Source organism: Saccharothrix luteola, from assembly GCF_020859565.1.
GTDB lineage: Bacteria > Actinomycetota > Actinomycetes > Mycobacteriales > Pseudonocardiaceae > Actinosynnema > Actinosynnema luteola.
Map to the genome: position 1 here is coordinate 281,513 of NZ_JAJHUO010000006.1, position 82,651 is coordinate 364,163.

General features: G+C 71.8%; 84 protein-coding genes, 2 tRNA genes and 1 riboswitch (1 of these 87 only partly in view). Of the genes, 37 read left to right on the plus strand and 49 right to left on the minus strand.

Translation table 11 applies throughout. The annotated features are described in order from the left end of the window. The 3 genes from aceE to LNK82_RS10825 form a co-directional block, all read left to right on the plus strand. Positions 1 to 2,063, plus strand: partial view of a pyruvate dehydrogenase (acetyl-transferring), homodimeric type gene (aceE, locus tag LNK82_RS10815; protein WP_230566795.1) — the 3' portion only. 688 nt of this gene lie to the left of the window's left edge; only the last 2,063 of its 2,751 coding nucleotides appear in the window; its start codon lies beyond the left edge, outside the window; the stop codon is at positions 2,061 to 2,063. Between the two features lie 160 nt (positions 2,064 to 2,223). Beyond that, a complete protein-coding gene (locus LNK82_RS10820; RefSeq protein ID WP_230566796.1) occupies positions 2,224 to 4,218 on the plus strand; it encodes a substrate-binding domain-containing protein in 1,995 nt (664 codons plus the stop codon). A gap of 1 nt (position 4,219) precedes the next feature. After that, entirely contained in the window at positions 4,220 to 5,446 is a 1,227-nt protein-coding gene (locus LNK82_RS10825; RefSeq protein WP_230566797.1) for an extracellular solute-binding protein, read from the plus strand. A 31-nt stretch (positions 5,447 to 5,477) separates the two neighbouring features. On the opposite strand, the gene pnuC is transcribed toward LNK82_RS10825, so the two are convergent. Then, positions 5,478 to 6,110: a nicotinamide riboside transporter PnuC gene (gene pnuC, locus LNK82_RS10830; RefSeq protein ID WP_230566798.1), complete on the minus strand. Its 633-nt coding sequence runs from the start codon at positions 6,108 to 6,110 to the stop codon at positions 5,478 to 5,480. Between the two features lie 49 nt (positions 6,111 to 6,159). Beyond that, positions 6,160 to 6,283, minus strand: a riboswitch (FMN riboswitch). A gap of 143 nt (positions 6,284 to 6,426) precedes the next feature. Between pnuC and LNK82_RS10835 the strand changes: the two genes are divergently transcribed. After that, complete coding sequence (locus tag LNK82_RS10835; protein WP_230566799.1) at positions 6,427 to 7,674, plus strand: phytase; 1,248 nt, start codon at positions 6,427 to 6,429, stop codon at positions 7,672 to 7,674. Positions 7,675 to 7,866: 192 nt separating this feature from the next. On the opposite strand, the gene LNK82_RS10840 is transcribed toward LNK82_RS10835, so the two are convergent. Together LNK82_RS10840 and LNK82_RS10845 are read right to left on the minus strand one after the other, a co-directional pair. Further along, the gene (locus LNK82_RS10840) at positions 7,867 to 8,685 is read right to left on the minus strand and encodes a mechanosensitive ion channel family protein (protein ID WP_230566800.1); all 819 of its coding nucleotides are present in this window, start codon (positions 8,683 to 8,685) and stop codon (positions 7,867 to 7,869) included. Between the two features lie 254 nt (positions 8,686 to 8,939). Further along, complete coding sequence (locus LNK82_RS10845) at positions 8,940 to 10,451, minus strand: alpha/beta hydrolase (protein WP_230566801.1); 1,512 nt, start codon at positions 10,449 to 10,451, stop codon at positions 8,940 to 8,942. A gap of 116 nt (positions 10,452 to 10,567) precedes the next feature. Between LNK82_RS10845 and LNK82_RS10850 the strand changes: the two genes are divergently transcribed. The 6 genes from LNK82_RS10850 to LNK82_RS10875 all read left to right on the plus strand — a co-directional run bounded on the left by LNK82_RS10850 (position 10,568) and on the right by LNK82_RS10875 (position 16,824). Next, positions 10,568 to 11,743, plus strand: a complete 1,176-nt coding sequence (locus LNK82_RS10850; RefSeq protein WP_230566802.1) for a PucR family transcriptional regulator — start codon at positions 10,568 to 10,570, stop codon at positions 11,741 to 11,743. 172 nt (positions 11,744 to 11,915) lie between these two features. Beyond that, positions 11,916 to 12,866 (plus strand): ACP S-malonyltransferase, encoded by a 951-nt coding sequence (locus LNK82_RS10855; protein ID WP_308257194.1) that lies wholly within the window; start codon positions 11,916 to 11,918, stop codon positions 12,864 to 12,866. Between the two features lie 11 nt (positions 12,867 to 12,877). Further along, entirely contained in the window at positions 12,878 to 13,840 is a 963-nt protein-coding gene (locus LNK82_RS10860) for a beta-ketoacyl-ACP synthase III (RefSeq protein ID WP_230566883.1), read from the plus strand. A gap of 61 nt (positions 13,841 to 13,901) precedes the next feature. Continuing rightward, positions 13,902 to 14,141 (plus strand): acyl carrier protein, encoded by a 240-nt coding sequence (locus LNK82_RS10865; RefSeq protein WP_053720023.1) that lies wholly within the window; start codon positions 13,902 to 13,904, stop codon positions 14,139 to 14,141. Continuing rightward, a complete protein-coding gene (locus LNK82_RS10870) occupies positions 14,138 to 15,373 on the plus strand; it encodes a beta-ketoacyl-[acyl-carrier-protein] synthase family protein (protein ID WP_230566804.1) in 1,236 nt (411 codons plus the stop codon). The genes LNK82_RS10865 and LNK82_RS10870 overlap by 4 nt, the downstream gene beginning before the upstream one ends. Before the next feature lie 23 nt (positions 15,374 to 15,396). Then, positions 15,397 to 16,824, plus strand: a complete 1,428-nt coding sequence (locus LNK82_RS10875; protein ID WP_230566805.1) for an acyl-CoA carboxylase subunit beta — start codon at positions 15,397 to 15,399, stop codon at positions 16,822 to 16,824. A gap of 167 nt (positions 16,825 to 16,991) precedes the next feature. On the opposite strand, the gene LNK82_RS10880 is transcribed toward LNK82_RS10875, so the two are convergent. After that, the gene (locus LNK82_RS10880; RefSeq protein WP_230566806.1) at positions 16,992 to 17,570 is read right to left on the minus strand and encodes a hypothetical protein; all 579 of its coding nucleotides are present in this window, start codon (positions 17,568 to 17,570) and stop codon (positions 16,992 to 16,994) included. A 498-nt stretch (positions 17,571 to 18,068) separates the two neighbouring features. Here LNK82_RS10880 and lanKC point away from each other — a divergent pair, with 498 nt between their 5' ends. The 4 genes from lanKC (at position 18,069) to LNK82_RS10900 (ending at position 24,234) form a co-directional block, all read left to right on the plus strand. Next, positions 18,069 to 20,609: a class III lanthionine synthetase LanKC gene (gene lanKC, locus LNK82_RS10885; RefSeq protein ID WP_230566807.1), complete on the plus strand. Its 2,541-nt coding sequence runs from the start codon at positions 18,069 to 18,071 to the stop codon at positions 20,607 to 20,609. Positions 20,610 to 20,643: 34 nt separating this feature from the next. Beyond that, positions 20,644 to 20,808, plus strand: coding sequence for a SapB/AmfS family lanthipeptide (locus LNK82_RS10890; protein ID WP_230566808.1), 165 nt, complete (start codon positions 20,644 to 20,646; stop codon positions 20,806 to 20,808). Positions 20,809 to 20,938: 130 nt separating this feature from the next. Beyond that, positions 20,939 to 22,531, plus strand: a complete 1,593-nt coding sequence (locus LNK82_RS10895; protein WP_230566809.1) for an ABC transporter ATP-binding protein — start codon at positions 20,939 to 20,941, stop codon at positions 22,529 to 22,531. Next, the gene (locus LNK82_RS10900; RefSeq protein WP_230566810.1) at positions 22,531 to 24,234 is read left to right on the plus strand and encodes an ABC transporter ATP-binding protein; all 1,704 of its coding nucleotides are present in this window, start codon (positions 22,531 to 22,533) and stop codon (positions 24,232 to 24,234) included. Before LNK82_RS10895 ends, LNK82_RS10900 begins: the two co-directional genes overlap by 1 nt. Before the next feature lie 348 nt (positions 24,235 to 24,582). On the opposite strand, the gene LNK82_RS10905 is transcribed toward LNK82_RS10900, so the two are convergent. Together LNK82_RS10905 and LNK82_RS10910 are read right to left on the minus strand one after the other, a co-directional pair. Continuing rightward, positions 24,583 to 25,086, minus strand: a complete 504-nt coding sequence (locus LNK82_RS10905; RefSeq protein ID WP_230566811.1) for a DUF3145 domain-containing protein — start codon at positions 25,084 to 25,086, stop codon at positions 24,583 to 24,585. A 274-nt stretch (positions 25,087 to 25,360) separates the two neighbouring features. Further along, a complete protein-coding gene (locus tag LNK82_RS10910; RefSeq protein WP_230566812.1) occupies positions 25,361 to 26,821 on the minus strand; it encodes a S8 family peptidase in 1,461 nt (486 codons plus the stop codon). Between the two features lie 212 nt (positions 26,822 to 27,033). On the opposite strand from LNK82_RS10910, the gene LNK82_RS10915 reads away from it, so the two are divergent. Beyond that, a complete protein-coding gene (locus LNK82_RS10915; RefSeq protein WP_230566813.1) occupies positions 27,034 to 28,281 on the plus strand; it encodes a hypothetical protein in 1,248 nt (415 codons plus the stop codon). 50 nt (positions 28,282 to 28,331) lie between these two features. Here LNK82_RS10915 and LNK82_RS10920 read toward each other — a convergent pair whose 3' ends face one another. The 4 genes from LNK82_RS10920 to LNK82_RS10935 form a co-directional block, all read right to left on the minus strand. Further along, positions 28,332 to 28,703 (minus strand): hypothetical protein, encoded by a 372-nt coding sequence (locus LNK82_RS10920; RefSeq protein WP_230566814.1) that lies wholly within the window; start codon positions 28,701 to 28,703, stop codon positions 28,332 to 28,334. 118 nt (positions 28,704 to 28,821) lie between these two features. Continuing rightward, positions 28,822 to 30,216 carry a dihydrolipoyl dehydrogenase family protein gene (locus LNK82_RS10925; protein WP_230566815.1) on the minus strand — a complete coding sequence of 465 codons (1,395 nt, stop codon included), beginning with the start codon at positions 30,214 to 30,216 and terminating at the stop codon, positions 28,822 to 28,824. 36 nt (positions 30,217 to 30,252) lie between these two features. Further along, positions 30,253 to 30,819: a TetR/AcrR family transcriptional regulator gene (locus LNK82_RS10930; RefSeq protein WP_230566816.1), complete on the minus strand. Its 567-nt coding sequence runs from the start codon at positions 30,817 to 30,819 to the stop codon at positions 30,253 to 30,255. 222 nt (positions 30,820 to 31,041) lie between these two features. Further along, a complete protein-coding gene (locus tag LNK82_RS10935; RefSeq protein ID WP_230566817.1) occupies positions 31,042 to 31,716 on the minus strand; it encodes a hypothetical protein in 675 nt (224 codons plus the stop codon). Between the two features lie 273 nt (positions 31,717 to 31,989). Here LNK82_RS10935 and LNK82_RS10940 point away from each other — a divergent pair, with 273 nt between their 5' ends. Then, positions 31,990 to 32,832 (plus strand): SGNH/GDSL hydrolase family protein, encoded by an 843-nt coding sequence (locus LNK82_RS10940; RefSeq protein ID WP_230566818.1) that lies wholly within the window; start codon positions 31,990 to 31,992, stop codon positions 32,830 to 32,832. 225 nt (positions 32,833 to 33,057) lie between these two features. After that, on the plus strand, positions 33,058 to 35,307 hold the full coding sequence (locus tag LNK82_RS10945; protein WP_372470457.1) for a HelD family protein: 2,250 nt from the start codon (positions 33,058 to 33,060) through the stop codon (positions 35,305 to 35,307). A 138-nt stretch (positions 35,308 to 35,445) separates the two neighbouring features. Here the strand turns inward: LNK82_RS10945 and crcB are convergent, their stop codons facing one another. The 3 genes from crcB to LNK82_RS10960 are packed head-to-tail and all read right to left on the minus strand — an operon-like array spanning position 35,446 to position 36,555. After that, positions 35,446 to 35,778: a fluoride efflux transporter CrcB gene (gene crcB, locus LNK82_RS10950; protein ID WP_230566819.1), complete on the minus strand. Its 333-nt coding sequence runs from the start codon at positions 35,776 to 35,778 to the stop codon at positions 35,446 to 35,448. Next, positions 35,775 to 36,128: a fluoride efflux transporter FluC gene (locus tag LNK82_RS10955; RefSeq protein ID WP_230566820.1), complete on the minus strand. Its 354-nt coding sequence runs from the start codon at positions 36,126 to 36,128 to the stop codon at positions 35,775 to 35,777. Before LNK82_RS10955 ends, crcB begins: the two co-directional genes overlap by 4 nt. Beyond that, on the minus strand, positions 36,118 to 36,555 hold the full coding sequence (locus LNK82_RS10960) for a MarR family winged helix-turn-helix transcriptional regulator (protein WP_230566821.1): 438 nt from the start codon (positions 36,553 to 36,555) through the stop codon (positions 36,118 to 36,120). Before LNK82_RS10960 ends, LNK82_RS10955 begins: the two co-directional genes overlap by 11 nt. Before the next feature lie 53 nt (positions 36,556 to 36,608). Between LNK82_RS10960 and LNK82_RS10965 the strand changes: the two genes are divergently transcribed. From LNK82_RS10965 to LNK82_RS10975, 3 genes are read left to right on the plus strand one after another with little or no spacing between them, the layout of a single operon-like run. Then, positions 36,609 to 37,889 carry an MFS transporter gene (locus LNK82_RS10965; RefSeq protein ID WP_230566822.1) on the plus strand — a complete coding sequence of 427 codons (1,281 nt, stop codon included), beginning with the start codon at positions 36,609 to 36,611 and terminating at the stop codon, positions 37,887 to 37,889. A 54-nt stretch (positions 37,890 to 37,943) separates the two neighbouring features. Further along, the gene (locus LNK82_RS10970) at positions 37,944 to 38,750 is read left to right on the plus strand and encodes an SAM-dependent methyltransferase (protein WP_230566823.1); all 807 of its coding nucleotides are present in this window, start codon (positions 37,944 to 37,946) and stop codon (positions 38,748 to 38,750) included. 6 nt (positions 38,751 to 38,756) lie between these two features. Next, positions 38,757 to 40,829, plus strand: coding sequence for an EAL domain-containing protein (locus tag LNK82_RS10975; RefSeq protein WP_230566824.1), 2,073 nt, complete (start codon positions 38,757 to 38,759; stop codon positions 40,827 to 40,829). On the opposite strand, the gene LNK82_RS10980 is transcribed toward LNK82_RS10975, so the two are convergent. From LNK82_RS10980 to LNK82_RS11000, 5 genes are all read right to left on the minus strand, one after another. Continuing rightward, the gene (locus tag LNK82_RS10980) at positions 40,826 to 42,193 is read right to left on the minus strand and encodes an NAD(P)(+) transhydrogenase (Re/Si-specific) subunit beta (RefSeq protein ID WP_230566825.1); all 1,368 of its coding nucleotides are present in this window, start codon (positions 42,191 to 42,193) and stop codon (positions 40,826 to 40,828) included. The genes LNK82_RS10975 and LNK82_RS10980 overlap by 4 nt on opposite strands. Continuing rightward, positions 42,190 to 42,513 carry an NAD(P) transhydrogenase subunit alpha part 2 gene (locus tag LNK82_RS10985; RefSeq protein WP_443706255.1) on the minus strand — a complete coding sequence of 108 codons (324 nt, stop codon included), beginning with the start codon at positions 42,511 to 42,513 and terminating at the stop codon, positions 42,190 to 42,192. The genes LNK82_RS10980 and LNK82_RS10985 overlap by 4 nt, the downstream gene beginning before the upstream one ends. Further along, a complete protein-coding gene (locus LNK82_RS10990) occupies positions 42,510 to 43,607 on the minus strand; it encodes a Re/Si-specific NAD(P)(+) transhydrogenase subunit alpha (RefSeq protein WP_230566826.1) in 1,098 nt (365 codons plus the stop codon). Before LNK82_RS10990 ends, LNK82_RS10985 begins: the two co-directional genes overlap by 4 nt. Before the next feature lie 91 nt (positions 43,608 to 43,698). Further along, complete coding sequence (locus tag LNK82_RS10995; protein WP_230566827.1) at positions 43,699 to 44,859, minus strand: nitric oxide synthase oxygenase; 1,161 nt, start codon at positions 44,857 to 44,859, stop codon at positions 43,699 to 43,701. Positions 44,860 to 45,059: 200 nt separating this feature from the next. Continuing rightward, positions 45,060 to 46,163 carry an FAD-dependent monooxygenase gene (locus LNK82_RS11000; RefSeq protein WP_230566828.1) on the minus strand — a complete coding sequence of 368 codons (1,104 nt, stop codon included), beginning with the start codon at positions 46,161 to 46,163 and terminating at the stop codon, positions 45,060 to 45,062. Between the two features lie 60 nt (positions 46,164 to 46,223). Between LNK82_RS11000 and LNK82_RS11005 the strand changes: the two genes are divergently transcribed. Both LNK82_RS11005 and LNK82_RS11010 read left to right on the plus strand, forming a co-directional pair. After that, positions 46,224 to 46,808, plus strand: coding sequence for a TetR/AcrR family transcriptional regulator (locus LNK82_RS11005; RefSeq protein WP_230566829.1), 585 nt, complete (start codon positions 46,224 to 46,226; stop codon positions 46,806 to 46,808). A 138-nt stretch (positions 46,809 to 46,946) separates the two neighbouring features. After that, positions 46,947 to 48,104 (plus strand): macrolide family glycosyltransferase, encoded by a 1,158-nt coding sequence (locus LNK82_RS11010; RefSeq protein ID WP_230566830.1) that lies wholly within the window; start codon positions 46,947 to 46,949, stop codon positions 48,102 to 48,104. A 38-nt stretch (positions 48,105 to 48,142) separates the two neighbouring features. On the opposite strand, the gene LNK82_RS11015 is transcribed toward LNK82_RS11010, so the two are convergent. The 3 genes from LNK82_RS11015 to LNK82_RS11025 are packed head-to-tail and all read right to left on the minus strand — an operon-like array spanning position 48,143 to position 50,099. Continuing rightward, on the minus strand, positions 48,143 to 48,382 hold the full coding sequence (locus LNK82_RS11015) for a helix-turn-helix transcriptional regulator (RefSeq protein ID WP_230566831.1): 240 nt from the start codon (positions 48,380 to 48,382) through the stop codon (positions 48,143 to 48,145). Next, entirely contained in the window at positions 48,379 to 49,230 is an 852-nt protein-coding gene (locus LNK82_RS11020; protein WP_230566832.1) for an ABC transporter permease, read from the minus strand. Before LNK82_RS11020 ends, LNK82_RS11015 begins: the two co-directional genes overlap by 4 nt. Then, entirely contained in the window at positions 49,227 to 50,099 is an 873-nt protein-coding gene (locus LNK82_RS11025) for an ABC transporter ATP-binding protein (RefSeq protein WP_230566886.1), read from the minus strand. The genes LNK82_RS11020 and LNK82_RS11025 overlap by 4 nt, the downstream gene beginning before the upstream one ends. A gap of 187 nt (positions 50,100 to 50,286) precedes the next feature. On the opposite strand from LNK82_RS11025, the gene LNK82_RS11030 reads away from it, so the two are divergent. Next, on the plus strand, positions 50,287 to 51,486 hold the full coding sequence (locus LNK82_RS11030; RefSeq protein ID WP_230566833.1) for a cytochrome P450: 1,200 nt from the start codon (positions 50,287 to 50,289) through the stop codon (positions 51,484 to 51,486). Beyond that, positions 51,483 to 51,677, plus strand: coding sequence for a ferredoxin (locus LNK82_RS11035; protein WP_230566834.1), 195 nt, complete (start codon positions 51,483 to 51,485; stop codon positions 51,675 to 51,677). The genes LNK82_RS11030 and LNK82_RS11035 overlap by 4 nt, the downstream gene beginning before the upstream one ends. A gap of 49 nt (positions 51,678 to 51,726) precedes the next feature. Here the strand turns inward: LNK82_RS11035 and LNK82_RS11040 are convergent, their stop codons facing one another. The 8 genes from LNK82_RS11040 to LNK82_RS11075 form a co-directional block, all read right to left on the minus strand. Next, on the minus strand, positions 51,727 to 52,074 hold the full coding sequence (locus tag LNK82_RS11040; RefSeq protein WP_230566835.1) for a type II toxin-antitoxin system PemK/MazF family toxin: 348 nt from the start codon (positions 52,072 to 52,074) through the stop codon (positions 51,727 to 51,729). After that, positions 52,061 to 52,291, minus strand: coding sequence for a ribbon-helix-helix domain-containing protein (locus LNK82_RS11045; protein WP_123743529.1), 231 nt, complete (start codon positions 52,289 to 52,291; stop codon positions 52,061 to 52,063). The genes LNK82_RS11040 and LNK82_RS11045 overlap by 14 nt, the downstream gene beginning before the upstream one ends. After that, complete coding sequence (locus LNK82_RS11050) at positions 52,288 to 53,697, minus strand: MFS transporter (protein WP_230566836.1); 1,410 nt, start codon at positions 53,695 to 53,697, stop codon at positions 52,288 to 52,290. The genes LNK82_RS11045 and LNK82_RS11050 overlap by 4 nt, the downstream gene beginning before the upstream one ends. A gap of 37 nt (positions 53,698 to 53,734) precedes the next feature. After that, complete coding sequence (locus LNK82_RS11055; protein WP_230566837.1) at positions 53,735 to 54,814, minus strand: sigma-70 family RNA polymerase sigma factor; 1,080 nt, start codon at positions 54,812 to 54,814, stop codon at positions 53,735 to 53,737. 130 nt (positions 54,815 to 54,944) lie between these two features. Beyond that, positions 54,945 to 55,841 carry a glycosyltransferase gene (locus tag LNK82_RS11060; RefSeq protein WP_230566838.1) on the minus strand — a complete coding sequence of 299 codons (897 nt, stop codon included), beginning with the start codon at positions 55,839 to 55,841 and terminating at the stop codon, positions 54,945 to 54,947. A gap of 197 nt (positions 55,842 to 56,038) precedes the next feature. After that, positions 56,039 to 56,113, minus strand: a tRNA-Ile gene (locus LNK82_RS11065). 87 nt (positions 56,114 to 56,200) lie between these two features. Next, positions 56,201 to 57,046: an oxygenase MpaB family protein gene (locus LNK82_RS11070; RefSeq protein ID WP_230566839.1), complete on the minus strand. Its 846-nt coding sequence runs from the start codon at positions 57,044 to 57,046 to the stop codon at positions 56,201 to 56,203. Positions 57,047 to 57,164: 118 nt separating this feature from the next. Continuing rightward, a tRNA-Asn gene (locus LNK82_RS11075) sits at positions 57,165 to 57,236 on the minus strand. 137 nt (positions 57,237 to 57,373) lie between these two features. On the opposite strand from LNK82_RS11075, the gene LNK82_RS11080 reads away from it, so the two are divergent. Beyond that, a complete protein-coding gene (locus tag LNK82_RS11080; RefSeq protein ID WP_073889848.1) occupies positions 57,374 to 57,604 on the plus strand; it encodes a hypothetical protein in 231 nt (76 codons plus the stop codon). Positions 57,605 to 57,647: 43 nt separating this feature from the next. Here LNK82_RS11080 and LNK82_RS11085 read toward each other — a convergent pair whose 3' ends face one another. The 3 genes from LNK82_RS11085 to dnaG are packed head-to-tail and all read right to left on the minus strand — an operon-like array spanning position 57,648 to position 60,849. After that, positions 57,648 to 58,394: a trans-aconitate 2-methyltransferase gene (locus tag LNK82_RS11085; RefSeq protein ID WP_230566840.1), complete on the minus strand. Its 747-nt coding sequence runs from the start codon at positions 58,392 to 58,394 to the stop codon at positions 57,648 to 57,650. 53 nt (positions 58,395 to 58,447) lie between these two features. Next, positions 58,448 to 58,951: a hypothetical protein gene (locus LNK82_RS11090; RefSeq protein ID WP_230566841.1), complete on the minus strand. Its 504-nt coding sequence runs from the start codon at positions 58,949 to 58,951 to the stop codon at positions 58,448 to 58,450. Continuing rightward, positions 58,951 to 60,849, minus strand: coding sequence for a DNA primase (gene dnaG / locus LNK82_RS11095; RefSeq protein ID WP_230566842.1), 1,899 nt, complete (start codon positions 60,847 to 60,849; stop codon positions 58,951 to 58,953). The genes LNK82_RS11090 and dnaG overlap by 1 nt, the downstream gene beginning before the upstream one ends. 25 nt (positions 60,850 to 60,874) lie before the next feature. Between dnaG and LNK82_RS11100 the strand changes: the two genes are divergently transcribed. Next, complete coding sequence (locus LNK82_RS11100; protein WP_372470462.1) at positions 60,875 to 61,801, plus strand: sigma-70 family RNA polymerase sigma factor; 927 nt, start codon at positions 60,875 to 60,877, stop codon at positions 61,799 to 61,801. 6 nt (positions 61,802 to 61,807) lie between these two features. On the opposite strand, the gene LNK82_RS11105 is transcribed toward LNK82_RS11100, so the two are convergent. Genes LNK82_RS11105 through LNK82_RS11125 form a run of 5 tightly spaced genes read right to left on the minus strand, consistent with a single transcriptional unit; the run spans position 61,808 to position 65,657 of the window. Beyond that, entirely contained in the window at positions 61,808 to 62,377 is a 570-nt protein-coding gene (locus LNK82_RS11105; RefSeq protein WP_230566844.1) for a carboxymuconolactone decarboxylase family protein, read from the minus strand. A gap of 60 nt (positions 62,378 to 62,437) precedes the next feature. Further along, on the minus strand, positions 62,438 to 63,484 hold the full coding sequence (locus LNK82_RS11110; RefSeq protein WP_230566845.1) for a serpin family protein: 1,047 nt from the start codon (positions 63,482 to 63,484) through the stop codon (positions 62,438 to 62,440). Further along, entirely contained in the window at positions 63,463 to 63,714 is a 252-nt protein-coding gene (locus LNK82_RS11115) for a hypothetical protein (protein ID WP_230566846.1), read from the minus strand. Before LNK82_RS11115 ends, LNK82_RS11110 begins: the two co-directional genes overlap by 22 nt. A 20-nt stretch (positions 63,715 to 63,734) precedes the next feature. Then, positions 63,735 to 64,997, minus strand: coding sequence for a deoxyguanosinetriphosphate triphosphohydrolase (locus tag LNK82_RS11120; protein ID WP_230566847.1), 1,263 nt, complete (start codon positions 64,995 to 64,997; stop codon positions 63,735 to 63,737). Between the two features lie 21 nt (positions 64,998 to 65,018). Continuing rightward, entirely contained in the window at positions 65,019 to 65,657 is a 639-nt protein-coding gene (locus LNK82_RS11125; protein ID WP_230566848.1) for a YdcF family protein, read from the minus strand. 53 nt (positions 65,658 to 65,710) lie between these two features. Here LNK82_RS11125 and LNK82_RS11130 point away from each other — a divergent pair, with 53 nt between their 5' ends. The 3 genes from LNK82_RS11130 (at position 65,711) to LNK82_RS11140 (ending at position 67,859) form a co-directional block, all read left to right on the plus strand. Then, positions 65,711 to 66,442 (plus strand): Type 1 glutamine amidotransferase-like domain-containing protein, encoded by a 732-nt coding sequence (locus LNK82_RS11130; RefSeq protein WP_230566849.1) that lies wholly within the window; start codon positions 65,711 to 65,713, stop codon positions 66,440 to 66,442. A gap of 16 nt (positions 66,443 to 66,458) precedes the next feature. Then, positions 66,459 to 67,325: a serine hydrolase gene (locus LNK82_RS11135; protein WP_230566850.1), complete on the plus strand. Its 867-nt coding sequence runs from the start codon at positions 66,459 to 66,461 to the stop codon at positions 67,323 to 67,325. A gap of 72 nt (positions 67,326 to 67,397) precedes the next feature. Further along, positions 67,398 to 67,859: a DUF6194 family protein gene (locus LNK82_RS11140; RefSeq protein ID WP_230566851.1), complete on the plus strand. Its 462-nt coding sequence runs from the start codon at positions 67,398 to 67,400 to the stop codon at positions 67,857 to 67,859. 39 nt (positions 67,860 to 67,898) lie between these two features. On the opposite strand, the gene LNK82_RS11145 is transcribed toward LNK82_RS11140, so the two are convergent. Further along, a complete protein-coding gene (locus LNK82_RS11145; protein WP_230566852.1) occupies positions 67,899 to 69,341 on the minus strand; it encodes a SulP family inorganic anion transporter in 1,443 nt (480 codons plus the stop codon). 715 nt (positions 69,342 to 70,056) lie between these two features. Further along, positions 70,057 to 70,476: an anthrone oxygenase family protein gene (locus LNK82_RS11150; protein WP_230566853.1), complete on the minus strand. Its 420-nt coding sequence runs from the start codon at positions 70,474 to 70,476 to the stop codon at positions 70,057 to 70,059. Between the two features lie 94 nt (positions 70,477 to 70,570). Between LNK82_RS11150 and LNK82_RS11155 the strand changes: the two genes are divergently transcribed. After that, positions 70,571 to 71,497 carry an AraC family transcriptional regulator gene (locus LNK82_RS11155; RefSeq protein WP_230566854.1) on the plus strand — a complete coding sequence of 309 codons (927 nt, stop codon included), beginning with the start codon at positions 70,571 to 70,573 and terminating at the stop codon, positions 71,495 to 71,497. A gap of 3 nt (positions 71,498 to 71,500) precedes the next feature. On the opposite strand, the gene LNK82_RS11160 is transcribed toward LNK82_RS11155, so the two are convergent. Together LNK82_RS11160 and LNK82_RS11165 are read right to left on the minus strand one after the other, a co-directional pair. Then, entirely contained in the window at positions 71,501 to 72,886 is a 1,386-nt protein-coding gene (locus LNK82_RS11160; protein WP_230566855.1) for a glycine--tRNA ligase, read from the minus strand. A 141-nt stretch (positions 72,887 to 73,027) separates the two neighbouring features. Further along, positions 73,028 to 73,408 carry an antibiotic biosynthesis monooxygenase family protein gene (locus LNK82_RS11165; RefSeq protein WP_230566856.1) on the minus strand — a complete coding sequence of 127 codons (381 nt, stop codon included), beginning with the start codon at positions 73,406 to 73,408 and terminating at the stop codon, positions 73,028 to 73,030. Positions 73,409 to 73,425: 17 nt separating this feature from the next. Between LNK82_RS11165 and LNK82_RS11170 the strand changes: the two genes are divergently transcribed. The 3 genes from LNK82_RS11170 to LNK82_RS11180 are packed head-to-tail and all read left to right on the plus strand — an operon-like array spanning position 73,426 to position 74,582. Next, complete coding sequence (locus tag LNK82_RS11170) at positions 73,426 to 73,692, plus strand: DUF6703 family protein (protein ID WP_230566857.1); 267 nt, start codon at positions 73,426 to 73,428, stop codon at positions 73,690 to 73,692. Between the two features lie 45 nt (positions 73,693 to 73,737). After that, complete coding sequence (locus LNK82_RS11175; protein ID WP_372470458.1) at positions 73,738 to 74,142, plus strand: ArsR/SmtB family transcription factor; 405 nt, start codon at positions 73,738 to 73,740, stop codon at positions 74,140 to 74,142. After that, a complete protein-coding gene (locus LNK82_RS11180; RefSeq protein WP_230566858.1) occupies positions 74,139 to 74,582 on the plus strand; it encodes a Fur family transcriptional regulator in 444 nt (147 codons plus the stop codon). Before LNK82_RS11175 ends, LNK82_RS11180 begins: the two co-directional genes overlap by 4 nt. Before the next feature lies 1 nt (position 74,583). Here LNK82_RS11180 and LNK82_RS11185 read toward each other — a convergent pair whose 3' ends face one another. Next, positions 74,584 to 75,318 carry a TIGR03943 family putative permease subunit gene (locus tag LNK82_RS11185; protein ID WP_230566859.1) on the minus strand — a complete coding sequence of 245 codons (735 nt, stop codon included), beginning with the start codon at positions 75,316 to 75,318 and terminating at the stop codon, positions 74,584 to 74,586. Between the two features lie 28 nt (positions 75,319 to 75,346). Further along, the gene (locus LNK82_RS11190; RefSeq protein ID WP_230566860.1) at positions 75,347 to 76,357 is read right to left on the minus strand and encodes a permease; all 1,011 of its coding nucleotides are present in this window, start codon (positions 76,355 to 76,357) and stop codon (positions 75,347 to 75,349) included. Positions 76,358 to 76,455: 98 nt separating this feature from the next. On the opposite strand from LNK82_RS11190, the gene LNK82_RS11195 reads away from it, so the two are divergent. Both LNK82_RS11195 and LNK82_RS11200 read left to right on the plus strand, forming a co-directional pair. Then, complete coding sequence (locus LNK82_RS11195; protein WP_230566861.1) at positions 76,456 to 77,118, plus strand: class I SAM-dependent methyltransferase; 663 nt, start codon at positions 76,456 to 76,458, stop codon at positions 77,116 to 77,118. A 199-nt stretch (positions 77,119 to 77,317) separates the two neighbouring features. Further along, the gene (locus LNK82_RS11200; RefSeq protein ID WP_230566862.1) at positions 77,318 to 77,482 is read left to right on the plus strand and encodes a hypothetical protein; all 165 of its coding nucleotides are present in this window, start codon (positions 77,318 to 77,320) and stop codon (positions 77,480 to 77,482) included. 334 nt (positions 77,483 to 77,816) lie between these two features. On the opposite strand, the gene LNK82_RS11205 is transcribed toward LNK82_RS11200, so the two are convergent. The 6 genes from LNK82_RS11205 to era form a co-directional block, all read right to left on the minus strand. Further along, the gene (locus LNK82_RS11205) at positions 77,817 to 77,990 is read right to left on the minus strand and encodes a hypothetical protein (RefSeq protein ID WP_230566863.1); all 174 of its coding nucleotides are present in this window, start codon (positions 77,988 to 77,990) and stop codon (positions 77,817 to 77,819) included. A 65-nt stretch (positions 77,991 to 78,055) separates the two neighbouring features. Then, positions 78,056 to 78,325 carry a hypothetical protein gene (locus LNK82_RS11210; RefSeq protein ID WP_230566864.1) on the minus strand — a complete coding sequence of 90 codons (270 nt, stop codon included), beginning with the start codon at positions 78,323 to 78,325 and terminating at the stop codon, positions 78,056 to 78,058. Further along, positions 78,325 to 78,753, minus strand: coding sequence for a YbjN domain-containing protein (locus LNK82_RS11215; RefSeq protein WP_230566865.1), 429 nt, complete (start codon positions 78,751 to 78,753; stop codon positions 78,325 to 78,327). The genes LNK82_RS11210 and LNK82_RS11215 overlap by 1 nt, the downstream gene beginning before the upstream one ends. Beyond that, a complete protein-coding gene (locus tag LNK82_RS11220; protein ID WP_230566866.1) occupies positions 78,754 to 79,572 on the minus strand; it encodes an isoprenyl transferase in 819 nt (272 codons plus the stop codon). A 53-nt stretch (positions 79,573 to 79,625) separates the two neighbouring features. Continuing rightward, complete coding sequence (gene recO / locus LNK82_RS11225; protein ID WP_230566867.1) at positions 79,626 to 80,378, minus strand: DNA repair protein RecO; 753 nt, start codon at positions 80,376 to 80,378, stop codon at positions 79,626 to 79,628. Positions 80,379 to 80,390: 12 nt separating this feature from the next. Further along, the gene (gene era, locus LNK82_RS11230; protein ID WP_230566868.1) at positions 80,391 to 81,287 is read right to left on the minus strand and encodes a GTPase Era; all 897 of its coding nucleotides are present in this window, start codon (positions 81,285 to 81,287) and stop codon (positions 80,391 to 80,393) included. Positions 81,288 to 81,437: 150 nt separating this feature from the next. On the opposite strand from era, the gene LNK82_RS11235 reads away from it, so the two are divergent. Both LNK82_RS11235 and LNK82_RS11240 read left to right on the plus strand, forming a co-directional pair. Continuing rightward, positions 81,438 to 81,878: an ester cyclase gene (locus LNK82_RS11235; RefSeq protein ID WP_230566869.1), complete on the plus strand. Its 441-nt coding sequence runs from the start codon at positions 81,438 to 81,440 to the stop codon at positions 81,876 to 81,878. 19 nt (positions 81,879 to 81,897) lie between these two features. Further along, positions 81,898 to 82,651: ester cyclase (locus tag LNK82_RS11240; protein WP_230566870.1), on the plus strand; the 754-nt coding region annotated here is incomplete at its 3' end.

Sequence of the window (82,651 nt, forward strand, 5' to 3'; positions counted from 1 at the left end):
TGCGCGACCGCGGTATCAAGGACACGTCCGACCAGCACGTCTGGGCGTTCCTCGGCGACGGCGAGATGGACGAGCCGGAGTCGCGCGGCCTGCTCCAGGTCGCGGCGAACGAGCAGCTGGACAACCTGACCTTCGTGGTGAACTGCAACCTGCAGCGCCTCGACGGCCCGGTCCGCGGCAACGGCAAGATCATCCAGGAGCTGGAGGCGTTCTTCCGCGGCGCGGGCTGGAACGTCATCAAGGTCATCTGGGGCCGCGAGTGGGACTCGCTGCTGCACGCCGACCGCGACGGCGCGCTGGTCAACCTGATGAACACGACGCCGGACGGCGACTACCAGACGTACAAGGCCAACGACGGCGCCTACGTCAAGGAGCACTTCTTCGGGCGCGATCCGCGCACGAAGGAGCTGGTCGCGCCGATGTCCGACGACGAGGTGTGGAACCTCAAGCGCGGCGGGCACGACTACCGCAAGGTCTACGCGGCGTACAAGGCGGCGGTGGAGCACCACGGCCAGCCGACGGTCATCCTCGCCAAGACCATCAAGGGCTACGGCCTGGGCCCGCACTTCGCGGCGCGCAACGCCACGCACCAGATGAAGAAGATGACCCACGAGGACCTGAAGCTCTTCCGGGACAGCCTGCGCATCCCGATCGAGGACAAGGACCTGGACCCGTACCTGCCGCCGTACTACCACCCCGGCAAGGACTCCCCGGAGATCCAGTACCTGCTGGAGCGGCGCAAGCAGCTCGGCGGGTTCGTGCCGGAGCGGCGGACCAAGTCCAAGGCGCTGGTGCTGCCCGGCGACAAGGTCTACGACGTGATCAAGCGGGGCTCGGGCAAGCAGGAGGTCGCCACCACGATGGCGTTCGTCCGGCTGGTCCGCGACCTGGCCAAGGACCCGGAGATCGGCGGCCGGATCGTGCCGATCATCCCGGACGAGGCGCGCACGTTCGGCATGGACTCGATGTTCCCGGCGCAGAAGATCTACAACCCGAACGGGCAGATGTACACCTCCGTGGACGCCCAGCTGATGCTGGCGTACAAGGAGAGCGAGCAGGGCCAGATCCTGCACGAGGGCATCAACGAGGCCGGTTCGACCTCGTCGTTCACCGCGGCGGGCACGTCCTACGCCACGCACGGCGAGCCGATGATCCCGATCTACATCTTCTACTCGATGTTCGGGTTCCAGCGGACCGGTGACGGCCTGTGGGCGGCGGCGGACCAGATGGCGCGCGGTTTCGTGCTCGGCGCCACGGCCGGTCGCACGACGCTGACCGGCGAGGGGCTCCAGCACGCCGACGGGCACTCGCTGCTGCTGGCGCACACCAACCCGGCCGTGGTGGCGTACGACCCGGCGTGGTCGTTCGAGGTGGCGCACATCGTCAAGGACGGCCTGCGGCGGATGTACGGCGAGAACGCCGAGAACATCTTCTACTACATGACCGTCTACAACGAGCCGTACCAGCAGCCGGCCGAGCCCGAGGGCCTGGACGTGGACGGCCTGCTCAAGGGCCTGTACCGGTACCAGGTGGCGCCGGCGCAGTCCGGTCCGCGGGCCCAGCTGCTGGCCTCGGGCGTGGCGATGCCGTGGGCGGTCAAGGCGCAGCAGGTGCTGGCCGAGGAGTGGGGCGTGCAGGCCGACGTGTGGTCGGCGACGTCGTACTCGGAGCTGCGGCGTGAAGCGGTCGAGGTCGACCGGCACAACCTGCTGCACCCCGACCAGGAGCCCCGCGTGCCGTACGTCACGCAGGCGCTGGCGGACGTGGCGGGTCCCGTGGTGGCGGTGTCGGACTGGATGAGCGCGGTGCCGGACCTGATCCGGCCGTACGTGCCGACCGACATGACCACGCTGGGCACCGACGGGTTCGGCTTCTCCGACACCCGGCCGGCGGCGCGGCGACACTTCCTGGTCGACACCGAGTCGATCGTGGTGGCCACGCTCGCGGCGCTGGCCAAGCGCGGCGAGATCCAGCAGTCGCTGGTCGTGCAGGCGGCCCGGAAGTACAAGATCGACGACGTGAGCGCGGCGGGCCCGTCCACCTCGGACGCCGGTCTGGCCTGATCGTCACCCCGGGGGCGGCACGCGCGGTGACGCGGGTGCCGCCCCCGAGGCGTTTCCGCAGTACTGCGGCCGACCAGCGGAAGAATCCGCTTTGCCGCTGCGGGATGTGATCCGCCCCATAGACTTGCCCCACAAACCGGCGTTCCAACGAGGGGTCGGGGTGGGGACGCAGCCGCAGCACGCGTTGCACCGCACGGTCGTGGTCGTCGACGTGTCCGCGTTCAGCCGGCGGTTGCGCGTGCCGCAGGAGGAGATCAGGCGCGGCCTGTACGCGGCGCTGGAGGCGGCGTTCGACGACAACGGGTTGGACTGGTCGGCGACGCACCACGAGGACCGCGGCGACGGCGTGTTCGTGCTCGTGCCGCCCGACGTGCCCAAGAGCCGGGTGGTCGACGGCGTGCCGCACGCGTTGCTCGGCGAGCTGCGCCGGTACAACGCGACCCGCAACGAGGACGCCCGCATCCGGCTGCGGATGGCGATCACGGCGGGCGAGGTGCAGCACGACGAGCACGGCGTGGTCGGCGACGAGGTGACGCTGGCGTTCCGGCTGCTCGACTCCAAGCCGCTGCGTGAGGCGCTGGACCGCTCGACGGCGGTGTTCGCGCTGATCGTCTCCGACCGGTTCTACGACGACGTGGTGCGGCCCGACCCGGCGCTGGACCCCGAGTCGTTCCGACGCGTGAGCGTGGACGTCAAGGAGGTCCACGGGCGCGCGTGGCTGCACGTGCCGGACCGTTCCGGGCCGGCGCGGGCCCCGAAGCCGGAGAGGGCGCCACGCCCGCGCCGCAAGCCGCCGTGGGCGCGTCTCGGGCTGACCGTGCTGCTGGTCGGGGCGGGCGCGGTGGACGCCTTCGGCGCGCGACCGCCCGTCGTGCCGCCCTGCCCTCCCCCGGTCCAGTTGAACGTGCTGGTGTCGGCCGAGAAGGAGGCGGTGGTCCGCTCGCTCGCGCTGGAGCTGGAGAACGACTCCGCGGGCTGCAAGGAGTTCAACGTGCTCGTGTTCACGGGCAAGTCGTCCGACCAGGGCGCGGCCGAGGCGCTGGGTCGCGGCTGGCAGCCGGGCGACCTGACGAAGGAGGGCCCCGAGCCGCACGTGTGGCTGCCGGACAGCACCGCCGAGGTGCGGGCCATCGAGGAAGCCCTGAGCCGGCGCCCGGACGTGGAGCTGCACGTCCGGGCGGGGGTGGCGCTGTCGCCGGTGGTGCTGGGCGCGTCGGAGGACCTGGCCGCGCGGATCGCGCCGGACGACGGGTTCGAGTGGCGGCACGTGACGCGGCCCGCGGCGGTGGACACGTCCTCGGGCGTGGGCCTGCTGGCCGCCACCGCGCTGGCGCAGGCGGAGCTCGGCCCGGACCTGGACTCGCCCCGCGCGGCGCGGGTGCTGCACGACATCACCCGGCGGACGAGCACCGGCACGCCGTGCGTCGGCGACGTGGCGCTGGTCGGGTCGGAGCAGGCGGTGGCGGACACCGACGGCTGCCGGGTGCTCTACCCCCGCGACGGCGCGCTGGTGCTGGACCACCCGTTCGTGGAGGTCGCACGGCCGCAGCGGCCGAACCCGCGGCGGCAGCGGATCGTGCACCGGCTGCTGGAGCACCTGCGATCGCCCTCCGCCCAGGACCAGTTCAAGCGCGCGGGTTTCCGCGACCTGGACTGGAACGTGATCGCGCGGCCGGGTTCGGGCGTGCGGCCCGACCGGCCGCAGGCGCTGGCACCCCAACCGCACCCGAGCGCGGTGCGGGAGGCGTGGCAGGCCGCGAGCAGGCCGCGGGTGATCGGGGTGGCGGGCGACGGCTCGGCGGCGGCGGACCTGTTCGCGTCCCGCGTGGCGGCGCTGGCCGGCCCGCGTGACCGGGTCGTGCCCCTGCCGTTGACCGAAGGCGTGTTCGACGCGGGCGCCGAGCAGCACGCGCACGTCGTGGTGCTGGTGTCGGCGACGGCGGTCCCGTCGATCCCCAAGACCGTCCGCGGTCCCGTCCGGGTGGTGGCCGTCGGGTTCGCGGAGGGCGCGTGCGCGGTCTCAGCGCCTCTCTACGAGGCCGCGACGGCCCACGGGGGAAAGTGCCAGGAGATCGTCGACCGGAACGGCTCCGGGGCGACTCAGCGCCAGGAAGACGCTCTGGACGCCGTGGCGCGCGCCGCGTGGGGAGGGTGACGTGATCCGTGTCCTGCTGCCGCTGGTGGCGCTCCTGGCCGCCTGCACGGCTCCGGTCCGGGACGACGAGAGGGACGGCGTCGGGCCGATCACCTTCGTCGACGGCCGCGACACCACCGCGAACGGGCAGGTGCACGAGCTGGTCGACCGCTGGAACGAGCAGGCCAGCAGGCGCGAGCAGGTGAAGTTCGTCGAGATGCCGACCTCGACCGACGCCCACCGGGCCCAGCTGACCGCGCGGGCGCAGGACCTGGAGGGCGTGCGCGACAGCCCGGAGTGCTACGACGTGATGGCCGTGGACATGGTGTGGACGGTGCCGTTCGCCGCGGCGGGGCACCTGGAGCCGCTGGACCCGGGCGAGTTCCGCGTGGACCGGATGCTGCCGGAGGCGGCGAACGCGGCGAGGTCGCCGGACGGGGGCAAGCTGTGGGCGATCCCGTGGCGCGCCGACGCCGGGCTGCTCTACTACCGCAAGGACGTGCTCGAGCAGGAACGGGTGGAGCCGCCGACCTCCTGGGAGGAGCTGCGGCGGCAGGCGAGCGAGATCGCGCCGCGCCACGGCCTGCACGGCTTCGTCGGCCAGTTCCGGCGCTACGAGGGCCTGGTCGTGAACATGGCCGAGGCGGTCTGGGCGCACGGCGGCGACCTGGAGAGCCTGGGCGCCGCCGAGACGAAGGCGGGCGTGCGCGCCGTCGCCGACGGCTTCGCGCAGGGCTGGATCCCGGACGAGGCCCGCGACCACGACGAGCTCGGCTCGCTGGAGGCGTTCGGGTCCGGTCGGGCGCTGTTCATGCGCAACTGGCCGTTCGCCGGGCCGGTGCTCAACGGCGACGGGTCGGAGGTGGCCGGCAAGTGGGGCATGGTCGCGCTGCCGTGGCCCAGCGCGCTGGGCGGGTGGAACCTGGCCGTGTCGCGGTGCTCGGCGAACCAGAAGACCGCGCGCGAGTTCATCAAGTTCATCACCCGCGACGACAACCAGCGGCGCATGGCCGAGCTCGCCGGGTGGGCGCCCACCTCCCGGGCGCTGTACGACGAGCCGGGCCTGGTGCCGCGCGAGCTGCGGGACAGCCTGCTCGCCGCCCGGATCCGGCGCCCGTCGCCGCACTACGACGAGCTGACCGGCGTGATGCAGGAGAGCCTGCACCACGTGCTGGACAACCCGGGCTCCGTCGGCCAGTCGCTGGACCAACTCGCGGACGACCTCCAGAGGGCAGCCGAGGGTCGTTAGGCGGTCGTCAGGAGGTGGCTGCGCCGGGTCGTTACGCGGTGGCCGCCTCGACGCGCTTGGTGGTCTGCTTCGCGGCGCGGTTCCAGTCGATCCAGCCGCGGATCACCAGGACGGCGAAGATCGTGTAGACCACCGCGCTGAACCACAGCCCGGACTGGATCTGCAACGGCACGCCGATCGCGTCCACCACCAGCCACACCAGCCAGAACTCGACCAGGCCGAGCCCTTGGAGGGTGAAGGCGAGCACGGTCCCGACGAAGATCGCGGCGTCCGGCCACGGCGCCCACGAGGCGTCCAGCGCGTCCAGCAGCAACGCGAACCCGACCGTGCCGAGGACGAAGGCCGCCGCCACGGCGAGGCGCTCCTTCGCGGTGCCCTTGCGGACCACCACGCCGAACACCGGGTCACGCCGACGCGTCCACGCCCACCAGCCGTAGAGCGTGATCAGCGCGATCACCACCTGGCGCGCGGCCGTGCCGCCGAGCTGCGCGGACACGTACACCACGAACAGCAGCGCGACCGAGACCAGCTGCACGGGCCACGTCCAGAGCGAGCGCTTCTGCGCCAGGTAGACCACCACCAGTGCGAAGACCTGGCCGATGAACTCGGCCCAAAACACCTTCTGCCCGAACACCGTGAAGCCCTGCTCCATCAAGACGTGCACCGCGTCCTCCATCCCCGACAGGCGTCCCCGGGGCATGGCAGGCCAACGGCACGCGCGCCTCCCATCCGGACTTTCACCGTCGGCCCCGGAATTCCACCGGGTCAACCGCCCTGGTGGGCGGCTCGCGGGCTGTCACCGCCGGTTCGGATTTCCACCGAGCCCCGGAGCGCGTGTCTCTCATTGCGTCGGAACATCATCCCGCCCGGAACTGTTCCTGGGGTGATCGACGGCACAGTGCGCACGATCCGAGAACGCATCCACTCCTGGTCATCTCGACTTCCACGCCGGTACACCGGCGGCCGGTAGCTTCCGCCGAATGCGAATCTTGCTCATGGCCGCGGTGGTGCCGCTGCTCATCGCCTCCTCACCCGGGCCGGACGTGGTCGTTCCGGTCGCGCAGACCCGCGCGTTCGTCGACGACGCGTCCGGGCTCCCGGCCAACGCCGACGCCGACGACCCGGCGATCTGGGTGCACCCGCGCTCGGCGCGGCAGAGCGTCGTGCTGGGCACGTTGAAGGAGGGTGGGCTGGCCGCGTTCGACCTGGCCGGTCGGACCCTGGGCACCTACCCGGCGCCGTTGCCGCCGACGCCGGAGGCCAAGCCCGGCCGGTTCAACAACGTCGACGTGCTCGGTCGGGTGCCGGTCGGCGGGCGTTCCCGTGACCTGGCGTTCGTCAGCGACCGCGGCCGTGACCGGATCCGGGTCTACGAGATCGACGGTCGCGGCGCGGCGGCCGGTGCCGCGGTGGTGCGGGACGTGACCGACCCGGGCGCGCGGCCGGTGTTCTCCTCGTCGGAGGAGGAGGTGGACGACCAGCACACCGCGTACGGGTTGGCGGCCGGGTTCGTCGGCCGCACGCCGGTGGTCGTGACGAACCGGCGCAGCGAGACCAGGGTCGCGTTGCTGCGCGTGACGGCGGGTCCGGGCGGGTCGGTCGGCACGGCGGTGGTGTCGACGCTCGACCTGCCGTCGTCGTTCCCGCTGCCCGACGGCACGACCTGGACGCCGTGCGGCGAGCCGGGTGAAGGGCCCCAGTTGGAGGGCATGGTGGTCGACTCCGAGCACGGCGTGCTGTACGCGGCGCAGGAGGACGTCGGCATCTGGCGCGTGCCGCTGCGGGCGACCGGGTTCGGCAGGCCCGCGTTGATCGACAAGGTTCGCTCGTTCGGGGTACCGCAGAGCTACGACCCGGAGACGGAGGAGTGCTCGGTGTCGGGAGCCGACCCCGGCTTTGGTGGCCGTCACCTGACCGCTGACGCCGAGGGGCTGACCGTGGGCGACGACTATTTGATCGCGTCCAGTCAGGGGGACTCGCGGTTCGTGGCGTACGAGCGGTCTGGTCGGAACTCGTATGTCGGCGAGTTCGTGGTCGGGGCGGGTCGTGGGAACGACTCGGTCGAGCACTCCGATGGGGCTCATCTGGTGACGGCTGATCTCGGGCCGGCATATCCGGAGGGGCTGCTCGTGGTGCACGACGGTGAGCGCACGCCGGTCGTGGGTGATTTGCCGACGACCGGGTTCGCGTATGTGAGCTGGGAGGATGTGTTGGACGAATTGGATTGATCGGCGAAGGTCGGGTCTGGGTGGGTTTGGGGGGCTGCTTGGTGGTTGGGGTCGGCTCGATTTGACATGGGGCCCTTACGGGCACCCCAAGCAGGTCGAAGCCATGTCAAATCGGGCCTCGGTGGGTCGGTTTCGGGTCCGTTGTGGTGCGGTGGAGTGAGCGGCGTCGGGGGCGTGGAGTGCTGTGGAGTGTTAGAGACCTTCGGGGCGCGGTGGCATCTGCATTCCGGCGGGCGGGGTCGGCGGGTCCACCGGGGTCTGCCTGGCCGAGCGGGCGGCGGCGGTTACCGGTTCCTGGGCGCGAGTCGTCGCCGAGTCGTCCGAGCGGCGCGGCGCGGGGGTGATGTGCGCCGACTCCTCCTGGATGCGGTTGAGCCAGCCCTCCCAGCGCTGCTGCATCGGGCGGATCAGGCCGCCGCCCACGCCGATCACGATGACGCCGCCGATGGTGGCCAGGACCGTGATCAGGACCGGCATGGTGACAGCGACGGCGATGCCGAGCTGGTTGAGAGCGGCGATGACACCTAGCGCGACGATGAAGCCGTAGGTGATGTTGCCCAGGATCCGGGCGTACGGGCGGCCGCCCAGCGCGCCGGTCACCAGGCCCTTCAGCGCCTTGCCGATCGCGGCGGCGACGAGGACCAGGACGATGGCCACCACGATGCGCGGCAGGTACGCGATGACGTCGTTGAGCAGGGCGCTCACCGCGTTGCCGGTGCCGAACACGCCGAACGCGAGCTGCAGGGCGATCAGCAGCACGAAGTAGTAGACCAGCTTGACGATCAGGTTGGAGGCGTCGATCGGGGACTTCGCCATCGCGCCGCCGAGGCCGGAGCGCTCCACGAGCCGGTCGAAGCCGACCCGCTTGAGCAGGAAACCGACCGCCTTCGCCAGCGCCTTGGCGATCAGCCAACCGATGAGCAGCACGACCAGGAAGCCGAGGAGTTTCGGCACGAACGTGGCCACCATCGTCCACGCCTGCCCGAGTCCTTCGGTGATCTGGGTACCCACGACGACCCTCCTTCGCTTTCGCTTGTGGTCGAGATCGTTTCTCAGCGCGCATCACCCGGCAACCTGAAGTGGTGGCACGAAAGGGTGACTGACGTGGCGGTTCTCGCGCCGGCAGTCCAGAGTGGAATCACCGGTGGGGACCGGGGAGAGGGAAACGCCCGGCGCGGAAGTTCTCGCGCCGGGCGTTTTCGCGTCGGTCCATTCGGGTCGGTCCATTCGGGTCGGTCCATTCGGGTCGGTGGCCGACCGCGGTGTCAGAACTGGGCGGACAGGCCCCGGCCGGCCAGGTAGGTCTGCACGTGCTCCACCGAGGTCGCCTGGTTCACGTCGGGCCTCGGGTCACCGGGGCAGTTGGAGCTGCTCGGCGGCAGCACGCCGTCGATGAAGTAGCGGTTGACGGCCCGGTCCACGCACGCGTTGCCGCTGCCGTAGAGGCCGTGCTTGCCCTCGTCCCGCACGGTGACCAGGTTGTGCCCGAGCCGTTCGGCCATGGCCGGTCCGCTCTCGTACTGGGTCTGGGTGTCGCCCTCCGCCTGCACGATCACGCCGACGGGGTAGCCGTGCCGCTTGAGCGTCACGGGGGGCTCCGGCGGCGTGAAGCTGCGGAACGCGCACGTCGTCGGCGCCGCGCGCAGGACGCCGAAGCCGTACGGGTAGCGGTCGCGGAAGACCCTCATGTCCTCGTAGTAGGTCTCCAGGTCGGTCGGCCAGTCGACCTCGCACGTCACCGTGTGGAACACGCCGGAGACCAGCTCCTCACGCGCCTCGCCCGCCATCAGCGCGCCGGACTCGGACGGCGCGCCCGCCTTCAGCCCGGCCACCAGCACCGCGAGCTCGGACCACAGTGGACGGTACCGCGCGCCGACGCCGACGGCGGCGTCGAAGCGGGTGCGGTCCTGCTCGCCGACCGGGGCCTGCGCGAGGGTCGTCGCGACCGCCTCGACGGTGCCCACCACCTCTTCGGCGGTCGCGCCGAGGGCGAACCGGTCGTGGTGCTCGGCGGCCCAGGCCGACCACGCCTCGACGTTGCGCCGGTACGCCACCGCCTGCGCCCGGAACTGCTCGCGCCAGACCCACTCCGGGTGCACGGCCGAGTCGAGCACGCTGCGGTCCAGGCGCGTCGGGAACAGGGTGCCGTACACGGCGCCCAGGTAGGTGCCGTAGGAGTAGCCCAGGTAGTTGAGCTTCTCCTCGCCCAGCACGGCCCGCACCACGTCGAGGTCGCGCGCGGTGTTCGCGGTGTTGACGAACGGTCGGATGCCGCCGGCGGCGCGGTGGCAGGCGTCCTCGGCGGCCTGCGCCTCGGCGGCCCACTTCGGGAACTCGGAATCAGCCGGTCGGGTGTCGACGGTGGCCAGTTCCGGGACCGTGCGGCAGTTCAGCGCGGTCGACCCGCCGACGCCGCGCGGGTCGAACCCGATCAGGTCGTACACCTTCGCCAGCTGGCTGCCGGCCAGGAACGACGGCATGCCGAGGCCCGAGCCGCCCGGACCACCCGGGTTGAGCACGAGGACGCCGCGCCGCCGATCCGGCTCCGAGGCCTTCTTGCGGCTGATGACCAGCGATATCCGCTCGGCGTCCGGCCGGGTGTAGTCCAGCGGCAGCACCAGTTCGGCGCACTCCAGCAGCTGTTTGCACGGCGACCAGGTGAGCTGCTGCGAGTGGAACTCGGCCAGCGGATCGCTGCGCCCGGTTCCGAACGACGGCACGACCGCCGTCGCCAGCGCGGCGGCGACCACCAAGCCGACTGACATGTACCTGCGCACAAGACCCTCCCTGGCGAGCCGGTCAGAACGCCACCGACGGTAAGGGGATCGGCGCGGAGCGTCAGGGCGTGTCACTCGTTGGTGGCGTTGTGCGCGCCCGTGCGATCGTGGGGGGTATGACCAGCTCAACCGCGTTGTCGCGGGCCACCTTGCGAACGCTGCAACGGGCGTCGGGCGACCTGGCCGCGGCGAGCGTGGCCGAGATGGAGGAGCGCCTGCCGTGGTTCCGGCGGATGCCCGCCGACCAGCGGGCGGGCGTGCTGCTGCTGATCCAGAACGGGGTAGCCGGGTTCGTGTCCTGGCTGCACGACCCGCAGCAGGCGATCCGGCTGACCGCCGAGGCGTTCCGCTCCGCGCCCAAGGACATCTCGCGGTGGGTGAGCCTGCGGCAGACCGTCGAGCTGGTGCGGATCGCGCTGGAGCTGTTCGAGGAGCTGCTGCCCCGGCTGGCCGAGAACGAGGCCGAACGGGCGTTACTCACCGAAGGCGTGCTGCGGTACGGGCGGGAGATCGCGTTCTCCGCGGCCACGTCGTACGCGGCGGCGGCCGAGGCGCGCGGCGCGTGGGACGCCCGGCTGGAGGCGCTGGTCGTGGACGGCATCGTGCGTGGCGACGCGGAGGAGTCGTTGCTGTCGCGGGCCACCGCGCTCGGCTGGGAACCGGCCGCCGAGGCGACCGTGCTGGTGGGCAACCCGCCGTCGGACGACCCGCCGGCGGTGGTGTTCGAGGTGCGCAGCCGGGCGGCCCGGGTGGGGCGGCCGGTGCTGCTGAGCGTGCAGGGTTCGCGGCTGGTCGTGGTGCTCGGCGGCGAGACCGACCGCAGCGAGTCGCTGGTGCGGATGTCCGACGCGTTCGGGCCGGGCCCGGTGGTGGCCGGCCCGACCGTGACGAGCCTGGCCGACGCCCACCGGAGCGCGAGCGACGCGTTGTCCGGGCTGCGGGCGGTCGTGGGGTGGCCCGCCGCGCCGCGGCCGGTGCGGTCGCTCGACCTGCTGCCGGAGCGGGCGCTGGCGGGCGACCCGGAGGCCGAGTGGCAGCTGGTCGACCGGGTGGCCAGGCCGCTGGAGGAGGCGAGCGGCTCGCTGCTGGAGACCGTGGACGCGTTCCTCGAGGTGGGCGGCGTGCTGGAGGCGTGCGCGCGGAAGCTGTTCGTGCACCCGAACACGGTGCGCTACCGGCTCAAGCGGGCCACCGAGTTGACCGGGCGCAACGCGAACGACCCCCGTGACGCGCTGGTGCTGCGGGTCGCGCTCGCCGTGGGACGGCTGGCCCGTGCCCGCGGCCTCTGGTGACCCGGGCGGACGACCCCCGACCGAGTGTGACGGACGACGCATGTCCGTTTGGGCCGGGATCGACAACACGCGACGTCGTTCTACGTTCATCTACGAGTCACATTTGTAGAGACCCTACAACCCACGGTCGCTGGTTTCGTCAGTGGCGACATCACCGGAAAGCGCCCCGAGCGTGTTCAGTGAGCGGGTGATCGCGCTCCTCGCCCCCGGACAGGGGTCCCAGACACCCGGCATGCTCACCCCCTGGCTCGAGGTCGAGGGGGCCGCCGAGCGCGTGGCCGCGTGGTCCGAGGCGACCGGTCTCGACCTGGCCCGGCTGGGCACCACGGCGGACGCGGACGAGATCAAGGACACCGCCGTCACCCAGCCGCTGGTGGTCGCGCTCGCCCTGCTGGCCTACGAGGAGCTGCGCCGCCGGGTCGAACTGCCCGCCGACACCATCGTCGGCGGCCACTCGGTGGGCGAACTGGCCGCCGCCGCCATCGCGGGCGTGCTGAGCACCGACGACGCCGTGGCGCTCGCCGCCGTGCGCGGCGCCGAGATGGCCGCCGCCTGCGCGTTGACGCCGACCGGCATGGCCGCGGTGCTCGGCGGCGAGGAGGACGAGGTGCTGGCCCGGCTCGACGAGCTCGGGCTGGTCGGCGCGAACCGCAACGGCGCGGGCCAGATCGTGGCCGCGGGCCCGGTGGACGCCCTGGCGGCGCTCGTCGAGGAGCCGCCCGGCCGGGCGAAGGTCCGCACGCTGAAGGTCGCGGGCGCGTTCCACACCCACTTCATGGCGCCCGCCGAGGAGGCCTTGCGCGCCCGTGCCGCCGGGATCGTGGTGAAGGACGCCGCGCTGCCGCTGCTGTCCAACGCCGACGGCGCGGTGGTGTCCGCCGGCGACGAGGTGCTGAACCGACTGATCTCCCAGGTGACCCGCCCCGTGCGGTGGGACGCCTGCCAGGCAACCCTGGCCGGGCACGGCGTGACCGCGGTGGTCGAACTGCCGCCCGCGGGCGCGCTGACCGGCCTGGCCAAGCGCGAACTGAAGGGCACACCCACCTTGGGCCTCAAGACCCCCGACCAGCTCGACCAGGTCGTCGAGATGATCACGGCGACGCCGTCGGAGGTGGCGCAGTGACCACCTTCTCGATGCCGACCGGCCCGGTCGGCACCCGCATCCTGGGCCTCGGCAGCTACCAGCCCGAGACGATCGTCAGCAACCACGACCTGAGCCTGCGGATGGACACGTCCGACGAGTGGATCCGCGACCGGGTCGGCATCGCCAACCGCCGCGTGGCCAAGCCGGACGAGCTGCTGGTCGACATGGCGGTCGAGGCGGGCGTCAAGGCCGTGGCCGACGCCGGGTTGACGCCGTCGGACATCGGCGCGGTCATCGTGGCCACCTGCACCATGCCGTCCCAGATCCCCAACGCCGCGGCGCAGGTCGCCGACCGGATCGGGATCACGGGCGCGCCCGCGTTCGACATGAACGCCGCGTGCGCGGGCTTCTGCTACGCCCTGGGCACCGCCTCGGACCTGGTCCGGGCGGGCACGGCGAAGCACGTGCTGGTCATCGGCGCGGAGAAGCTGACCGACTGGGTCGACCCCGGCGACCGGTCCACCGCGATCATCTTCGCCGACGGCGCGGGCGCGGCGGTCGTGGGACCGTCCGACGAACCGGCCATCGGCCCGGTGTCGTGGGGCAGCGCGGGCGACCTCGTCGACATGATCCACATCAAGGACCGGGCGTCGTTCATCTTCCAGGAGGGCCAGTCGGTCTTCCGCTGGGCGACCACGCAGATCGCGCCGATCGCGCTCAAGGCGATCGAGCTGGCCGGCCTGCAGGTGTCCGACGTGGACGTCTTCGTGCCGCACCAGGCGAACCTGCGCATCATCGAGGCCATCGCGAAGCGGTTGCACGCCAAGGGTGCGCGTGAAGACCTCGTGATCGCGCGTGACATCGTGGACTCCGGCAACACCTCGTCCGCTTCGATCCCCCTCGCGCTGGACCACATGCGCGCGGCGGGAGAGGTGCGCAGCGGTGACGTGGCGCTGCTCGTCGGCTTCGGGGCCGGCCTGTCCTACGCGGGACAGGTCGTCCGGCTGCCGTGACCGCAATCCGAGACTCCGGTGGGACCAACCAGCCGGCGAAGCAAGAAGGAAGGGATTTTCAGTGAGCAACGAGGACATCCAGAAGGGGCTCGCCGAGATCGTCGAGGAGGTCGCCGGTGTCGAGGCGGCCGACGTGACGGCTGACAAGTCCTTTGTGGACGACCTGGACATCGACTCGCTGTCCATGGTGGAGATCGCCGTGCAGGCCGAGGACAAGTTCGGCGTGAAGATCCCGGACGACGAGCTGGCCAACCTCAAGACCGTGGGCGATGCGGTCAACTACATCGCCAGCAACGCATGACCAGTAGCAACGACGTCGTCGTCACCGGGCTGGGTGCCACCACCCCGCTCGGTGGCGACGTCGCCTCCACCTGGGATGCGCTCCTGGCCGGCCGCAGCGGTGTGAAGCCGCTGGTCGGCGGCTTCGCGGAGCGGTTCGAGCTGCCCGTGCGGATCGCCGCGCAGCTCGCGGTCGAGCCGACCGAGGTGCTGCCGCGCGTCGAGGCGCGCCGGCTCGACCGCTGCGAGCAGGTCGCGGTGGTCGCCGCCCGCCAGGCGTGGGCGGACTCGGGGCTCGGCGAGGACGAGGTCGACCTCGAGCGGCTGGGCGTCGTGATCGGCACCGGCATCGGCGGCGCGATGACGCTGCTGGACCAGGACGACCTGATCGAGACGTCCGGCCTGCGCAAGGTCTCGCCGCTGACCGTGCCGATGCTCATGCCCAACGGCCCGGCCGCGCACGTCGGCCTCGCACTGAAGGCACGCGCGGGCGTGCACGCGCCGGTGTCGGCCTGCGCGTCCGGCGCCGAGGCGCTGGCCTGGGCGTGGCGGATGCTGAAGACCGGCGAGGCGGACGTGGTCGTGGCCGGTGGCGCGGAAGCGTGCATCACCACCATCACCATGGCGGGCTTCATCCAGGCCCGGACCATGAGCACCCGCAACGACGACCCGGAACGCGCGTCGCGCCCGTTCGACGTCAACCGGGACGGGTTCGTGCTCGGCGAGGGCGCCGGGATCATGGTGCTGGAGCGCGAGGACTTCGCCCGCGCCCGCGGCGCGCGGATCTACGGCAAGCTCGCGGGCATCGGCACCACCTCCGACGGCTACCACATCACGGCGGCCGACCCGGAGGGCATCGGCCAGTCCCGGGCCATCACGAAGGCGCTCCGCTCCGCGGGCGTCGAGCCGGCCGACGTCGGCCACGTCAACTGCCACGCGACGTCCACCCCGGTGGGCGACGTGATCGAGCCGCAGGCCGTGCGCCGCGCGATCGGCGACCACCCGGTGCTGACCGCGCCCAAGGGCAACCACGGCCACCTGCTCGGCGCCTCGGGCGCGGTGGAGGCGATCACCACGCTGCTGTCGGTCCGCGACGGCATCGTGCCGCCGACGCTGAACCTGGACGACCAGGACCCGAGGGTGCAGCTGGAGGTCGTGACCGGCGAGCCGCGCAAGATCGAGCTGACCGCCGCGGTGAACAACTCGTTCGGGTTCGGCGGGCACAACGTGTCGCTCGTCTTCACCCAGGCCTGATCCGTCCCACGAGGAGCTCCGCGATGACTGCCCTTGCGTCCGGGCCGGTGACCCCGGTCGCGGACGGCGACACCGATCCGCGCGATCCGGAGGTCCGGCTCGCGCAACTGCTCGACCCCGGGTCCGTCGCGCCGCTGCGGCCCCGTGACGGCAGCGGCATGTTCGCCGTGCGCGGCCGGATCAACGGCGCGAAGGTGGTCGCGTACTGCAGCGACGCCACGCGGATGGGTGGCGCGCTCGGTTCCGAGGGGTGCCGGCACATCGTCGAGGCGATCGACGTCGCGGTGCGCGAGCGCACACCGGTGATCGGCGTCTGGCACTCCGGCGGCGCGCGGTTGCCGGAGGGCGTGGAGTCGTTGGACGGCATGGGCCAGATGTTCGCCGCGATGATCCGGGCGTCCGGCCGGGTGCCGCAGATCTCCGTGGTGGTCGGTCCGGCGGCGGGCGGTGGCGCGTACGGCCCGGCGCTGACCGACGTGGTGATCATGGCTCCGGCCGGCAAGGTCTTCGTGACCGGGCCGGACGTGGTCCGCTCGGTGACCGGCGAGCAGATCGACATGGACGGCCTCGGCGGCGCGGAGGCGCACGGGCGCAAGTCCGGTGTCGTGCACGTGATCGCGGACGACGAGCCGGACGCCTACGAGCGGGCGCGCCGGATCACCGGGCTGTTCGCCCAGCCCGGCGTGTTCGACCTGCACTCGGTGCCCGACGGCGACGACCTGCGGGCGTTGCTGCCGGAGCAGCCGCAGCGGGCCTACGACGTCAAGCCGCTGGTGCGGGCGATCCTGGACGACGGCTCGTTCGAGGAGTTGCAGGCCAAGTGGGCGCCGAACGTCGTGGTCGGCCTCGGCCGGCTCGGCGGGCGCACGGTCGGCGTGATCGCGAACAACCCGATCCGCAAGGGCGGTTGCCTCGACTCGCTGTCGGCGGAGAAGGCGGCGCGGTTCGTGCGGATGTGCGACGCGTTCGGCGTGCCGCTGCTGGTGCTGGTGGACGTGCCGGGGTACTTGCCGGGCGTCGGCCAGGAGTGGGACGGCGTGGTGCGGCGCGGGGCGAAGCTGCTGCACGCGTTCGGTGAGGCGGTCGTGCCGCGGGTGACGTTGGTGACGCGCAAGTCGTACGGCGGCGCGTACATCGCGATGAACTCGCGTTCGCTCGGCGCGACGGCGGTGTTCGCGTGGCCGATCGCCGAGGTCGCCGTGATGGGCGCCAAGGCCGCGGTCGGCATCCTGCACCGCAAGAAGCTGGCCGCCGTGCCGGACGAGGAGCGCGAGGCGTTGCACGCGCGGCTCGTCGAGGAGCACGAGCGGATCGCGGGCGGCGTGGAGCGCGCGATCGCGATCGGCGTGGTGGACGAGGTCGTCGAGCCGACCAGGACGCGGCGCAAGTTGGCGCAGGCCCTCGCGGCGGCGCCGGCGGGCCGGGGCGCGCACGGCAACATCCCGCTGTAGGGGGGTGCCGGCGTTCGGTGGGGTCGCTGCGGTCGGGGGGCGACCCCACTGCCGCGTTCCGAGCGTTGAACTCGGGGGTCCTGAACGTAGGACACGCCCGTTCTGAACGTAGGACACGCGGGTCCTGAGCGTTCGACACGCGCGTTCTGGGCGTAGGACTCGCGAGGTCAGCAGGCGGTGAACTGGGAGGTCGAGCCCTCGGTGCCGAGGTCGACGCGGAACGCGCCGCGTTCCTCCTGCAAGGGGTAGACCACGCGCCAGTGGATGCAGTCGGCCTGGAGTTCGGCCGGCGCCTTGATGACGTCCTGGGTGCTGGTGAACGTCATCAGCACCCGCAGCCTGGTCTGCGAGACCGACTCGATCCGGTGCACCAGGATCGACCCGTCCCGCGAGCTCTCGTAGTCCGACAGCCACCGCGACTTCGGCGTCTGGCCGACCCGGTGCGCGGTCACCGTCTTGGCCCACTGCTCGTAGTCGTGGCCGTTGATCGCGTCGAAGAACTGCTGGAGCACCTCGCGCACGCGCGGGCCGTCCGGGTGCTGCGCCGCGTCGACGCTCAGCTGCACGGCCCCGCTGCCCGGCTGCGCGCTGCGTGGCACCGAACCGGACTGCCCCGAACCCGGCGTCACGACCTGGTCGCCCTGCGGCACGGCGGGCCGCTGGTAGGCCTCACGCGCCAGCACGCCGACGCCCGCGGTCGTGGCGGCGATCAGGAGCACTGCGGGCAGCAGCAGGCGTGCGGACACCCCACGAGGGTGCCACAGCGCCCGCCCGTGCCGGTAATCACCCGAACAGCCCAGCGATTGACCCGCACGATGCGGTTTAAACCTGCGGATCCACCTACTCTCAATAGCCATCAAGGACCACCGACACGCTTTCCCGCAATATAGGGCCGAGACCGTCCCGAAAAGTAGATCAGAACACCCGACCAGCCCTTGCGACACGGTCCGTAACCGATCCCGCAATACAGCGGAGAACCCCCGAACCCGCAGGTGAGCGCCCCCGAACGCGAAGAACGATCGCGTTTCGTTTAGCTCCCTCCGGTGGACGCTTTCCGCACTGCCGTGAAGCTAAACCTAGCGATCGGGTGACCCGGGATCGCCTATGACCCACCAGCAGTGTCGATCCGAGGAACCCTCATTCGCACGAATGGACGTCAACACCCCCGAAATGGTGGATTGGCTTCTCCGCCGTCGACATGCGGGAATAGCTCGGTCGCACTAATCGCAAGGAGGCGAAATCCCGTGGACCTCCGCTATGAGGCCTACTGCTTCGCGGACCGTCTGTTCTACGACGTGCAAAGCCACGCGGAAACCGCCGAAGACGATTTCTCACAAGTGCTGCCAGAGTTGCCGGAAGGGTGGACCCAGGGTGACCGCAACATCTGGCGCCACGTGCACCCCGAAGGCGTGGCACTGCCCAAGCAGGGCTGGAAGGTGCACGTCTCGGCCACCGTGCTGAACGCGGGCGAAGTGCTGCTGAAGTCCTACGAGTACCTCATCGCGCGCCGCATCCCGTTCAAATACCTGCGCACCCGGTCGATCGTGCTGGCCCGCAACTCGAAGTACGCCCCGCGCGAGGGCAGCGGCAAGCTCATCACGATCTACCCGGCCGACGAAGCGGAACTGGAGTCGACGCTCCTCGAGTTGTCCGAGATCCTCCACGGCCAGCCGGGCGCGTACATCCTCAGCGACCTCCGCTACGGCGCCGGCCCGTTGTTCGTCCGCTACGGCGGGTTCGTCGAGCAGTGGCTGGAGCGCGACGGCAAGCGCGTGCTGGCCATCGAGGGCCCCGACGGCGCGCTCGTGCCCGACCAGCGCAAGGCGACGTTCTGGCTGCCGGACTGGGTGAAGCTGCCCGCGTGCCTGGAGGAGCACCTGGCCGCGCGCCGGTCCGGTGACGCCGACGCGTTCCCGTACCGGGTGGTCCAGTCGCTGCACTTCTCCAACGGCGGCGGGGTGTACGAGGCCGTCCGCAAGGCCGACGAGACCCAGGTCGTGCTCAAGGAAGCCAGACCGCACGCCGGGCTGGACCGCGAGAACGTCGACGCGGTGGCCCGGCTGCGCCGGGAGCACGCGATGCTGACCAGGGTGGCCGGTGTGCCGGGCGTGCCCGAGGTCCACGAGCACTTCACCGCCTGGGAGCACGAGTTCGTGGCCATGGCGCGGGTGCCGGGCATCCCGCTGGGCCAGTGGCTCGGCCACAACTACCCGCTCACGCACCACGAGGTCACCGACGAGGCGATCACCGCCTACACCGAGCGCGCCCAGAAGCTGGTAGCCGACATCGAGCGGATCGTGGGCGCCGTGCACGAGCGCGGTGTCGTGTTCAGCGACCTGCACCCGCTCAACGTGCTGGTGGACGACGACGACTCGGTGTCGTTGATCGACTTCGAGCTGGCGTTCGGCATCGAGGAGAACGGCAGGCCGACGCTCGGCGCGCCGGGTTTCCAGGCGCCGCCGGACCGCACCGGCTTCGAGATCGACGAGCACGCGCTCGCCGCGCTGCGGCTCTACGTCTTCCTGCCGCTCAACGCCGTGATCGAGCTGGCGCCGGTGAAGCTGCGCTCGCACGTCGACTTCATCCAGCGCCGGTTCGGCCTGCCCGACGAGTACTGCGCGAAGATCCTCGCCCCGCTGACGCCGCGCGGCGACGCCCCGGCCGTGCCCGCCGCCAACGCGCTGGAGGTGCCGGAGCCCGACTGGCCGGTCGTACGCAAGTCGATCGCCGCGGGCATCCTGGCCAGCGCCACGCCCCAGCGCACGGACCGGCTGTTCCCCGGCGACGTCGAGCAGTTCGAGGTCGGTGGCGCGGGGTTCGGCTACGGCGCGGCAGGCGTGCTGCACGCGCTGGACGTGACCGGCATGGGCCGCTACCCCGAGCACGAGCAGTGGCTGCTGGACGCGGTGCGCCGCGAGCCGCCGAAAGAGCCCGGCTTCTTCACCGGCGCGCACGGCATCGCGCACGTGCTGGAGAACTTCGGCCACCACGACCTGGCCGAGGAACTGGTCAGCTCCTACGCGCAGATGGTGCCGGACACCCAGGACCACGGCCTCAGCGCCGGCCTCGCCGGCATCGGCCTGAACCTCCTGCACTTCGCCGGCACGCGGGACGACGAGTCCTACGCCACCCAAGCGCTGGCGCTGGGCGAACGGCTCGACACCGCGCTCGCGAACGCCGAGCCGCCCGGCCCGAAGGCGCGTGCGGGCTTCGAGCACGGCTGGTCCGGCCCGGCGCTGCTGTTCCTCCGGCTGTTCCAGCACACCGACGACCGCCGCTGGCTCGACCTCGGCGTGCGGGCCCTGGAGCGGGACCTGGCCGAGACGATGACCGCGTTGGACGGCTCGACGCAGGTCCGCGACGGCAACTTCCGCACCCTGCCGTACGTCGGCGTCGGCAGCGCGGGCATCGCGCTGGTGCTCAACGAGTTCCGCCTCGCCGCGCCCGACCTCCCGGTCGTCGAACGCCTGCCGGAGCTTCTCGGCGGCACGACCGGCGAGTTCGTGATCCAGCCGGCGTTGATGCTCGGCCGGGCGGGCCTGCTGGCCACGCTGGCCCACGCGAACGGACCGCGGGCCGCGATCGACCGGCACCTCGCCGCGCTGTCCTGGCACGCCGTGCCGTACCAGGAGGGCCTGGCGTTCCCGGGCATCCAGTTGCGGCGGCTCTCGATGGACCTCGACACCGGCGGCGCGGGCGTGCTGCTCGCCCTCGGCGCCACCTTGGACGGCACACCCGTGCTGCCGTTCCTCACAGCCCCGGCCCTCGTGGACCGGTCGCAGTAACCCTTTCCAATCCCCCGAAACACTAGGAGCAACAATGGACTTCATCCTCGACATGCAGGACCTCGAGACCCCCGAGGCCCAGTCGAACGCGATGGCCAGCGGCGGCAGCAGCGGCGGTGGCGGCGGCAGCACCACGGCGTCGAACGCCTCCCTGCTGCTCCCGTGCAGCCACTCCACCGTCAGCCTGGTCCTCTGCTGACCTCCCGCCACGCGGGTCCGGGTGAGCGGCGCAGTCGAAGTGCGCCGCTCACCCGGCTTTTCCTGCCGCGAGATCGCCTCGCGAGGTCATGATGCGCCCCACCGCGGCAATCGCCTAGGAGTCCCAGATCGTGGTGCTGTCCGCCGTCGTCCGACGCGATCTCCGGTGGCTGCTGCTGGCGCTGAACGCGCTGCCCGCCACCGTCGCCGGGCTGCTCCTGCCCACCGCCCTGGCCTCGGCCGTCGACATGGCGCTGGCCGGCCGGCTCGACAGCGGCACGGTGTGGTGGCTGGTCGGGCTCGCGGGCGTGGAGGTGCTCGGCGACGCGATCGGCGTGGTGCTGGCCGCGGCGATCACCGCGCGCGGCGCGGCCTGGCTGCGCCACCGCCTGACCACCCATCTGCTCGCGCTGGGCCACCCGGCCCGCTTCGAACCCGGTGACGCGGTGAGCAGGCTGACCGGTGACAGCGCGATCGCCGGCGGCGTCTCGGTGCTCGCGGTCAACCTGGGCATCTCGGTGGTCACCGCCGCCGGCGCGATCACCGCGTTGGCGCTGCTGGACTGGCGGCTCGCGCTGGTGTTCCTGCTCAGCGTGCCCCTGGCGGCCCTGCTGGTCCGGTCGCACCTGCGGCTGACGGCCGCCGACGTCGCCACTTACCAGGAGGTCTCCGGCGAGTTGTCCGCACGACTGGTCGACGCCGTCGGCGGCCTGCGCACGATCGCCGCCTCCGGCCGCGCAGATCAAGAAGCCGAACGCGTGCTGCGCCCGCTCCCCCGCCTGACCGCCGCCGGCGTCGGCATGTGGAGCACCCAGGCGCGGATGATCTGGCGAGCCGGCCTCCTGCTGCCCGCCGTGGAACTGGCCGTGCTGACCGCCGCCGGCTTCGGCGTGGTCGCCGGCCGGTTGAGCGTGGGCGACGTCCTGGCCGCGCTCGGCTACGTCGCCTTGGGCATGACCGTCGTCGGCCAGACCGCCCTGCTCACCGCCTTGCAGCGGGCCAGGGCATCCGCCCGACGACTGGAAGAAGTCCTCTCCACGCCCGTGCCACCCCACGAGCCGCCAAGCCCGACCACGACCGGCGAAGTGGTGCTGACCGGCGTCAACGTCCCCGGCGCGCTGCACGACGTCGACCTGACCGTGCCCCCCGGGACCTTCGTCGCCGTCGTGGGCCGGTCGGGCTCGGGCAAGTCCGCGCTGGCCGCGGTGATCGGCGGCCTGACCCGGCCGACGACCGGGCAGGTCGAGCGAGGCGGGTCCGTCGGCTACGCCTTCGAACGCCCCGCGCTCGTCGGCGCCACGGTCTCCGACGCCGTCAGCTATGGCACCTCGCTGACCCGGGCCGACGTGGAGGCAGCCTGCCGCGCCGCCCAGGTCCACGACGTCGTGGTGCGCCTGCCCGACGGCTACGACACCCCGATGGCCACCGCGCCGATGTCCGGCGGCGAGGCGCAACGACTCGGCCTGGCCCGGGCGTTCGTCCGCGACCCGGCCGTCCTCGTGCTGGACGACGCCACGGCCAGCCTCGACATGGTCACCGAGTCCACTGTGGAGCGCGCGGTCGAGTCGGCCCTGCCAGGCCGGACGCGGATCGTCGTGACGCACCGCGCCGCCACCGCCCGCCGTGCGGACACCGTCGTCTGGCTGGACGACGGCCGCGTGCGCGCGGTGGGACCGCACTCCGAGCTGTGGGACGACGACGAGTACCGGGCGGTGTTCGGCTGATGACCTACCTGCGGGCGTTGCGCGAACAACGGCGCGGCATCGTGGTGCTCCTCGGCTGGTCGGTGCTCGAAGGCGTGCCCGCGCTGCTCTCCGGTCGCCTGGTCGGCCTCGCGGTGGACCGGGGCTTCGCCACCGGCCGCCCGTGGATCGGCGTCGGCTGGCTGCTGCTCTTCGCCGCGGTAGCCGTGCTCGGCGGCTTCGGCCTGCGCCAGGTCTTCATGCGCTTGGGCGCGGTCGTCGAGCCACTGCGGGACGCGCTGGTGCGCCAAGTGGTGCGCGGCGTCCTCCACGCGGGCTCGCAAACCCGCCAACCGGACGCCAGCGCCGTCGCCCGGATCACCCGGCACGTCGAAGTGGTCCGCGACGCCACCGCCGGTGTCCTGGTCCAAGCCCGCGCACTCCTGGTCACCACCACCGCCGCCCTCATCGGTCTGGCCGCCACGGTCTCGTCACTGGCCTGGCTCGTGATCCTCCCTGTCGTCGCCGCCCTGGTCCTGTTCACCCTCCTGCTCCCCTCCCTGGCCCGCCGCCAGCGCAACCTCGTCCTGGCCGACGAACAGGTCGCCTCCGTAGCCGGCACGGTGTTCCTCGGCGTCCGCGACGTCACCGCCGTGACCGGCGCCGATCACGCCCTCCGCGACGTGGGCGAGCAGGTGGACCGCCAAGCCTCCGCGACCGTCCGGATGGCCTTCGCCACCGCCCTGCGCGGCGTCGTGATCGCCCTGGGCGGCTTCGCCCCACTGGTGTTGTTGCTGCTCATGGCACCAGGAATGGTCCGCGCGGGAACTTTGACGGTCGGCGACGTCCTCGCCGCCGTGGTCTACCTGAGCACCAGCGTGCAGCCCGCCCTGCGCCGCTTGGCGGACACGACGAGCACCATCGTGCTCCGACTGGTGGTGGCACTGCGACGCTTGGCCGAGGCCGCACCACCGATCGACGTGCCCGCGGGCAACGCCGCCCCCAACGGTTCCGACATCGAACTGCGCGGCGTGACGTTCGGCTGGAGCCCCACGGCCGAGCCTGTCGTGCGCTCCCTGGACCTCGTCCTCCCGAAGGGCTCCCACCTGGCCGTGATCGGCCCGAGCGGCATCGGCAAGTCCACGTTGGCCGGCCTGATCACGGGCATGGTCGAACCACAGGCCGGAGAAGTCCACTTCGGCGGCGTCCCGGTGCGCTCCGTCGCACCGGGCCAGCGCCACGACCGAATCGCCCTCGTCCCCCAAGAGACCTACCTCTTCACGGGCACCGTCCGCGAGAACCTGGCCCTCTTCGCACCGACCGCATCGGACGCCGCGCTGCTGGAAGCCGCCGAAGCCGTCGGCGCATCAGCCCTGATCACCAGACTGGGCGGCCTCTCCGGAACCGTGGGCCACTCCGGCGGTGGCCTCTCCGCCGGCGAGGCGCAACTCCTGGCGTGCGCCCGCGTCCACGCCTCACCTGCCGACGTGGTGATCCTGGACGAGGCGACCTCAGCCCTCGACCCATCCGCGGAAGCCCAGGTGGAACAGGCATTCGCCACCCGCGACGGCACCCTGATCGTGATCGCCCACCGACTCTCCTCGGCACTGCGGGCAGACCTGGTCCTCCTGATGGACGGCGGCCCACCACTGCTGGGCAACCACGACGACCTGCTGGCCACCTCACCCCTCTACGGGGACCTCATGGCCGCCTGGCAACCAACCCCGATCTCCCCCGGCCACTAAACGCCCCCAGACACCCCAACCGCTCCACAACGGACCCGCCGCACCAACCGAGGGGCCTCACCAAACCGCCCACAACGGACCCGGAACCACCCCACCGAGGCCCGATTTGACATGGGTTCGGGTGCTTTAGGCTGGTCGAAGCCGGCAGGCCCGGCGGGACGCGCTTGCCCCCCCGGCCTGCCGGCTTCGACCTGCCTGGAGTGCCCGTAAGGGCCCCATGTCAAATCGAGCCGGACTTGAGCGCGACCATCGGACCGAACCCGACCACCAAGCCGGCCTCAACCACCGAACCGCTCGTCAAATCGAGCCGGCCCCAACCACCGAGCCGGGCTCAAATCGAGCCGGGATTCACCCCACCCGGTGCAACCACGTCACCGGCGCACCATCCCCCGCCCGCCGGAACGGTTCCAGGGCGTCATCCCAAGCCGCACCCAAGATCTCATCCACCCCGTGCGCGAACGACTCACCGCCTCTACTCCGCGCAGCCAGCGTCCGAAGTTGGTCCTCTGAAACAACTATGTCGCCATTGGCGCTCGTGCGCGCGTGCCACAACCCCAACACGGGCGCGAAGCAGTACCTCACGCCGTCCACGCCCGGACTCGGGTCTTCCGTCACCTCGAACCTGAGCATCGGCCACGCCCTGAGCGCGGACACGAGTCGGGCACCGGTGCCGGCGTCGCCGGTCCAGTTGCATTCGGCGCGCAACTGACCAGGCGCCGCGGGTTGCGCCGCCCACTTGAGGTCCGCTCGCTCACCGAGGGTGCCCGAGATCGCCCACTCGACGTGCGGACAGACCGCAGACGGCGACGAGTGGACGTAGACCACGCCACTGCTGCTGCCACGGGTGCTCACAGCTGACCTCCGCTACTCGACGAGGGACGTCTTCCCCTACGACCTCTCGAGGATGCGGACGATCTTGCGAATTCCCGACTTGGTCATTCTGCCCGCTACGGCAGCAGTCCGCCATAAGAACCATCGCGTTCCTCACCCAGGCGGGTCAGATACAGGGCTTTCGACCCTAAAACGGCGACCTCGCGGCCCGAGACCGAGCCGCGAGGTCACTTTCCGGGATCAACCGGCCACGCGATGCCGACCGGAAGCCGACCTCAGCGGGATCGACCCGCGATCACACCGTCCCCAACGCCCGCACCGCGGCCATCACGTCGACCAACCCCGTTCCCTTGTCATAGCTGGTCGTGTACGGCCCTACCACCCGATACCCGGCCCCCGCCCCGTACTTGTACGCCGTCGACTTCAACGCCGCCTCGACCTGCCCGGCCGTCGCACCCGGCCTGGCCTGGAACAGCTGCGCCACGATGCCGGTGATGTGCGGCGCGGCCATCGACGTGCCGCTGATCGTGTTGAACGTGCCGACGTCCAGCAACCCCGGCCCGTTCTGCGGCTGCAACCCGGTCGCGCAGATCACCAGGTACGGCCGGCACGCCGACGTGATGTCCTCACCGGGCGCCGAGATGTCCGGCCACGTCGACGAATCCGCCGCCAGCCCGCGCGACGAGTACTCCGACACCGCGCCGTCACGCGTCCCCGTGCCCAGATCGTGGTACGACGCCACCGACAGCACACCGGGCGTCGGGTCCTGACCGGCCGGGTTGGACAGGTTCGCGCTCCCGTCGCCACCGTCGTTGCCGTTGGCCCACACCGTCACGACGCCCTCCGCCGCCAACGCCCGCTGCAGCTTGACCGTCGTCGAGTTCGGGTCGAACGCGCCGCCGCCGGACGGCCCGTACGAGTTGTTGACCGCCTTGATCGGCGGGCACACCGACGCCGGGACACCCGCGCCGCACGGCGCCCGGTGGTTCTCCAGCACCCAGTTCAACGCCGCGCCGGCCCCGATGATGAACAGCACCGCGCCGGTCGAGATCACCACGGCCTTCGCACCCGGCGCCGCGCCGCGCACCACCGTGCCGTCGCTCAACGTCGTGTCACCGCCGACCGCGATCCCCGTGACGTGCGTGCCGTGCCCGCCGACCGACAACAGGTCCGTGTCGACCGACGTCGGCACGTCCAGGATGCACCCGGTCCCCGCGCTCGCCTCGTCCAAGCACACGCTCTTCAAGTTGCGCACGACCTTGGTCTGGCCGTTCGCCTGCCGGAACGCCGGGTGCGTCGGGTCCACGCCGGAGTCGATCACCGCGACCGTGACGCCGCTGCCGTCCAACGCCAGCCCATTCGCTCCGGTGAGGGTCTGCCGCGCCTCCACCCCGCGCGTCGCCGCGTGCGACGTCGACCCGGTGAACTCGATCGGCCGGTTCGCCTCGACGTACGTCACGCCGACCACCGACCGCGCGGCCGTGATCTGCGCGGCGGTGCCGCGCGCCGCGACCACGCCGATCCGGTCGAAGGAGGTGATCCGGCTGAGCCCGGCCTCCCGCACCGCCCTCTCGGCGGCAGCGAGGTCGGCGCCGTGGACGAACACCGTCCCGGCCTGGCCACCGGACAGTCCACCGCTGGACAGCTGACTGGCGAGCAACGTCGACACGGGGGCGAGCAGGCCGGCCGAGGCGGACGGAACGACCGCCATCGACAGTGCCAGCGTGCCCGCCGCGAGCAGGGCGGCTTTGCGCATCACGGACAAACCTCCAATGCAGGGTTGAGCACCCCACTAACGAGTCACCCCTGTTCAGGTGATGGTCGTCACGCAACGTCATCTCCAGCGATGCGCGCGACCGGCTGTCACCCGGCGGCGCTACCGTGTCCGACCGTGTGGAACGCCGAACGCCAGACCGTGTGGAACGCCGACGCGTGCACCGCCGAGCGGCGCGATCTCGTGGTGATCCAGTGCGGCTGATCCGACTCGGGACCGAACCCTCCGCGGTGGGCGCCGACGTGCGCGCCGCGCTGAGCACCTGGGGCACCGGCGACGCCGTGCTCGGCGGTGTCGCGCTGCTCGGGGTCCGGCCGCCGGACAGCCCGCGCGACCTGGACGCGGTGATCGTGCTGCCGCGCGGCGTGCTGGTGGTCGTCGGCGTGGACCTGCCGGACCCGGCCATGCGGCTGGAGGCCCCGCTCAACGGGCAGTGGAAGATCGACGGCTGGCCGCTGACCCGTCCGGACGGCGCGACGAGCCCGGCCGCCGAAGCGCTCGCGGCGACCACCGCCGTCGCCCGCCGCATCCAGGACATGCGCGGCGAGCCGCTGCCGGTCACCACCGTGGTGGCCGTCGGTCCGTACGTCGGCCAGGTCGTGCAGTCGACCGTCGACCTGAACCGCGGCGTGCGCGTCCTGCACCCGAAGCCGACCACGCTGCTCGCCGCCGCGCGCGAGCTGGCCACCAGCGACCGGCCGTGCTCGGCCGAGCACGCCGCCAAGCTGGTCGCCGTCCTCGCGCCGACCGGCGCGCCGCCCACCCGCCAGCACCTGATCGCCGAGGGCTTCTCCGACGCCGCGGCCGACCTGGCGTCCGCCAGCACGATGCTGCTGCCGAAGGTCACGCCCGCGCCGGCAGGCCGCAAGCTGCTGCCCTACGCGGCCGGCGCGGTCGTCGCCGTGCTGCTGGTCATCGCCTTGATCGTCTCGCTGTCGTCGGGCGACACGGCGGACAGCTCGACGTCCACCACGCCGACGCCGCAGCCGACCACGGTCGTGGTGGACGGCCGGAACTTCTCACCGCGGGGCGCGGACCGGACCGACGACTGCGCCTCGCACGCGTTCGGCGACGTCCGGGGGTGGCTGACCGGGCACCTGTGCATGCAGCTGCGGCGTGCCCAGTACGAGACCACAGTGGACGGCCGCAAGGTCGGCGTCGCGATCGCCGAGCTGAGCCTGCCCGACGCCACCCGGGCGGGCGAGCTGCACGCGGTCGCGTCGGCGGCGGGCTCGGGCGGCGTCACCACCCTCGTCAAGGAGGGCAAGGGCTGGCCGGGCGGTCCGGCGACGTTCGACCGGTCGGCGATCCGCGTGTCGGCGAAGGGCGCGCAGCTGCGCATCACGCAGGTGGTGTGGACGGAGGGCGAGCAGGACCCGGCCGACCCGAAGCTGGCCGAGATCGCCGATCAAGCCCTGCGGCTACCCGCCTCCCAGGGGTGACCAGGCACGCCTCGCAGGAAGCCTGGCACTACAAGACCACCGCCCGACGCTCAGCGTCCCGTGCGCACCATGCCGACACCGATCAACCCGAACGCCACGTGCAGCACGATCACCAAACCGGCCACCGCGCACAACGTCTCGGTGCCCGGTTTGCCGGCGATCGCCCCGAACGAGAACAGCCACCCGCCCACCGCGATCGCGAATCCGGTGAACAGCACCGATTTCGGCACGTGGGCCAGGCACAGCAAGGCGTTGGACCGCGCGCGGAACAACGTGTGCAGCACGACCGGCACGATGAGGAATCCCGGCAGGTGCACCGCGACCGGCGGCCACGAAGGGCCGCCGGGCAGGAACGTGGACGCGATGACGAAGGCGCACCACAGCACCGCGCCGATCGCGAGAGCCACAGTTCCCCTGGTCACGACCGCAGTGTAATGAGCTGAAGCCGCATTTTGAGGTTAAGAGTCTTTATGGACGCACGGTCGATACGGCACTCGGCGGAGGGTGTACACGATGTGCTGACACACCGTGCACACAGCGTCAGAGACCGTAGGCCTCGAGGAGCCTCAACCACACCTCACTGATGGTGGGGTAGGCCGGAACCGCGTGCCACAACCGGTCCACGGTGACCTCGCCGACGATCGCGATGGTGGCCGCGTGGATCAGCTCGGCCACGTCCGGACCCGCGAACGTGACGCCGACGAGCGTGCGCTTGCGCTCGTCCACGATCATCCGCGCCTTGCCCCGGTACCCGTCCGCGTGCAGGGACGACCCGGCCACCGCGATGTCCAGGTCGACGACCCTGATGTCCAGCCCGGCCTCGCGGGCCTGCGCCTCGGACCAGCCGACCGACGCCACCTCGGGATCGGTGAACACCACCTGCGGCACGGCCGTGTGGTCGGCCGTGGCGACCGGCGCGGTCCACGGCTCCGGGTCGGTGGCGCCGGTGACGATCGCCGTGCCGACCGCCCGCGCGGCGTACTTGCCCTGGTGGGTCAGCAACGCGCGGCCCGTGACGTCGCCCGCCGCGTACAGCCAGTCCACTCCGGACACCTTGCCGGTGTCGTCGACCGCCAGCGCCTCGCCCGCCGTGAAGCCGAACTGCTCCACGCCGAGGTCGAACGTCGCCGGCTGACGGCCGGTCGCGATCAGCAGGTGGGCGCCTCGCACCTCCGACCCGTCCGACAACTTCAGCGAAACCTCGCCCGCCCCGCCCGATCCGTCCGAAGTGGACGCACCGACCGCCTTGACCCCGGTGACGAGCCGAACGCCGTCCTCCTTCAGCCCTTCCGCGACCAGGTCGCCCGCGAACGCCTCGAACTTCGGCAACGGCCGGTCACCGGACACCACGAGCGTGACGTCGGAGCCGAGCCGGGCCCACGCCTGCGCCATCTCCACACCCACGACGCCGCCGCCGAGCACCACCAACGACTGGGGCACCTCCTGCGCGGAGGTGGCCTCGCGGGACGTCCAGTAGGGCACGTCCGACAGGCCGGGCAGCGACGGGATGCGCGGCACGCTGCCCGTGCACACCACGACCGCCTTGGTCGCGGTCAGCACGCGCCCGTCCACGTCGACCCGGCGCTCACCCGCCAACCGCCCACGCCCGCGCACCACCGTCAGCCCGGCGCCCTCGGCCCACTCGACCTGGCCCGAGTCGTCCCAGTCGGAGGTGAAGCTGTTGCGCCGCTTCAACACCGCAACCGGGTCGAGCCGCTCGCCGACCGGCACGCCGGGCACCCGACGGGCGGCGGCGAGCGCGTGCCCCGGGCGCAGCAACGCCTTGCTCGGCATGCACGCCCAGTACGAGCACTCGCCGCCGACACGTTCGGCTTCCACCAGTGCGGTCCGCAGGCCGCCGGCGGCGGTCCGGGCGGCGGCGTTCTCGCCCACCGGGCCGCCGCCGATCACGATCACGTCGAAGTCGTCGCTCACCGGTCCACCCCACACCACCCGGACCGGCGCGGCAAGTCACGCGGGGTCGAACACCCCGGACAACATCTTCAAGATCACCCCGTCGGCCGTGCGGAGCACCACCGCGCGCTCGTCGGGATCGACCCGTTCGGCCAGCTTGAACATCGCGTCCGCGGTCTGGGCGGCCATCCGGAACGTCAGCATCACCGGCGCGTCGCCGCGCACCGCGAAGCGGGTCAGGAACAGGTCGCGCAGCCGTTCGGCCATCAGCTCGTACTGGTCGACGGAGGCGTCGAGGCGGTGCCCGTCGAGCAGGTCGCTGAACCGCACCCGCCCGAAGCCGGGGATCTCGACCAGCATCCGCAGGTAGACGGCGACCACCTGCTGCACCGCTTCCCGCCAGTCCTCGGCGAGTCGGCCCTCGGTGAACAGCGATTCCACGCGACCCAGGTACTCCTCCATGCCGCGCAGCGCCAGCGCGTGCACAACAGAACGCTTGTCCGGGAAGTATTGGTAGAACGATCCAATTGGCACGCCTGCTAGCTCGACGATCCGGGCGGTGGTGATGTCGTCGTAGTCGTAGTCGTTGAGCAGCGTCGCGCAGGCGTCGACAATCGCGGACACCGTCGCGGCGCCGCGCTGCTGAACAGGCTGACGACGCATCACCTTGGCTAAGCGGTTTTCGGCGGGATTTTCTGGCACGCGCACATCTTGATGGATACGGACCGGTAAGCCCAAACAGGCGATTCCGGAATGTGATGTGAGGTCAGCTCATCTTTCCCGGATAGATTGTTGGGGTGCAAAACTATTTGCATACCCTGACCGGATCCCGAAATCCGGTCCGCCTCACCGCGGGGCGCGCTGCGCCGGGACGGGTTCGGGCAGTTCACCGGGTGTGCCACGGGCCGGCGGCCGTTCGGCGGAAGCCGGGCGGGCGATCGGCGCCCCCGGCCGTCGGCGCGGTGGCCGAGTCACGTAGGGGCCGACCAGCCGGGCCAGCACCAGCCCCGGCGCGACCAGCGGCACCACCGCCGACAGCGCCACCGCCGTCGCGCCGGCCCTCGCCACGTCCCGCGGGATGACCGCCACCCGGTCGACCACGAACGCCCGCCGCCCGGTGATCGACACCAACCCCATCACCGCGAGGAACACCGCGAGCGACAGCAGCGCCCACCGCACGGCGACGTAGCCGACGTCCTCGGCCGCCGCCATCACCGCGAGCCAGCCGACCAACGCCGACGCCTGCCGGCCCGCGCTCGTCATCGCCCACAGCAGACCGCCGGCCACGGCCAGGAACCCGGTGCGGCCCTCGAACCACGCGCGCGCCGCGTCCAGCCACCCCGTCGGCAGACCGGCCCACCGCACCGGCAGCACCTCCAGCGGGCTCGGCGCGCCGAACGCCTGACCCACCACCCACGCCAGGGACCACGCCGACACGACCACCGCGAACCCGAGCTGCCACTTCGGCCGGTCCACCGCGACGCGGCACAGCCTGGCCAACTCCCGGCGCTTCTCCTTCACCCGTCCCAGCGTGCCGGAGTGATCATGGCCCGCGATCCGGTTTCACCCGCGTGCCTTCGTAGAGCCGCTCATCGGGTGGTGGGGCCACCGGCAGCCCATCACCCGGCGTGCTGCCGACGTGGCGAACGACCCCACGGTGCCGGCGCGCGACACGGCCCAGCCTCACCGTCGTGAACACGCTCGGGTGATCTACCCCGGCTCACCGTCACCCGCCGGCGGCCCAGGCCACATCATGGCCAGCGGACACCACCCGATCACGAAGAGGAGGCGGTCGTGCGCAGGCTGCTACCGGCGTTGCTGGCGGCGTTGTCGATCACCTGGACGACCGGTGCGGCGGTCGCCGAACCGGACTACGAGTACGTGGCGCTCGGCGACTCGTCGGCCGCGGGTCCGCTCATCCCGCAGCAGGACCCAACCGCCCCCGGCTGCCTGCGCTCGACGCGCAACTGGCCGTCGGTGCTGGCCGCCCGGATCGGGGCCCGGCTCACGGACGTGACGTGCTCCGGCGCCGTGACCGACGACCTGGCCGGGTCGCAGGCGACCGTCGACGGGGAGCAGCAGGCGCCGCAGGCCAACGCGCTGAGCCCGTCGACCGACCTGGTGACGGTCACCATCGGCGGCAACGACGTCAAGCTGGGCGAGGCGGCGATGCAGTGCGTCAACCTGCTGCCCCCGCCGCTCGGCAGGTCGTGCCGCGACGAGTTCACCGCGAGCGGTCGGGACGAGTTGGCCGACCGGATCGACGCCTACGCGACCGAGTTCGCCGCCGCGCTCGACCTGATCTCCGCCCGCGCGCCCGAGGCTCGGATCGTGGTGGTCTCCTACGGCACCCACATCCGGCGCGAGGGCTGCTACCCGGACCAGCCGATCTGGCCCAAGGACGCGGACTACGTGCAGGGGAGCATCCACCGGTTGAACGTGCTGCTCGCCCGTGCGGCGGCCGAGCACGGCGCGTCGTTCGTCGACGTCGAGTCGGCGAGCGCGGGCCACGACGCGTGCGCGCCGACGAACCAGAGGTGGTTCGAGGGGGTGGCACTGACCGGCCCGGCCGCACCGCTGCACCCGAACGGGGACGGCATGGCCGCGATCGGCGGGATCGTCGCCGACCAGTTGTAGCCGCCCGCCACCAGGACCACCAGGCCGCCGTCGAGCACCCGCTCGGCGGCGGCCTTCGCGCGTTCACGGTGCGGGGTCGCGAGCGCGGAGTTGTTCACGCACCGGCGGGAAGAACGTGTAGTAGATTAGACGTTCTGCACGAGCGCAGGACTGTGAGCCCGCAAGAAACCGTCAGCCGCAATGCGACACAGGCTGATAAAACACACTATCCAGAAATGAGGCACGTTGTCAAGCCCCTCCGATGACCTCCGGCTCGCGGAAACCGAGTCGGAGCAGGAATACGTGTCGATGCTGTACGGCAGGCTGGACGACCTCCGCGAGCAGAGCTCGAAGCGCCTGGCCGGCGCGCTGCGGCAAACCGGTGGGACGCACCAGATGCGCTCCGAACGGGACACCTCGGTGGCCATGTACTCCGACCAGCTGGCGCAGTACAGCGCCGTGGAGAACGGGTTGTGCTTCGGCCGGCTCGACTTCCACACCGACGAGCGGTTCTACATCGGCCGGATCGGCTTGTTCGACGAGGACAAGGAGTACGAGCCGCTGCTGATGGACTGGCGCGCGCCCGCCGCCCGCCCGTTCTACCTGGCCACCGCCGCCGCGCCGGAGGGCGTGCGCAGGCGCAGGCACCTGCGGACCAAGCAGCGCAAGGTCGTCGGGTTCGACGACGAGGTGCTGGACATCAACTCGGTCGACCTCGACCGCCGGTCCGAGGGCCTGACCGGCGAGGCCACCCTGCTGGCCGCGGTGAACGCGAGCCGCACCGGCCAGATGGGCGACATCGTCGCGACCATCCAGGCCGAGCAGGACAAGATCATCCGCACCGAGCTGAACGGCGTGGTCGTCGTGCAGGGCGGTCCGGGCACGGGCAAGACGGCGGTCGCGCTGCACCGCGCGGCGTACCTGCTCTACACGCACCGGCGGCAGCTGGCGAAGCGCGGCGTGCTCGTGGTCGGGCCGAACGCGACGTTCCTGCGCTACATCGGGCAGGTGCTGCCGTCGCTGGGCGAGACGGGCGTGCTGCTGTCGACCGTCGGCGAGCTGTTCCCCGGCCTCACCGCGGTCGGCCGCGAGCCCGCCGAGGTGGCCGCGTTGAAGGGCCGCATCGAGATGGCGGACGTGGTCGCGCACGCGATCCGGGACCGGCAGGAGGCGCCGAGCCTGGTCGAGGTCCCGTTCGACGGCGACGTGCTGCGGCTGGACCGGCGGGCGATCAGCGACGCCCGCGGCCGGGCGCGGCGCACCAGGCGACCGCACAACGAGGCGCGGCGGACGTTCCAGCGCGAGATCATCTCCACGCTGGCGTCGCAGGCTGTGTCCCGGCTGGGCAAGCACCTGCTCGACCAGGCCGACATCGATGACATCCGGCGCGAGCTGCGCGAGGACCCCGCCGTGCAGTCCGCCATCGGGAAGCTGTGGCCGACGCTGTCGCCCCAGACGCTGCTCGAAGACCTGTACGCGTCGCCGAAGCTGATCGCCAAGGCCACGCCGAAGCTCTCCCCCGCCGAGCGCGAGCTGCTCGCCCGGCCGCGCGGCGCCGAGTGGACGCCCGCCGACGTGCCGCTGCTCGACGAGGCGGCGGAACTGCTCGGCGAGGACGACACCGAGGCCAAGGCAAGGGCCGAGCGGCAGCGGCGGCAGGCGATCGACTACGCGCAGGGCGTGCTGGACATCCTCGACCTGGAGGACGACGCCGATCCCGAGATCCTCATGGCGACCGACCTGATGGACGCCTACAAGCTGGCCGAGCGGCACGGGGCGGAGCGCTACGAGACGGCCGCCGAGCGCGCGGCGGCGGACCGGACGTGGACGTTCGGGCACATCATCGTGGACGAGGCGCAGGAGCTGTCCCCGATGGCGTGGCGGACGTTGATGCGCCGGTGCCCGTCCAAGTCGATGACCGTGGTCGGCGACATCGCGCAGACCGGCGACATCGCGGGCGCGTCGTCGTGGCACGAGGTGCTGTCGCCGTACGTGATGGACCGCTGGAAGCTCACCGAGCTGACGGTCAACTACCGGACGCCGTCGGAGATCATGGCCGTCGCGGCGGACGTGCTGGCGTCGGTCGACCCTGACCTCGTGCCGCCGACGTCGGTGCGGGACAGCGGTTTCGCGCCGTGGAGCCTGCGGGCGCCGTCCTTGGTCGAAGCGCTGCCGTCGGTGGTGGACAAGGAGGTCGCCGCGATCGGGGACGGCAAGCTGGCGGTGATCGTGCCGTCGGCGTCGGTGGCGTCGCTGCGCGCCGCCGTGCCGGGCGCTTCGGACGACCTCGACGCGCAGGTCGTGGTGCTGGGCGTGACCGACGCGAAGGGCCTGGAGTTCGACTCGGTGCTGGTCGTCGACCCGGCGGGCATCCTGGCCGAGTCGCCGCGGGGCGCGAGCGACCTGTACGTGGCACTGACCCGGGCCACCCAACGGCTGGGCGTCGTGCACACCGACGACCTGCCCGAGGTGCTGGGGCGGTTGGCTACCGCTTGACCGGCATGGCGGTTGTCCGCGCTGAGCGAGGCGGCGCCGGAGCGAGAGCGACCGGCGCCGGCCGAGGCGTTCCCACGCGGGTGCTGTTCGAGCAGTGGGGGGACGTCGTCAACCGGTGGACGGGGCGGGAGCTCGACGTCATCGGGTGAGGGCGTAGCCGAGGGCGGCGGCAGCCAGGCCGGTGGTCAGGCTCGCGGTCACGTTGGCCAGTGCTTGGAGGTAGCGGCCGTCCTCGGTCAGTCGGACGGTCTCGTAGCTGAACGTGCTGTAGGTCGTCAGGCCGCCGCACAGGCCGATCCCGACCAGGGCGAACAGGTCAGGTGACGTGCCGGCGACACAGCCGAGCACGAACGAGCCCGCGAGGTTGACCGCGAGGGTGGCCCAGGGGAACGTCCGCTGCACCAACCGGCCGGCGGCGTAGCGCAGTGACGCGCCCACCGCCGCGCCGGCGAAGACCAGCAGCACCGTCATGGCCACACCTTGCGGGTCGCGGCCATGGCGGCGAAGGTCGCGCACAGCGCCAGGAACAGCGTCCCGAACACGTACGCGACGGCGGTGAGGCCGCCCAGCCGCACGGCGTCCAGCGCGTAGCCCGAGAACGTGGTGAAGCCGCCCAGCACACCGACGCCGAGGAACGGCCGGGCGAGCGGGTGCAGGCGTGGCACCAGGACCATCAGCACGCCGATCAGCGCGCAGCCCACGACGTTGACCAGCAGCGTGCCCCACGGACCCGGGACCACCGCGGACAGGCCGTACCGCGCCAAGCCGCCGAGGCCGCCGCCCAGCGCGACCGCCGCGACGGTCCGGACCTCAGTGCGCACGCAGGTGGTCCACCAAGTGGTCCAGGGCGGCCAGGGCGCGGACCACGTCGGCGCGCTCGCCCGGTTCCAGCTTGTCCAGCGCCGACCCGATGCGCTTCTCGTGCGCGGCCTGCCAGACGGCCAGCTGCTCGTGACCCTGCGGTGTCACGGAGAGCCGGGCCACGCGGCGGTCGCTGGGGTCGCCGCCCCGTTCGACCAGACCGTTCTCGATCAGCTGGCCGACGAGCCCGCTGACCGTGTTCGGCGCCAGCCGCAACTCGGCCGCGAGGTCGCCCACGCGCATCGGGGGGCGCTCGGCGAGCGTCTGGAGCAACTCGACCTGCGCCATCGGCAGGGAGTCCCACGGCCATTCCGACCGGATGCTCGTGCGCAGTGCCCGGCGGAGCCTCGTGACCACGTCGGTGAGCGAGCGTGCCTCGTCTGACATGCGCGAATGGTACTGGGTCGCGATATGTCGGATACCGAGATAGTCTGGGCACGATGAATCGCACGTTGCACTGGTTCGTCGCGGAATCACCTCGCCCGCGGCGGGTCGCGACCTGGGCCGGTGCGCCTTGGCTGGCCGTGGCGACGGTGTGCCTCGGCGCGTTCCTCGGCCAGTTCGACGCGAGCGTTGTCACACTCGCCCTGCCCGCATTGCGGGACGATTTCGGCGCGTCACCCGAGTGGGTGTCGCTGGCGTACCTGTTGACGCTGGCCGCGTTCGTCGCGCCGATCGGGAAGTGGTCGGACCGGCGGGGCCGCAAACTCGTGTACCTGTACGGGTTCGTGGTGTTCACCGGCGCTTCGGTGGCGTGCGCGTTGTCCCGGGACCTGGACGTGCTGATCGCGTTCCGGGTCGTGCAGGCGTTGGGCGCGGCGATGTTGCAGGCCAACAGCGTGGCGCTGGTGGCGGCGGCCGTGCCGCGCGACCGGGTGCGCGCGGCGTTGGGCGTGCAGGCGACCGCGCAGGCGTTGGGGCTCGCGCTCGGCCCGACGGTCGGCGGCCTGCTGGTCGAGGCGTTCGGGTGGCAGTGGGTGTTCCTGGTCAACGTGCCGGTCGGCGTCGTCGCCCTGGTCGCGGGCCACTTCCTGCTGCCGCGCACGCGTGAGCGCGGCAGCGGTCCGGTCGACGGGATCGCCGTCGTGCTGCTCGCCACGGCCACCACGGCGTTGCTGCTCGTGCTGTCCGGCGCGAACCCGTTGCTGCTGGTGCTCGCGCTGCCGGCGGGCGCGGGCTACGTGTGGCGGGAACCGCTGGTGCGCCGGGTCAAGGGCGGCCTGTTCGGCGCGACGTGCGGGTACCTGGTGCTGTTCGGACCGCTGGTCCTGGTGCCGTTCACGTCCGACCGCGGCCCGTTGGCGACGGGCTTGCTGCTCACCGCCCTGCCGGTCGGGTTCGCGCTCGGCGCGGCGCTGCCGTGGCGCGTGCCGCGAGGGGGCGCGGCACTGTCCACAGTGGCCTGCGGGGTGCTCGCCTGGCACGTGCACCCGATCGCCCTGGTCGCGTTGGGCCTCGGGCTCGGCCTCTTCATCCCGGCCAACAACGCGGCCGTGCTCGGCGCCCTCCCCCGGGGTGACGCCGGGTCCGGCGGTGGCCTGGTGAACCTCGCCCGCGCGCTCGGCACCGCGCTCGGCGTGGCGGTCCCGCTCTTCGTTCACGCGCACTGGGGACCGCGGGTGGCGTTCGGGACACTGGCGGTGATCGTTCTGATGATCATTTGTACGCCGATCGGGGACAAGCTGCCCCGTCTCCGCCCACGGGTTCCGCCGCGACAGTAATCTCGCCCCGGTGGGGCGAGAGCTCGGGCTGGCACACACACGGGTGAGGACGAGGTGGCGGATCGGCTGAGCTGGGTCCCCGACGACGTGAACACCGGGCTGCCCAGCGCCGCACGGCTCTACGACTACCTGCTCGGCGGCGGGCACAACTTCGCGGCCGACCGCGAGCTCGCGGAGCAGTTCCTCCGCGCACAGCCCAACGCCCGCACCATCGCCCGCCTCAACCGCGCGTTCCTGCGCCGGGCCGTGCTGCACCTGGTCGACGCGGGCGTGCGGCAGTTCCTCGACCTCGGCTCCGGCATCCCGACCGTCGGCAACGTGCACGAGGTCGCGCGCAAGGTCGCGCCCGAGTCGCGCGTGGTGTACGTGGACTTCGAGGACGTCGCCGTCGCGCACAGCCGGATGATCCTGGCCGACGACGACCGGTCCGCCATCCTGCACCAGGACCTGACCGAGCCGGACGCGGTGCTGGCGGACGTCCGCGACACCGGCCTGATCGACTTCGCCGAGCCGGTCGGCGTGCTCGCCGTCGGGATGTTCCACTTCGTGCCGCCCGAGCGCGACCCGGCCGGCGTGGTCGCCGCGTACCGCGACGCCGTGCCGCCGGGCAGCCACCTCGCCCTCTCCCAGTTCACCTACGACCTGCAACCCGAGGCGATGGCCCGCGTCGTGGCCGTGATGCGCGACAGCCCGGACCCGATGTTCCCCCGCACCCACGCCGAGATCACCGCCCTGTTCGACGGCTTCGAGCTGGTCGAGCCGGGCGTGGTCCCGCTGCCGCGGTGGCGGCCGGAGGAAGGCTCCGTCGAGGAGGACGCCGACCGGGCGGGGATCTTCGCCGGGGTGGGGCGCAAGGAGTGAGCGGACATGTCGCCACACGCCGGTAGCCGGCGGCAGGACGTCGCGCGCGAGTGGATGCGGGCGGTCTACCCCACCGCGTACGTGCCGATGTCGCCGGTCGAGATCGAGCTGTACCTGCTCGAACTCGTCGACGTGATCGCCGACGCGGTCCAGGCCGAGCCGTTCGCCGCCGACCCGGTCGCCGTGGTCGGCCAACGGCTGGTCGAGGCGCACTTCACCGGCCCGGAGACGTTGCAGCGCACGGTGGACGTGCTCGGGCACGCCCTGCTGTTCAGCCCCGAGCTGCGGGACGTGCCGCGGCTGGCGGAGAAGGTCATCGCCATCCTGGGCAGCGTGAGCGCCGGCTTCGCCACCGCGATGCGGCTGGACGCGCTGGACCAGCAGGAAGAGGTCAAGCTCGCGCTCATGGCGGCCAAGCTGCGCGTCGAACGCGTGCTCGAGGCCAGCGAGGCCAGGTTCCGCGAGGTGTTCGACGCCTCCGCGTTCGGCATCGTGATCACCGACCTGCGCGGCCGGTGCGTCGAGGTGAACCAGGCGCTGGCCGAGATGATCGGCCGCGACCGCGGTGAGCTGACCGGGCGGCGGCTGGTCGAGCTGTTCGACCCGGCCGACGCCGAGGCGCTGGAGGCCAAGTACCAGGCGGTCGGTGACGGCCGGGTGGCGCGGATGCGCGAGCAGCGACGGCTGCTGCGCGAGGACGGCGAGCCGGTGTGGGTGCACCTGGCGGTGTCGTCGCTGCGCGACGCGGACGGCGAGCCCGCGTACCACGTGACCATGGTCGAGGACGTCAGCGAGCTGCACCTGCTGCGGAAGAACCTGGACTTCCAGCTGCTGCACGACTCGCTCACCGGCCTGTCCAACCGGCACCGCTTCGCCACCCGGCTGGAGGCGCTGCACGGCACGTCACGGGGCGGGATCACGCTCTACCACCTCGGATTGGACGCGTTCGCGCTGGTGAACAACGGCCTCGGCCACGCGTTCGGCGACCGGCTGCTCACCGAGGTCGGCCACCGGCTCGAAGCCATGCTCGAGGACGACGTCGCGCTGGTCGCCCGGATCGGCGGCGACGAGTTCGGCATCGTGGTGGACAACTCGCCGACCACGCCGAGCGTGCCCGACATGGTCGACCGGATCAACGAGGCGCTGCGCCGGCCGATGGAGGACGGCGTCGCCCTGTCCGCGTCCATCGGCGTGGTCGACCGGCCACCCGCCGGGTGGGACGTCGCGGAGATCCTGCGCGCGGGCGACACGACCCTGCGCCGGGCCAAGAAGTGCGGCAAGCGGCAGTGGCTGCCCTACGACAAGCACGCCGACCAGGCGTTGCGGGAACGGCACGCGCGGGCCGCGCGGATGCCCGGCGCGTTGGCCGAGCAGGAGCTGGAGGTCGAGTACCAGCCGGTCCTCGACCTGGTCGACGGGCGGGTGCTCGGGCACGTGGCCCGGCTGCGCTGGGACGAGGTCGGGCACGACGAGTGCGTCGCCCTGGCCGAGGAGACCGGGCTGTCGCCGGCGCTCGGCCAGTGGGCGCTGCACGAGGCCGCGGTCGCCGCGGTCGGAGCTTCCACGCCGGACTCCACCGCGTCGGATTCTTTCGGGCACCTGTACTTCGAGCTCTCCCCGATGCAGTCCCGCGACGAGGACCTGGTGCGCACGGTGAAGCGGACGTTGGACGCGACCGGCCTGCCCTCGTCCCGGCTGAGGATCTTCCTGGACACGCGGTCGATGCTCGACGGCATGGGCGAGGACAACGCGCAGGTGCTGCGGGACAACGGGATCTCCACCGGGCTGACCCGGTTCAACGGCGGGCAGGCCGAGCTGTCGCTGCTCGACGAGCTGCCGGTGGACGCGCTGGTCCTCGACCCGTCGGTGGTCGGCAGGCTCGCCGACCGGCCGGAGTCGTTCCTGCACACCGCGGTGGAGCGGATGGTCGCGCTGATCCGGGAGGCCGGGGTGTCGGTGCTGGTGCCGGACCTCGCCACGGCGGAACAGGCGGCGTGGTGGACGCGGGTCGAGGTGGACGCCGCGTACGGCGACCACCTCGCGCCCGCCGTGCCGTCCTACGAGCTGTCCGGCGCCTAGACGTGCTTCACCGCGGCCAGCAGCTTGGTCAGCGACTCCTTCGCGTCGCCGAACAGCATGGTGGTCTTCGGGTTGTAGAGCAGGCTGTTGTCCACGCCCGCGAAGCCGGGTCGCATCGAGCGCTTCATGAACACCACGGCCTTCGCCCGGTCCACGTCGAAGATCGGCATGCCGTAGATCGGGCTGCTCGGCTCGTCCCGCGCGCCGGGGTTGACCACGTCGTTCGCGCCGACCACGAGCACCACGTCGACGCTGCCGATGCCGGGGTTGACGTCGTCGAGCTCCTTGAGGTGCTCGTAGGGCACGTCCGCCTCGGCGAGCAGCACGTTCATGTGGCCCGGCATCCGGCCCGCGACCGGGTGGATGCCGTAGTGCACGGTGACGCCGCGCTGTTCCAGCACCTGCGCCAGTTCCCGCGCCGCGTGCTGGCCCTGCGCCACGGCCAGGCCGTAACCGGGGACCACCAGCACGGAGTGCGCGTAGCCGAGCATGATCGCCACGTCGTCCACCGTGCCGGAGCGCACGGTGCGCTGCTCGTCGGTCACCGCGGCCGTCGAGGTCGGCTTGAACGCGCCGAACAGGATGTTGGTCAGCGGCCTGCCCATGGCCTGGGCCATCAGCCGGGTCAGGATCGTGCCGGACGCGCCGACGAGCGTGCCCGCGACGATCAGCAGGGTGTTGGCCAGCACGTAGCCGGACGCGGCGACGGCCAGGCCGGTGAACGCGTTGAGCAGCGAGATCGCGATCGGCACGTCCGCGCCGCCCACCGGCAGCACGAACAGCACGCCGAGCGCGAGACCCGCCAGCGCCAGCAGCACCAGCAGCACGCCGTTCCCGGTCAGCACGACCAGTAGCGCGAGCAGCGCGCTCACCGCCGCCGCACCGATGCCGAGCAGCTGACCCGCGGGCAGCAGCACCGGCCGGGTGGTCATGATCTCCTGGAGCTTCAGGAACGTGACCACGCTGCCGGAGAAGCTGACCGAACCGATCAGCACGGTGAGCACGGTGAAGACCTGGAACAGCACCGAGCCGTGCGGCACGGCCAGGAACTCGGTCAACGCCACCAGCGCCGCCGCCGCGCCGCCGACGCCGTTGAACAGCGCCACCATCTGCGGGATGGCGGTCATCTTCACCGACCGCGCCGCCGGGATGCCCACCACCACGCCCGCGACCACGGCGATCACGATCAGCAGCCCGTTGTGCACCGCGCCGTGCGCGTACGCCGTGACCACGGCCAGCGCCATGCCCGCCGCGCCGACGAGGTTGCCCGCGCGGGCGTACTTCGGCGTGCTCAGGCCCTTGAGCGCCAGCACGAAGCACAGCGCGGCGACCAGGTACGCGAGCTGGACCCAGGTGGGGCTCACCCGCCCACCTCCTTGTGCCCGTTGGCCGCGCTCTTGACGGGTCGGTCCGCCTTGTGGCCCTTGAACATCTCCAGCATCCGGTCGGTCACCACGAAGCCGCCGACCACGTTGACCGTGGCCAGGAACACCGCGGCCAGGCCGAGCGTGATCTCCAGCGCGTCCTCGGCGCGGCCGGTGATCAGGATCGCGCCGACCAGGATCACGCCGTGGATCGCGTTCGCGCCCGACATCAGCGGCGTGTGCAGGATCGTGGACACCTTCGACACGACCTCGAAGCCGACGAACACGGCCAGCACGAAGATCGTCAACAGGTCGATCACGGCAGCTCCCTCCTCAGCTCGCCCGCGTGCGTGAGGCAGCAGCCGGCCAGCACCTCGTCGGTGAGGTCCGGCACGACCTGGCCGTCCTTGGTCATCATCAGCAGCAGGTTGGCCACGTTGCGCGCGTACAGCCTGCTGGCGTGCACGGGCATGCCGCTCGGCATGTTCCGCGCGCCGTAGACGAGCACCTCGCCGACCCAGGTCTCCTCGCCCGGGCTGCTGGCGGTGACGTTGCCGCCGGACTCGGCGGCCAGGTCGACCACCACGGAGCCGGGCGCCATCGCCTTGAGCATGTCGTTGGTGACCAGCACGGGCGCCTTGCGGCCGGGGATGGCGGCGGTGGAGATCACCACGTCGGAGGCGGCGACCCGTTCCGCGATCAGCTCGCGCTGGCGTTCCAGGAACGTCTCCGACTGCGCTTGCGCGTACACGCCCTGCTGCGTTTCGAGGTCCAGTTCGAGGAACCGCGCGCCGAGGCTCTTGACCTCGTCCTTGGCCGCCGCGCGCACGTCGTAGGCCTCGACCACGGCGCCGAGGCGTCGTGCGGTGGCGATGGCCTGCAACCCGGCCACGCCCGCGCCGAGGACGAGCACCTTGGCGGGCGGGATGGTGCCCGCCGCCGTGGTGAACATCGGCAGGAACTTCGGCAGCCGGTTGGCCGCCTCCATCACGGCGCGGTACCCCGCGACCAGGGCCTGCGACGACAGGGCGTCCGCGGACTGCGCCCTGGTCACGCGGGGTAGCAGGTCGAGGCTGAACGCCGTGACCTTGTTGGCCTTGAGCACCTCGATGAGCTCAGGCTCGCTGTTGGGTTGCAGGAAGCTGATCGTGATGTCGCCCTCGCGGAGGGCGGCGGCCTGCTCGGGTGTCGGTGGTTGGACGGAGACGATCACGTCGGACCGCCCGGCCGGGTGGTCGGCGATGACGTTCGCACCGGCTGCGCGGTAGGCGGCGTCCGAGGCGTGGGCGTGTCTGCCCGCTCCGGCTTGCACGTCCACCGTGAGTCCGGCACCGATCAGCGTGGTCACCGTTTCCGGTAGACCGGCTACGCGGCGCTCGGCGGGCCGCGCCTCGAGGGGTATGCCCACTCTCACGGAGAGTCACCCTAGACCGGTGATGGTGATCTACGCCACAAATGAACTTCAACGTTAACCGTACATACGTCTTGCTGAGACTTCCCGCCGCTCAGTGGATCACCGGGCAGACGCCCTCGGTGTCGCCGGGGAAGAAGTTCGGCACCAGCTCGCGCTTGTCGTAGTACCGGTGGAAGACGCTGGTGATCCCGCTCGACATCGGCGGCACGATCCACGTCCAGTCCGCCGGGCACGAGCGGCCCGCCTCCTCCTCCTTCTTGATGTGGGTGAGGAACCGGTCCGACTCGGTGTGGTGGTCGGTGATGGTCACGCCCGCCTCCGCGAACGAGTGCAGCACCGCGCGGTTCAGCTCGACCAGCACCCGGTCCTGCCACAGCGTCCGCACCGACGAGGTGTCCAGGCCCATCCGCTTGCCCAGGTAGGGCAGCAGGTCGTACCGGTCGGCGTCGGCGAAGTTGCGGGCGCCGATCTCGGTGCCCATGTACCAGCCGTTGAACGGCGCGGCCGGGTAGTCGATCCCGCCGATGCGCAGCCGCATGTTGCTGATCGCGGGCACGGCGTGCCAGCGCAGCCCGAGGTCGGCCAGCCACGGCAGCTCGGGGTGCCCGATCGGCACCTCCAGCACCGCGTCGGGCGGCAGTTCGACCATGGCCGGCTCGGCGTCCTCCCGTTCCACGATCAGCGGCAGCACGTCGAACGGCCCCCTCCGGGCGGGCGGGCGCCAGCCCAGGCCGATCGCCTTCTCGGTCAGCTCGGCGTTGCGCCGGTCGCCCAGCACGCCGCCGTCCGAGCCGACGTAGCCCGCGTACCGGACCAGCTGCTCGTTGCGGATCCTCGGCGCGGGCCGGCCGGGGTCGTCCGGCGCGAACACGGTGATCACCGGGCGGACCTTGCCGCCGTTGGCGGCGAGCTTGAGGTGCTCGACGCACTCGTCCGCGATCTCCTTGGGGTCGCGCAGCTCGCGCAGGTCGCGGACCTTGAGGCTGCGCCAGTACAGACGCCCGATACAACGCGCGCTGTTGCGCCACGCCACCCGTGCGCCGAACGTCAGCTCGTCGGGGGTGTGGCGGTACGTGCCGGTGGCGGCGACCTCGGCGTGCACCTCGGCGAGGCGGTGTTCGACCGGGCCGAGCTCCGGGTGCTCCGCGTGGTGCAGTCGGATGAACTCGTCGGCCTCGGCGAGGTCGACGGTGAAGGCGGTGGCGTCGTGCAGGGGAATGGCTTCAGCCGGACACGAGGGGACGGGGGCCATGGCGGGACACCGTAGTTGCCCTTTCGTGATTGCCGCACCGCCGTGCCGGGCACCGAGGGGGTGCGACAACGGACCGTTGATGCCACAGAGTAGTGCTTGATCGCGCAGAAGTGTGACACATCCTGCGAAAACGAGTGATATTCGATCGTTATCCGCGCGAATCGCGCCGGTTACCTGTGATTTACCTCACAGCATCGTTGTCACCTATCGGGTGACAAAGACGGTGGTGCCCACGCGAGGAACTTCGCCATCCCGCGCAGGCCGACCGACGCCGGGACCGCGCGCATCGCTGCGTCGCGCACCGTCACGGCCACCGGGTTGCGCACCTTGTGCCCGACCCGCCCGAGCATCCGCGACGCCCTCGCCATCGACTGCGTGCGCGGCCGGCGTCGGCGGTCGTAGTCGGCGAGCGCGGTCGGCACGTCCTCGGCGCGGGCGCACGCGGCGGCCAGCACCACCGCGTCCTCGATCGCCATGCACGCGCCTTGTCCCAGGTAGGGCGTCATCGCGTGGGCGGCGTCGCCGAGCAGCGCCACCCGGCCGCGCACGTAGGTCGGCAGCGGCGTGGCGAGCTCGTGGATGTCGTGCCGCAGCACGGTGCCCGGCGGCGTGGCGTCCAGCAGGGCCGGGATGGGGTCGTGCCAGCCGGCGACGAGGCGGCGCACCTCGCCCAGCTCGTCGGCCGAACGGCCACCGGCGGGCGCGACCGCGGCCGCGTACCAGCAGACCCGGCCGTCACCCAGGGGGAGGACGCCGAACTCCGTGCCGGGACCGAGGGTCTGGCTGAGACCGAGGTCGAGCGGGAACCGGGCCGTCGTCACGCTCCGCCACGCCGTGGTGCCCGCGTACACCGGCTGGGGCAATGTGGGGAACAGCGCCTGCCGGGCGCGGCTGCGGATGCCGTCCGCCGCGACCACCAGGTCCGCGTCCAGGTCGTCCAGCGAGTGCACCTCGGTGTCCGTGACCAGGCATTCCGGCGGCAACGCCGACCGCAGCACCCGGTGCAGGTCCGCCCGGTGCACGGCCACCACGTGGTCTTGGTGCGACGCGTCGACGTGCGTCAGCGTCCGGCCCCTCGGGTCGAGGATGCCACCGGGCACGCGGGGCGTGCCGATCCGCCGCACGTCGTCGGCCAGCCCGAGCGCCGCCAGCGCCCGCAGCGCGTTCGGCATCACGCCGACGCCCGCGCCGACCTCGCCGAACTCCGCCGCGCGTTCGAGCACCGCGACCTCCCACCCGACCCGTCGCAACGCCACCGCCGCCGTGACACCACCGAGGCCACCGCCCACCACGACCGCTTTCACGCCCACTCCTTCTACAGCTGTAGAGACCCGTACTCTACAGCTGTAGAAGGAGGACGCACTGTGACGGAGCGCATGGCCGCCCTCGCCGACGCGGCGATCCACGTGGTGGCCACCAGGGGCATGCGCGGGCTGACCCACCGCGCCGTGGACGCGCAGGCGGGCGTGCCCACCGGCTCGACCTCGGCCTACTTCCGCACCCGCAAGGCGCTCGTCGAGGGCGTCGTGCAGCGGCTGGCCGACTTGGACGACGCCGAGGTGGCGGCAGCGCGGATCGACGTCCCGCTCGACCCCGACCTGCTCGCCGAGGCCCTCGCGCACGTGCTCGACCAGTGGATGACGACCGGCCGCGAGCGAACCCTGGCCCGGTACGCGTGCCTGCTGGAGGCCACCCACCACCCCGAGCTGCGCGGCATCCTGGCCCACGGCGAACGGCCGCGGGCGCAGGCGCGGGAGTTGCTGGCGGCGTGGGGCGCGGAGCACCCGGAGCGGCAGAGCCGGGAGCTGGTGGCGTTCGTGGACGGCCTGCTGTTCGACCGGCTGGTCGGCGCGGGCGCGCTCGGGGCGCCCACCCCCGGCACCCCGGAGAGCCGCGCCGAACTGGCCGCGGCGATCCGCGCGGCGGTGCGCGGCGTGCTCGGGAAATGAGTGGCGGCCGGCGCTATCGTCGATCGCATGTGGGCTTTCCGGATCTTCTACCTCTGAGTCGAGGGCAGCTGTCCACCCCCACGCGCCACGCGTGACGGGGTCTTCGAGCCAACCCTCACCTCATGCGGAGAGTCCTTGATGGCGCACATCGCCTTCCTCAACATCCCCGGTCACGGCCACGTCAACCCGACGCTGCCCGTCGTCACCGAACTGGTGAACCGGGGCCACCGGGTCAGCTACGCGGTCGACCCCGGGTTCGCGGACATCGTGGAGCGGGCCGGCGCGACGCCGGTCGTGCACCCGACGACCCTGCCCACCGCCGACCAGGAGTGGCCGACCGAACCGGCTCCCGCCATGCACCTGTTCCTGGCCGAGGCCAGGTCGGTGCTGCCGGTGCTGGAGGCGGCGTTCGCGGCCGACCGGCCGGATGCCGTCGTGTACGACATCGGCGCGTGGACCGCGCGCCTGCCGGCGGGCCGCTGGGGCGTGCCCGCCATCCAGTTCTCCCCCACCTTCGTCGCGTACGAGGGCTGGGAGGAGGACATGGGCGACGTGGTCGATCAGCCCGAGGTGACCGCGTTCTACGCCGAGTTGGAGGAGTGGCTGGCCGCCGAGGGCGTGGCGATCCCCGGCCCGGCGTACGTCGGCGACCCGGACCGCGCGGTGGTGAGCATCGCGCGGTCGTTCCAGCCGAACCACGAGTCGGTGCACCGGAAGTACACGTTCGTGGGACCGTGCCTCGGCGACCGGTCGTCGTTCCAGGGCACTTGGGAACGGCCGGCGGACGACCGGCCGGTGCTGCTGGTCTCGCTGGGGTCGGCCTACACCAACGAGCCGGGGATCTACCGGCGGTGCTTCGAGGCGTTCGGCGACCTCGACTGGCACGTGGTGATGGCCATCGGCAAGCACGTCGACCCGGCCTCGCTCGGCGAGCCGCCGTCGAACGTGGAGCTGCACCGGTGGGTGCCCCAGCTGGAGGTCCTGTCGCACGCCGACGTGTTCATCACGCACTGCGGCATGGGCGGCACGATGGAAGGGCTGTACCACGGCGTGCCGATGGTCGGCCTGCCCATGATCGGGGAGCAGGTCATGAACGCCGCGCGCCTGGTCGAGCTGGGCGTGGGCAGGCACGTCCCGCGCGAGGAGGTCACCGCCGCGGGGCTGCGGTCCGCCGTGCTGGAACTGGCGGGCGACCCGGACGTGGCCCGGCGGCTGGCCGCGCTCAAGGCCGAGATCCGGGCGGCGGGCGGCACGGCCGCCGCGGCCGACGTGATCGAGGCCGAGCTGGAGCGGTGACGAGGGGGCGGCGCCATCGCGCGCCGCCCCCTCTTCGCCTACGCGGATCGCTCGTCGCTGCCCAGCCTGGGGAACGGGTCGGTCGAGAACACGACCTCCACCGGCACCTCGAAGTACTGCGCGATGCGCAGCGCCAGGTACAGGCTGGGGCTGTACTCGCCCCGCTCCAGGTAACCCACGGTCTGGTAGTGGATGCCCAACGCCTCGGAGAGCTGCCGGCGTGACACTCCCCGTTCCGCGCGCAGCATCGCGATCCGGTTGTAGACGCTTTCGCTCATCGCACCCTCTGCAACGCCGCCTGTCGGCGTTGCTCCATCTCCGCTCCGGACTCACGGCGAGCCATCCGACGCAGGATCGTAGGCGCAAGCAGGAAGCCGACCACCGCCCACACCCCGAGCACGCCCACCATCTCCAGGATCCGCCAGGAGCCGCCGAGCTCCGTGGCCGCCGCCGCGTCCGGCAGCAGCGCCGCCCTGGCGCCGTGCCCCGCCCAGTACACCGGGAACACCTGGGCCACCCCCTGCAACCAGCCGGGCATCGCGGTGATCGGGTAGAAGATGCCCGAGATCGCGATGAGGCCCATCATCGGCAGCATGGTGATGCCCATCGCGCCGCCGGGGCTCTTGGTGATCGACCCGGCGACCGCGCCCCAGGGCAGCATCGAGGCCATGCCGAACGCCAGCACGGCGAGCAGGCCGAGCACGCCGCCCACGCCCGCGTCCGCCAGCACGTTCACCAGGAACAGACCCGGCACCAGCACGATCAGCAGGCCGCTCAGCGAGTCCAGCGACGTCTGCACGGCCCGGCCGACCAGGTAGCCGACCATGCCGTGCGGCACCGCCTTGGCGCGCAGCAGCGTGCCGTCCTCCCGGTTCATCGAGAGCTGGCCCGCGGGCCCGACCAGGGCGCCGAACACCATGCCCATGCCGAGCATGCCGGGCAGGGTGAGCGCGGCGAGCGAGAGGTCGGAGCCGTCCACGAACGAGTCGCGCTGGAACCACAGCACGGTCAGCGCGGCGAGCCCGGTGAACACGTTGTACCACTGGTCCGAGCTGCCCATGGAGTGGCGGAACTCGCGCACCCCGCGGTCCACGCCGAGCCGGATGGCCTGTGCCTTGGTGTTCACGGGATCGCCACCTCCTCGTCGGTCGCCTGGCCGCTCTCGTGCCGCTGCACGAGTGCCATGTAGGTGTCCTCCAACGTGCTGCGGCGCACCTCCAGCTCGGAGATGCCCGTCGCGTGCTGGCGGAACAGGTCGCGCACGAACGCCGTCGCGTCGTCCGCGGTGTGCACGTGCCGCAGGCCGTCGTGCGTCCAGCGGACCTCGGACTTGCCCGCGACCCGGCGGCTGAGCTGGTCCGGGCTGCCGTCGGCGATGATCCGGCCGCCCGCGAGCACCAGGATCCGGTCGGCCAGCTTCTCCGCCTCGGCCAGGTCGTGCGTGGTCAGCAGGATCGTCATGCCCTCCAGGTCCGACAGGCGGTGCACCAGGTCGTGGAAGTCCCGGCGCGCGTGCGGGTCGAACCCGGCCGTCGGCTCGTCCAGGAACAGCAGGTCCGGCTTGCCGACGATGCCGATCGCCACGTCCAGCCGCCGCCGCTGGCCGCCGGAGAGGCTGCTGATCTTCTTGTGCGCGTGCTCGGCCAGGCCGACGGTCTCGATCAGCTCGTCGGTGTCGAACGGCCGCGGCTGGTGCGGCGTGGCGTAGGGCTCGTAGTAGCGGCCCAGGTGGTGCAGCAGCTCGCGCACCCGCCAGCGGCCGTGGTCGCGCCACGACTGGAGCACCACGCCGAGCCGGGCGCGCCAGGCCTCGTCGCCGGTGGCCGGGTCGACGCCCAGCACCCGGACGTGGCCGTCGGAGGGCAGCCGGAAACCCTCCAGGATCTCGATCGTCGTGGTCTTGCCCGCGCCGTTCGGCCCGAGCAGGGCCAGCACCTCACCCGGGCCCGCGGTGAAGTCGACCCCGTGCAGCACGTCCGTGGTGCCGTAGCGCATCCGCAGATCGCGCACCTCGATGACCAAGGACCCTCACCTCCCCCTCGTCAGAGTTCTCGGTCATTTTGTAGCACACCTGCTATCACCCGTACTACGGCTGTTCCCTTACGGCTTATTTACTTCACGGCTTCGTGAAACTTCTGTACGTTGCGAAGTAGGTCCCTTTACGCACTGGGAGGTGTGCGAGATGACCGAAACGCTGTACTCCGAACTGCCGAGCCAACGCACCACGCCGTTCGACCCGCCCGCGGAGTTGGGGTTGCTCCGCGAACGGGCCCCGATCAGCCGGATGAAGTTCCCCGACGGGCACCTGGGGTGGCTCGTGACCAGCTACGAGCTGGCTCGCGAGGTGCACGCGGACCGCCGGTTCAGCAGCCGGGCCGAGCTCCAGCACTCACCGCGCACGGTGGCCGGCAAGCCGGTGCCGCAGCGGCCGGCGGCCAAGCCGGGCATGTTCATCGGGATGGACGCGCCCGACCACACCCGCTACCGCAAGCTGCTGACCGGGCAGTTCACCGTGCGGCGGATGAACCAGCTGATGCCGCGCATCGAGCAGATCGTGGCCGAGCACCTGGCCGCGATGCGCGCGTCGGGCACGTCGGCGGACCTGGTGGCGGAGTTCGCGCTGCCGGTGCCGTCGATGGTCATCTGCGAGCTGCTCGGCGTGCCCTACGAGGACCGGGCGGCGTTCCAGGAGGACACCGCCAAGGCCCTGCGGCTCGACTCCACGTTCGAGGAGATCATGGAGGCGTTCGAGCGGCTGGAGGACTTCGTGCTCCAGCTGGCGAAGCGCAAGCACGTCGAGCCGGGCGACGACATGCTGACCGGGTTGATCGCCACCGGCGAGCTGACCGACGAGGAAGTGGCCAACATGGGGCTGCTCCTGCTCGTCGCCGGTCACGAGACCACGGCGAACATGCTGGGCATCGGCACGTTGCTGCTGCTGCGGCACCCCGAGCAGCTGGCCGCGCTGCGAGCCGACCCGTCGTTGGTGGACAACGCGGTCGAGGAGATGATGCGGTACCTGACGATCATCCAGTTCGGCACGCTGCGCACGGCGTTGGAGGACGTGGAGATCGGCGGCGTGGTGGTCAAGGCGGGCGAGTCGGTCTCGATCTCGGTGGCCGCCGCCAACCGGGACCCGGCGCGGTTCGAGCGGCCGGACGAGTTCGACGTCCGCCGGTCCGCGGCGGGGCACCTCGCGTTCGGCCACGGCGTGCACCAGTGCCTCGGGCAGCAGCTGGCGCGGATCGAGATGAGGGTCGGCTTCGCCGCGCTGTTCCGGGAGTTCCCGGACCTGCGGCTCGGCGTGCCGGCCGAGGACGTCAAGATGCGCACCGACATGGCTATCTACGGTGTGCACGAGCTGCCGGTGGAGTTCTCGTGAAGGTGGAAGTCGATCCGGACGTGTGCGCTGGCGCCGGGATGTGCGCGTTGACCGATTCCGCGGTGTTCGACCAGGACGAGGTCGACGGGACGGTCGTGCTGCTGCAGCCGTCCCCGACGGGCGAGCACGAGAAGGCGGCGCGGGAAGCGGCGCACCTCTGCCCGGCCGGCGCCATCCGCATCGTGGAGTGACGTGAGCTGCCGGGGCCGCCTCCGGGCGGTCCCGGCGGTGAGCGGCGGCTCAGAGCGACAGGTGCACGCGCAGGGCGTCGTCGAGCTGCTTGAGCACCGCGGGCGGCAAGCCGCCGATCCTGGCGCGGAGCCGGGCCGCGGCGACCGTGCGCACCTGCTCGGCCTGGGCCTTCGAGTCCGCGCCGAGCCCGCAGTCCTTGGCGGGCAGCAGCACCTGGAACGGGTACACCTTGGCGGTGTTGGAGGTGATCGGGACCACGGTCACCACACCCCGGCCGCCCCGTCCGGCGGCCCGGTTCGCCGCGTCGTTGCTCACGAGCACGGCCGGGCGGATCTTGTTGGCCTCGGCGCCCTGCGCCGGCTCCAGGTCCACCCAGTAGATGTCACCTCGCCGCATCGAGGACACCGTCCGGCGCGGTCACGTCCCACATGTCGGCGTCCCCTCCGGCTTCCCACTCTTCCCACGCGCTCGCGTAGGCGTTCTCCAGACCCGCCTCGCGCAGGAGCGTGATCGCCTGGTGGATCACGGACGATCGCGAGGCGCTCCGGTGTTGCCGCAGGTAGCGATCAACGAACTCTACGTCCTCCTCGGGGAGGCTCACACTGATTTTCATACCTTCGATGCTACCTCCGGTGCTACCCGGTAGGAACTCGGCATCGCGAGACCGACCAGCACGCCGGCGAACGCCAGCACGGCGACCCCGACCATCGAGGCCGAGAAGCCCTCGCTGAACCGCGCGGCCGTCGCGTAGCCGCCGACGGCGCCGAACACGGCGACCGCCACCGCGGTGCCGAACACGCCGCCGAAGATGCGCAGCATCATGAAGACGCCGGACGCCTGGCCGATCCGCTGCGGCTCCACCGCGCCCACGACCGCCTTCTGCGCGGCGGGCATCGCCGCCGTGATGCCCGCCGAACCGAGGACCAGCGCGGGCAGGATCTCCAGGTAGGACGTGTCGGCGTCGACGGCGATGGCGATCCACCCCATGCCGACCGCCTGCAGCAACAGGCCGCCGACCACGAACCGCCGCTCACCGACCCGGTCGACCAGGCGACCGGCGATCGGCGCGCACACCATGAGCGTGCCGGTCCACGGCATCAGCATGAGGCCGGTGACGAGCGGACCGTGACCCTTGACGACCTGGAAGTACTGCGCGAGGAAGAACATCGTGCCGTACAGGGAGGCGAAGACCAGGAAGTTCGCCGGGTTGGCGGTGGCGAACGCCCGCAGCTTGAAGAAGCTCATCGGCACCATCGGGCGCGGCGTGCGCTTCTCGTGGAGCACGAACGCGACCAGCAGCACCACGCCGATCACGAACGAGGCGACGACCTCCACGCTCCCCCAGCCCGCCGCGTTGCCGCGCACCAGCGCCCAGATGACGCCGAACGCGCCCAGCGTCACCAGGCCGAGCCCGCCGAGGTCGAGCTTGTCGTTCGGGCCGGTGCTCTCGTCCATCTCGCGCGTGGTGAGCAGGATCGCGACGATGCCGATCGGCAGGTTCAGCCAGAAGATCCACTGCCAGGTCAGGCCCTGGGCGATCGCGCCGCCGATGAACGGGCCGCCGAACGTGGCCAGACCGGTGAGGCCGAGGTAGAGGCCCATCGCCTTGCCGCGCGTGTGCGGCGGGAAGACCGCGGTGATCAACGTGAGCGACAGCGGCAGCACCATCGCGGCGCCCGCGCCCTGCAACGCCCGGGCGATGATCAGGAAGACGGCGTCCGGCGCCAACGCGCACGCCGCCGACGCGGCGGTGAACAACGTCAGGCCCGCGTTGAACACCTTGCGTCGGCCGAACCGGTCACCCAGCGCGGCCCCGGTGAGCAGCAGCACCGCGAACGACAGGTTGTACGCGGTGACGACCCATTCCAGTTGTTCGACCGAGGCCGCCAGGTCCGCGCGGATCGTGCTCAGCGCGGTGGTCACGACCATGCTGTCCAGGGCCATCATGAACGAGGCCAGCGAGGCGAGGCCCAAGGTCCACGCCTGCTTGGCCGTCATCCGCTCTGCTCCGGTGCTCACCGTTCTCCTCCGGTTCGTTCGCGCCTCGGGCTCTCGGTCAGGCGCTGCCGATGGAGGCGCGCAGCGATCGCGGGAGTCCGAAGGGGGGCAGGACGCAGTTGTCGTGGAATCGGGTGAGGCCGGTGATCCGGTCGCCGGTCAGCGTCAGCACCAGCACGCCGTGCGCGTGCAGGATCGGCGTTCGCGGGTCGCGCACGTAGCAGCCGAAGGCCGGTTGGCCGTTGGCGCGGGTCGGGATCAACACGTACCGCATCCCGTCGCGCAGCGCCACGGTCGCCAGGAAGTGGCCGATGTCGTCCGGGCCCCGGTACTCCAGCGGGATCGGCGGCATGGTGAGCCGCGCGTCGTTCGTCAGCAGCTCCACGACCGCGTCCACGTCACCGGCCTGGAACGCGCGGGCGAAGTCGTCCACGATCCGGCGTTCGCGCGGCGAGTTCGGCAGCGGGGCGCTCTCCCGGTCGGGGTTCGGCAGTTCCCGGGTGAGCGCGCCGCAGGCCCGCTTCACCGCGCTGGTGACCGCGTCCTCCGAGGTGTCGAGGATGGTCGCGACCTCGGCGGCCCGGAAGCCGAGCACGTCGCGCAGCACCAGCACGGCCCGCTGCTTCGGCGGCAGTTGTTGCAGGGCGGTCAGGAACGCCAGCGACACCGACTCCCTGATCTCGTAGCGCGCCTCCGGCCCCGGCGCGTGGTCGGCGATCCCGTCGAGCAGGGAGTCGGGGTAGGGCTCCAGCCAGTTCGGCTCCGCCGGGCGGTGGGACGGCTCGGGCAACGGGACCCCCGATCGGTAGGGCGCCTGGTCATTCGGGCGACGGGCGCCGGCCCGCAGCGCGTTGAGGCAGCGGTTGGTGGCGATGCGGTAGAGCCAAGTCCGCACCGACGCCGGCTCCTCGTACCCGTCGATGCCGCGCCACGCCGCCAGCAACGTCTCCTGCACCAGGTCCTCCGCGTCCTGCACCGAGCCGAGGATGCGGTAGCAGTGGACTTGGAGCTCCCGCCGGTACGGCTCGACGAGCCCGCGGAACGCCTCACCGTCACCGCTGCGCGCCGACGCGAGCAGTTCCCCGACCGTGCGCTGCGCGTCGGCGTCGCTTCCCCTGACCGGCGGGAACCCTGGCATGGTGACTCCTCCTCTAGCCGTGACCACCCGGCGGTCCTGATGTGCGAGGGTGGCCGGAACGTGCGCTCTCGGATGGGTGGACACCGCCGGAGCCGGGAACTGGTCGGTCCGCTCGGTTTTCGCCGCCGCGCTACGCGACGTGGAGCCGGGCGCGGAGTTCCGCCAAGGACCGGTCGAGGATCCGGGCCTCGAACTCCTGGGGGTCGTGCCGCTCCGGGTCGTACTCGGCCATGAGGGCGTAGGCCTGCTCGAACCACCCGCGCAGCCGTGCAACCGCCCGCCGTTCGACCCGGCCGCGGGCGACCGCGCTCTCGACGAGGAGCCCGAACTCCTCTTCCATCAACTCCGGCTTCGGCCGCTGGGGGTTCGTCCAGTCGTCCGCGAGCACCGGCCGCATGCGCACCGCGTTGGCGTTCCAGTGGAGCAACAGCGCGAGGTCAGCCGTGAATCCGGTGGGCAAGGACTCGGGCCAGAGCTCCCGCACGGCGGCGCGTTGACCGGACCACGGCGTCGAACCGACCTTCGGCAGCATCTCGGGGAACAACGTGCCCGCGAGCGGGGCGAAGAACCCGCACAGCCACAGTTGCGGGTAGAGCGGGCGCCAGTAGAGGTCCGACACCGTGGCGTCGGCGGTGCCGTTCAGGATCGGCTCGACGAGCAGCGTCACGAGGGGCAGGTCGCCGAAGTAGCGGAGGTCGCCGTCGACCAGGCAGACGATGTCGCCCTTACTGGCCGCGACACCGCGTGCGATCGCCGCCCCTTTGCCGAGTTCGGCGTCGACCACCGTCGCGCCCGCCTCACGCGCCACGTCCGCCGTTCGATCGGTGCACCCACTGGCGCTGACGATCACTTCACCACTCGTGCCGAGCACTTCGAGCCCGCGTGACGCGTCGGCGACGACCTCGTCGATCGTGGCTTCCTCGTTGTGCGCGGGAATCACCACGCTGACCGACGCGATCCGGCGTTGAAGGGTCCTGCGCGTGACCAGGTCCATGCCGAGCGCAGGGTTGATGGAGGGCAGGGTCATCTCTCGTTCGTCCTTCGTGTCGTCCGCGTCGGGCACTCGGGGGGTGGCACGACCCAGGACCTGCCCGTGGCACGCGGGGTGACCAGCCACGAGGCGGCCGACGCGCGGTGCGCGATCAAAGGGCTCGGCTCAGAAGTGGGGCAAGGGGCGACGTTGACCGTGTCCCAGTCAACGCCACCCCCGACCAGCACCAACAGTGGGGCGGGTGGGGTTCGAACCCACGACCTGACGGATTATGAGTCCGCTGCTCTGACCGGCTGAGCTACCGCCCCGCTGACGTGCGGTTCCGGAGGGTACAGAGGGAGGTTCCCCCGCGTCTCGACAACCCGGGCGGCGTGACCAAGCTGTGCACTGGCGGACTACGGGGCTCCGAGGTCGGCCGGGCGGTAGCCCGTCGGGTAGCCCGGGTAGGTCCGGTTCTTCGGGTCGTTGGTCAGGCGTGGTGTCCGGCGTGGTGGGAGGAGGCGGACGGTGGCGGCGCGGGCCTTCAGGGCGGTCTTCGCGGCTCGGACGAGCCACTGCGGCTGGGCGGGGAAGCCGAACGCCGTGAGCATCGGCTCGTCGAGCATCGCCAGCACCGCGCGGGACGTCAGCGCAGACGGCACGGGGTACCAGGAGCAGAACAGGTCCAGCGTGTACCGGCCGATCGCGCGGTTCGTGTCGCTGTAGGTGAAGTGCTCCTCCTCGTACGCGCGCTTGAACGACGCGTAGGCGGCGTAGGTGGGCGGCAGCTCCTTGACGCCCATCCGGACACCCACGGCGCCGTAGAAGTGGAACGCGGCCAGCCGCTCGTGGTCGGTCAGGGGCCGCCAGCCGTACCGCGTGATCCACTCGATCGGGTCGAACACGAACGTCGACAGCACGTACAACATGTCGTCGTTCGAGATCTCGTACCGCCCGTGCAGCCGGTTCACCACGCGCAGCGCCTCACGGCCGCGCGGCGAGTCGTACCCGTGCTCGACCAACTCGGCCATCAGCAATGCCGTGTCGTCGTACCGCTGCTGCGGCCGGCGCTCGAACTCGCCGGTCCGCGCCAGCAGCGCCGAGATCGACGGCACGCAGTACGTCCGGAACAAGGCGAACTCCAGCGACCGCACGTAGTCCCACGGGAACTCGTACCCGGACGAGATGCGCATGATCTCGACGTGGTCCCGCTCCGGGTCGAGGGACGTGATCCGGCGACGGTTGGCGAAGCGGTCGGCCATGCGGATCAGCCTGCCCCAAGAAACCGCCCGAGCGGTGTGACAATCGGGTGACTCGCGGGTACCCGGACCCCATGACACGACGAAACCCCAGGCCGGTGGGCCTGGGGCTGCCATCGCGCTCCCCCTACTGGATTCGAACCAGTAACCCTTCGATTAACAGTCGAATGCTCTGCCATTGAGCTAAGGGGGAATGTTCTGTTGTGAGCCGGGCCTCTCGGCCCGACAGCGACAACTCTAGCGCATCCGGAACAGTGCTCGCGCACACCCCCCTCCTCGTGCGGTAAGAAGGGGTGTGACCAGGCACGATCTCCAGGAGAGGACCACCTCATGAAGGGCATCCTGCTCGGCGCCGCCGTCGGCTACGTCCTAGGGGCGCGCGCCGGACGCCAGCGCTACGACCAGATCGTGCGCGCCTACCGCTCCTTGGCCGACCACCCGGCCGTCCAGGGCGCGGCGGGCATCGTGCGCGCCAAGGTGGGCGAGAAGACCGGCTTCGGCCGTCACCAGCCCAACGCCAACGGCCACCGGCGCGACCCCGTCATCCCGCGCGCCAACTGAGCACACCTGGGCCGCCCTCGAACCGGGGGCGGCCCAGGTGCGGCTACGGCACGCGGGCCACGGCGAAGACCCGGCGGAACGGGAACCACGTCGTGCCGTCCGCCCGCCTCGGGTACGCCTCGCGCAGCAGCGGCGCCAACCGACCGCGGAACGCGGCCCACTCACCGTCGTCCAGCGCCGCCCGGATCGGCCGCAGCGCAGTCCCGGTGATCCACTCCAGCACGGCGTCCTCCCCCTCCAGCCGTTGCAGGTACGTCGTCTCCCACGCGTCCACCGCGCAGCCGTCGAGCACCTCGGCGTACCCCACGGGGTCGAGCACCGGCGACGGCCGCAGCAGGCCGCGCAACGCGGGCCACGACGCGTCGACCAACGACCGCACCAGCTCGTGCGACGGCCCGGAGAAGTTGCCCGGCACCTGCATCGCCAGCCACGCGCCGGACGGCAGCGCCCGCACCCACTGCCGCAGCAGGTCCTCGTGCCCCGGCACCCACTGCAGCACCGCGTTGGTCACCACCACGTCGGTGTCCGGCTCGGGCTCCCACGACGCCACGTCGCCGACCCGCGCGTCGACCCCTCGCGCCCGCGCGGCCGAGACCATCTCCGGCGACGAGTCCAGCGCCTCCACCACGGCCGACGGCCACCGCTGCGCCAGCGACGCGGTCAGGTTCCCCGGACCGCAGCCCAGGTCGACCACCCGGCGCGGCGCCGTGGCCCCGACCCGTGCCACCAGCTCGTGGAACGGCCGCGACCGGTGGTCGGCGAACGCGAGGTACTTGCCCGGATCCCACATGCGCGCACCCCCAGTAACAGTACGACTGTACTGCTACCGTACGCCGACCACGCTCACCCGCGCAGCTTGGCGATCTTCGCCGCCACCGACGCCGCGACCTCGCGGACCCGCTCGACGTCCGCGCCGGGATCGGGCCGCACCTGGAGCACCACGCCGTCCTGCCCCGTCACCTTGCGCTGCACGAACCACGCGCCGACCGTCGCGTTGTGCTCCCGCGACCTGATCGACCCGGTCACGCGCTCGTGCACGACCTCGGGCACCTTGCCCGGCGACTCCAGCGGGAACCGCCGCGGCGGCAGGTCGCGCAGCACCACGGCCTCGCCCGCCGTGCCGTCCTCGACCGCCTCGACGACCGCCAACGCGTTCCCGCTCCACGTGGCCTTGCTGATCAGGTGCCACCCGACCCTCCGGGGGCCGGGCACCCACAGCCCGTACGACGTCGCCACGAGCCACTCGGAGCCCACGGCGGCCGACGCCAGCACGTTCTCGTCCGACTCCAGCACACCGGCGAACCCCTCGGGCGCGCCCGAGCCGAAGACCCTCCGGAACAGCCCCATCACAGCCCGCCCGCCGCTTGTTGGCCCAACGCCTTGTGGTAGTCCTCCAGCGCGATGAGGTCGCCGAACAGGGCCCGGTACTCGTCGGGCTCCTCCACCGGCGACACGCGCCGCAGCCGGGACTTGATCTCGGTGATCTGCCCCGCCACCAGGATCTGCTGCAACCGCGCCAGCACGCCCTGCACGTACCGGTACTCGTCGTCCGCCTTGACCCGGAGCTGCTCCACGGACAGCTCGGTCAGCACCGACCGCACGGCCTGCTGCCGGCACGCCTGCGACACCGCGTCCAGGAACGCCGGACCCGACAGCCCGGACGACGCGCCGCCCGCCTCCCGGATCGCCTGGTGCAACGCCAGGTAAGCGGGGTGCGTGAACGCCTCGTCGGGCAGCGAGTCGTAGTACGGCCCGGCCATCTCGGGCAGCTGCAACGCCGCCTTCAACGCCTCCCGCTGCGCCCACAGCGCCGGGTCGCGCGGGTCGGGGCGCGGCGGACCGTCGACGTCCACGGCCAGCGCGCCCTGGTTCGGGTCGACCGGCGCCGCGGCACGGCGTGACGGCGCGGGTGCGCGGCCCGTCGCCGTCTCGCGCACCCGGCGCACCACGGCCGACTCGTCCTCCCAGCCGACCCACCAGGCCAGCCGGGTCGCGTAGCCGTCCCGCTTGGCCCGGTCCTTGATCTGGGCCACGAACGGCACCATGACCTTCAGCGCCTCGACCCGGCCGTCCACCGAGTCGAGGTCGTAGTCCTTCAGCCGCGTCTTGATGGCGAACTCGAACAGCGGCGTGCGGCGGGCCACCAGGTCGCGCACGGCCACGTCGCCCTTCTCCTGCCGCAGCTCGCACGGGTCCATGCCGTCGGGCGCGATCGCGATGTAGGTCTGCGCGGAGAACGCCTGCTCGCCCTCGAACGCCTTCAGCGCCGCCTTCTGCCCGGCCGCGTCGCCGTCGAAGGTGAAGATCACCTCGCCGTTCATCGAGTCGTCGATCAGCAGCCGGCGCAGCACGTTCATGTGGTCCGCGCCGAACGCCGTGCCGCAGGACGCGACCGCCGTCGGCACGCCGGCCAGGTGCATGGCCATCACGTCGGTGTAGCCCTCGACGACCACGGCCTGCCTGCGCTTGGCGATCTCGCGCTTGGCCAGGTCCAGCCCGAACAGCACCTGCGACTTCTTGTAGATCGGGCTCTCGCTGGTGTTGAGGTACTTGGCCTGGATCGGGTCGTCGTCGAAGATCCGGCGGGCGCCGAAGCCGACGACCTCGCCGCCCATGTCCCGGATCGGCCACAGCAGCCGGCGGTGGAACCGGTCGATCGGGCCCTGCCTGCCCTCCTTGGTCAGCTGGGCCTTGATCAGCTCGGTGAGCTCGAACCCGCGCCCGAGGAGGTGCTTGGTGAGCTTGTCCCAGCCGCCCGGCGCGAAACCGCAGCCGAACTGCCTGGCCGCGGCCTCGTCGAAACCGCGTTGGGCCAGGAACTCCCGCGCGGCCAGCGCGTCCGGCGTGGCCAACTGCTCGGCGTAGAACTCGGCGGCGACCCGGTGCGCCTCGATGAGCCTGCTGCGGGTGCCGCGGTCGCGCTGGACGGTCGCTCCGCCGCCCTCGTAGGTGAGCTGGACGCCCGCCCGGTCGGCCAGCCGCTCGACGGCCTCGACGAAGCCGAGGTGCTCGATCTTCATCACGAACGCGATGACGTCGCCGCCCTCGCCGCAGCCGAAGCAGTGGAACGTGCCGTGCGAGGGGCGGACGTTGAACGACGGCGACTTCTCGTCGTGGAACGGGCACAGGCCCTTCAACGCGCCGGCGCCGGCACCGCGCAGGGAGACGTGGTCCCCCACGACCTCGTCGATCCGGCTCCGGTCACGCACCAGTGCGACGTCGCTCTCCCGGATGCGTCCTGCCACGTCGAGCGAGTCTAGTGCTGGCAGACTGGTGCCCGTGACCACCGGTGAGGAGACCTTGGCGTCCGAGCAGACCCTGGCCTCGACCTTCACCGGCCACCGCTCCCACCTGGTCGGGGTGGCCTACCGGCTCACCGGCAGCGTCGCGGACGCCGAGGACGCGGTGCAGGAGGCGTGGCTGCGGCTGACGGGTCTGAGCCAGGAGGCCCGGGCGGGCATCCGGGACCTGCGCGGCTGGCTGACGACCGTGGTGGGCCGGATCTGCCTGGACCGGCTGCGGTCGGCGGCGGTGCGGCGGGAGCGGTACGTCGGGCAGTGGCTGCCCGAGCCGTTGGTCACATCGGGCGAGGACGACCCGCTGGACGCGGTGGTGCGCGACGACGGCGTGCGGCTGGCGGCGCTGGTGGTGCTCGACCGCCTCACGCCCGAGCAGCGGGTGGCGTTCGTGCTGCACGACGCGTTCAGCGTGCCGTTCGCGGAGATCGCCGACGCGTTGGGCTGCACGGTCGCGACCGCCCGCCAGCACGCCTCGCGCGGTCGCAAGGCGGCGGCCGACGCCGACCCGCCGCCGCGGGTGGCGCTGGAGGAGCAGCGCGAGGTGCTGGAGCGGTTCCTCCGGGCCCTGGCCACCGGCGACGTCGACGCGGTGATCGGCCTGCTGCACCCCGACGTGGTGCTCGTCGGCGACGGCGGCGGCAAGGCCCGGACCGCGGCCCGCGTCGTCAGCGGCGCGGACAAGGTGGCGCGCTTCATCCTCGGCCTGCTGCGCCGGTACGGCGACGTCGAGGGGCGGCCCGCGCTGGTCAACGGCGACGTCGGGCTGGTGTTCGGCGCCCAGGGCGAGCTCACGCCGAGGGTCGAGGCGGTGGTGGTGAGGGACGGCAAGGTGGCCGGCGTGTACGACATGTCGAACCCGGACAAGCTCGGCCACGTGCCGTTCCCCGAAGGCGCCTGAGACCGGCTACGGCATCGGCACCCGGCAGGCGTCACCCGAGGTGAACCCCTGGTCGGTGATGCCGAACGCCGAGTTGAACCGGCCGCGCTGGTTCTCCAGCGCGATCAGGTAGGTCAGCTCGACCAGCCCCTGGTGGCCCAGCCGCCGGTCGAGCTCGGCGACCTGCTCGTCGGTGACGGCGGTCGGGGTCTCGGTCATCGCGTCGGCGTAGGCCAGCGCCAGCTTCTCCAGCTCGCTGTACTTGTCGGAGGTCCGGTAGTCGTGGATCTCCTTGAGCCGGTCGACGTCCAGGCCCTCGTGCTTGATCAGCATGGTGCCGAAGTCGACGCACCAAGAGCAGCCGAGCTTCACCGCCGTCAGGTAGACCACCAGCTCCCGCAACGACACGGGCAGCGTCTTGGCGGCCTTCTCCACCGCCATCTCGTGCCGCGCGCCGGCCACGAACAGCCGCCGGTGGTGCGCGGTCACCGTGAACGGCTCCGGCACCGCCCCGAACCGCTTCTTGGCGAACCGGTAGGCGAAGCGCACCAGCGGGTTGGCCTGCTTGGTCGTGACGACCGGGATCCTGGGTGCCATGTCCCCTCCTCGTTTCGGGTCTTCACCCGGTGGACGAGGAGGGGTCTCAGGACGTGACAGTCAGGGCTTGGCGACTTGGGCGAGGAAGTAGATCGCGCCCGTGTCGGCGTGCCGGACCAGCAGCAGGTAGGGCCGGTCGACGCGGACCGTGCGGGCGGGTTCGGCCGGGATGAACGAGGTCAGGCGCATGAGCACGGCGGTCGCCGCGGCGCCCTCGAAGCCCTGCTCGTCCAGCCGCAGCACGGCCTCGTGCACCACGTCGTCCACGTAGAGCCGCGGGTCGGGGCTCAGGCCGGTCAGGTCGGCGTCGCGGCCGAACATCGTGCGCACGCCGACCTGCTGCAAAGACTCCGCGAGCGAGACGTTCACGGACAGGTCCAGCTTGGGCAGGAACAGCTCGATCCGGTCCTGCTCCAACGCCTCCAGCACCTCGGGCACGCCTCCGGTGCCGGCGAGGTCGCCCTCGGGCAGCAGCACGACCGCCTCCACGCCACCCCGCGCGGGCAGTGCCACGGCCTCCCACGCGTCCCTCCGCGCGTACCGCATGGAGCCCTCGCGGCGCATGGTGGCGACGTTCCCGGCACCCCGGAACGGCAGGTCGGCGGTGTCGTGCTCGGGGAACTCCTCGGCCCACGCGCACTTCAGGTACAGCGCGTTGACCAGCGTCGCGACCGTGTCGGACGTGATCGCGCCGGCGGCGAGCAGCTCGGGGATCAGCCCCCGGGTCGTCTCGGCCACGTCGGCGTTGATCAGCTTGCGGGAGCCTTCCGGGTCGCCGGCGAACGGCGCGGAGCGGGCCTTCGCGCCGGGCCACCCGGCCAGATCCGTGAGGAAGCCCTCGTTGAGCGGCAGTTCCTCCCACGCCCACAGCGTGTTGGCCACGGCGAACTCGGCGTCGTCGCCCACCACCGCGCCCTTGAGCACCTTCGCGTGATCGGCGCCGAGCAGCGCGACCAGTTCGGCCTCCGTCTCGCCACGCGCCGCCTGCGCCGTCATGCCGAGCGCGCTGGCCACCGAGTACGGCGACCAGCACGCGTTGCGCGTGCGGTCGGGCGCGACGGCGTCGTGGAGGGTGAGGGCGAACGTCAGGTGCGCTCGATCAGGCACAAGGTCTCCTTAACGGCTATGGGCTCGTCCGGGATCGGACGTTCGCCCGCGCCGCTCATCGGTCCGAGCGGCTGGGGGTGGCGTGGTTCGCGCACCCCGGCGGAGCCGTCGTCGCCGGGCTCGTCGTCCCACCCGTCGTACGGGAACTCGGCGCCGACGTGCACCGGGTCGCGAGTCGGTCTGCGCCACGGCCAAGGACGGCCTGGCGGTCTTCTGGACTCATCGGCCATGACGTCGAGTGTGCCACCGGTCACAGGGGTTCGGGGGCGACGTTCGCCAACGACCGCCGCCACGCCACGGCCTGGGCGTCGGTGAGCGAGGCGACCTGGTCGACCACGACGCGCAACCGTTCGGCGTCGGTGCCCGCGGCGGCCCACGCCGGGTGGAACGCGGGGTCGAGCGTGTCCGGGGCGCGCATCAGCAGGAGGTGGACCAGCTCGGCGACCAGTTCGCGTTGCAGGGCCTGCATGGCCAGCCGGGACGGGTCGCTCATCACGTACCGGACCGCGACCGCCTTGAGCAGCGCCACCTCGGCCGCGACCAGGGGCGGCACGACCAGGTCGGCCTGGTAGCGGCTCAGCGGGCCGTCGCCGTGCACCTCGCGGGTCGCGCCGACGGCGGCCGAGGCGAACCGGCCGACCAGCTCGCTGGTGAGCCGCTTCAACGCCACCTGCGCGCGCAGCGAACCGTCGTACTCGGCCAGCTCGGCGATCACGGGCAGGGCGAGCAGCTCGGTGGCGGCGCTTTCGAGCGCGGACGTCGGCTCGTCGGAGAAGTGCTTGGCGGCCAGGCCCGCGATGGCGGCGCGTTCGGCCGGGTCGCCGAGCGCGGCCAGGCTGATCCGGTGCGCCAGCACGCCGTCCTCCACGTCGTGCACGGAGTAGGCGACGTCGTCGGCCCAGTCCATGACCTGCGCTTCCAGGCACCGCCGTTGATCGGGCGCGCCTTCGCGCACCCACGTGAACACGGCGAGGTCGTCGTCGTAGGCGCCGAACTTCACCATCCCGGGACGGCGGGTCCACGGGTACTTGGTGGCCGCGTCGAGGCACGCCCGGGTCAGGTTGAGGCCCTTGGCGGTCTTCGGTTCGAGCCGGGTCAGGATGCGCAGGGTCTGGGCGTTGCCCTCGAAGCCGCCGCACGGCCCGGCCAGCTCGTCGAGCGCGCGTTCACCGTTGTGGCCGAACGGCGGGTGCCCGATGTCGTGCGCGAGGCCGGCGGTGTCGACCACGTCCGGGTCGCAGCCGAGCTCCTCGCCGATGCCGCGGCCGATCTGGGCGACCTCCAGCGAGTGGGTGAGCCGGGTGCGCGGCACGCCGGTCACCTCCGCGCCCTCGCCGGGGCCGACGACCTGGGTCTTGCCCGCGAGCCGGCGCAGCGCGGCCGAGTGCAGCACGCGGGCCCGGTCGCGGGAGAACGGCGAGCGGCGCTCGGTGCGCGCGCCGGGCAGCACCGCTCCCTTGGGCAGCTCCGGGAGCAGCCGCGCGGAGTCGTGTGCGGTGTAGCCCTGACTCATCCGCTCAGGGTAAGGGCAGACCTACAGCAGGATGCCGTCGAACGCGCCCGCCGGCGCCTTCATCAGGTGGTAGTAGAGCAGCGCGCCGGTCTCGCGGCGGATGTAGAACAGCTGGGTCTGGCGGGTCTGCACGTTCGGCCCGCTGCGGGTCGGCGACGTCCACGCGGACAGCCCTTCGTCCTCGGCCATCGTGCGCGCCCGCAGCGAGTGCCACGGGTCGCTGACGATCACGGCCGTGGTGAGCGACTTCTCGCGGGCGGCGGCGGCGAGCGCCCGGATGCTGCCCAGCGTGTCGGTGCCCTCGCCGACCTCGAGGATCCGGTCGGCGGGCACGTCGTGCGCCTCCAACCACATCCGGCCGGCCTCGCCCTCGGTGAAGTTGTCGCCGGGCTGCCTGCCGCCGGTGGTGGCGATGTAGTTGACCACGCCCTGCTCGTACAGGCGGCGCGCGTGCTCCAGCCGTGCCTCCAGGACGTCGGACGGCACGCCGTTGAACTGGGCCGCGCCGAGGACCACGGCCATGTCGGCGTGGGCCCGGTCGTCCTCGCGGGCCACCTGCCACACGCGGAACGCCGTGCCGCCGACGACGAGGAGCCCGATCACGAGGCCGCCGAGGACGACGCGCGTGGCCAGCCTGCGGAGTCTCGGCAGGAACGTCACGCCGGGGATGATTCCACACCCGCGCGGGCGTGAGCGCTGCCAGGATCACCGACATGGGAGCAGACCAGCCGACGATCGTGGCGACCTCAGGTGGTCTCCGCGCCGGGCTACGCACCAACCTGGAGTTCCACCGGCTCACGCACCACGCCGTCGACCTGTCCGGCGTGCACGGCCGCAAGCCGCGGCTGTGCCACGTCGGGACGGCCGCGGGCGACCAGCGGTGGTTCAACGCGAACCTCTCCGAAGCCGGGCAGCTCGCGGGGTGGGAGGTGTCGCACCTGAACCTGTTCACCATGCCGCCGACGACCGACGTCCCGGGGTTCCTCGGTTCGCACGACGTCGTGTGGGTCGGCGGTGGTTCGGTGGCGAACCTGCTGGCGGTGTGGGCGGTGCACGACCTGGGTTCGGCGCTGCGCGGCGCGTGGCAGGACGGCGTCGTGCTCGGTGGCGTGTCCGCCGGGTCGATCTGCTGGTTCCTCGGCGGCTCGACGGACTCGTTCGGCCCGGAGCTGCGCGTGATCACCAACGGCCTCGGTTTCCTGCCGTACGGCAACGGCGTGCACTACGACAGCGAGCCGGCGCGGCGGCCGACGATCCACGCGGCGGTGGCGGCGGGCGTGCTGCCGGTGACGCACTGCACCGACGACGGCGCCGGGCTCGTCTACCACGGCACCGAACTCGTGGAGGCCGTGTCCGAACGGCCCACCGGCGGTGCGTACGTCGTGCGACGTGACGAATCTTCAGGAACCGCACAGGAGGAATCGCTCGACGTCAGGCGGTTGTGAACCGGACTGTTGAGGTGTGGGAAGACGCTGGTGGGTGGTCGCGGTCGCGGTGATCGCGGGCGTGGTCGCGCTGGTGTGGCCGCGAGCGGCCGAGCGCACCGCGCAGGCGTCCTTGCACGTGCCCGCGAGCACCTCGGCGGAAACCCCGCACCCGGCCGCGCCACGTGCCGCCGAGGCACCTGCCCCGGACCTCTCGGCGGCGGTGGCGCGGGCGGTCGAGGCCGCGGGCGGTATCGACCTCGGGCTGGCGATCGTCGACCTCCGGACCGGTGCGGCGGCCGGCCATGACGCCGACGTCCCGTTCCGCTCGGCGTCGTTGAGCAAGCTGCTGGTGGCCGTGGACATGCTGACGTCCGGCGAGGTCCCGGTGGCCGACCTCGAGCGCCTGCGACGGGCGCTGGGCTTGAGCGACGACGACGCCATGAACGCGTTGTGGACGCTGCACGACGGCATGGGCGCGATCGACCGGGTGGCCGCCCAGGCCGGGCTGACCGCGACGCACGCGCCCGCCGACGCGTCCCAGTGGGGCGACGTGGAGATGTCGGCCGACGACGTCGCATCGCTCTACCGGTACATCCTGACCGACCTCCCGGACGCCGACCGGGACTTCGTCGTCACCGCCCTGTCGAGCGCCTCCCCCACCGCCGCGGACGGCTTCGACCAGGCGTACGGCCTGCTCGCACCGGGCACCGACGCCTACGCCAAGCAGGGCTGGATGTGGTACCTCCCGGCGGACTTCCACCTGCACACGGCGGGCGTCGTCGCCGACCGCTACGCCGTGGCCGTCCTGTCGGTCCAGACGGGTGTGGCCGAGCAGGCCGCGAAGGACCGGCTGACCGCCGTCACCGGCGCGCTGACCACGGCGCTCATCATTGCTGGTTGAAGGTTTCGCCTCGGTCTCCTGCGCCTTTCGACGGAAAGCTTCAAAAAGGACTTCAAAGATACGCTTGAAGGTGTGAATGCCCAGGAAATGACGCAGCACATCAAGTCCTTCGCCGGTACCCGCGTGATGGAGGCGTACGGCGACACGTTCTTCCTCTACGACCCGGACGGCGATCTCCCGCCGGAGCGCCGGCTGCCGTTCGCGACGATCGTGACCGACGACAACTACGAGCGGGTGTCCGAGTTGAGCGAGCCGGGGGCTTACCGGCTCAACATCGGGCTCACCAAAGCCACTTACACCGCCATGTTCGGCGCCGTGCCGACCGAGCGCGACGACCAGGGCGTGCTGGAGACCGGGTTCGACTACGCGGAACGGGATCGCGTGATGCCGCACCCGGTCTACGCGTCGCAGCACTGGGTCTGCGTGGTGTCGCCGGGCGAGGCGACGCTCGACGCCGTCCGGCCGCTGCTCGCCGAGGCGCACGAGTTCGCGGCGCGCAAGCACGCCAACCACGCCCGGCGGACCGCGTCCTGAGGCCCCCGGCGCGGGATCGCCGCGCCGGGGACCCGGCCGTCAGTCGGACACCGGGTGGATCAGCTCCACGCTGCCGCGTCTCGCCGCCCAGTGGTCGATCGCCTGGCCGCACGCCTGGTCGAGGTGGCGGACGCCGGTCAGGTCGACGCGGACGTGCTTGCTGTCCGGCACGGCCTCCAGGGTCTCCAGCAGGCCCGGCAGCTTGAGGAACGTCGCGTTGCCGCGCACCGCCACGTGGTGGTGGTCCTCGCCGTGCGCGGTCACCGTGACGGTCAGGCGGGACATGTCCCAGGCCGTCTTGACCACCGCCGCCAGCAGGCCGGCGAGGGTGCCGGTGAGCAGGTCCGTCAGCACGATCAGGCCCGCGGTGAGCACCAGGACGGCGGCTTCCGCCCGGTGCGCCCGGGCCAGGGCCAGGACCTGCCTGAACGCCAGGAGCTTCCAGCCCGCCTGCACCAGCAGCGCCGCCAGGACCGCCAGCGGCACGTAGGACAGCACGCCCGGCAGCAGCACGACGAACACCAGCAGCCACACGCCGTGCAGCACGCGGGACAGCCGGGTGCGGGCGCCGGCGTCCACATTGGACGCGCTGCGCACGATCACGGCGGTCATCGGCAACGCGCCGAGCACACCGCACACCGTGTTGCCGACGCCCTGCGCCACCAGCTCCCGGTTGTACCTCGTGCGCGGCCCGCTGTGCATGCGGTCGACGGCCGCCGCGCTGAACAGGCTCTCCGCCGACGCCACCAGGGCGAACGTCAGCATCGCGCCCAGCACGCCCGCGTCCAGCAGGGAGAAGTCGACCAGGGCCACGACGTCGGTCAGCGGGCCGACCGAGATGCGCGGCAGCGGGAGCAGCGCGCCCACCGCCGAGGCGACCACGACCGCCACCAGCATCCCCGGCACGGCGCGCCACGGCGTGCGCTTCCACAGCCACGCCACGACGAGCGTCAGCACGCCGACGGCCAGGCCGCTCAAGCCGACCGCCGTCGTCAACGCGGTCCGGACGAGGTCCGCCAGGCCCGCGAACTTCTCACCGGTCGTGGCGGGCTGGTCCTGCCCGCCGAACGGGTAGAGCTGGCCGAGCACGAGCACCAGGCCGATGCCCGCGAGCATGCCCTGGACCACGGCCGGCGAGATGGCGCGGAACCAGCGGCCCAGCCGCAGCAGGCCCAGGGCGATCTGGAGCAGGCCCGCGCCGAGCACGATGAGGCCGAGGGCGGGCAGGCCGTGCTCGGCGATGGTGTCCGCGACCAGGACGGTCAGGCCCGCTGCCGGGCCGCTGACCTGCATGGTGCTGCCGGGCAGCAGGCCGACCACGAGGCCGCCCACCACGCCGGTGATGATGCCCAGCTCCGCCGGCACGCCGGAGGCGACGGCGATGCCCACGCACAGCGGGAGCGCCACCAGGAACACCACCAGCGACGCGCCGACGTCGGGCCAGAAGGTCGGTGGCGCCGGTCGTTCGGTCCGGGTGCTCACGCGCCGGCCCCCGGGTCGTTCACGGTGCGTGAGTTCGTGCGGGTGGAGGGTTCGGGCTCGCCTGCGGGCCCGCGTCCCATTTTCCGGGGAGCGCGAGGTGAATGCGCACGGGCGGGCCGGAGCCGTTGACGGAATTCCATTCGGTTTACCCCACTCGTCGTTGGTCGGACGATGCGATCTACTGGCGGTGGGGCGCCGATCAGTTCCGGAACACCTGTAGAGCCGACGGTGTCGTCCAGGAACGGAGGTGTTCTTCGCGGCCTCGTCCTACGGGCGGCGATGTGCTCACGGTAGCGCGGCGGGTCGTGCCGGGGACGTCGCGATGAGGGCGCGCGACGGGTCTGGCCGGCCACGATCGGGTGGACGAAGATCGCGGCTCGGGGCCCTTGCGGCACTCGCGGGCGGGTTCCTCCTCCGAGCCGACCGCGGTGTGACCGACCGGGGCGGCGCGCGCGATGCCGACGTGGCCGAACGGGGACGGTGCGAGCACGGCGACGAGCGCCAAGGCGATTGCGACGACAACGACACGCGCCATGACACCCCCCGATGAGCCGCGCCTGTGATCAAGTGTCACAAAACCGGGTGACGTGAGGGTTAATCCGGGAACCGAGTACGCCTACTCCGCCCGATATTCACTCGATGGTTTGTGACTCAGATCATTCATCGGGACCAAAGATCACTCTAAGTGACCAGCGTGGAAGAAGTGCTGAGGGTGCTAGTCGAGCGCGGCGAGGGTGAACGACGCGGCGGCGGCGACCGAGAGCAGCGCCCGGAGGTGGTTCATGGGCACCCACTCGCGGAGGTAGCGGGCCCAGTACTCGGTCGTGCCGAGCTGTTCGAGCCGGTTGTTGCGCGGGATGTGGAAGGCGCCCGTGAGCACGATCCCGCCGAGGACGTAGAGCGCCGCGCCCGCCCACGCCCACGGGTCGCCCTCGAACGCCGCGACCACGCCGACGACCGCCGTGCCGAGGAAGACGCCGATGAACGCCGGGTTCACCACGGCGAGGTTGATCGCCCGCATGGCGGCGACGCCGACCGCCGGCTCGGCCCGCCGCAGACCGGGCATGACCATCGCGGAGAACGCGAAGAAGACTCCAGCCATCATCCCGCAGCCGAGGGCCGCGATGATCGTCACCGTGGGGAACATGGCCCCAGTCAAGTCGACGGGCCCTGGACTTTCCATGGCTCGACGCCTCGATCGCATACGCGAGCGTCTTAGGCTGGCGGCCGTGGACGTTCTCGCCGGGCTGCTGGACGGGCCGCGCGCCCGTGGCGCGTTCCTCATGCGCACCGTCCTGGACCCGCCGTGGTCGCTGCGCATCGAGGACCGCGCGCCGCTGACCGTGGTGGCGATGGTGCGCGGCGACGGGTGGTTGCTGCCGCACGACGGCGATCCCGTGCGGCTGGGCGCCGGTGACGTGGCGGTGCTGCGCGGGCCCGACCCGTACGCGTTGGCCGACGACCCGGGCACGCCCGTGCAGGCGGTGGTCCACCCCGGCGAGATCACCACCACGCCGGACGGCGCCGCGCTGTGCGAGCAGTGGGGCTTGGGCGTGCGCACGTGGGGCGCGGACCCCGACGGGTCGGTGGTGATGCTCAGCGGCACGTACCAGGTGGACGGCGAGGTGAGCCGACGGCTGCTGTCGGTGCTGCCGCCGTTCCTGGTGGTGCCTCGCGCGGAACTGCCGCTCGTGCCGCTGCTGGCCGACGAGATCACCCGTGACGAGCCGGGCCAGGAGGCGGTGCTGGACCGCCTGCTCGACCTGCTGCTGATCTCCGTGCTGCGGTCGTGGTTCTGCCGTCCGGAGGCGGAGACGCCGACCTGGTACTCGGCGCACGCCGACCCCGTGGTGGGGCGGGCGCTGCGCCTGCTGCACGGCGACCCGGCGCGGCCGTGGACGGTGGGCGCGCTGGCCGAGGCCGTCGGCGTGTCCCGGGCGGCGCTGGCCAGGCGGTTCACCGAACTGGTCGGCGAACCGCCGATGGCCTACCTGACGGACTGGCGCCTCACCCTGGCCGCGGACCTGCTGCGCGAACCGTCCGCCACGCTCGCCGCGGTCGCCCGCCAGGTCGGCTACAGCACCGCGTTCGCGCTCAGCACGGCGTTCAAGCGGGAACGCGGCGTGAGCCCGTCCGAGCACCGCGCGGGCGCGTGAGGGTCAGGCGCCGATCAGGCGAGCGGCGAGGTAGCCCTCCAGCTGGTCCATCGACACGCGCTCCTGCGACATGGTGTCGCGTTCCCGCACCGTCACGGCGTGGTCGGTGAGGGTGTCGAAGTCGACCGTGACGCAGAACGGCGTGCCGATCTCGTCCTGCCTGCGGTAGCGGCGGCCGATGGCGCCCGCGTCGTCGAACTCGATGTTCCAGTGCTTGCGCAGGGCGTTGGCCAGGTCCTTGGCCTTCGGCGACAGGTCGGCGTTGCGCGACAGCGGCAGCACGGCCGCCTTCACCGGCGCCAGCCTGCGGTCCAGGCGCAGCACGACCCGCTTGTCCACGCCGCCCTTGGCGTTCGGCGCCTCGTCCTCGGTGTAGGCCTCCAGCAGGAACGCCATCATCGGCCGGCCGACGCCCGCGGCGGGCTCGATCACGTACGGCCGGTAGCGCGAGTTGGTGGCCTGGTCGAAGTACGACAGGTCGACGCCCGAGTGCTCCGAGTGCGTGGTCAGGTCGAAGTCGGTGCGGTTGGCGATGCCTTCCAGCTCACCCCACTCCTGCCCGCCGAACTGGAACCGGTACTCGATGTCGACGGTGCGCTTCGAGTAGTGCGAGAGCTTTTCCTTGGGGTGCTCGTAGTGCCGCAGGTTCTCCTTGGAGATGCCCAGCTCGTTGTACCAACGCGTGCGCTCGTCGATCCAGTACTGGTGCCATTCCTCGTCCGTGCCCGGCTCGACGAAGAACTCCATCTCCATCTGCTCGAACTCGCGCGTGCGGAAGATGAAGTTGCCCGGCGTGATCTCGTTGCGGAAGCTCTTGCCGATCTGGCCGATGCCGAACGGCGGCTTGCGGCGCGACGTGGTCTGCACGTTCAGGAAGTTCGTGAAGATGCCCTGGGCGGTCTCCGGGCGCAGGTAGTGCAGGCCCTCCTCGGTCTCGACCGGGCCGAGGTGGGTCTTGAGCAGGCCGTTGAACATCTTCGGCTCGGTGTACTGGCCGCGGGTGCCGCAGTTCGGGCACGGCACGTCGGAGACGTCGCCCTCCGCGACCTGCTTGCCGGTGCGCTCGGCGTACTCCTCGACCAGCGTGTCCTGCCGGAACCGCTTGTGGCACGAGTTGCACTCGATCAGCGGGTCGACGAACGCCTCGACGTGACCGGACGCCGCCCACACCTCGCGCGGCAGGATCACCGACGAGTCGAGGCCGACCACGTCCTCGCGTCCGCGCACCATGAAGTTCCACCACTGGCGCTTGATGTTGTCCTTCAGCTCGACGCCGAGCGGACCGTAGTCCCAGGCCGACCTGGTGCCGCCGTAGATCTCGCCACACGGGTAGACGAACCCGCGACGCTTGCACAGGCTGACGACGGTCTCGATGCGATCGGCTGCCACGGACACTCCATCGGGAGATGCAGAAAGGGACGGAAACGGGCTTGCCAGGGTAGTCCTTGCCGTCGGGTAGCCCTCGGGCGACCGGGCCACACCCGTGCGCGCGTTCCGGTGACGACGGCGTCCCGGCGCGGGACCGGCCGCTCAGCGCGGAGTCGTCGGACCTGCGGCTTCGCCGAGGCGGACGGTGCCGGCGTCGCGCGCCAGCAGGCTCACCTCGCGGCGGACCGCGCCGTCGGCGGCCACCAGCAGCGGTTCGTAGGCGGCCGGTTCGTCGGCGTTCGCCTCCGACAGCAGGGGGATGACGTGCTCACGCACCTCGAACGGCGACAGCGCACGCCGGTAGGCCACCACGGAGTCGAACTCGACCGTCAGCACGAAGCGGTCGGCCTCGTCCGTCGACCGCGACAGCTGGGCGCGTCGGCAGCCGGGCTGGGCGGTGAGCAGGGCCAACGCCCGGTCGACGCGCCCGGTGAACGCCTCGACCCCGGTTTCCGCCACGGTGAAGCGGCACACGAGCAGCACGGTGCAAGGATGCCACGGTGGCTGGTGACTCGAAGCGGACCCTGATCCCCGGTGCCGGACCGCTCTCGCGGGTGCCCGCGCCGGCGGCGTTCCTGCTGGTCTTGGCGCTGTTCGTGGCGGGCGTGTGGCTGCAGGGGACGGTGGGCGCGCTGCTGCTGGGCCTGCTGGCGCTCGGTGTGGCGGCGCTGCTCGCCACCACGTGGCCCCTGCTCACCCCGAGCGCGCGCGTGTTGAGACTGCTCGTTCTCGCCGTGCTGGTGCTCATCACGGTGTCCGTGCTCTAGCGCCGTAGTATCGGTGGTGAAAATCCATACCACGTGGGAGGCGCCGTGACGGCAGGAGTGCGGGGCGAACACGTGCACTCCCCGGAACGCCGGGTGCCACCACCGGCGCCGCGGCAGCCGACCCGGACCCTGTCCGCGGCCGGCGAGCTGCTGCGGGCGCTCGCCGCGCCGGTGCGGATCGCGATCGTGCTGCAACTGCGCGAGGCGGACCGGTGCGTGCACGAGTTGGTCGAGGCGCTGGGCGTGGCCCAGCCGCTGATCAGCCAGCACCTGCGGGTGCTCAAGGCGGCGGGCGTGGTGCACGGCGAGCGGCACGGCCGCGAGGTCGTCTACCGGCTCGTCGACGAGCACCTCGCGCACATCGTGGTAGATGCGGTGACCCATGTGGACGAGGGGCCGCCGCGTGGTATCAACCAGACCGACCGGACCCCCCGGACGGAGGAGATGTGACGACTAGCGAGCGCCCGACCACCGCGGTGCCCGGGCTGCGCTCGACCAAGCAGCGCACGGCCGTGTCCAAGCTGCTCGACTCGCTGGGCGAGTTCCGCTCGGCCCAGGAGCTGCACGAGGAGCTGCGCAAGCGCGGCGAGGGCATCGGCCTGACCACGGTCTACCGCACGTTGCAGTCCCTGGCCGACGCCGGCGAGGTCGACGTGCTGCGGACCGACTCCGGTGAGGCGATCTACCGCCGCTGCTCCCAGCACCACCATCACCACCTGGTGTGCCGCGGTTGCGGTCGCACGGTGGAGGTCGAGGGCCCGGCGGTGGAGAAGTGGGCCGACCGGATCGCGGCGGAGAACGGGTTCGTCGAGGTCAGCCACACCGTGGAGATCTTCGGCACGTGCCGCGACTGCTGCGATGGCGGCCGACCCGACGCCCAGTCCTCGTAGCTCAGCCCTCGTAGGTGTCCTCGGGCGCGGTGATCGGCACGACCTGCGACACCGTGAACGTGGGCACGAACGCGCTCTCCTTGGTCGCCGAGCCGGGCACCACCCGGCCGGTGGCCTCGACCCACTGGTCGGTCGGCAGCGCGGCGAAGTCCTGACCCACCATCTTCGCCTTGACCGGCGAGGCGTCCGCGGCGCAGCACGAGATCGTCAGCCGGGCGATGAACACGTCGGCGTCCTTGCGCACCACGAACCCGGTGAGCTTGACCGTGCGGTTGTCCAGCGAGCCGGAGTCGTCCCACGCGGTGCGGGTGACGAACTCGCCGATGGTGAGCGGGACGACCTCGTCGGACGGCAGCGGCGCGAACCCGCTCGACGCCTTGGCCTCCTGGGCGGCGTTGCGGTCGGACCGGTTGACCGTGTCCGCGCCCAGCGCCGGCGGGCTGATCAGGAACACCGCGAGCACCGGCAGCAGCAGCATCCACGGGCTCCGCGAGGAGCCGTGCTCGTGCCCGGCGTGCTCGACCCCGCTGGGCTGCGCCTGACCGGCCGAGGACTGGCCGGCGCGGATGTCACGGGCGATCGACACCAGGGCCAGCACCACCATGACGCCGCCGGTCACGACCAGCCACGGCTGCAACGACTCCTTGACGTACCGCAGGTACGTGCCGGTCAGCGCGAGCTTCAGCAGCGCGCCGCCGAGCAGGACCAGCAGGATGTTCTGCGTCTCACGCCTCATCGGTATCCACGCCTCACGGGTTCGAGCCTCACAGGAACACCGCTCCCGCCGCCAGGGCCGACGCGATCGCCACCACGAACGTAGCGGGTGCGAAGCGCGCCGCGAAGGACTTGCCGAACGCGCCCGCCTGCAGCGCGATGAGCTTGACGTCGACCGCCGGGCCGACGACCAGGAACACCAGCCGGGGCAGCAGCGGCAGCGCCGACATCGAGGCCGCGACGAACGCGTCCGCCTCGCTGCACAGCGCCAGCACCACGGCCAGCAGCGACAGCACCACGACGGCCAGCACGATCTGACCGCCCAGCGTCTCCAGCCAGGCCTGCGGCACGAGGACGTTGAACGCCGCCGCGAACACGCCGCCGAGCACCAGGAACCCGCCCGCGTCGACCAGGTCGTGCCGCGCGGTCTCGGCGAACACCAGCCAGCGCGACGAGCCGTCGTGGTCGGGCAGGCGGCGCAACGCCCGTTCGGCGATCCACTCGGCCTTGCCGAACCGGGTCCACAGCCAGCCCATGACCACGGCGGTGAGCAGCGCGCCGACGAACCGCGCGGGCACCATCATCGGCGCGTTGGGGAACGCCACGGCCGTGGACACGAGCACGATCGGGTTCACGGCGGGCGCCGCGAGCAGGAACGTCAGCGCCACGGCCGGCGCCACGCCCTGCTGCATCAGGCGGCGGGAGACGGGCACGGCCGCGCACTCGCAGCCGGGCAGGGCCACCCCGGCGACACCGGCGACGGGCACGGCCAGCGCGGTTCTCCTCGGCAACGCCCGGCGCAGCACGGTGGCCGGGATGAACGCCGCGATCGCGCCGCTGATCAGCACGCCGAGGACCAGGAACGGCAGCGCCTGCACGCACACCGCGACGAACACCGTCGACGCCGTGCGCAACACCGGCACGTCGAGCACGCCGACCAGCCAGTCCTGCAACAGCAGCGCCGCCACGAGCAGCACGCAGAGCACTTCCAGCGAAGTGATCTTCCAGCGCGGCGGCGGACGGCGCGGCCCCGCGCCCCGGATCTCGCCAGTGATTGTCACTTTCGAGATGATGCCAGAACCACGGCCCGCGGCTCACCGACCTACGTCGGGTCTTCAGCCGACGGCCGCGGGGGCGTCACGGGCGGTAGGTTCGGGTCGTGGACTGGCACGGGTGGCACGCCGACTACGACCGTCCGGACTCCGCGCTCGCACGGCGGCTGCTCGCCGTCCAAGCGCAGGTCAGGGCCGCGCTGGACGACAGCCCGCCCGGACCGCTGCGCGTGGTCAGCCTGTGCGCCGGCCAGGGTCGCGACCTGCTGGAAGTGCTCGCCGACCACCCCCGGCGGCACGACGTCCGCGCGCGCCTGGTCGAGCTGGACCCGCGCAACGCGGCGATCGCCGAGGCGACGGCGCGGGCGACCGGCCTGACCGGGGTGGAGGTGCTGACGGCCGACGCCTCGCTCACCGACCACTACCGCGACCTCGCGCCGGCGGACCTCGTGCTGGTCTGCGGCGTGTTCGGCAACATCACCGACGAGGACATCGAGCGGACCGTCGACCACTGCGCCCAGCTGTGCCGGACGGGTGGCACCGTCATCTGGACCCGCCACCGCGGCGCGCCGGACCGCGTGCCCCTGATCTGCGAGTGGTTCGAGCAACGCGGCTTCGATCGCCGGTGGCTGTCCGACCCCGACGCGGGCTTCGGCGTCGGCGCACACCGCTTCCAGGGCGAACCGCGACCGCCGGCCGCGGGCGCGCGCATGTTCACCTTCGTCGGCTACGAGGTCCTCGAGAACGATGCCGGAACGGTCAGCGGTTGAAGTAGGAGAACCGCCGGACGTGCGGCACCCACTCGCGGAACACGGTGAGGTCCGGCAGCGTGACCAGGTCGGTGATCGCCTGGAGCCCCCCGTGCAGGCGCAGCCAGTTGGCCGCCTCGTCGGCCGTGACCGCGCCGACGATCGGTGACCGCCCGTCGCGCGGCAGTCGCCGAACACGCCGATCGACAGCGGCGTCGGGGTGGCGCGTTCGGCGATCACCGTCGCCAACATCGACACGTACGTGCCGACGCCGAGCCGGTCGCGTTCCAGCGGGATCGGCTTCGACGGGTCGACCAGGTCGCTGGACACGCCACCGGCCAACTCGTCGGACACCTCGACGGTCCCCGAGGACCCTGCCGGGTGATCGCCGGCGGACCACTGCCGCTCGACCACCTCCACGACGTGCACGCGACGAGCGAACAGCACGACCCGGCGCAGGTCCCGCCGGGCCGGTGACCGCAGGGCCCGCACCACCGCCGGCACGGCGACCGCGGCCACGTCCTCCAGGTCGAGCCCCAGGACACCGGTGGCGAGCAGCGGGATCGCGACACCCGTCGCGCCCGCGACGGAGTCCTCGCCGGCCTCGCCGGCCTCGCCGTGCGGCGAGGCCGGCACCACGAAGCGGACCGACCCGAGGTCCGCGGGCTCGACCACCCGCGGTCGTGACGACGGGATGCGGGACAGGTCGAGCCCTTCGATCATCTCCGCGAAAGAGGGAACCGCTGCGCCGGCACGGCGCCGAGTTCGCCGAAGCTCCCGCCGACGGAGACGACCAGGGCGTCGACCCCGAGGTCCCACGGCTCGTCGGTGGCGGCCACCTCCACCAGCACGCCGTCCACGGTCCCGAGACCCTTGACGGTTCGCGAACCCACCACTGCACCCCCGGTACCGGTCGACGCCCGGTCGGGGCCGACCGTACCGGTTCGATCACGCAGCGTTACGCAAGGTCCTCTTCCTCACGCAGCTCGGCGATCGTCGCCAGCACGTCCACCGCCTCGGTGACCGGGAGCAGCGGCTCGACCACGGCGGTCACGCCGCGGCTCGCGGCCAGCACTTCCTCGGCCAGCCGCACGGCGTCGTCACGCTCGTAGGGCCCGCACACGAACGAGGCCCACTCCTCCCCCGCCGACGCCTCGAACGTGATGGCCCACGGCAGGCCCTCCACGTCCGTGTCGTCGTCGGGCTCGTACACGATCACCCCGGCCATCAGGCACCGTCCCCGGTTCCGGCCAGCAGCTCGTTGCGCAGCTGCGAGGCAGTGGACACGACCAGCATCAGCAGCGTGCTCAACGGCTCCGGCTTCAGCCCTTCGGCCGGGAACGCGTAGCGCAACGTCACGTCCATCCCCCGCTCGGTGTTCACCACGCCGAGCGTGCCGAACAGGCCCTGACCGGCGCGTTCCGCGGCGGACACGGCCAGGCTGGGGTCGTTCGGCAGGTCCCACGCCACCACGCAGGTGAGGCTGAGCACGGTCAGGCCGTCGGCCAACCGCATCGCCTGCACCGCGCACGGCACCTCCGCGTGCTGGAAGCTCAGCGCGCCGTCGTCGTCGACGTGCACCTCGTGGAACATCTCCAACGCCTCACGGGCCGCGGTGAGCAGCTCCGCGGTCACCTTCGCGTCCTCGTCGGTCACTTAAGAATCCTCCACGTCGGGCTTGTCAACGGCGCCGCCGAAGCGCCGGTCGCGCATGGCGTACGCCTCGCAGGCGCGCCACAGGTCGAGCCGGTCGAAGTCCGGCCACAGGATGTCCTGGAACACCAGCTCCGCGTACGCCGACTGCCACAGCAGGAAGTTCGACGTGCGCTGCTCGCCGGACGGCCGGATGAACAGGTCCACGTCCGGCATGTCCGGCTGGTACATGTGCTTGGCGAGGGTCCGCTCGTCGACCTTCTCCGGGTTGATCCTGCCCGCCGCGGCCAGCCGGGCGATCTCCCGCGCCGCGTCGCCGACCTCGGCCCGCCCGCCGTAGTTGATGCACATCGCCAGGTTCAGCACGTCGTTGTCCTTCGTGCGCTCCTCGGCGACCTCGAGCTCCTTGATGACGCTGCGCCACAGCCTGGGCCGGCGGCCCGCCCACCGCACCCGCACGCCCAGCTCGTCCAGCTCGTCGGTGCGGTGGTGGATCACGTCACGGCTGAAGCCCATGAGGAAGCGGACCTCCTCCGGGCTCCGCCGCCAGTTCTCGGTGGAGAACGCGTACAGCGACAGCCACTTCACGCCCATCTCGATCGCGCCCTTGGCCGCCTCCACCACGACGGCCTCGCCGCGCTTGTGCCCCTCGATCCGGGACAGGCCGCGCTGGTTGGCCCAGCGGCCGTTGCCGTCCATCACGATCGCGATGTGCTTGGGCACGAGGTCGGCGGGCAGCACCGGCGGCGTGGCGCCGGTGGGGTGAGGTTCCGGGGGTCGGGGAACGCGCTGGACGCGCTCAACCCGCCGTCGGCGGAGCATGGCTGTCCTCTCGGGGGTGTGCTGCGGAGGGGTTCCTCATGCGGCAGGCGACTCTAACCGTCGGTCGGCTGCGCCTTTCTCTCGACCAACGGCAGCGACCGCAACTGCCGCTCCAGGTGCCACTGCAGGTGCGCGGCGACCAGGCCGCTCGCGTCGCGGCGGGCGACGGCGGGAATGCCGTCCACCTCGTCCCACCGGCCGTGCAGCAGCGCCGCGAGCAGGCGCAACGTGTCGGTGGACGGCGTGGCGCTGCCCGGCGGTCGGCACCGCGGGCACACCATGCCGCCCGCGTGCACGTTGAACGCCTTGTGCGGGCCGGGGTCGGCGCAGCGGGCGCACTCGTCGACCGCCGGGGCCCAGCCCGCGAACGCCATCGCGCGCATCAGGTAGGCGTCGAGGATGAGCGAGGCGTCCCGCTCCTTGGCCGCCAGCGCCCGCAACGCGCCCGCGACCAGCAGGTACAGCCGAAGGACGGGTTCGCCCTCCTCGGACGTGAGCCGGTCGGCGGTCTCCAGCACCGCGCACGCCGCCGTGTAGCGCTGGTAGTCGTCCACCAGCACCACGCCGAACGCGTCCAGCGTCTCCACCTGCGTGATCACGTCCAGCGACCGGCCCGGGTAGAACTGCACGTCGACGTGCCCGAACGGCTCCAGCCGCGCCCCGAACCGCGACGACGTGCGGCGCACGCCCTTGGCCACGGCGCGCAGCTTGCCGTGCCTCTGGGTGAGCAGCGTGATGATCCGGTCGGCCTCGCCGAGCTTCTGCACCCGCAGGACCACACCGGTGTCGCGGTAGAGGTTCGCCACCTTCGCCAGTCCCTAGAAACCCAGTCTGCGCAGCTGCTTCGGGTCGCGCTGCCAGTCCTTGGCGATCTTGATGTGCAGGTCGAGGTACACGCGGGTGCCGAGCAGCTTCTCGATGTGCCTGCGGGACGTGATGCCGACCTGCTTGAGGCGCTCGCCCCGGTGGCCCAGGATGATCGCCTTCTGGCTCGGCCGCTCCACGAACACGTTGGCGTGGATGTCCACCAGGTCGTCGCGCCCCTCGCGGGGCAGCATCTCCTCGACCACCACCGCGATCGAGTGCGGCAGCTCGTCCCGCACGCCCTCCAGCGCGGCCTCCCGGATCAGCTCGGCGACCAGGGTCAGCTCCGGCTCGTCGGTCAGCTCGCCGTCCGGGTACAGCGGCGGCCCCTCGGGGAGCTTGCCCAGCACGAGGTCGGCCAGGGCGTCGACCTGGTAGCCGTTCACCGCGGACACGGGGATCAGGTCGGCGAAGTCCATCACCTTCTGCAGCGCGAGCAGCTGCTCGGCCACCTGCTGCTGGCCGACCAGGTCGGTCTTGGTGACGATGCCGATGACCGGCGTGCGCTTGGCGATCTTCTCCAGCTCGGCGGCGATGAACTTGTCGCCGGGGCCGACCTTCTGGTCGGCGGGCACGCAGAACCCGACCACGTCCACCTCGCTCCACGTCTCCCGCACCAGGTCGTTGAGGCGCTGGCCGAGGAGCGTGCGCGGGCGGTGCAGGCCGGGGGTGTCCACGAGGACCAGCTGGCCGTCCTCGCGGTGCACGATGCCCCGGATGGTGTGCCGGGTGGTCTGCGGTTTGCTCGACGTGATCGCGACCTTGGTCCCGACCAGCGCGTTGGTCAACGTCGACTTGCCTGCGTTGGGGCGGCCGACGAAGCACGCGAACCCGGAACGGTAGCCATCCATCCACCCATTGTCCCCGGTCACCCCGGATCCACCGCGCGGGTGGGTCGGTACGCACGCCCAGGCCGAAAAGATGTGACCTACGGCACTAGCACGAACGGGCTAACGAGCAGAGCCTGATGGGGCAATCGTCACCTCGACGAGGAGGTTGAGATGTCAAGGGACGACCTCGCACGCCTGGAAGAAGCGTGCGTCAAAGCCTGGGACCAGCACGACGCGGACGGCTTCGCGAGCCTGCTGACCGAGGACTGCGTGGTGATCGACGACATGGAGCCGAAGCCACTGCGCTCGCGTGACGCGGCACGCCGGTACGCCGAGTCGTGGTTCACCGCGTTCCCCGACATGCGGGTCCAGGAGAAGAACCGGGTGATCGGCGACGACGGCATGGCCGTCGAGCTGGAGCTGAAGGGCACCAACACCGGGCCGCTCGAGATGGGCGGGACCCGGCTGGCGCCGACCGGACGCAGGATCACCGCGGGCGTGAACGTCTTCATGAAGGCCCGCGGCGGCAGGATCCGGGAGATCCACAGCCACTCCGACAGCCTCAGCATGATGAGCCAGCTCGGCCTCGCGGGTTCGTCCGCACCGGCCTGACCGTCGCAGAGGAGGGAACATGACGACGAAGGAAGAGCTCGCACGCCTGGACGACGCGGGCATCGCGTCGTGGGACCGGCACGACCCGGATGCGTTCCTCAGCCTGTTCGCGGACGAGTTCGAGTGGGTGGACGACACCCAACCGGCGCCGATGCGCAGCCGTGAGGAGGCGCGCCGCTACGCGGAGTCGTGGTTCACCGCGTTCCCGGACATGCACATGCGCGAGATCAACCGCGTCATCGGGGACGACTCGATCGCCTCGGAGGTCGAGTTCACCGGCACCAACCGGGGCCCGCTGGACTTCGGCGACCAGCGCATCCCCGCGACCGGCAAGAAGGTCTCGACCCGCGCGACGGTGTTCATCCGGACGGAGAACGGCAAGATCAGGGAGTTCCACACCCACCCGGACTCCCTGGGTCTGATGACCCAGCTCACCGCCCCGGACGGCCCCGCGCGCGAGGAGGCCGGCATGACCGCGGCGGAGCTCATGCGCCTGGACGACCAGCAGAACGACGCGTTCAACCGGGGCGACGTCGACGCCTTCGTCGACGCGCTGGCGGACGACTTCGTGTGGATCGACGACACCGCGCCGGAGCCGATCCGCGACCGGGACACGGCGCGCACGTACCTCCGGGGTTGGCTGACCGCGTTCCCGGACATGCGGCTGCGCGTGACCAACCGGATCGTCGGCGACGACGCGGTGGCCGGCGAGCTGGAGTTCCGCGGCACCAACACCGGCGAGCTGGACCTCGGCGGCGGGGGGGGGGGGGGGG

What these genes read in the sequence shown, in the direction of transcription:
- LNK82_RS11210 (WP_230566864.1), bottom strand. Translation starts at nt 78,325, where the DNA reads ATGGCCGGGGTGATCGTGTACGAGCCCGACGACGACACGGACGTGGAG.
- LNK82_RS11130 (WP_230566849.1), top strand. Translation starts at nt 65,711, where the DNA reads ATGGGAGCAGACCAGCCGACGATCGTGGCGACCTCAGGTGGTCTCCGC.
- LNK82_RS10850 (WP_230566802.1), top strand. Translation starts at nt 10,568, where the DNA reads ATGACCAGCTCAACCGCGTTGTCGCGGGCCACCTTGCGAACGCTGCAA.
- LNK82_RS11015 (WP_230566831.1), bottom strand. Translation starts at nt 48,382, where the DNA reads ATGAGCGAAAGCGTCTACAACCGGATCGCGATGCTGCGCGCGGAACGG.
- LNK82_RS11220 (WP_230566866.1), bottom strand. Translation starts at nt 79,572, where the DNA reads ATGCTCCGCCGACGGCGGGTTGAGCGCGTCCAGCGCGTTCCCCGACCC.
- LNK82_RS10960 (WP_230566821.1), bottom strand. Translation starts at nt 36,555, where the DNA reads ATGTCAGACGAGGCACGCTCGCTCACCGACGTGGTCACGAGGCTCCGC.
- LNK82_RS10910 (WP_230566812.1), bottom strand. Translation starts at nt 26,821, where the DNA reads ATGCGCAAAGCCGCCCTGCTCGCGGCGGGCACGCTGGCACTGTCGATG.
- LNK82_RS10900 (WP_230566810.1), top strand. Translation starts at nt 22,531, where the DNA reads ATGACCTACCTGCGGGCGTTGCGCGAACAACGGCGCGGCATCGTGGTG.
- LNK82_RS10860 (WP_230566883.1), top strand. Translation starts at nt 12,878, where the DNA reads ATGCCGACCGGCCCGGTCGGCACCCGCATCCTGGGCCTCGGCAGCTAC.
- LNK82_RS11045 (WP_123743529.1), bottom strand. Translation starts at nt 52,291, where the DNA reads ATGAAAATCAGTGTGAGCCTCCCCGAGGAGGACGTAGAGTTCGTTGAT.
- LNK82_RS11070 (WP_230566839.1), bottom strand. Translation starts at nt 57,046, where the DNA reads ATGGCCGACCGCTTCGCCAACCGTCGCCGGATCACGTCCCTCGACCCG.
- LNK82_RS11085 (WP_230566840.1), bottom strand. Translation starts at nt 58,394, where the DNA reads ATGTGGGATCCGGGCAAGTACCTCGCGTTCGCCGACCACCGGTCGCGG.
- LNK82_RS10870 (WP_230566804.1), top strand. Translation starts at nt 14,138, where the DNA reads ATGACCAGTAGCAACGACGTCGTCGTCACCGGGCTGGGTGCCACCACC.
- crcB (WP_230566819.1), bottom strand. Translation starts at nt 35,778, where the DNA reads ATGACGGTGCTGCTGGTCTTCGCCGGCGCGGCGGTGGGCGCGTCACTG.
- LNK82_RS10890 (WP_230566808.1), top strand. Translation starts at nt 20,644, where the DNA reads ATGGACTTCATCCTCGACATGCAGGACCTCGAGACCCCCGAGGCCCAG.
- LNK82_RS11090 (WP_230566841.1), bottom strand. Translation starts at nt 58,951, where the DNA reads ATGGGGCTGTTCCGGAGGGTCTTCGGCTCGGGCGCGCCCGAGGGGTTC.
- LNK82_RS11185 (WP_230566859.1), bottom strand. Translation starts at nt 75,318, where the DNA reads ATGAGGCGTGAGACGCAGAACATCCTGCTGGTCCTGCTCGGCGGCGCG.
- LNK82_RS11235 (WP_230566869.1), top strand. Translation starts at nt 81,438, where the DNA reads ATGTCAAGGGACGACCTCGCACGCCTGGAAGAAGCGTGCGTCAAAGCC.
- LNK82_RS10995 (WP_230566827.1), bottom strand. Translation starts at nt 44,859, where the DNA reads ATGGCCCCCGTCCCCTCGTGTCCGGCTGAAGCCATTCCCCTGCACGAC.
- LNK82_RS11055 (WP_230566837.1), bottom strand. Translation starts at nt 54,814, where the DNA reads ATGCCAGGGTTCCCGCCGGTCAGGGGAAGCGACGCCGACGCGCAGCGC.
- LNK82_RS11025 (WP_230566886.1), bottom strand. Translation starts at nt 50,099, where the DNA reads ATGCGCTACGGCACCACGGACGTGCTGCACGGGGTCGACTTCACCGCG.
- LNK82_RS10965 (WP_230566822.1), top strand. Translation starts at nt 36,609, where the DNA reads ATGAATCGCACGTTGCACTGGTTCGTCGCGGAATCACCTCGCCCGCGG.
- LNK82_RS11010 (WP_230566830.1), top strand. Translation starts at nt 46,947, where the DNA reads ATGGCGCACATCGCCTTCCTCAACATCCCCGGTCACGGCCACGTCAAC.
- LNK82_RS10975 (WP_230566824.1), top strand. Translation starts at nt 38,757, where the DNA reads ATGTCGCCACACGCCGGTAGCCGGCGGCAGGACGTCGCGCGCGAGTGG.
- LNK82_RS11080 (WP_073889848.1), top strand. Translation starts at nt 57,374, where the DNA reads ATGAAGGGCATCCTGCTCGGCGCCGCCGTCGGCTACGTCCTAGGGGCG.
- era (WP_230566868.1), bottom strand. Translation starts at nt 81,287, where the DNA reads ATGGATGGCTACCGTTCCGGGTTCGCGTGCTTCGTCGGCCGCCCCAAC.
- LNK82_RS10875 (WP_230566805.1), top strand. Translation starts at nt 15,397, where the DNA reads ATGACTGCCCTTGCGTCCGGGCCGGTGACCCCGGTCGCGGACGGCGAC.
- LNK82_RS11105 (WP_230566844.1), bottom strand. Translation starts at nt 62,377, where the DNA reads ATGGCACCCAGGATCCCGGTCGTCACGACCAAGCAGGCCAACCCGCTG.
- LNK82_RS11030 (WP_230566833.1), top strand. Translation starts at nt 50,287, where the DNA reads ATGACCGAAACGCTGTACTCCGAACTGCCGAGCCAACGCACCACGCCG.
- LNK82_RS11120 (WP_230566847.1), bottom strand. Translation starts at nt 64,997, where the DNA reads ATGAGTCAGGGCTACACCGCACACGACTCCGCGCGGCTGCTCCCGGAG.
- LNK82_RS10835 (WP_230566799.1), top strand. Translation starts at nt 6,427, where the DNA reads ATGCGAATCTTGCTCATGGCCGCGGTGGTGCCGCTGCTCATCGCCTCC.
- LNK82_RS11115 (WP_230566846.1), bottom strand. Translation starts at nt 63,714, where the DNA reads ATGGCCGATGAGTCCAGAAGACCGCCAGGCCGTCCTTGGCCGTGGCGC.
- LNK82_RS11040 (WP_230566835.1), bottom strand. Translation starts at nt 52,074, where the DNA reads ATGCGGCGAGGTGACATCTACTGGGTGGACCTGGAGCCGGCGCAGGGC.
- LNK82_RS11060 (WP_230566838.1), bottom strand. Translation starts at nt 55,841, where the DNA reads ATGACCCTGCCCTCCATCAACCCTGCGCTCGGCATGGACCTGGTCACG.